Source organism: Haloarcula onubensis (assembly GCF_031624605.1).
Lineage (GTDB): Archaea > Halobacteriota > Halobacteria > Halobacteriales > Haloarculaceae > Haloarcula > Haloarcula onubensis.
The window spans coordinates 1-115,343 of the sequence record NZ_JAMQOS010000007.1; the positions used below are offsets into that span (position 1 = coordinate 1).

The following is a 115,343-nucleotide window of genomic DNA, read 5'->3' on the forward strand; positions in this document are numbered from 1 at the left end:
GGCGTGTTCGAATCCCGCTTTACCATCGGCTCCTCACGTCCGTTCGGAGCACGATGGAAGGGGCGGGATTCGAACCACGCGGAGCCCTGCGAGGGTAACTACCAGGCCGTTTCTGGCATTCTGGCCGGCAGCGCTCTACCACTGAGCCACCCTTCCAGACGGGTACTCGTTAGCACGGCTCGCTAAAGTATGTGACGGGGTTGCCCACTCAAGGCGCGGTCGGGTGCGCCACTACAGGTCGGCGACAGCCGCGTCGAACTGGCACCATCTGGCACTGCGTATTTGTGGCGACCGGCCAAAGTGTATCACGTGAGCTACACCAGAGTCAACTACGACGACGTCGAGCCGGTCGGTGACGCGATGCACTTCATGCGGGACCCGCTCGAGTGCTCGAATCTCGGTGTCACCATCGTCGAGTGCGACCCGGGCTGGACCGGGAAAGAACACGACCACAGCGGGCAGGACCAGGAGGAGGTGTACGTGCTCGTGGAGGGCGCCGCGACCGTCGACGTGGCCGGCGAGTCGGTCGAACTGAACGCGGGCGACGCCATCCGAATCGACCCGGCAGCGCCGCGGCAGATCCACAACGGCGAGGAAAAGAGCCTGTTCGTCCTCGTCGGCGCGCCCTAGTAGCTGCGTTCTTTGGGCTCGTAGGTCTCCTCTGCGCCTTCGAGGATGACGGGCTTGTAGTACAGTTCCGGCGTGCCGCCCGACCAGGCCAGCATGGTGTGTTTGATCCACTCGTCGTCCTTGCGCTCCTGGTGTTCGGCCCGCCAGTGGGCGCCGCGGAACTCCTCGCGGGCGAGCGCGCCGAGCGTGATGGCCTCGGCCACGTCTAAGATGTTGCGCGTCTCGATGGTGTGGATGAGGTCGGTGTTGTAGGTCCGGGAGGGGTCGTGAACGGCCACGTTCTCGTACTCCTTGCGGGCCTCACGGAGGTCCCGCAGCGCGTCTTTCAGCGCCGACTCCTCGCGGAAGACGTTGACGTTCTGGGTCATCGTCTCCTGGACGTCGGCGCGGACCTCGGCGTGGTTGATACCGTCCTCTTCGAGGAGGGTCTCGACGCGCTCGCGCTCGTTCTCGACGGCGTTCTCGATGACGGCGGTGGGTTCGACCGCGGCGCCGTCCGCGACCGCGTCCTCGCTCCCGGTGTCGATGGCGCCGGGTTCGACCGGCGGTTCGACGGCGCCGTCCTCGCTCTTGGCGGAGAGTCCGGTGCCGATTTCGGCGGTCTTCATGTCCTTGCCGGCGGCGTGCCAGCCCGCGCGGGCGCCGAAGACGAGCAGTTCGGGCAGGGCGTTGCCGCCCAGCCGGTTCGCGCCGTGGAGCGAGACACACGCCGTCTCGCCGGCGGCGTAGAGCCCCGAGATGCAGGTCTCGCCGTTCTCGTCGCACTCGACGCCGCCCATGGCGTAGTGCTGGCCGGGCTTGACCGGCATCGGTTCGTCCAGTCCGTCGACGCCCTCGAAGTCCTCCGCGAGGTGGAGGATGTTCTCTAGGCGGTCGAGGATACGGTCCTCGCCCAGATGACGCATGTCGAGGTCGACGTACTCGTCCTCGATGCCGCGGCCCTCGTTGACCTCGGTGAGTTCCGCGCGCGAGACCACGTCGCGGGAGGCGAGTTCCCCGGCGTTGTTCGCGTAGCCGTACTCGTACATGAATCGCTCCTCGTCGTCGTTGTAGAGGATGCCGCCCTCGCCGCGGACCCCCTCGGAGATGAGCACCCCGGTGGAGGGGAGCGTCGTCGGGTGGAACTGAATCATCTCCATGTCCTCCATCGGCGCGCCGGCGCGGTAGGCCATCGCACAGCCGTCGCCGGTGTTGGCGATGGCGTTGGTGGTGTGGTCGAAGGCCTGCCCGAGGCCGCCGGTGGCGAGGATGACGCCGTTGTTGGCTCTAAAACCGTGAATCTCGCCGGACTTGATGTCGTAGGCGACACAGCCGTGACACTCGCGGTCCTCGGGGTCCTCGTGGTCGGTCACGGCGAGGTTGGTGACGTACCACTCGTCGTACACCTCGATGCCGCGCTTGACCGCCTGCTCGTACATCGTATGCAGGAGGTGATGACCCGTCTCGGCGCCTGCGTAGGTCGTCCGCGGGAACGACATCCCGCCGAAGGGGCGCTGGGAGACGCGGCCGTCGTCCTCGCGGGAGAAGGGCATCCCCCAGTGCTCTATCTGGATGACCTCTTCGGGCGCCGACTGCGCGAAGGTGTCCACGGCGGGGGCGTCGGCGAGGTAGTCCGACCCCTTCATCGTGTCGTAGGCGTGGAGGTCCCAGGAGTCGCCCTCCCGGAGCGCGGCGTTGATACCGCCCTCCGCCGCGCCGGTGTGACTGCGAACCGGATGCAGTTTTGTCACGAGGGCCACGTCGGCGCCCTCCTCGTCCGCTGCGATGGCCGCCCGGAGGCCGGCGCCGCCCGCGCCGACCACGATAACGTCGTGTTCGTACATTGTATTGTAAAGGGTTGTTGGCAGCGCTTGGGGCTACCAGAACTTCAGGTTGTTCTTGACCGCTTCGCGTTTCAGCTCCTGGATGTGCTCGGTGAGGGGTATGTCCTTCGGGCACACCTCGGTACAGGAGAACTGGGTCTGACAGCGCCAGACGCCGTGTTCCTGTTCGATGATGCGAAGCCGCTCCTGCTTGCGGTCCTCGCCTTCGCGCTCGTCCATCGCAAAGCGGTAGGCCTTGTTGATGGCCGCGGGGCCGAGATACTCGTTGTCGCCGGCGGCGATGTTACAGCTCGACATACAGGCGCCACACCAGATACACCGCGTGGACATCTTCACTTTCTCGCGGTTCTCCCGGGTCTGGCGCTGCTCTTCCAGGCTGTCCTCGGGGAGTTCGTCGGCGTCGAAGTACGGCTCGACGGCGTGCATCTGGTCGTAGAAGTGCTCCATGTCCACGACGAGGTCCTTGACGACCTCCTGGTGGGGGAGCGGTTCGATGCGGACCGGCGAGTCGAGCTCCGAGAGCTGGGTCTTACAGCCCAGCCGCTGGCGCCCGTTGACGAACAGGGCGTCGGAGCCACAGACGGCCTGCCGACAGGAGTGTCGGAAGGTCAGCGACGAGTCGTACTGGTCGCGAGCGTAGATGAGCGCGTCCAGCACCGTCATCCCCTTGTGGTACGGGACGCGGAAGTCGTCGAAGCGGGGTTCCTGCTTACTTTCGACCTCCGGGTCGTAGCGGAACACTTTGAGGAGGACGGTCTCCTCGTCGTCGAGTGTCGCCTCTTCGGTCTCGCGCTGGGCCCGTCGCTCGGCCTCGCGCTCGCGCTTCTCCGCGCGGCGGCGCTCGCCAGGCGACTCGATGGCCTGCTCCTCGCTCTGTTCTTCGGTCTCCGTCTCCTGTTGTTCTATCTGTGTGCTCATTATAGGAACCCGTTCATGGCGAGTGCGACTCTGGTGCCCTGTGCGACCAGCAGCAGGCCGGCGACGACCAGCACCCACTTGACGGCGCTCTTCTGGGTGCCGCTGATACCCTGGTTGACCAGGGCGTTGTAGACGCCGTTGACGCCGTGGAACGTCGCGGTCACGAGGAACAGCCACATCGTCGCGAAGTAACCCACCTGGCTCATCCGCGCCTGCGTCCCCGCGAACGTGATATCCGCCGCGTGGTTCGCGAAGTGCAACAGGAGGAAGTGGAACGCCAGCACGCCGATGAGAAAGACTGCCGTCAGCCGCTGGAGCAGCCAGCGCCGGCCGCCTCGCTCGAAAGAGGAGTAGTGTTCGGCCATTATGCCAGCGGCCCCCCGAGGAAGGTGGGAATGCTCGCGACGACGATAGCGCCCGTCAGCACCATCGACGCGTAGAAGCTCTTGTCCTGTGCCTCCAGCCCGACGCCGAGGTCGACCATCAGCAGTCGGACGCCGTTGAGGATGTGGAAGACGGCGACGGCCAGCAGCCCGACTTCGAGGAAGCGGACGACGAGCAGGGCTTCCAGTCCCTGCAGCGTGCTCGTGTACAGCTCGGCGCCGCCCAGGGACGTACTCAGCACGGCGATGTGGGTAAACAGGTAGCCCACGAGCACCCAGCCGGTGAACTTGTGGAATATCCAGGCCCACATCCCGGCCGAGAACTCCCGCCACCGTCCGAAGTCCTCGACGGTGCCACGGTTGTAAGACTGACTCATACAGGTGGCTTAGTCCGGGGACAGATAGTAGTTACTACCGCGTGTGCCCCTCGCCGGAATCGGGGGTCGTGCCCCCTCCCGACTGGGCGCGTGCTGAACAGTCGGGGTCGATGAGGGGGGCCGCTCAGACTGGCGGCGGGTGCTCGGGGTTGGCGCTGAACACCGGCTCCTCGCGGCTCCGTTCGAGCGCCCGCAGCGTGCGCTCGTCGAGGTGGACCAAGTGACACAGCGGGTTGCCGGGGTAGACCAGCGGGTTCTCCAGCACGCCGACCAGCAGGCCGGTGAAAGGCGCCCGGACGACCGTGCTGTCGGTCTTGAACGGGTTCGCGATAGTACAGATTATCTCGTCCTCGTAGACGAGGCCGCCCCGCTCGTGGTGCATGTCGACGAGGCCGCCGGCGTCGGCGCGAATCCAGGTCTTCTCGTCGGCGTGTTCGATGACGGTCCGCCAGCCCGGCCAGCGGACGACCTCGGTGCTGAGCATCCCGAACTCCGCGAGCACGGACCGCACGCTGTCGAGCGCCTTGTCGATGAACGGCCGCTGGAAGCGGTGGGCTTCGCCCATCTCGATGGTGATAGTCGGGACCCCCTCGTTGCTCGCTTCCCGCCGGAGCGAGCCGGACGGTCCCTCGGAGGAGATGATGACGTTCGAGGCGAAGGCGTTGGCGACGCGAGCGACGGGTTCGTCGCTCATGTCAGCCCGGACGTGGAGCGTGTTGGTCCGCCCCCGCGTCGAGGTGTGGAAGTCGAGCCCGAAGTCACACGGGGCGATGAAGTTCCGGAACACCCGGTGGGCCATCCGCTTGGCGCTCGTGGACTCGGGGTCCCCCGGGAACGAGCGGTTGAGGTCGCGGTCGTAGATGGGGAGATAGCGCTCCTGTGCGAGGAACGCCGGGACGTTCAGCACCGGCAGACAGACGAGCGTCCCCGAGAGCCCGGACAGGTCCCACTCGTGGGCCACCTCGCGGACGACCTCGATGCCGTTTAGCTCGTCGCCGTGGGCCGCCGCCGAGAGAAAGCCCGTCGGCCCCGGTCGCGCCCCGTTGATGATTGTCACGGGCATCCGAACGGGGTCACCGAGGTACGTCTCACTGACCGTGTAGCGGAGGTTCTGTGTCTCGCCCGGGTCAACCCGTCCCCCGTCGTAGGTGAACGGTTCGGCCTCGTCCATGCTGCTACAAGTGTGATACACACTATATAAACCCCGGGACGGCGAACCCGCCAGAGCTTTGCGGGCACCGCCGGAACTAGCCAGCAATGAGTGACGACATCACCGTCGGCGTGTTGAGCTTACACTCCAGCAAGGAGACGAAAGCGATTCTCAACGCTGCCGACGCGATGGGCTACGACACCGCCTGGCTCCGCGAGGAGAACACCACGGTGCGGGCCACGGCGGGCAGCATGACCCTGGAACCGAACGTGGACGTCATTGCCAACCGATTGCTACTCTCGAACGACGAACACCCCATGGAGGGCGTCGGGCTGGCGCTGACGCTGCACAACCTCGTGCCCATGCTCAACGAGCCGATGGCGGCGACCACGGCACTTCACAAGTTCGCCAGCGCCGCGGCGCTGGCCCGCAACGACGTGCCGGTCCCCGACGCCGTCCTGGCGCTGTCGAACGCCCGCCTCAACGAGGAGCGCGCCCAGTTCGGCGAGCGCGCGGTGTACAAGACGGCCATCGGCACCCACGGCGGCGGCACGTGGATGGTCGACCTCGACGACCCGGTCAACGCCCAGGTCGGCGACCGCCACGCCTTCCTCCAGGAGTATCTGGACCACGACGACCAGCGCCACCACGACCTCCGGGTGTACGTCGTCGGCGAGCGGGTCGTCGGCGCGATGAACCGCTACGCGCCCGAGGGCGAGTGGCGGACCAACGTCGCGCTCGGGGGCGACGTCGAGGACATGACCGGTCGGCTCCCCGACCACGTCCGCGAGATGGCCCTCGCCGCCGTCGACGCCATCGGGCTCGACTACGCCGGCGTCGACATCGTGCAGGGCGAGGACGGTTACTACGTTCTCGAAGTCAACCCCACCGCCGGCTTCCGCGGCCTCTTCGACGCCAGCGGCATCAGCCCCGCGCCCTACATCGCCCAGCGCGCCATCGAGCGCGCCGGCGGCCACGTCGAGGACAGCGAGGTCGAGCGCCTGGCCGACACCCTCGACGATTCGATGCCGGTCGCGAAGCCACCGAAACCCCAGCGCAAGCGCTCCGAGAACGTCGTCGTCGGCTACATCGAGGAGGTCGTCGTCTCGGGGACCCGCGGTAACAAGAACGTACTCGCCAAGTCCGACACCGGCGCGACCCGGACCAGTATCGACGCCGAACTCGCCGCCGAAATCGGGACCGGCCCCATCCTCGACATCGTGAAGATAAAGTCCGGGAGCCTCAAGTCCGGCCGCCGTCGCCCCGTCGTCGACCTCGTGGTCGGCCTGGGCGGCACCCAGCACACCGTCACCGCGAGCGTCGAGGACCGCTCGCACATGGACTACCCACTCCTGCTCGGCCGCGACATCCTCAAACACTATCAGGTCGACGTCAACCACCGCGCCGACGCGGACCGCGAGGTCGACACCGAAGAGGAAGAGCAGACAGCGGAGTAGCTGGGTCCAGCCCTCGCCTCTCAGTGAGGCAGCACCCAGCCGACGACCACGGCGAGATACAGGAGATACAGGCCGTCGTAGAACAGGACCTGCCAGCGTTCGAGGCCGTAGCCGTGCCGTTGCCAGTACAGCAGCGCGGCGAAGACGGCCGGGAGGCCGACCGCGAACGCGAGGCTCACCCAGTAGAGCCGGAAGTTGTGTATCGGCAGCCCGACGACCGCGAGCGGAAAGAAGCCGAGCGTCATCGTGGCCGCGGCGTCGGTGAAGACGTCTATCGACCCCGCCGTCACCTGCCCGCTCCTGACGACGCTCCAGGTGCCAAAGGCCTCCGGGGCCAGTCCGAGCGGCGCCGTGACGAACAGGCCGCCGACGAGGTCGGAGACGCCGAGCGCGGCCGCCAGGTGGTCCGTCGACCGGACGATAAACGACGCCGCGACGACGATGGTCACGAGCCCCGCGAGCGCCAGACCGAACTCGGTCCGCGACCAGTCGGGGTCGGCCGGGTCGGCGTCGGCTCGCCCCCTGACCACACTCTGTGTCAGAAAGACGGCGTACGCGCCGAGCATTATCCAGCCGTCGACCGGCTGGAGGCCCCGCCACGGGGCCGGGAGCGTGAGCAGCGCGACGAGCGAGACGACGGCCACGTAGGGGAGGACGACGACGGTGGCGGCGCTGCTATCGATGTAGAGCGCGTGTCTGCTCGACTCGGTATCGGCGTCCGCGGTCCGCTGTGCCCGGCCGGGGTCACCGACCGAGACGTCGTTCTCACCGTCGGCCGGTGACTCGTTCGGTCGCGACGCCACGTAGGCTATCGTGGTCAGCAGGGGCAGCGAGATGACGTTCGTGCCCACCATCAGCCCCAGGCCAATATCCGAGGCGCCCTGGACGACGCTAGACGCGGTGAGGCTGACCTCCGGCATCGCGACCGCGAGGCCGACGATAGCGCCGCCGGCCGTCCCACCCAGTGCCCACCGCTGTCGAAGCTTCTTCACGGGGTGGGCCAGCTTGTCGGCCCCCCAGTGGGCGACCGAGACTCCGGCGACGAGGACCAGGAGCCAGAACGCGGCACCGAGGAGTGACATCACGTGCTATTGCCAGCTCTCACCAATAGGGGCTGTGCCTGCATTCTCGACGGGCCCGCACGCCCAGCGCGACGCACCGACACCGCGCGACGGCGCGAACTCACTCCCCCTTTACTTCCGCGACGCTCTCGGCGATGTCTTCTTCCGCGCGCCACAGGTACAGCGTCGCGTAGCTCCGATACGGCGCCCACCGCTCTGCGTACTCTACCATCTCGGCCCGGCTGTAGCCGTCGCCGACCACGTTCGAGAACCCCTTTCGGACGCCGAGGTCGCCGACCGGAAAGACGTCTTCGCGACCGAGCGAGAACAGCAGTTGCATGTTCGCCGTCCACGCGCCGACGCCGGTGATACTGATCAGGGCCTCCCTGACGGCGTCGTCGGCCACGCCCTCGAAGTAATCGACGGAGTAGCCGTGCTCGTCGAACGCGGCCGCGACCTCGTTGAGGTAACGGGTCTTCTGTCTGGAGAGGCCGGCGTCTTTGAGGACGGCGTCGTCGGCGTCGAGGACCCCGGTCGGCGTCATCTCGACGGCGGCGAAGAGGCGGTCGCGGGTGGCCGCGGCCGACGCCATCGACACCTGCTGACGACAGATAGAGACGACCAGCCGCTGGAAGAGGTCGTCGGCGGGGTCGAGGGCGAGTTCGCCGTGGGCCGCCACGAGCGGCCCGAGGTCGGGGTCCGAACGGAGGCAATCGTGGGGCGAGTCCGTCATCGCCCGATGGGACGGGCCCGCCGGTGATGAACGTACCTCTCTGTGGGTCCGCTGGCTATTCGATGTCTATCTGGTGGCCGCTGTCGAGCGGTTCGACCCTGGCGACGGTGATAGTCAACACGCCGTCCGCCATCGACGCGGAGATGTCGTCGGTGTCGGCGTCGCTGGGCAGCGTGATGCGGCGGGAGAGCGACTGGTGGGTGCGCTCCTGCTGGATGTAGTTCGCCTCCTCTGTCACCATCTCCTCGCGCTGTTCGGCCTCGATTGCCAGGGTGTTGTCTGTGACGTACACCTCGATGTCGTCCTTGCCGAAGCCGGGGATGTCGGCCACGATAGTGTACTGCTCCCCGTCTTCGGCCAGGTCGATTCGGGGCTGGTCCATCCCCTCGCCCCACGGCTCGATACCGGTGCCCCAGCGGTCCGCGGCGGTCTCGAACTGCTTGCTCATCTGTTCGAACCACGACTCCATGCTGTCGAGCGGTGACTGTCGGTCCATAGTCGCAACTGGCAGACGGCGCGCTTAGTTAGCCACCGAGTATCCGGTCGGCTCCGACGGGCGGACCGGGACCCGCCGGAGTAAGATGGTCTTTGCTCCCCGGCCCCGGTGGGCGCCGACGGCCGCGGCCTGATAAACTCGGGGGCGGTTTCTCGGGGAGAGAAACGTTGAAACGTGGGCCGCCAGTGGGGACACATGTCATGGATTTCGAGGACATCGAGACGGTCGCGGTGCTTGGCGCGGGCAACATGGGCCACGGCATCGCCGAGGTCGCCGCGCTGGCGGGCTACGAGGTCAGGATGCGCGATATCAAAGAGGAGTTCGTCCAGAACGGCTACGACAACATCGAGTGGTCGCTGAACAAACTCGCCGAGAAGGACCGGCTCACACAGGCGGAAGCCGACGACGCGCTCGACCGCGTCACACCGCTGGTCGACGTGGCGGAGGCGGTCGGCGACGCCGACGTGATAATCGAGGCCGTCCCCGAGAAGATGGAGATAAAGAAGGACGTCTACACCGACGTCGAGCAACACGCCCCCGAGGAGGCCATCTTCGCGACCAACACCTCAAGTCTCTCTATCACCGAGCTCTCGGAGGTGACCGAGCGCCCCGAGCAGTTCTGCGGGATGCACTTCTTCAACCCGCCCGTCCGGATGCAACTCGTCGAGGTCATCACCGGCGCCCACACCAGCGACGAGACGCTCGACACCGTCGAGCAACTCGCCGAGGAGTTCGGCAAGAGCCCGGTCCGGGTTCGCAAGGACTCGCCCGGCTTCATCGTCAACCGCATCCTCGTCCCGCTGATGAACGAGGCCTGCTGGCTGGTCCACGACGACGTGGCCACTATCGCCGAGGTCGACTCGACGACGAAGTTCGACATCGGCCTCCCGATGGGCGCGCTCGAACTCTCGGACCAGGTCGGCAACGACGTGGGCCTGCACGTCCTGGAGTACATGCACGAGACGCTGGGCGAGGCCTACGACCCCTGCCCGCTGCTCGAAGCCAAGGTCGAGGACGAGAAGCTCGGCAAGAAGACCGGCGAGGGGTTCTACGACTACGAGAACGGCGGCGCGGACGTCCCGCGTGACCAGACCAGCGAGGCAGTCAAACACCGCCTGCTCGCCGTGATGGCCAACGAGACCGGCAAACTCGTCGAGAACGACGTGGCGCCGGTCGCCGACATCGACGAGGCCGTGATGCTGGGCGGTGGGTTCCCCGACGGCCCGGCGAAGATGGCCGACAACGCCGGCCTCGACACGCTCGTCGACACCCTGAACGAGGTCCACGAGCAGACCGGCGAGGCGCGCTACGAGGTCGCCGAGGGGCTGGCCGACGCGGCCGGCGAGGGCGGCTTCTACGGCGGCGACGACGAGAGCGAAGTCAGCTACGACACCATCAACGTCGAGGTGCTAGAGGGCCACGTCGGCCACGTCGAACTCGACCGGCCCCACCGGATGAACACCGTCAGCACGGAGCTACTGGACGAACTCGCCGACGCCGTCGACCAGCTCGAGGCGGACGACGACGTGCGGTCCATCCTGCTGACCGGCGCCGGCGACCGGGCCTTTTCCGCCGGGGCGGACGTCCAGTCGGCCGCGACGAACGCGACGACGCTCGACGGCGTCGAACTCTCGAAGACGGGCCAGGAGACCTTCGGCAAACTGGAGGACTCCCCGCTGCCCGTCGTCGCCGGTATCGACGGCTACACGCTCGGAGGCGGGATGGAACTGGCCACCGCCGCCGACATGCGCGTCGCCTCGGATAGCTCCCAGTTCGGCCAGCCCGAACACGACCTCGGCCTCCTGCCGGGCTGGGGCGGCACCCAGCGACTCGCCAACATCGTCGGCGAGGGGCGGGCCAAGGAGATTATCTTCACCACCGACCGCTACGACGCCGAAGAGATGGCCGACTACGGCTTCGTCAACGAGGTCACCAGCAGCGACGACCTGGTTGACGCCGCCACCGAACTGGCCCGTGACCTGGCCGCCGGCCCGCCCGTCGCGATGGACTTCACGAAGCGGGCGATGCACGCCGGCCGCGTCGACGAGGAGGCCGGGCTCGAAGTCGAGTCACAGGCATTCGGCCACCTGTTCGCGACCGAGGACCTGATGGAGGGACTGACCGCCTTCGCCGAGGACCGCGACCCCGAGTTCGAGGGGAAGTAGGTCCGCGACCCACCGTCGACTCGCACACGGCACGGCCGCCGGTGCCCGTGTTACCCCGCCACAGGTAGTGGGGATTTCGATGGGGTTAAATTGGAGCACTCGAAACTCGGAAGTACGCTCGGTTGGTGTAGTCCGGCCAATCATCTTGGCCTTTCGAGCCGAGGACCAGGGTTCAAATCCCTGACCGAGCATCCCAATTCTACCGCCGTCTTGCGTTTTTTGAGTCGTGAATAGAGCAATGATAGCCAATGTTTCAGGCCAAGTCAGAAATCAGGATTCACTTACCCCGGCGCAGTCTTGCGATTAGCCGCTTTGTCCCACCTATTCGATTCAAAGGACTAGCCAAATACGTCCGAATCGCAAGACGGGGGTGGATCTAATGGACGAACTCGACGAGCTCCCTGTCGTCACCGACAGGTCAGAAGAGTACCTCAACCAGCGTCAACTACTCGACTACCGAACCGAACGTGAGGCTTGTCTCGAATGGCTCCTCACCTTCGGAAAGCGACCAGATGAGGCAGTTGGATACGCGGTGGGTACAGTGAAGCAAGGTGCGTATCGGATGGATCAGTTCTACCGGTTTGTGTGGGACCAAGAGGACGGGTACACGGGAAACGTCACGCACGAGCACGCCGACGCGTGGATGAAAGAACTCGCGCGTGGGGACGCGAGTGCGACACACAAGCGCAACTGCCAGAAAGCGATCAAGCGACTGTTCAAATGGCGACATCACGAGTACGGTCGTAGTGAATGGGACCCCGATATCACGTTCGCTGCCGACTCTAGTACGAACCCTCGGGACTTCCTCACCCGGGAGGAGCGATCTGCGGTGCGCGAGGCGGCGCTCGAATACGGCTCCGTTCCTAACTACAACAACCTCTCGCCGGCGGAGCGAGACAGGTGGAAGCAGTACCTCGCCCAACGGTTTGAGAAACCGAAATCGGAGATCTCACCCTCTGATTGGGACCGCGCGAACGGGTGGAAGGTTCCGTCGCTCGTTTGGACGAGTCTTGATGCGGGACTCCGACCGGTCGAGGTGGAACGGTCGGAAGTCGGGTGGGTGGATACGGACAACGCGGTTCTCCGCATCCCGAAAGAGCAGAGCGCGAAGAACCGGGATCATTGGGTTGTCGGTCTCCAGTCCCGGACGGCTGAAGCACTCGACAACTGGCTCGCTGAGCGCGAGACGTATCCGGAGTACGACAACACGGACTCGATCTGGCTGACTCGGAAATCGAATCCGTACACCACGAACTCGCTCCGATACCTGCTTCACAAACTTTGCGATATTGCTGACATCGACACCACTCACCGGCAAATGAGTTGGTATACGATACGTCACTCGATTGGCACATATATGACTCGTGAGGAGGACCTCGCGGCCACTCAGGCACAGCTCAGGCACAAGAGCGCCGAAACGACAATGAAGTACGATCAAGTTCCAGTGGAAGACCGCCAGGATGCGTTAGATCGGATGGGATAGACGCAGAGCTACAATAAGCGGCTACTCATATGGCACTGTAATGCTTCTTCAACCGAGTCTTAGAGGATATTCGCTGCTGAGCGTTGGAGTTCTTCAGTCGGGTGGACGTATCGAGCCGCTGACGACTTACTTTGTTGTCGCAACTGCTTCGCGACGATTTTGAGATCCTTGTACTTCTCATACGTGTAGGTGCCGACGGAGTGTCTGAACGAGTACCAGCAGAGCTTTCGACCCCGGTGGTTGATTCCGGCTTCCTCGATGAGGTTATCAAGGAGGTAATTGAGTGAGCTGGACTCGTACGGGTTACCTTTCCGGGTGAGCCACATGTGATCGGTGTCGTCGTAGTTGCTGTTATTGTCGCGTTGCTCAAGCCACAATTCCAGCGGTCGAGCGGCCTTATCGGGTAGAGGCTGTGTCCACTTCCTATCACTCTTGACTGCGTGCTCTGCGGGGATGATAATCTTCTGTGCTTCTGCGTCGTACCAGTGGACTCGCATCCGATTGACGAGCGCTGGACGCCACCCTGCAGCCTTCTGAGTTGCGATGAGCGACGGGATTTTCCAATTCTTGTTGACCTTCTTCCAATCCGCCGGTCTGACTTCGCTCTTGGGTTTACCGAGTTCTTGTGCGAGATATGCTCGCCAGCGGTCGCGCTCGTCGGGGGTGAGGTTGTTGTACTTCGGGATGGACTTGTAAGTCAGCGACGTATCCCAAAGCAAATTGACTTCGTCTTTGGTGAACGGATCTGCCCCGTTCTTTGCCGGCTCATCGTTGAAGCTAATATCCGGCTCCCAATCTGAACCATTGAATCGGAACCAATTGACCAGTGCGTTCGAGATCTTTCGTTTGCTTCCCTCGGCGTACCGATCGCCATCCTGGCGTCGGAAATCGTCGGTGGCGAGGGCTTCGATTACTTCGTTCGCTTGTTCCTGCGAGATATCTGTAGAAGTTTCGTCGTTTCTCCAGACCCACTCAATAGCTTGCAGCACGCGTGAGACTCGTGCCCCGATTGACTGTTCGGAGTACCCAATTTCTTTTCGTGGATTCTTCCCTTCTGATTCGAGGTACCCCCTGAAATCTTCGAGTTTCGATTCGAAAATGACCTCTTGCCGTTCGTTTAATTGCGGGAACGACTCCTCTGAGTCATCCGCGGAATCACTACTCACAGTCGCCACCATCCCATGTGAGTACCTTTCCTGGTTCCGGGGGGAGTGTTAGTTGCCTTTGATTCTGCGTTCTCGAATCTGGCCCTTCGAGACGGTTATCATGTGCCGTGTGAAACGATACGATCATTGACCTACAGAATTAGAGTAACCACCTGTTTTAAAGGGTTAGTTTGGAGAATTTGATAAAATAAAAATTTTAACAGTACTTGAGGGAGATATGTTACTTCAGGGCTGTTTTCTAAGCCTCATTAGCGTCTCGGTTAAGCGTCAGCGAATTCGGCGAGTGAGTGGTTCGAGGCGTCCACGATCCACTTCCCGATTTGAATGAGTTTGAAGTCCTCGATTGGTTCTTCGAGCGCCTCATCGAGGTGCGACTGAACGGCTGGTGAGAGTGTCTCGATAGCAATTGCAGTTAGGATGTGCTGCGTTAGGGCGTAACTGCTCGCTAGACTCGTCGGTGCGATCACAATGACATCAGAACTATCGACAGCTTCGAGGGCGAGTTCAGCTTCTCGATACTGATGGATCGTCCCAATGAGATCCGTAACAGGAAACAGCACACCCGCATCCCCATGGGAGATACTCGCCCCTGCTGAGTTGAAATGCCCCTTGAGCATAATTAAGTTACAATTTATGCTCAAAGTGCATTAGTATTACGGTGGTAGTCAGTGGCTCTTGCCGCTGCGACCCTCACTAGAACTGAGTGACTCGAAACTAATTGTCGGATATGCCTCGGGAACTGTACCATTGTACGGCGACGGAACTCGCTACAAGCTCCGTCGAGCACCTCTCGTACGACACGACGCCCGCCGACGCCGCCGCGTGGCTCACCAACAACGGGTACGATACCGCCCCGATATATCGAGACGGGACTCCCGTCGGATTCATCCACATAACCGACATCGACACAGACACCGACGGAGACGACCTCGCCGATCACCTTACCCCGCTTACCATCGATCACATAATCAGCGGCGACGCAGCGTTCCCAACAGTTCTGTCCGCCCTCATCGAGAAACCAGTATACTTCCTCGGCGGCCACAACCACGTCAATGGGGTACTCACACGCGCGGACCTCAACACCGGCCCCGCCCGAATATACCTGTTCGACCGCATCACGCACCTCGAAGAACACCTCCGCGAACTCATCCTCGACAAAGCACCCGACTGGAAAAACACGCCAGTAACAGTAGACGAACTGGATGACATCAACTCTCGGTACGAAGACGCGAAAGCCGCCAACATCGAATTAGACGAACTGCACTACGCACAGTTCTCGACACTCGAAACAATCGTTACCAGCGTCGAAGCCTGCTGGCAAACTTGCGGATTCACCTCGAAAGGCGGTGCAAGCACGCGACTCCACGAAATCACGGAGCTCCGTAACGACGTCGCCCACGCCAACCTCCTCATCGAAAACACCGACAGCAACGACTTCCTCAGCTCCGGCCGAACCACTGAGAACCTACACGACACGCTCGAAACTATCAATCAAGTACTCACCCAACTCCAAGACGCCGGACATGACCCGGACCCCGAAGAGTAACACATGACAGAGGAACGTCCCAAACCCACCGCAGAATAACTGCGGACACACTTTCTCCCCCACCACACAATCATCTCCACCCAACCCGCGCTCGAGGTACGACCCCGATCAATGCTGCCATAGGTGATAGACGATCTAGCACAGACTCAATCTTACCGCGAATGCGGTTCATTGTCTCGCCGTTCCCACAACGTTCCAAGATGGAACGCAAAAGCCACAGCGATTACGAGCCCCACAATCAGAAGTGCCAACTGGTACGCACTCGCTGGCGCACCACCAAGTGTTCCGAGCACACTATACGCGGCTAAAACCAGCCCGGCAAAAATAGCGAGCAAGTGATAGCGAAACTCTGTCATACGCTTTCTACACACTCCAAATAATTAGTCAAAACGGCCAATCCAAGCACAAATACCGAAGCGTGACCGGACGCTTCAGGCGAGTACGCTGACGGCCGTCGCTTCACTCAAAGAGACCCGGCTTCTTCATCCTGTGCTATGCTCTATCACCACCTACTCCTCATCTCGCTACGACCCTCCATACCTCCCGAGACTTCCCAAGTTCGCGGTACTCTTTCTTCCGCTCGAAGGCGTCAATGGCGTAGATCATCTTGTTGTCCTTGTCCCAATCGATCAGGGCGCGGAAGTCACCGACGCGAAGCTTGTAACCAGGGTGATTCTTCAGCCGGTCAAGAAAGCGGCCCGGAAAGTCACCGATGTCCTCCAACTTGTTAATAATCCGCTCAGCGTTCTCCGGCTCGAACAGCTCCAGCGTTCCGACCAACATCTCCGTCAGAACAACTTCGTGAGCCACCGTTCTGCCCTCAGTCGTCGATACCGAGGCGCTCGCGGGCCTCGTCCGTCGACATCGTCCGTCCTGCCGCCACATACGCGTAGCCCTCCGAAACACCCTCTTGCGCGCCAGGCGTCAGAATAGGCTCCGTGGTGTCGCGCAGCACCTCACGGACAAACTCCGAGCGGTTGGTGTACTCCAGTTCCTCGGCCAGTTCGTCGATCTCCTCCAGAAGCCGCTTCGGAACCTTCACGTTCAATTTCACCATATCCCTGTCGCCGTAGTCGTCCGCACCCGTGGTCATACTCCGTGGCACGCGGGTAGTACTCAAAGAACTGTCTCTCACTCGTCGTCGCAAACAGCCTCCCGGAATCCCTCCAGAAAATCCAGATTTGTCTCATGACTGCGGTTCATCTCTGCGTGAGATCCCATACGGCTCTAATACAACACCAGACTCATCGACCGGCACCCGGAACTCGTGTTAGACTCTGCAGACGTTGTATTCCGCTTTGCCCCGAAAGCGGAGGAGCGATGCGTGCGTGTAGATATGTCGGACCGATCGCCGCGGTATGAACTCCACGCCCCGAGCTACGCAGCGCAAGCAAAGAGTGGATCACCGCCACTGTCACTGCTCGCGGCAGCCACATGGATCAAGACACGCCAATCATTCGACGAGCTCTGCGACATTCTAGAGATACGAGCGATTCTCTCCTACGATGGTTCCTCGTTTCCGAAAAACCGCCGCTCAACCCGGTTCGGGCCGACGCCGCGCCAGGCGTCCAAGAGTTCAAAGGAGACATTCAAGCACACATGGCGGACGACGACAACCAGTAAGCCGAACCAGTGCAAGCGAGACAGATGCGCCGACCGCTCTGAAAAACTATTCCAGCGCGACCACGTCTTCACACGCCGGACACTCAGCCGATATACCTTCCAAACCATCGTTTCGCTCGTATTCTACCAACGCCCACGCGGGAGAAATGCTATCACCACAGTCCGGACAGTGACCAAGCCGCTCCGTGTCCTCAGGCATGGAAAGGGAATGGAAGGAGCGTGTGACAGTCGTCCTTCCAGGCGAAACTCGGCCGCTCACAAAAATAAGGGTTTGGTGGTGGTGATATCTGATCATTACTTACGGTCTCTGTTGAGGACGGGGACGGGGGGAGGGGGTGTGTCCGCAATTCCATGCCACCCGTTGAGAGGTATTCCAGCAGATCAGGATTCCACAGTCGAGATGCTGCTGTTGGGAGAGGGTATTAGAAGATGATGGTTAGAGGTGCTGTGTCGGTTGTATTCTGTGGTTTGACTTGCTGCCTAGCTGTGCTGTCCGGGTGGCTGATTTTGCCGGTACCATAAAGTATAATACTTACTTACTAGCGTCTAGACGCTAGACTAGAAGAAGAGGCGTTACAGCCTCTTCTGACACTATCTCGTCTAACCGCACTTCCGCTGTAGTCCCTCTCACTGTCTTTCACTGTCTCATCCATCTAGTCATCCTGGCGGATTCTCCGATGAAATGTGGCCCCACAAACCCCGTCATGGAATTGCGGACAACCCCCCTCCCCCCGGGGTGGAGATGTTGAAGGGCATATTGCAGTGCTATTGAACTTTCAGAGAATATTCCCGAAGATATTCAAAGATAACCCCCTGTCCGCAATTCAGTTGCCGACAATAACCCCCTGTCCGCAATTCAGTTGCCGACAATAACCCCCTGTCCGCAATTCAGTTGCCGACAATAACCCCCTGTCCGCAATTCAGTTGCCGACAATAACCCCCTGTCCTGAAAACAAATCGATTGCAAAGTCTGATGCTAACGCACTGACCAACAATCGAGTGGCACAGCGAGCTCAGAGGCGGAACAGATTGACCGCACTTTCCGCAAATATCAGTATACCTATATACTTGATTCGACTCCAGAAGAGAATTAATAAAGGCTGCTATAAGGAAATTCTCTTTAGATTATATAAGAACTCGAAACTATCAGTCTGAAACTTTTTGCACGAACTGTTCTAATTTCATTGTACGACGTCGTAAGGCGATTCTGTAGGGATTGTCATTGAAATACATTAAACAGTAACGCACTGCTGTCCTGCGGTTTTGCACATAATGTAGTAAATATACATGAGTACGTAGAATGACTTATTTGATAGAATACTTAGAAAACGGATTTTCCGTTAATAACTCAGATTCACATCGAGAAATCGGGAAATACTCGTATTCTCACGTCTTGCGATTTCTCACAAACCGGTGTAGATTTACATTGGTGTTCATTTTCTTGCCGTGCGGCGGTTTTGTACTAATCGTCACAGATTCCAATGTATTATTAACACCAGCTGCGACTACCGGCTGAGTCCCTGTTCTGCGCCTCATCGATTTTTGCGGATTCTGGTCGAGATTTTCCCCCTTGTAGTCTTGCGATTTCAACGGTTCTCCAACAGATTTACATTGATATTACCGGGGGTTCTGAACAGACTTCTGAAATCACGAATTTCGCTTAGGCCTTTAGAGAGCTTTAGAAGCTCGGCGGACAAATATATGGGAGTCGTTGGGGTAAGTCAAAGGTTCTACACCCTCGATACTGTCCCAAGATGGGTGACCTAATAGACGGTTGAGGAGGATTCACCTCCCGTAGCGTTGGAACCGCAGTTGCCGGAGGGGGCTTCCGCTTTCAGACGCCATGTGGGTAGGCTGAAGTTTGCTTGTATCAGTTTGGTAAGGTACAGTATTCACCGGGCATTCGAGCGGCGTCCGTTACGGGTACATAGTGATTCGTGGGTGTGGTGGTGGGAGATCTCGTGTTGGTTCGCCAAGTGACTTTGAGACTGAGGCATAGGCGAGTAGTAATTGCGACTGCTCTCTGTAGTGTATGCGTGGCATAGGGGGTGTGTCCCAACACCGACAATCGATTTTATAATTATCCGGGCTTGATTCTCACTTGAGGGTGCAGGCACTCCCTTGCCTTTGCGGCGGGGACTGTCCCGGTCCAGCACGTGTGGTCATAGCGCACGTGCGTTGACATCCGGTATTGAGCGAACGGGGACCTACTGGAGGGGCGGTCCATTTCGTCTATCCTGTCAGGGGCGGCGGCTGATCTGATTCTGTAAGCATCTGAGCGAGTTGTGTGCCGTCGATGAGGCGCATCTTCTGGTTGAAGTCCTTCGCGTACTGCCGTGCGGTGTCAGTGAAGTCACTACTGGTCACGACGATGACTTGGTCGGCGTCACCGGTAGCGATGTGACTGGCGAGTTTCTGTAGTACTGGACGGCCGACTAGGTTCCCCGTGTCGAACTGTTTGACCTCAATAGCGACACGATCCCCTCGCTGCTGTGCCCAAATATCGACTCCACCGTCTCTTGTCGCCTGCGTCGCGCGGGTCTCGTACCCGTTCGACTCGAAGACTAACGCGACAAGTCGCTCAAACTCTTCCCACTCGAACTGGTACAGATGATGCCGCTCCCAATACGTTTCGCTCATCCGGTCAACGAGAGCCGCTACCGGTTCGACGAGCTCCGGGGAAACGGTCTTTAATCCGGTGTCGACGCTTTCTTTCCACTCAGCTGGCTGGACGCTTGGGTGGGCTGCGTCTACGCGATTGAGGAATTCAAGGACAGCGACCGCGTTCTCGATTAACTGCAGTAACGCAGCAGTGTCCTCGTCGAATCTCTCCGCGTTTAGCTCCGCGTACATGTAGTCAACCACTCGGTCGAATGGGTGCGACGGGTGCTGACGGTGTGCGTCAAGCGCCGCCTCAACAGCGTTGAGTATCTCTTCTAATCTATCGATGCGCGCACCGTTGATACCCCCTGTGTGTAGATACTCGCCGAACACCGCTGGAAGTTCGTCGACGAGAGGCGTTCGGTAATCTTCCCGCACAGTCTCGACTTCAGATGCAAGCGTAACGAGTCGCTCGGCGACCTCAAGCCCGGAGTTGAATTGTGAAAGTGATGGCTCGCCAGCGTCGGTACCAGTGAGGCGGGCAACGACATCAACGTCCAGGTTGAGGTGCGTCCCGGCGGTCCCTGGCCACTTGTTACGAACATCACTAGCTTGCGATTGGAGATCAACGCGCCGGGCACGCTCACCGATCCACGACCGCACATCATGCAGGCGGCGGACCACTTCTTGTGCAGCCATGTCGACCGCATCAGCACCCCTGTCGTTACGGAGCTTTTCGAGTCGCGTCGTAAGTTCCGACACACCGTTGTGATCGTCTTTCTGGAGGAGAATCGAGTATCCCTCAAGCACAGTTTTCGCAGCACCAACCACAGCCTGCTCACCGTCAGGATCTCCCTGCACGTTCGGGTGTCTCGCAGTCAGCATCTCTCCGAGTGGTTCCGTGACTGCAGTCGGTTGTCCACCTTCGGTAGCGACCGAAGCAAGCTGCTCTTCGAACGATCCGAGTTCGTCATAATACGCCGTCATCGCATCAATAACCTCCAAGTTGGACGGCGGTGTGTACACCACTTCTGGCGGCTCCTCGACCGTCTCTGAGGCAATCACTGCGCGGCGATACGGAAGCTCGAAACCGTGTCGCGCGAGGAGTTCATAATCGAGTTGTTGAACGGCGCTGTCCAGCTTTGCGATTCGCTGCTCCACTACTCGTTTCTGACGCCGAGCTTTCTGCAGATTCAACTCCACCTCCGTTTGCAGCGTTTTCCCGCCGGACTCCGTCAACCGCTGGTCGATAACGTCAGCCGCTTCTTCATAACACTCAATCGCTGCAGCATACTCGTTTCTACTCCGCAACCGGTCCCCTTCCGCCATTCGCTCCCGGATATCCCGGTAAATTTCCTTCAGCTAGGCACTCGACTCAGATTGGATGTTACGACGAGCGTTACGTAGACCTAAGTTGATCTCTGTTTCCAGCGTTTTTCCGCTGGATCCCGTCAACTGCTGCTCAACAATGGTTTTCGCTTCCCCATACGATTCAATCGCTGCCTCGTACTCCTCATCCCTCCGGAACCGGTCGCCTTCCGCAATCCGTTCCCGAACAGCTCTGTAACTCGATACGTAAGACTGCCCCTGGTCCGCTTTCTCTCCCGTGTCTTGACGCGAGACACCAGACTCCCCGTCCGTACCTGCCTCTTCTAGCACTGCATCGACATCCCCACTACCAGGCACGGAATCTTCATCGATCAGTCGCCGCCCGCGCTTATTTACACATCCCAAGAGCTTACCAGCAATCTCACGAACCCGCCCATCATTGCGTTGCCGTACGCTCTTCAATTGCAAAATGGCTTCATGATATTGGCCCGCCGCGAGTACCCGCTCCCCCGATTCCGCCAGCGCATCACCCTCCGCTATCTTCGAAACAGCTGCATCAATCTCCGGAACTCCCGAACGGTCGAACTCATCACTTGGCGGCATTACATCAACGTCTCCACGAAACCATACTACCCTACAGCAATCCCTGTCACAAAATAAAACATGGGAGTACAATCCGCTCTAACCTCGCTCTGTCAGCACAGCTACCGGCAGCAAGCATCGCTACCGGTGCAGCGCCGACTCCTTCCAAAGATGAGACCGCAGCGCAATCACAATCCCGTTCAACCAGACGACCAATACTGAGCAGTCTCCGGCTTCCTCTCACTCACCGACGTCAATTCGCGGTGCCGATGCTTACCCTGGATACGCAACGAAGTCATCCGGAAATCGGTTCCGTAGGAGCGTCGCAGTGAGACGTTCAGCATCTTCCGCAGTTCTTTGCCCGGTAAACCAACCTACTTGCAGGACCCTAACAGGAGGGTACAGAGCAGTGAAGTTCGCTCCTTCACGGCCAGGGTAATTGAGGTGCTGATCGATGCGGTCTAACACGTTTTGAGCCACTCCAACGTACAGTACTCGCCGAGCATCTCCTGCACTTTGATACCGGGTGATGCTAGCCGACGAAACGCCTTGTCTCAACGCGGTACCTGCCGGTGTTTTATTCTGGAGACATTCAAGCACGTATACCGCGTTGGTGCGGGGTTCTCCTGTTGTAAACGGGTACAGCGCCGCAGCAATCGTCGCCCGACTCGTATCATACCTAAATGGCGCAACCTCACTCGTCTCGTCATAGGCCGCACTCGGGACACCGTCGACGATTCTATCTTGCACATCCTCACGCAACGCTTCTTCCCGTGACCGCGTAATCGAAATACGAGATGCCGGGTAGACCACAGCTGAAATATCGCGTGTTATGTATAAAACAGCCTGCCGCACAGTGAATGTAATAGGCCTAATGCCCGAACCCAAGACTATCGACTAATCCCCCTGCTCACCTTCATACTGCGCTCGTTACACAGGTGGTACTTGTGGATGGTCATGTCGGTTTCTGCGTACAGGACCATTAGTAAGCTCCAGAGCCCCTTCCTGCGTGTGGTGAATCGTTACTCTTCGTCGTCTTTGAGTTTGTTGTACCAATCTCGTTCTTTCTCGATGTCGAGTGCGCGGATCTCTTCGGCATCGTCTTCGAAGACCTGATTCAGGAAACTTGCAAATGCGGCGGCATCGACCTCGTCGCTGAACCACAGCGTATCTAACTCTGCTGCGTTCAGACTCTGGAATCCGTGTTGTTTGACTCGCTCGAAGATTTCTTCAGGGTCGCTGAGTTCTTCGCGGTGAATCTCCATGGATAGCGTTGCTCGGTGCCCGCGGGCCTTCTCAACGTGTTCGATCGCCTGTGACAGGTACGCGGTCAAGTTCAGATCGATGTGTTCGCTGTCTTCCCGTGACCGTGCCAGCGCATCGTACAGAAAAAAGAATCCGCTGGAGAACCCGCCTGCGAGCAGGTCCCGGCGTTCTTCGCCTTCGAAAATCTGGTTCCGATCCCGCGCTTCCAACTCCTGAAGAATCTTAAAATCAAGCATGGCGTTCGTTACTCGCTCTCGAATCTTCTGTCGTCGACGGCGTGCACCGGACGAACTCGTATACTCTGTCTTCCCAAGGAGGAATTTCCGGTCCTCCGTGCTAAGAATGCCGCGCGGCCGGTCAACGTCGTACGCGTTGAAATCAGAATCAGGCATATGCTATATGATCTGTCAAGGCCGATAAAGGCTAGTACGTATATCGTTACGGGAAACAGATACGGTTCGACACTACACTTTTTATATCACATCTCGATTCTGTTTTCGCGTGCCTCTACTGAACCATGCGAAACTGACCGTGTCGGAACGGTTCACCGGCAGAGTGCGGAGGGCAAGTCATGACTGACAGTTACAACTTACCATTAGTCGGTGGGTGTGGGACGCTCAGGAACTCGTCACTGATGGCAGTCGACGATGACTACATGCGACGACCAACAGAGTCAGGCCCCGTACTCTTCGAACTCCTCCCAAACTCAGCTCACGTCGACCCGCTATACACTGTTGCCGGTGCGCATGCAGGGTGCTCGTGTAACCGAGATTTCTGCCGGTCTCACTCAGGCGATGCGAGTCACGCCGTCACGGCACTGTACACACCGACAGGAGAACTCGACTACCAGGAACGCATCCTCGCCTGCCGTATCAATATCCTGGAAGAGGACCAAGAGTACAGTGACAGTATCGATGAGTTCCATGAGGAGAAAATCGACGACGCGTTCGAGGACGGTGAACGAGCGGCGTACACCGACTGGATCGACGCGTCACTCACACACGACACCGTCAACGGGTACCAGCGAACAGCGTTCACACGCCGTGAGCCAATCCTATCGTACCCACCGGCAGCGGACCGGGACGTCAGCCGCCCGGTCCTCGTAACCGCATTCGTCGTTCAAACAACGCCGTGGGGCGTCATCGAAGTTGGAACGTACCACTGGCCGGATCCAGACCCCGGCAGTGGACTGGCTACCGTCACCGACCTGGCTGACACGGTTATGAGCCGAGCGTCACGGCTGCCACGGCCAGAGACAGACCCCGAATGGCCGTTGTTCTACGGGTACGAGGAGACCAAAGCCGAACTCGCAGACGAGCTGCGAACGACGATTGCCGAACTCACTGCCGAACCAAGCCCACTCACCCCCGAACCAGGAGCCGCGTTAACCAATCTTAACGACCGGTTTCACGAGCAGTACGGCGCTACGCGGCGCGAAACCGCGGAACTACTCCGCGTCCTCGAAGCGAACGACGAAATCAAGGACGCTACTGCCGGCGCTATCCAACTCACATGACCTGCAGTGACACCACAGGCACGACCAACCAGCACCGACGAACAACGCCTACACCGCTCCCCGCAACCACCTCGAATCCCACACTACACTATCACAGCATGACACGCACAGCAAATCCCGTCACCCGCCACCCCTGCACCCTCTCATGACTAACCACACCAGCAGACGCGAATACCTGCAAGGACTCACCGGTACGACCCTGACTAGCCTCAGTGTCCTCTCAACCACGACCGACGACACGACCGTCGCTGCTGCAGATCTCCTCATCCCGCCGGAAGATACGCCAGCGAAATTCACACGGTCACCCGCGACTGGTCCCGGGCGGTTCGCCGAGACGCTCGAAACCATGGACTCGATGTTCACCGATGCAGATATAGCTACTCGCGGGTACTGGCACGGCAATACAGAATCCGACCCGGAATGGGTCCTCGTCTCCCATGCTATCGTCGGCGACGAAGACTTGCCTCGCCGCACTCTCGAAGCCGCTGCCGAACAGGCACATGACGAGTACGTTAAGGAATACGACGACGAAACGAGCCTGCTCGTTACGTTCGAGCAAGACTGGCAGCACTACGACGAGACAACAGACTGGCGACTCATTATCGATCAAATACCGCTGTTCAAAGACCAGCCGGACGATCCAGACCCGGTGTTCACCGAACTCACACGGTACCAGTACCACGGCAACATCTTCCTCGCCACCACCGCGTTCGGCCCGTGCGACACGCCACCGGCCATCGATACCCTCGTCGACCGATACGCAACACTGCAACGAGCCCGCTACCGCGCCGGAGGCCCACAATGACCGACGCACTCAACCACCCTGCCGGGTTGCTCACCGACGACGAGGCCGAACTCCTCCGGGATCCAGACACCGACCTCGACGAGCACGACGAACTGCGGGAACGCATCCGGGATCGACTCACTGAAACGCTGCAGGACTGCACGACCCTGTACCCGACGCTACCAGGAGAGGACCTCGCAACCGTGTTCACCGCCGACGACGCCGAGACACTCGCCCCAATCCGGGCCGGGACACAAGACGCACTGGCACTCCTCATTCTCGGGATGCTCCACGGCGACGATATGCTCGACACGCGACTCCGTGACGCCATCCAGAACGCCGGGAGGAGTTACGGCGAAGAAATCAACGTGACACTCAACCTCCGCCGTGGCCCACTCCCAACCCTCGAACAGTTCGCCGCGCAACTCACCGACGACAAACCCACCGACGAAACCTTCCCACTGTTCGAGCACTTCCTCTACCAACCCGGGACAAATCCAGACATCCTCGCAGACATCGCCTCGAAACACAACGTCACTATACCGCGAGACAAAAAAGCAGACCTAGCCACATCGATGGGACCGGTCGAACGACCACCACAAACCGTTATCACCGGTGTGTCAGTCGATGAAGTCTCACTCGACGACGACCTGGAGTCAGACACGTGACCGCAGCACTCACCGGGATCACACCGCGCCCGTATCAGGACGAAGCACACGAGTTTGCGACGCGTCGAGACGAGGCCGTCGTGTGTCTCCCGACCGGCACCGGGAAAACCCTCGTCGGGTGCATGTGGGCTCGAACCCGCCTGAACGGCCCTGCCGTCGACCGGGTACTCATCCTCGAACCGTCCCGGTTCCTCGTCGAGCAAACCCACGCGTACTACGAGGAGTACACTAACATTCCGACCACGAAACTCGACGGGACAACCACACCAACCAACCGAGTCCAGCAGTGGGGCGACGGCGATATCGTCGTCACGACACCGCAAACCGCTGTGAACGACACCGCCCACCTCGACTTTGACGCCGTCATCATCGACGAGTGCCACCACACCACCGGGCAACACGCCTTCAAGCAGCTCCTCGACCAGGTCGCGTACCCGTACAAACTCGGACTCAGCGCCACCATCCCCGCCAGCAAAGAACGAGACATCACGACCGCCATCGGCCCAATCCACAGACGGTCTTGGACCGACCTTCCCGACGAACACGTCCCGGAGTGGATCGGGGAAATCTACGACACCCCGTACCCGGACGGCTACACGGACGTCGTCGACATCCTCGAAGATGCGCGGCGTGAGTTCGCCGGAACCAGACTCGCTGGCCTCCCAACGCTCGGCATCCGCATGCTGTGCCGCGACGGCGCACTCGCCCTCGAAGAAACGCTGCGGCGAGACACCGTCATGGGCGACATCCTCCGCGACGACACACTCCCCGTGCTCGACACCTGCCCGGCGACACACAAACTCAACGCGTGCCGCGCTGCACTCGACGAACACGACTTCGAAAAAGCCGTGCTGTTCGTCGACCGCGTCACCATCGCCAAACAACTCAACGCCGAATTAAACGAGTACACCACCACGACACTGCTTGGCCGCGTACACACCAGCAGCGACGCGCAACAAGCCGCCGTCGAAAACGCACAGGCTGAGGGCACGGACCTTATCATCGCCACCGCCGCCGGCGAAGAAGGCATCGACCTGCCCGCCGCCGACCTCCTCATCGTCTGGAGCAACGTCGTCAGCTCCGTCCGCTTCATCCAACGCCTCGGCCGCATCATGCGTCCCGACGGCACCGACGCCCCACGCAACGCCATCTACCTCGCCACGCCGGACAGCCCGGACTACGAAGCCCTACGACGCGGCATCGACGAAGCCCACCGCGCCGGCCTCGACATCACCAACATCAACACCGACACGCTACTCACCCGCAGCAGCGTTGGCCGCGTCAAACACGCCCTCGAAGGCACACCGCAACAACGCAGCGACCTCGCCAACACCCTCAACCAACCAGAATCAAAACTCGACAACTGGCTCCGCACAAACGTCCGCGACAGCAACGTCTTCTACCTGTACCGCGTTCCCGACGACCTCAACGACTGGCGACAGTCCTCGAAAGGCATCAGTGAATTCCTCGGACTTGACCCCGACGAAACGCAAATAGCCGACGCGGCGCGGAACAACTTCTCCCCGGGCAAAGACCACCGGTACTACCTGCAAGAACCAGACATCCACATACTCGAAACCGAACAGCCAGATCTCCTCAACGGCGACGAAACAACACGCCTCTCCGCCAGCTATGGTCCCTCGCATCAAGAACGTGGAAAACACAGCGCGTACGGGACCGTCGACACCGTCACGGACACGATGACTGACCACTTAGCCGATGCCGATAGTTTCTACGCCACCATCTCCACTGACTCCCACACCCCGAAGTTCTCCTTCCAAATGCAGTACCAAGGCACAGCCACCAAGCCAGTCATCAACGCAACCGTCCGGAACGCTGACGCCGTCGCCACCACGCTTACCGACCGACTCGACTGACTGATATCGTCCAGACCGGCCAGACAACAGAACACACCTCGTCTACCCAACTCATCATGAACCCACTCTCAGCATACGAACACCCTGTCGGTGCTTACGCGTTCCACAACACTCACAAAGAAAACACCGCCTCCATCCAAGAACACGGAATCAAAGCCACCGAACAACCCGGACTCAACACTAGAGATGCTGACACAGCCCTTGCTGACCTCGGCTACGACAACCCGTTCCCATTCGACCGGACCAACGTCACGTACTGCCACGTCAACTACGAATACATCGCTGACCGACACGATCCCAAGACCGACACGGTACCACTCGACGAGGACGTAACTATCGTCATCGACACCACCAAAACCACCGCACCAATGTACATTGCCGATATGGGCCACATCTCAGACCTCCTCGACTACCACTACGTCGGCTCCCGCATTATGATTCAATCAGACACGCCCGACGAAGCCATCGAACAATACCGAAACAGCATCACGCCAGTCGAAACCCCGGATGACATCGCCACACAACTCACCAGCGACATCAGCCACGCAGAACTCATCATCGACGGGGACATCCCATCAGCGGCGATCGTTGATATCGTCAGATAACCGTAGACTGATTCGACAAAACGTACCGTGAGCAATTCTTGGCGAGTATATGATTGTTCGCTGAACTAAGATAATTATCCTGTCTTAGAATCCAAGTGAGGCAAAGATTAAGCCGCTGGCGCTATAATTGAAATTTGATGCGCGAACCATATCGCACAATAATGTGTGTACTAGCACTGTTCTACGGAAACAACGAGATTGTACTTCAGCACTCAAAACGGCCAGCCGACCGAAAAGATGATTTCTCTGCCTTTGAGGTTGTTACCGGACTTGAAGCCGATATTTTTGAAAGTCCAGATATGAGTATCGAGGAAACGTCGCATCCGGATGAAGTATTTGTTCATGCTGGCACTCTTTCTGCAGTGCTTGGATGTACCGTTCAAACTGCCCGGAATCGTTTAGAAGAACTAGAAGAGCACGGCATTGTATATGAGCACGGGGATGCTCCCCTTCCCGGTCAAGAGGGTGGAAACGCCCGCTTGTTTCGCCCAACACTAGATAGTCCAGAAGAATTCATCGCTGCAGCTGATGAGCTCGCCGGAACGGAGCCAGTGACCTCAGCTGATGAATTACAAGAGGTGATGCCTTCGGATTTTGAACACATTGGTGATGGAATATGGAGGTACAAACAGGACGGTGGAGTCACTGTTGATGTTACGAAACCAGAACACGGTTCAATCCGGCAATCAATCCGGGACCAACTCAGCCAGCATGGTTTAGTGCCAACCTCAATGAAGAACTTCCAACATCAACTTCGTTCCAAGGCTCGCCTCACGTAACAGAACCCACTCTCAAGGCTTTTCCAGTTTCTTTCTGAGGTCATCATTGTACTCTGTCCCATTCTTGCCATAGTGTATTTGACAGTGGCAATTAGGACACAAAGCAACCACATTGTCCGGAGCATCTGCGCCTCCCTCTGCGAGCTCATCAAGATGGTGGACCTCCAAATATGGGCTCCCATCTTTTCTATCAAAAGGAGCAGGTCGGCCACATCCCTCACACGTACCATCAGCTCGTGCTAACACGAACCGCTTGATTTTCTCAGATCGGGAATAGTCCGAACGTTGCGATGTTGGTATAATATCCTTCGACGGATTTTCTGTTGCATCAGCCAAGGCCTCTCTTTTCAGTTCCTGTTGTTCAGTGTCATAATCCGTATTAACAGACCCTGAATCAGGGGTGGCACCCGCCTCGCTTTGATTATCTGTTCGATTAGTATTGCTAGCAGAGGAACTAACACCCACCGTGCGGTCGTCCTCTTTTCCCCTGCTTTCTTCATCCACACTCTCAGAGATGTTACGTACAGCAACTTCGTCGATTAGACCAGTTATATCCGAGCAATTATTTCGAAATTGCCGTTGATGGGTATCTGACGGTGACGAGGCCATTCCAGGCGCTAAATTTGCTGTAGGACCCCCTTTCTCATAGCCGAACAATGAAGTGACTCTTCCTGTCGTCAGTCTAATCTCAATCGGTTTCGATAGGCAGAGCAGGTTTTTCTTGACCGCTTGGGAATATTGCCAGACTTCCTCCGAAAAGTATCCATTCTCATCCACAGCTGTAAACAAAACGTAAGAAAAATATCTATATTCGCCATCTTGAAAAATAAGAAATATATCTCCTTTCGATATTTTATTTTCTTGTGTCCATGTGTTTGGGCCTTGATATTTCGGTGTTAGAACGGATATATTCTCATATTCTTCGATATTGGTGGGGTCCTCTACAGCAATTTCATCAGACGATATCCCTCGCTTAATACCAGCTGTAAATTTGGATTCTACAAAAGCGTCCTCAAATGACTTTTCAGCTCTGTCATCTGAATTGTAAACCCATATTCTTTCGTCCATAGCAATCAACTGTCTTCGATCAATAAAGTAACAGCGGCCTTCAGGACGCTAAATATGCATGCCAACGGAAAAACTCAGGACTTAATTCAGCCGCTCAATCGAGAGTAATTGACTTCCGGATCTCAAGAACAGTCACAAAATGCTTTGCGACCACTCGGCTGTTCGGAAAGTCTACCGACTAATCACCGTGTAACCATTGACCGACTCTTTCAGACTTGTCTTAGAGTTCCGAATTCAGCGCCTCCAGCGCGTCGATTGCTTGCCGTAGATGCGTTTGCACGTCACCACCGTCAGCGACTGGTTGCTCATCGGACACAGGACCCTCGTCGTCGATCGTGCCACGAATTTCTTCGTCACTGATAGCCGACTCGTCTCCACTACCCTCAACTGACTGCTCGGTTGCGCTGTTCAGTTGGAGCTGTGCAGCATCCTCGTCACCAGCCGGTGTTTGACCCGGTGACTCAGCCTGTCCACTAGAAGGTGGCCGCCCACCCTTGTCGTCGAGCGCGTCCAGCGGCAGATCGTATGCTCGTGCTCGTTTCCCTTTGTGGAACGTCGTCCGAGGAACGATGCCGATGACCTCAGCAACTGCGTCGCGGTTACATCCGCGGTCTAAGGCTTGCGGGACACGTTCGTCTTCGGCGCGCTGCAGTAGTGTTTGCGTCCATTCGTGATGCGGTTGAAAGCTAACGTCGATGCATCCCTGCTCTACTGGCCGACACTGAAGGATTTGGACCACTCTCAGTGATAGACTCGTACTCTTCGAGGCGGTGGAGTTCGACACCGTCCAGCAAATAATCCTCACGGTAGTCTTAATTCACAACGCCAAGCAGCGTGCTATCCCGATAAAATCCCGTGTTAAGAGATATCGACGGCTTGGGCGTCCTCGGTTGGATACCACGTGTACTTGTTGCGGTCTGCGAGTCCAACACTGCGGAGTCGGCTCAAGATGGATCCGACGTCACTGCGTTCGTCTCCGTTTACGTTCGGGTTTGTGAACGGTGAGTCAGGTACCGTGCTGGCATCCGCATGGATGTCTCGTCGAATCGCACCGTCGGGGTTTTGACACAACGCTTTGAGGACCACTCGTTCCATCTCAGTCAGCGCTGCAACAGCGGTGGCCGGGTCGTCAATCCCGCCGAAACGCGTCTCTGGTGTCGCCCACTTCTCTAGCATGAACTCAATGAGTTGCTTTTCTCGGTCCTCGAGGTTCGCAATCGACCACTCATCGTACTGGTCTTGAATATCTGTCTGGACCCATAGTTGTGAGTTCCCGTACCCTTCGTCGTGTTTTGTTTCGAACGAACAGTTCCCCCACGACGAGTTCCATGATCGGCTCGCCAGCGTCAGATTCCCAAGCCGGTGGACATTCCCGTTGTAACGCGCTTCAGGACTCGGGTACTCCCCGCCATCGGTCAATGGTAATTCCTCAGGTGACTGCGGCCAGATGTGTTCGACTGTGTACTCACTACCCATTGCTTCCGCTAACGAGGGGCCGCCACGCTCACCCTCTGTTGCGGCACGATGCCTGTTGAGGAAGTAGAAAAAGTACCGGAGGTCCTGTGAACTTGCTTTTGAGTACAAATCAGTCGCAGCGGCAGACCGCCTGAACTGCGCGTCATCTTCGTACCGGTTCATCACGTTCACGAGACGACTCACCCACACGTCAATCGGACTGTCAGCACCGATATCTCGCGCCCGAATGTACAGACTCGATTCGCCCGTGTGACTCGGGTGATTCCCGATGGAATACACGCGGAAAATGTACGTCTCAATCGCATCCAGCAATTCCAGTCGCTCATCATTGGAAAGTCCCGGCCATGCTTTCAGTACCAACGGGTAGAACTTCCGGGCGTGACGCAAGCGATGTATCCGGTCGATTAACGATGCAATCTCATCGTCACCGCGATACGCAAGCACATCTGATAACGCATTGAATCCGCGTTCCAAATCAGCTGTATACTCTTGAATGTATTCGAGACACGCTTCAGGGTCTTCTAATCGAAGTTCTCGAATCCGGGTTTTCAATTCCGTTAGGAACGTCGGGTCGCTGTGTTGGTCACTGTCCGACCAATCGAAAAACGAAATGAAATGATATCGCTGCACCGCGTCATCACTAATCCCACCCACGTACGGTGATTCCAACATTTCCTGGTGATAACTGTACATCTTCCCGAACGCCTGTCGAATGCGCTGAATAACCGTTTGCGCGGTAGGCTCATCAGGCGCAGCCAAATACGCCGTCCGCATCAAGAACGACTTCGTCTTATCGAACGTCGACAGTGACCGGCCGCGATCGTTCACACTATCGAAAATCAACGTCGCTTTCTCCGGGTTATCAGCGTCAACCACGTACACCATCAACTCTAGTTCGACGATGGTCTGCCACAGCTGGTTAATTGAGTTCGCAACCCCGACTAAGTCTCCATCAGCCGACTCAACAAGGTCCGCCAGTTGCGCATCAAAGTACGCTTTAGCATCAACCATTTTCCGCTGTGACGGCCGCTCGGGCTCCGGGACATTCCGCCCGTCGATAATCCGCTGCAGGTACTCATTGTCCGCCTCATCCAGCAATTCTAACTGATAAATATTATCGTCACACAAGAACGTCTCGCGCATCTCTGTCACATCGGCTATAATCTCGTCTTCATGCGCTGTCGACGGTGCGAGTTCAGCTAAACACTCGGTCATCGCGGTCACCAACAACGCCAGTGACGTCAACCGTTGCTGCCCGTCGATCAGTAAGTTCACGCGCTTCTCCGCCGAGGTGCCGTACCCGCTTGCATCCCCGCCAGTTACCGTTTCATCGGTCTTCTGAATGATGATCGTCCCGAAATAATGCTGTTTCTCACTCGGCAGATTAAACAAGTCAGTCCACAAGTCATCCCACTCCGGCTTCTTCCACGAATAATACCGCTGATACGCCGGCACGTGAAATACCCCGGCCGTTGTCAACTCCTCTAAAGACTTCTTCCCGGACTCCATACGCATGCAACAACACACCGCGTAAAAACCGCTACGGGCACCACACCCACAGTCACTAACTCCTGTCTACGCAAAGTTCGCCACAGGGCAGTAGGAAGAATTAAACCACCTCGCTGAATATATGTATATGAGCAGGTGGCGCACGGATCAATGATCCCTCCTTGAGGGTACTGAGTTCCGTGAGGCTACCTGGTAGCCTTTCCGAGAGCATACTTCTGAGTTACTTCTTTGCGAACCGAAGCGGATGAAGCGTTTCGACGGCCGTTTCACAGTCTCCTTTCCGCTGATGTCTAGCCCAACTGTATGCCGCTACATCAGCAACCTGTAGCCCCGCCGCATCCTTGCTATCACGAGTGTCAAATTCAATCGGCGGAACCTCATCCGCAGCACGGTCCAACACAGTCGCTACCTTCTCAGCAGGGTTTTGCCACACCGCAGAATCCAGCACGACGCACATCGAATCAACCGTACGTAGATCTACGTGCGTCGGCTGAAATATCGGGTTTAGCACGCTGCACAACGCCAGTGTCTTCAATGCCTGCACAGACTCATCGAAGTTCCCAATCACGTCAGTCAACACGTCATTGCCGATATCCGGATTCACCGCATGCACTGACAATCGAATCGGGTACGTAATCCCCCACGGCAACCGGGTTTGCTCAATCGTCGGGTCATCATACTCAACTTGATTCAAACACCCAACAGTCGTATTAACAACCGCAACTGGCAACGCAGCTCCCTTCAGCTCAGACAACGTTTGCGACCCATGCAACGCACTCTCAGCAATTGTTTTCAATTCATCAGCCGTATGCCGTAACACCTCATTCGCCCGGTCCCGCTCAGAGAGACACCACGTAGCCGCTACAACATAGTATGACCCTTTAGACGGATTCCCACTCTCATCAACATGCACGAACAACGTCCGAGCCATCAAATCAACAGGATACTATCACGCTAACACTCATCCGATATATTTCATTCCATCACTACCAAACCATCACTGTCACACGACCACGACATCCACCATAGCCCACGCAGAAAGGAAGTACAGAAGCTGCGGCGAACCAGCCCCATTCACCAGCAAACCAGGGCAGCCGTATCTCCACACCCCCACATCCACGAACTGAGTGACGGCGGGTCAAACACACCTGCAACCGTCGTCGCTCTTGACCCGAACTGCCACTACAAAATCCACCACGGCGTCGACAGTGACGAGCTCAACGACCAGCTACGCAAAAAACTCCCGCCACTGGAAGACGCGTAACCCGCCCGCGTAAGAGTCTACAGCGCCTTCTCCAGCTCTTCTAACGCTTCGATCGTCTGCTGCAACTGCGTCTTCGCGTCCGACCACGTAATCTCCTCGTCGTCTTCCTCGGTCGGTTCTTGGTCTGCCTCGCCACCATCGCTCAGCATCCCTGCTTCGCCATCAGCAGCGTCTTCTACAGCGTCAAGCCGTTGCTGCATCTCGGTGTCGGCGTCCGCCTCATCTGTCGGAAGATCCGTGAGCGTCTCATCAGCGTCTGCATCGGCCGGCGGCCGCCCGCCTCGATCGTCAAGCGCATCCAAGGGGAACGCGAACGCTCTCGCGCGTTTTTCCTTATTCCACGTCGTGCGTTCAACGATCCCGATCACGTCGGCGACAGCGCCCCGGTCACACCCTCTGTCGAGCGCTTGCCGGACGCGTTCATCCTCCGCACGCTGCAAAAGTGTCTGCGGATCGTCAGGAATGCGGCCCCTCGCCGACGTAGATATCTGCCCCACTAGTCCCCACTCACCAGTTTCCGAAGACTGATCGACGATTTGCTTGGTACGCGAAGCGACCGTGTTATCGAGCCCCATCAACACCCACAGGCGTTCCCGGACTGACGACACCGTCAAATCAGGCGTGAGTTCATCCGCGATATCGCCGGTGCTCAACGGGCCGTGGCGCGCCAAGACCTGCAGAATCTCTACGTCCTGCGGGAGCAGCACTTGCCCGTCAGCGTCCGTCAACTCGACCGGCGCATCCGCCTCGGATGGTTGGTTGTGCAGCCAGTTGTGACACTTACGACACACAGCGGTCAGGTTCGCCGGGTCGTGCTCGTCCATCTCATCAACATCACGGGACGCGTGATGCACGTGCAGCGTCGCCGACCCACCAGCACCCGGCCCGTCTCGGCCGCACCACTGGCAGCGATGCGCCGCAGCAGCCAACACTTCCGCTCGCGTCTCCGCATCCACCGTCTCGTTCGAAACCCCCTCGGTCATGCTACCACCACCACGTCACTACCTCGTCGCTGATCGTTCGTCGTCGATACGCCGCGCTTCTCGCATTGCGTTGTGCGTTGCATGTTTACTGAGTCAACCGCATTGCTCACTGCGCGCAATCGCCCGACCTCGTGGTGTATCGCTTCAATACCGCCCACACCGCACATTCGCCGAATCGATTCACCGCTCAGGAGCGCTTACCCGTGACTCGTCGGCGTCAACGATTTCACGCTGAAATCAGAGCGACTGCAATACCGCTCCGCAACCCGTCCGAGCGCCGCTGTTCGCAATACGTCCGCCACGTTGTGCAGTACAACATCAGTGACCCGCCCGTCCTCGAACGCTGTCACCGCCTCCGCGCTGTCCTCGAACGGGTCAAGCGCGTCGTAGTTCCCGTCACAAAGCAGGTTGTACGCCGCTGTGAGACTCGACTGTGGCTCCCCGTCGACGGTCGTGTTGAACAGCTTCTGCACGACCGGGAACAAGTCCGCATACGGGATATCGACGAACGGCCAGTCAAAGCTATGTTCTGCAAACCGCGTCCTGAGGAACGGGACATCGAATCCGCCCTGCCACGTCTCTCCGTTAAACGCCACGAGGAGTACGTCATCCTCTCGCAACCGCATCTTGACGAACTCCGAAACTGCTTCTAACAAGAGGGCTTCCGAGTCGTGGATCGACGCGATCACGTGCTCGTCCACTCGGTCCTGTACGGCGTCTTCCACGCCGTCACAGGTGCGCTCGGCAGTCTGACAGAACACCCGCGCTCCTAACGGTAACGCGAACCCGACCACGGTCACGACATCGTCGACGTCGAACCCGGTCGTCTCGATATCGAACGCCACCTGCTCTAACGCGTCGCTCATCACACCTCACCCCCAACACCGAGAGCGCGTTCAGGCACGCGATCCCGCTCAGCTGGTCGAAGCCTAAACTCACCGAACCCGTACTTCGCGTGTGTCCCCACGCGCAATACGCCGTTTTTCGCCGTGCGGACCGCGTCCCCGTCACTCCCGGTGAATTTGACTACCTGCCCGTGATCTACCGTCTCCAATGCATGCACTTCCTCACCGTTCACCAGCCTGGTTTCCCGGCGACGCAACTCGGAGTCCGTTCCCCACCACCACGGCACATCCTGCCCGTCAGCCCCCGGGTACTCACTCGACAGGACGAACGGCGACACGAGCTCTAAGTTGAGCGCCGTGTCCTCAACGCGGGAGTAGTCTAATTCATCCAATTCAACAAGCTGCGTGCCTTTCAGGGACAGCTCGCCAAGTCCGTAATTCCGGGCTGCACCGACCCGAAGCCTGTCCAAAACGTCCTTGTCGAGCGGGAGGACATCATCGTCGCGCCCGGCGTGCAGGTAGCACTGCACGAACCACTGGACAGACCGCTTCGAATTCCGAACGTTCTCTGGTCGACCAAACCAGCACGTCGGTGCGAACGCAAGTCGGTCACCGTGCCGGGTCACGTCATGCACGTTATGCGCATCTCGCGGCCGAGAATCCAGCAACCAACGTTGGGCTGCATCCCTGTAGAGGAACAAGTCTGCGTAGTTCTCGACGGGTGGGAGGGATTTTCCAAGCACCCCGGCGTACCCGACCTCGGAATGCGCCGCCGGGTACTCGGCGTACTCGCCCGGGACGAACACGCCGTGACTCACGTGCAACTGCTTGCGAGTCCGAGCGTCGACGCGCCGCGCAATCGCGTTGAACAACGCGTTCCCCGTCACGTGATACGCGTGTCCCTGGTAGTCCGATTCCAACTCGAACAGGACTTGCTGGATGCGAGTCACGCTACCACACCCCCTGCGGTTCCACTGGAGAATATCGGCGTCACCGCGCATCACCATCCCCGTACACCGCGACGGAATCCTCGATGTACGCGAGCGCCGTCGACCACGACCTGATACGGCGCAGCTGCGCGTCCAACCGCCGCCACCGCCGATCACCCTGATCGAACGGATGCGCCGACAACCGCGACCACGTATCCGCAAACGACCGCGCCGGACACGACCCTAACGGAGCCGACGCCCGGTCACCCGGCTCCCCCGTCACGTGCAGCGACACGACCGGAGACCACAACACCGTTCGAAACGGTTCCACGACTTCGGACTCCCGCGCCGCTGCAGCAGTCCTACCTTCGTCCGGCAGCGAGCCTGACGGCGTCGCCACAAGATGCAAGTCCTCGAAGTCATGCCCGGCCCGGTAATTATCCAAAAGCGCCGCCACGAGCAACACGTGGAATCTGAGCGAGGTGTACGGGTAGTACACTGACTCGTTGAACGCTGCCGCGGCGTCGCTCGTCAACCACCGCGAATGCAGCACTTCGGGATCCGTCGACAACACCAACCAGTCCAACGGCGCATCTTCCGACGCTGGAATCCGGTCAGACGCTACGGCCGTGTCACCTGTCGCCAGCGATAACCGACGCGGCGACCGGTGATTCGCCACCGTCTCATCAGGCGCGCCTTTCGGCCGCGACAGCCTGGCTGCATCCCCATCCGCACCCAACGGCACCGACTCGTTCACCCGCGCCCCGCGAAACACCTCTTGCGCGGCATCATGCGACCGGCCCCGCAGCTTATGCACATCATGGCGATACGCCGCGACCAACGGATCCACGTCCGACTCAGGCGCGTCACGCAGCGACTCGAACGGCACGTCCGAAGTCATGGCTCATCACCATCCGGGACCGGTAACTCCCCATCACGACGCGCTGTGCGGGCCTGAAGCGCCTCCACGAACTTGTCCCGACACTGCGTTTGCCACAGCTCGTCTTTCCGCTCCATCTCGCTCGTCGGCGACTTCCGCCGATCATACACGCACTTCACCTCAGCCTCAGAGTACAGTGGATTCAGAATCTCCGCGTCAACCATCCCGGCCCCGAAATTCCGCGCACCACCGAGTTGGAACGCATACTCATCGCTGTGGGCATCCAGGAATGCGATTGCTTCCAACAGCAAACCGACGAACTCCGGCTTAACCTCTCTGAGCGTCAACTTCCACGTTCCCACGAGATTCCCGACCACGTCCCGCGTCGAGTGTCGCAGTGGTTGCCCACCATCCTCCTCATTCCGCGACCGGACCTGCGTGTGCAGTTGGCGGTAGTGCGCTTCGGCTTCGCCCTTCGTCACGTCCACTTGGCTGCGGACCGGCGAGAACGACACTGGACGCCGAATCAACTTCCCGGGACTGCCCCCGAACCCACCGAACAGATCGTACAGCACACAGCCAGCATCCACATCGTCCGTGCAGCTACCCTTCTCGTGATACCCTGCCTCCAAATCCCGGTCGTACACATCCTCCAACCGGAAATTCGCGTTCGACTCACCCGGATGACACGCCGACGCACCAGCCGCCTGCAGGACCGCCTCGCAGCCATGGCGCAGCCATCCAGATAACGCGAACGGGGAAATCTGCCCTGCAATCTGGTTCTGTGGGTCGTCAGCTTCGTAGCGATCCGAGGAAGCGTGATGCCGATCCGTTACAATCCCATCACCCGGCGCGAGTAACCCGGCATCGAGGCCAACGTACAGGTCAGGAAGCATTAGCTCTTCTTCCTCCTCGACAGGCAGGTCGAATTCAACCGGGAGATTAGCCGTGTCAAAATCGACCATTACGCCTCACCACCCTCAGCAGCAACCAACTCACACGCCGCACATCCTGGTGACGACCACTCACCCGAATCAATACTCAACGATTCGCGCGTATGCGCCGGCGACCACGCCACGACCTCGGGTGCCACCACCGTCACCCAATCACGCTGCACCCCCGTATCCACCACGCGGCCAACCCGGCCCTCAACCACCACTTCAGCAACGCCAAGCGTAGAAAGAGAAGCAAGCGACGGTGGGTGCTGCGGACACCGCATCTGGTGAACCAACCATGGAGCATGCGGACACGACCGTACCGCATACGCAACCACCGCCGCGCCGTCCCGCAATCCCTGCTCAGAAACCGGGCAATGGTACTGTTGTTGTGATATTTCTTCAATTAGCCGTGTGTCGATAGCTTCTTGACTTGTCGATGATGACTCGTTCATGGGTTCTCTGGCTACTTCCTAAGAACCCGGTTCGGGTGCTACAACACCCGGACACCTTACTTCAAAGATGTCCTCTGCGACCGGGTTCTGTCCACTAGTCATACGTCTATTGGTATAGTTCTTTCCCTTTAGACGCGTGACTAATGGATAGCTGATTAGATCAGTAGTCATATCACGGCACAGATTGACCACACAAATATGACGGATCGGGATCGAGAGGAAGATACCGGCCAGTTTACCACAGAATACACTGACGAGGATTTTATACAGGCTCTTGAAGATCTGGATGGTTCTGCTTCTACGTCTGAAATAGCAAATATGATCAGTTGCGATCGCCGGACGGCATATCTCAGATTGAAGCAACTCAAAGAAGATGATCAGATTATCGGCCGTAAAGTGGGGAATTCTATGTTGTGGGAAATTGATTCATAGTTTTCCCGTCGGCAAACCGTCAGCCACACTTTCTCTTCTCCAATAACCGTACGGCAAGAGGATTTCGTCGTAGATGACAGCAACTACTATAGTTATCGAATCAGAGAAGTAGACCATGACGATTCATCCACGGTTTGAGACATTGGTGATCTGAATGACTGACAAAGTGATCTCAGATTATATCTCTCCAAGCGAGGAGATACAAGCTGAAAATGGCGATATCAATCCTACTGGCCTATTGGATGAGGTGAGCTTGTACAACCTCTATGATGACCGTGATTCGCCAGAGCAAGATGCTGAACGGATTCTTGACATCACGTATCCAACAGCTACTCTCACCTCTATCATCAAAAACAGCGCGCAAAAGCTGGATGGGGAAGATGGTTTTTCGGAAGGTGGGCAGGTTATCGGCGGAGAATACGGCAGCGGTAAAAGCCACATTGAGCTCGTCGTCTATCATTTATTCAACTCTCCGGAGCTTGGCCAGCGGTGGCTAGACAGGCAGGGGATCGATGTTTCTCTGCCGAGTGAAACACGGTCTGCTGCTCTGCAGATGTTCAATCTCGACAAGGAGTACAATCGACTCTCCGAGGCAGTTGGCGACTATCTCGGAATTGACGAGTGGACCGAAGATACTGACCTTCCGACTGTACACCAGATTAGAGACGCACTCGATCAGAAGCCAACTATAGTCCTGATTGACGAGTTCGAGCGATGGTTTGGGATGGCCGATCGCAGTGAATATCGTGACGATAACCTCGCTTTCCTCCAAAATCTGTTAGAGGCTGCTGGTAGAGACGACACTCGCCTGTCGGTTCTAATCTCTCTTCTCTATGAAAATGAAGACGTCCAAGCGATCACGCAACGGACAAATCCTTTTACTCACGACCTCTCCTCCCGTCGAGACGAGAAAATCGATTTCATTCTACACCGTCTGGTGGGCGAAGTAGAGGATCCAGAAGGAGTGTCCGCTCTCGCTAAGGAATACACCGACGTCTATCGGCAAAACGACCAGATCGAGTTGGAGGACTACCAGGACTTACAGGATAGAATAGAGCGGTACTATCCGTTCCATCCAGCCCTCCTTACCCTGCTCATGGAGAAGTACTCCGAGCAGCGCATCAGCTCCGACGCCCGGGGCTTGCTTAGATTCCTTACGGAAATCTTCAGAGACAACTATCGGAATGTCGATCTCATATTGACCGGCAATGTGGACGTTTTCGCGTATACCGACCGGTTCCAGTACATTGACAACGAGCTGGTCGGGAAGTACGTCAACGACTATCACCGTCTCCAGAAGCCCGACGAAACCTTTGACGAATTCGTCGAAGAGCTTCTCGGGATCGTACTTCTACACAGCCTGGCACGGGCCGGCGATGAGGGTGCGAACAAACGTCAGATGTTGATGGGCACGATGCGCAAAGGCATCAATGCCCATCGAATTATTCAAACCTTCACCGAGGTTGTGTATGGTCACGCATGGCATATACACCGAATTAACGGTGAATACGCGTTTGACGTAGATGAAAATCCTGCCGCGAGAATCGAAAAGAAGGCCGAGGATATACACAAACACGACGCCATCCACCGGGTAGAGTCACTGGTTACGGAGGATCTCTTTGATGGGCACAACAACGTCCACATATTAGATCCGGTGAACACGGATCAGAACATTCCCGACAACAAAGCTCTGAAGATCATCGTCACCCTCGGCGCTAAACGAAGTTACGACGAGGATTTCGAGGAACTCACAACGGGACAAGAACGGGAATTCAACAACACATTGGTCCTTGTGACACCCGGGCAGCGCTCCAGCGTCGATACCAATACTGGAATTATCGAACTTGCTCGTAAAGTCGTTGCCGGCGAGCAGCTCGATAGAGAAGAAGAGGTTCTACCGGACGGATTTACTGAAATCCACAATCAGAACTTCCAAAATCTCAGGGATCGCGTTCGGGATAAGTACGGGACGGTACACACCTCGACCGATCGGGGTCTCTTCCCGCAGGACCTCCCAACGGGTGGAAACATGGACTTCTATGCCGCTACCATAGAAGTCGTCAAGCCAGACAGCAGCCAACTCCGATCCGAAGTCGAAGACGCTGTCAAGGACGCGGAGGGGAGCGGCATCCAGTACGAACATCTCAAGAACGATTTCTACAGAAACGCTGTTTACACAACTCTCACCACGGAGGAGGAACTGGAAGAAGCGATCGGCTCACTCTGTCGTGATGGTGTACTCAAAGTCGGCAATTACTTCGAAGAACGAGTCGGGAGCCTCGGAAATGACACAAATCTCGTCCACGAGCAGTACGTCACAGAGGAAGAAGATGAGGAAGACGAGGGACGGACCATCACTATCGATGCGAGAAGTGTAGACGAGGGTGAGGATGGAGGTGATGGTGTATCTTCCACGAGTGGCGGTGACGGAGATGGAGAAACCACTGCTACAAGCGCGCTCCAATGCCCTGAGTGTAAGCGTGATCTTGATGGGAAAGAATGTGAGTGTGGATTCGAATTCGACGCCACAGATATTGAGGATGGGACAGTAAAGATTGAGGGAGGTTCCGATGAGATGGTTGGCAAATTCCTTGAGGATCTCGGATTGGATGAGCCCGACTCCAAGATCCAGTCGTACCCCATCATGGGTGATGTCCGAGCGGATAACAAACCAGACCTCATCGACGAGCTTGAGCGTGAGATCGGTATCGAATGGGAGATCCATGAAGCCACTATCACCGTTGAAGGAAAGCTCAGCAGTGATGATCTTGAAGAGTACGGGATCAACGAGGATGCGCTTGATGAGAAAGTTCACTTGGATGAGACGTTAGAGGTTGATCCAGACGAACCGATCTCACGGCAGGGATTCTTGAGCCTCCTGTGGGACCTAAACGTCCCTGAGAAGGCGTCGCTATCGGTCAAGCTCCAGGTGGACAAAAATGAGTGAGGGCCTCTATGGTTCGGAGGAGTTTGATGCGCTTCTTGATGAAGACGATATCCTAGATGGCACGTTTGAGTGTCTCCGGCGCATTTGGGGGGATCCGGAGGCCCTCAGCGACAGGAGGCTTGCAGATTCGGAGTACCGAACCCGCAAGCTCGAATACGAACTGGAACAGCTCTATCCGCCCCTGTATGATGATCTGCTTGAGCAGATGGGCGATCATCCAGTCACACAACTCGACCAGGGATGTGGCGTGATCATGGATGCGCTCAGTTTCCGCGAGGGGTTCAGGCTCGAACGCGAGTTAGCTGCTGACCACGACTGGTCTGTCTCACTCACATGGGCACCCATTGAGGGACTCCCAAGCGAGACACAGTTCATCTGTCGAGAGTGGTTCGACGCACAGAGCCCGTCAGCAGTTTCCCGGGATGACTTCCGCTTTGTTGGCGACATGGACGTCCCAAAACTACCTGGAACAGAGCCAGAATACGTTTGGACTCGACATCCGGACCAACGCCTCGAAGGAGCGCTGAAAGGCAACTACTCGATGGAAGAAGTCGAGGATATCTACGAGGATGTCAAGACGCTTCTTGAGGACATCGTTCACGAGAGCATCCACGACGAATTCCTCGTGACGAGCGATCACGGATACGTCAACCACCTCGGCAACTCCCCGTATTCGCTAAGCGATGAGGAGGAAGAAGCATTATCAAGCAAATTCAACAGTCGATTCTGCGAAGTGGGGAACGGACAAGCGTATCAGCTGCTTGAGCGTGCAAAGGTTATTGAACGTGTACGCGAGCATTACATGGTACGTGGGCACTATAAATGGACGAAGCGTGGTGCGACAAAGAAAATTATGCACGGCGGGATGAGCCTACCCGAGTGCATGACTCCAGTGCTCCACATTAACACTGACCCCGTAGGAGTAAACTAATAATGGATACTTGGGACAAATTACCGTTGAACCTAATGGACGAGTTCGCTGAAAGAGAATCACATAGTCGCCATCATTACAGGCCGATATATTCTTTACATAAATGGTGGGCTCGGAGACCAGGAACAACATTCAGAACACTTGGTATAGCCGCGCTGTCAGAAGATTCCACCGAGCGGGATGATATACTTCGTCGCACTTCTGCCGGTGGGCTTGAGGGCAAATTTTTTGAGAAAGAGGGTGGGGGACTGGAAAAGGCTACAATACTAGACCCGTTTATGGGCGGCGGGACGACAATTGTAGAAAGTAATAGACTGAATGCTACCACTAGAGGATACGAATTAAATCCAGTAGCTTGGTGGACAACAAAAAAATCAGTCGAGAACGTAGATCTCGAAAAACTTGAATCGGAGTTCAAAGCGATGGTTTCGGATGTCAGAGAAGATATCCGAGAATATTACTTGACAACTGATCCTGATACAGGGGATCAAGAAGAAATACAGTACTCATTACAATCGCAACGAGTTCCATGTCTAACCTGTGATGAGGAAGTGAATTTATTTAAAAATTATAAGTTAGGACATAATAAATCTACATCGACGGCAGGAGTTTATTGTCCGAATCTCGACTGTGATAGTCCAGTCATAACCTTTGATCGTGATATCAAAGATATAGAAACTTGTCCCACCTGTGGCACAGAATTTGATCCGTCTGACGGGAATTACGGGCGTGGAAAGTACACATGTAGTAAAGGTCACAAGCACGATGTTAAGGAAACTTTGGATCGGCTTGACAAACGACCTGAGTTTGACTACTACGCTATAAAATACAAAACTTCTAGTGGCGAAGAGAAATTTAAACATCCTGATAAACAAGACTTAAAACTTGTCAAGAAGACAGAAGAGAAATATCACTCAGTAAAACATGATCTCCCAATTCCTCATCAAAAGATTCCAGAGGGAGATAAAACGCAGGCTCTTCTCAATTACAATTATGAACATTTTTATGAATTGTTCACTCCAAGACATCGTTTGACCCATGGTAAGCTGATGAAGAGGGCGAAACAGGTAGATAATCAGAATATCAGTGAATTCCTCATTACTGCTGTTTCTAATATGCTCACTATGAATGGGCTGCTGACACTATGGGATGCTCGGCGCCAATATGCCGATTGGGTATTTAAACGTCACGCGTTTATTCCACGTGTTCAACCTGTCGAAGCTAACCCGCTTAATGAACGTGGTGGAAGAACGAGTATTCAAAATTTCTTTGATAGAGTCTATAAGGCCAAAGATTACTGCGAAAATCCATTTGAAAAATCAAAGAACTCAAACACAGGCAAGACAGAAAATATCTATATTCAAAACGAAAAAATAGATGAAAGTCGCAGTGAGAGTCTGCAATGTAAAACGGCCGAACGGATGTCTGAGGAAGACAACTCAGTTGATTACGTTATAACCGACCCGCCTTATTATGACAATGTTCAATACTCCGAACTATCCGACTATTTTTATGTTTGGATGAGAGAAGTACTTAAAGATGAATATGAAGAATTTGAGTCGGAACTTGTTCCAAAAGCCAGAGAAATTGTCTCAAATACAAATGCAGGAAAAGATGAAAAATTCTTCGTTGATGCGCTAACGAACGTATTCACTGAATCTTATCGGGTATTAAAAGACGACGGAGAGTTGATTTTCACTTATCACCATAATGAGAATGAGGCTTGGTCGGTAATATTGGAATCCTTGATTAAAAGTGGTTTCACGATTGCAGGAGCTTACCCTGTACAGTCTGAGAAATCAAATAGCACCCACATCTCGGACCTTGATAACGCAGAATATGATATCCTAATATTTGCTAATAAAGAGAGAGCAAGTGAACAGACAACACTTTCACAACTCCGCCAGGATCTCTTTTTTAAATTACAAGATATGATTGCGGAAGAACAAGAAAGACATCAAAACCTCAGTCAGGCAGACCTTGGTGTCATACTCAGAGGAAAATGTATGTATTATTACTCTAAACACTATCCGAATATTTATTCGGATGGCGAGCCGGTCGGGATTGATGAAGCATTGGATACCGTTGATTCTGTTATCGAACAAATTGTTGAAAGTACGGTTAATCTCCCAAGTAGTATTGATACTCTCACACAGTCTTATGCCGCATTCCTTCAACGTGGATGGGAGGACTACGATGATCTGAATAAGCATCTCCTTGCGAAGAATCTCAACGTCAGTGATCTCGAAGACGAGAAACTCGTTGAGGGGCCGCGAGATAAAAAGGAGCCAGTTAGCGCCGATGCCAGAATTCATTACATTGAATCAAAGCTCAATAAGAATGGTAAAGGAGCTGACACACTGCTGGATATCGATAAGGTGCAGTACCTCTACCACCTGTACAAATCCGACCAGAACACGGTGGAGTATCTGAAGGAGTGGAAAAGCGACGATCTCGAAGAACTCGCCGACTTCATGGCAGAGGTAACAAACGACGACCGCTATGAGAGTGTCATGGAGATGGGGCTCTCTCAGTTCTAACGATGCCACTGCATCAAGGCTACAATATCGTGACCGAGCGAATTGCGGACACCGATAGCGAGGTAGCTGCCCTGGAGTTCTTCCGGCGAGCAAAGCATGACGAGACGTTGGAGACGCCAGTAACCGTGACTGGTCTCGAAGACCTGCTCTACAATACCGACGAGACAGACCGAAGCAGCGTTCTCTCGAAGCTCCGCCAGACTCTTCGTGGGACACGGTCGCTCACGTCAGGGGACGCTGTACAGTTCCTGATCGATGGCCAGCTTGTTGACGACGTCGAGTTTCGGGTTCGTATCGAACGGAGTGGAGAAGGTGTGTACCTTGATGTCGGGCAGCTCTTCGTGGAAGAACCAATGACTATCGGCGCTACTCACGCTGTAGCTCGAAAATAGCGTTCAGAGATCGACGTTTGCAGGTAGCTCCGATTTCGGGAACTTCATTTCCTCGGTAATTTCGATATTGTGGATGTCCGACCAGTAGCCAGCGAGTTTGACTTCAGACAATTTTGCGGGTATCTCGATACTGGAAACGTATTTTATTCGGCTACCAGCTGAGATGTTAATAGAATTATCACAATTCCATCCAGATTTGAGATTGTGAGAACCTATTTCGCTATCATAATCTTCATATGAGAACTTATCCTGCCCAATATGTTCAATATTGTCGTGGTCGAATTCTATATTTGTGTCGCTGTGATTATGAATGTGCCAACAAATCAAAGTTCGGCTGGACCCTCCTCTAAGAAGTGAGGAGACCTGATCGTCACCGAGATTGGCCACTTTCGCGGTTTTAGGAATGGTCAGCGGAGAAGAGTCTATGTCTTCAAACACTCCGACTATCGAGAAATCCATATCTGACCCTTCGCTGGTCACAATTGGCTGGCCAAAGTCAGGTGAATTCGCGGTAGGCTCCGCTGAATCATTTCCATGTTTTTGGAGGATGTCATACTCCTCTTCAGTTAGTGCGCCTGCATCCCGTAGCTTTTCCAATCTACCTCTACTCTTTGACCGAGTTTCAGTCTCCTGAGATTGGCCGATAATATCGTCGTCAGTTGAGGACCCCTCTAAATCCAAATCTTCTAAAATCTCGTCAACTTTCTCAGAATCGTCGCTCATACTTCTATTCTCTAATAATCCTACTTATCCTTTCTCCTGAAACGATAGTTACTCTGACGACCGGAAACTGCTGACCTCGTTTTCGATCTGTTCGAGGACTCCGACACGTTCCTCTGTCGCCTTGGCTTCGCGGTGATCTTGGATGAAGGTGATCAAATTATCGAGATTGCGTCCAGGTTCGTCCACAACTTCGCGTTTCAGTATTCGGGCCCCACCAGCGGCAAAGCTAGTGAGAACATTGATCTGCATCTCAGGGTCGGATATGGCATCGGGGTCCTCTGTATGAGCGTAGGCGAGAGCGGCAGTGATCATCGCCAATCGCTTGTTCTGACCAATGTAGTTCCATCGCATCTCGCCGTCTTCGTCGTGATTCTCGACCCAATGATCTCGGTTATACCCCACGCTAGCCGCAAACACGAGAAACGGTGTTCGAGATTCAAATATCGCATCTTCACCAGCTGCGAGCTGCTCAACTGCCTCGTTTTGTTCGTAGAAGAACGTCGCGGGAGGCATTATCGAGCCCCCTGATGTTGTCGGACCAACTCTGTATACTCATACTCAGTTGTCGGATCATCCGCAGGGTCGTGATACTCCAGCCGATATCTTTCTCCAGCTATTGCATCCATTTCCCCGGCGACTTCCTGAGTCCACTGGCTCTGTGTCACGAGGACGACGACTTGTTCGGCCATCTCTGGAAGCACTGAACTCACCCGTTTCTGATATTCCGGGTCAAGATAGCCGAAGGGAGAATCCATAATCATAGGGTAGATTCCACCGCTGAAATAAATTGACTCTTCATCAGAGTGGTACCGCTCTCGGGCCAAGGAAACTAGAGAGGCGATGAATGAAAGACTGGCTATCTGCCGTTCACCGGTCGATTTCGCAACGGGGATCGTCTCATTAGAGCCGATGTCCTTGAGAATGCGGAGAGAGTAGTCGTCATCGATCTCTGCGTAATAGTCCTTGACGATGATGTCCCGGAAGATATCGTTCACCCGCTCATTAACGCTCTTTCTCACTTCGTCTTGGTATTTTTCGAAGAGTTCTTCGATCCGGTTTTGAAGATACTCAGCCATTTGAGCCCTGCGTCTTGCGAGATCAGCTTTCTTATTCTGCTCTTCTGCTTCATTGATCTCTTGCTTTACTTCTTCCAGATCCGACTCAACTGACTCAATTTTACCCTGGACCGACCCGATCTGTTGGTCGTATTCGGTTAGCTTTGACTCAAGATCTTTTCTCCGTCTCTCAAGCTGATTTATATTCTCCGTGTCGATTCCTTCGAGCTTCCCACTGATTTCAGAGATCCGTTCTTCTTTCCGCTGGATTTCGTCGCCAACATCGCTGCGCTGTTTCAACAGGTCTTTGAGCGTCTCATAGATCTCCTCTTCATCCTCGCCGATTTCGGTAAGCTGGCCAGCAATGTTCATCGCGGCTTCTTCGAGTTCCGAAGAGCCTGCCGACTCACGCCATTTACTGACATTTCGGTACGGCTCCGTTTCAGGAACTAATTCTCGGCCACAGATACACTCCTCCATCTCAAGGAGATCGTCGACAAATTGAGTCTTGATTTCAGAAGGAATCTCGCCCTGCTCTCGCTTTTGCTGTAGCATTTTTGCAGTCTTTTCAACTGCAGAACCGGCGAACGGGACATATCCCTTATTGGAAATCGTATTAGATAATTGATCATTTATTTGCTCTATTTCTTCTTTGAGACCTTCAACATCTCCTTCCAGTCGCTCTCGCTCCTGTTGTAGCTCTTGACTGTCCTCCAGTTCGTTCAGCCGTTGTTTTACATCCGTCAGTTCTGATTTCGTTTTCTCTTTTGAGTCCTTGGCATCGCTGAGATCGTCAGATAGAGCATCAATTCGGTCTTCTAAGTCTGTCCGCTTCTGGTATAGCTCAGAGAGTTCTTCACTACCATGTCGGCTCACTTCCTCTTCGAATCCCTTGCGGACGGATTCAAGATGCCGCTTAGCCCTTTCTAAGATAGTGAGACCCATTATATTCTGTATCGCCGTTTGAATTTTTTCTTGACCCCCGATTTCTGAGAGCTCATCGATAGTCTCACCATCAAAAAAGAATATTTCTCGAAGCCGCTCAGGCATAATTTGCCGAAGGGAATCCTCAGCGTTACCACGGACCTTCCGATTACCAGTCTCGTCGAGGAATTCTAAATGGAGGTCGCTGGTGACTTCTGTACCTGCGAAATCGTTCTCCCCGTTTCGTCGGACAGTCTTAGACCTTTTCGCGGTGTATTCTGTCCCGTCGTGGCTAAATTCCAATTGGACTTCGACTTCTACAGTACCCTGAAGCCCTGCCTCTGCCATCGCCCTTTCACTTGCGATCTGGTCAGGTTTTGGTAGTTTGACGTCCCCATAGAACAGCCAGAGGAATGAATTTAGTACTGTTGTCTTGCCAGATCCATTTGACCCATGTATCACGGTGACGTTCTTTTCAGTATCACCCGAAAAGACTAATTCTTGCTCTCCGTAGAACTGCCGGAAATTATGGAGAGTGAGCTTCTCAAGCTCCATCTACTTTATTTCATCCTCGATGATCGCTTCGATTTCGTCGTTGATGCCGCGAGGCAAGTCCATGTGTAATTTGTCCTCTTCGGCTTGTAAAATACGCCGCATCGCTCGTCTGATGGCCTCGTTATCAACACCCTCAGGAGGATCAGTTTGACTCATGGTATTATTCATATATCTAGAAGGTTAAAGTCGCTTTTCAGGTCAGCTAACGATTCTGGACTGGTTGGAATAGATGCGAGTTCCGCGTCCGGATGATTTTTTGCCGAGTCTGCGAACGTTGATGCACGCTGTAACTCTTTCTGAACCAGCCTTCGTTCAAGGTTAAAAGCAGAGTCTGATTCACTGTTTCTGATATCAGCTGGTGGAGCCACAATAAAATCGTGAATGATTGCGTGCCTTTTCGATGGGTGGGTTCGAAGTATACGCCCTCTCCGCTGAACAAACTGTCTCGGGTTAGACGAACTCGCCAATATAAAGGCAGTCTCGGTAGCAGGAACATCGACACCCTCATCCAGACACCGAATAGCGACTAATGCGTCTAAGGTACCGTCCTCAAAATCCTTTAGCAGTCGCTCACGAGTTTCTTGGTTTTCTTCGTAAGTGAACTTATGACTCTTTATACCGAGATTTTTTCCAAGCATCTCTGTGACGGCGTCTAATTGGCGTTTCGTTGCCTCCCCTTCAGACTGGAGTTGCCCATCACTGCAATAGACAAGCGTGTGATGGATATCACCGCTACGCTGGACTAATGACTTTAATTTGAGGAGTTTGTTTTCAGCCACTCCGACCAGTCTCGCACGCTTGAATAACAGTTGTTTCAATTGGTCATCTTCCTGCAAATCCACATCTCCGATATCCCCTGAAACTGAGCCCATCCGTTTTCCGATTGCTTTTGATAGGGCTATGTAGCGTTCCGATTCTTCCTCAGTCAATTCGACGATATGTGGAATATAATAATATTCACAGAGGTAGCCGCGGTCAATTGCTTCTTCAAGTCTAAAGTTGAATACTACTCCATTTGAGAAATAGTCATAAATCGCTTCGGTTCCATCATCATCGTACCACCGATTAGGAGTTGCTGACAGGCCAAGACGGGCGCTCACAGTGTTAGGTAAATGTTGGCGAAGATGAGGTGCTCCTAAGTGGTGAACCTCATCAGCTATCAATAACGTTTCCGTGCCGTCAAGTCGTTTGAGTAGCTTTTGGAAATGACTTGAGCCAAATGTGGCATGAGTGGTCACTACAGAAACGAGATCTCTGGCTCCTGAGGAAAACTCCGTGAGTTGGCCAGCAAGTTTGTCTGTCCAGGTGGTTCTCGATTGATATGCCCGTATTGGGGTCGCTCCGAAATTTCCGAGTTCTGCCACCCATTGATCGACCAAGTGTTGATACGGAGCTGCTACAAAAAGCGCTAAACGGCCCTGCTGGCGGTCTGTGAGTTCGCTTGCTGCTAAAAGTGAAGTGATTGTTTTTCCCGTTCCGGTAGCCATGTGAAGGACGCCTTGTCCCTGAGCTTGAATCCATGATTCGACCGCCTCCGTCTGATAATCACGGGGCTCTAACCAATCAGGGGTCCTTAGCTCTGCCATTGTATGATGATATCTGGTCCATTTTCTTGTACAGCAATACGCTTTCGGGCCTAATCATACACCTATCCATTTCTAGTTACAATTGTTCTGCCGGTCTTCAATACGCAGCGTTAGAGCGAAGATCCCCTATTGGATGCACAAGAATGTCTTGCTGTAGAAATATTCTGATTACAAATCATTTCTGAGAGGCTCTTTGCCTCACTATGCCAAGTAACTCTTCTCGTGTGTCAGAACCTAGAGGGGCTACACCTACCCGTCGGTAAGTTAGTATAGCGCATCCCTTGCTCTCCAACTGGCCTAACTCGATACCTTTCAAAGAACTGCGGGCCGCCCCGATACACCACACTGATTCTGACTTGGCTGTTTCGGCGAGTTCGTCCCACACATCACCAACTGTACTTTCGAAAACATCGGTCGATAATAAGATCACCATTATGTCTGCTTCAGCTGCTGCACTGAGTAGTGTTGACTTTGCCCTATCTGCCATGGCGTCTTTTCCAACTGGCACCTGTTCTTTCTCATAGACCGCGGACATTCTCTCGTCACCCTCGGCAATACCATAATCTTCTGAGAGAACGTGCAGATGTGTCTCTGTGACCTCAGAAAGATCGTTATCGAGGCCCAAAATAATACTGAATAGCCCTTTATAATACTCTTTCACCGGTTGATCACGACTATCGGCTGTTGTAGTTGAACCCTCTGCAAAAATATGTGCTTGCATCAAATCACCTCAAGAACATCCTCGATTCTTTTTGGTGACTGAACTAGGAGCCCACACATTGTGAGATCCATATTTACTTCTGCGGAAGATAACCGCTGAGAGACAGGCGGCAAAGAAATCTTTCCACCATCGGGAGCAGGATCCATACAACTCTTGAATTGAGCGACCTACTTTATTATTTGTCATCAGGATGAGTGAGGAATCACCAGGCAGCACTCATCGCACCGAAGCTGTTCATGAAGCTATACCCGGGTTGGTGTGTGACGTTAGTGTATGTCGTTTAGATATCTAAAACAGAAATTCCGGGATGCGCCGGCGGCGGCGTTTGAGTCGCTTGTGGCGGCGGTGTGGCGTGAGTACGGGTATACGGTGGATGAGTCGCCGGAGTCGACGGCGACAGGGTTGGATTTGTTGGCGTCACGGTCGCGGCCGTATTCGCGGCGGGAGGCGGTGTGTGTTGCGCATCGAAGTGAGGGTGAGTTGGTAGAGAGTGCGAAAGTGCAGCAAGTGTCGGCGTTGCGTCGCCAGGCGGATGCGGACGATGTCGTGCTCGTGACGAACGCGGGGTTCACTGATGATGCGGTGACGTTGGCCGGTGAGCTCGACGTACACGTGGTTGATGGCGACAGTCTCTTCGATACCGTTCACTCGGCGGACCTGTACGCGACGGTCGCTGACGTCGTGTCGGTTGACGTGTCCGTTGATCAGTCACTACGCTTAGAAGCATTAGCTGAACGGGTCGTGATGAATACAGATCTTGAATCGTTACAGGCCGTGTACGACATGTTGTACGAGTTCTTTGCCGAACACTCGTCGGCTCCTCGAATCGAGGAGAACGCAACTGTGTCCGCGTTCTTGGAGGATGCGCCTGAAGACGAGTGGGAGCAGTCGACGAGTGTCTCTTGGTCGGTAAATCCAGATCTTGATTCGCGGGACATTGCTGAGTATCTCGTTGCGGAACTACCGGCTGTGGAGACTCGGTCAGTGGAACTGTCCGTGGTTGCTGCTGCGATTCAGCTGGAACTTGACGAGCGTCTCGGGGAGTACCCGTCTGAGATGACTGCCGAGGAATTAGCCGCGTGGTGTGTCGAAGCGTTCGACGAACAGGAAGTCCCCGTTGCTGCTACGGACCCGGGAATGGCTATTGACACTGCAGTGGGCGTCGTCGATACGACCGAGTCGGCTGCGGTGAACAAACTTCGTGTTGCGAGCGCGCTCAACCGACAGTATGAGGATGAATATGTTGAGTAAGGGTCGCGTTTGTGGAATCGACAGGTAGTCCGGTTGGTCGTGGTGAAACACCCTGTGTGTTGATAGGGCTGTGCGTGGTCGTGGGTGTGAGGACTGGTTTCTACGTGGATAATGAATTAGGTGAATCACGTAATGGTCTCTCACGGTCGGGGTCATCAAGGACGGAGTCTGAAAGTTCGGAGGATGTGACAGTGTTGTTTGTGAGTGATACGCATCTCGGGTTTGAGAACCGGGCGGACACCGAGAGTGGGAAGGAAGTCTCGTGGATTGGGGTGATTTCGAGTCAGACGACGATGTCACGTATTGTGGATATCGCATTGGCTCAGGATGTAGATGCCGTGATTCACACGGGGGATATCCTGGACCACGAGGTGGGGGAGATTACGCTTGACGCCGCCGAGGCTACGTTGCACATATTGTCTATGGAGGAGATCCCGGTGTACTGTATTATCGGGTCTCATGATCACGGGTCGAAGCACCCGTCAAATCCCGGGTCTGTAGATGGTGTGGCGTGGTTGCAACGGCAAGTTGAACAAGGGTATCTGGCAGAGTTGACGATGAGTCCAACGCGAGTTGCTGACAGTCAGGTTGACGCGTACGGTATCTCTGCGAGTAACGTCGGTATTGACGATGTTGGGCAAGGACTTGACTGGAGTTTCGCAGAGATCGCATTCGGTGCCGCTACGCCGGGGCCCAATATCCTGTGTCTGCACGAATCAACGTCGTTGTACCGAGGGGAAGACGGTGATGTCGACATCGACGAACTATTCGCCCAATCACGCGTACAGTTTGATTGTGTGCTCATCGGGGATGAGCACAGCCCGAAACACGACGATTTCAACAACGGGTACGCGTTCACAACTGGCGATGGAACGCCTGTCCATTACACTGGCCCGGCAATCCGCCTGAATGACGCGTACGAAAACCGCGACGCGTTCGTGACTGAGCTCACGATTGGGGCTGATGGAGTGCGGACGCGGCGACACGCCGTGTAATTGTAGTAGCCGGCGGATGCACACAGTTACGAATTTCACTAGAACCACCCGCCCAATTCGACGCAGCACATGACGGCTCCGTCGGCCATCTGCGACCAGAGTGTCCAATCCTCGTTCAAAGGACCGGTCAGTGATGTTTACTGGTTCGTCCAGTAGACCGGTGTTAGGAGTTCTTCTTCTCGCTAATCTGTTGCCATTCTTCGCGCGCGTTCTGGCTGTCGGGTTCTTGTGTTTCAGTTTCTTTCTTTTCTAGCTGGCTTGCCTGAGTTTCTCGTTGTTTTCGCTCGGCGAACTTCTCGGGTCGGAGTTCTTTCTGGAGTCGATCGTAAATGTCTGGATGACTGTTCCGGGCGTTTCCCCATGCCATTCCAGAAGCAAATCCTGAGGGACCTTCTAAAATCATTTTTTCAAAGTAGACCAAGGTGTCGACAAAATCTCTGTCATCATCGTCATCGAAATCTCTCTCACTGATTTCTTGTTTGATCCATTCCGATTCGACTTCAGAGTACGGTTTGACTGGCCGGTCTGCATCCATGAATAATAGTAATCTATCTAATCATTTAGTAATTAAGCTGATTCCGCAGAAGGGACTTCTATGAGGTTCTTCACGGTCGCTTGAAGGGTATTTGCGTTGTAGTCTCGTACGTGGCTGATTGGTTAAGTTACACACAGCATTACGTATCGATGACACGCCGGGGGTAAGTGCTGGATTAGCGTTCGACGAGGAATTCCGGTGGTGACTGTTGGCCCATGCTCATTGGCGCACCGATGAGAAACCCGATGTTCATTCGGTCGCCGACATCTAGAACGGCATCGGGATACTCCGCCGACCCGGACTGACTTTCCGTTACGTCTTCAACTGTTGTAACCACTGGTGGTCCTACTCCACCCAATCCTTGAGGGAAATAGAAGACATCACCTGGTTCGACTTTGTTTGCTGTTCCGGCTCCGACATAGTGGGTATCTTCGTGCCAGACGTGTAGCTGACCGGCATCCACAGCTACGAAATCGGTTTCGGAGAACCGATGTGTTCTTCCGATATCTTCGACTACGGGCTCGCCCTCATCACCAGGTACAATTGTCACAGACTCGATCTCACCGGTTTCACTATCTTGTGGTTGTCCAGCGTTACTACGAGCCTCAAAATTTTGCAGTGCGTTTTCTATCTCGGTAGCCGGGATCCACAGGGGCGCGTCCGCGTGGTTCCTCGCAATCACTTGTTCGGTAAACGCCTCGTGGTGCTGCATTGCAATATCGTCGGTGAAGTAATCCGCAAGGATAGCTAGACCTAGTTGCAGCGCTGCATCGCTTGTCGCACCCCATGCGAACTCGTCAGAATAGGTTTTCAAATCCAGTCGTGGGTCTAACTCGACTGCCGTGTCCTCATCGGAGAGGGCACGATAGACGTTCCGTTCGCCCGCCTGGCCATCGGAATCAGAGGTGTATCCCTTAATCGTGCGGTCAGTCATCCGGTTTCCTCGTCGGTTTGCCGGTCGCCAAGCGATTCTCTCTCGGCAGTGCATAGCTGCCGTTTGTGACTATCATATAGCAGAGTATGAACAGAGCGCTAATAGTTCTACGTGAGTGACTATTAGATTCGGTTACGTAGCATAGCGCCGTACGATGCCCGTCAATTTCGAGAGTCACTCCCGATTGGCTTTCCTAACGAGGATACTAACGGTCAGTACATCCCCGACTTCCTTGCCGATGACCTGGATCTCGGCTTTCGCTAGAGCGGGCTCGTCGAGACATTCGATATGTCGCAGAGAAGTGGGGATATACTCTGTCGGCTCGAACACCGTGGCTTCGTCCGTCACAAGGGCGAATATTGGGCGATAATTGTCGAGGCCTACGACGCTGATACCGCGAGCGAGATCGGGCTGCACGCGGTAGCCGAGCGCTTCGAAACCGATTATTATGACCAGAATCCTGGCGGTGATTTACCAATGTAAAATACGTTTAGCAGAGTTGAATGAGATAACTCCGAATGGTGTGCACGGTTATTTATCGGTGCGAAGGAATTTACGCTTGGATTTTTCCTTGGAGGTTTTCGGTGCGCCGTGGGTTTTCGGGTCGAATTTCCGGTCGTCGACGGATTGCGTCGCGGATTTTTCGCTGCGGGAGGCTGTTGCTGAGTTCCCGTCGTGGTGGATCGGGATGTTGGGCGTTGAGTTGTGGTTGTGGTGCGTGCCGTCCGGGGCGTGGCTGAGGAGACTGGCTAAGTGATGGTCTCGGTTCGTGGATTGGATACTGAATTTCAGGTTGTCGCCTTCTTCGATTTTCTTCTCTTTACGGGCTTTGACGACGATTCGTCGCGTTGCCTGTGGTAGCTCCACGACTGGATTCCCGGAGTTGGTGAAGTCAGAGACAGTGCCGGTGTGCGTGCTGTTTACTGAGATACCCACGATACTCGATATACTCAGGTAGCCATCATATGTTTTTGGGTACCAATAACATGCGAGTGGGAACTACTTTTGACGTGTCGGGTGAGTAGAATACCTGATGCCGTTTATCGGAGTTCGTGATGATCGGCCGGTGTTACCGTTGGAGGTAGCTGATGATGGGTTCGTGTGGTGCCCGAGTTGTGGTGAGAAAATGAAGGTGCGGGAGGGAGAGAAGGTTGCGCGGCACTTCTATCATGCCCCGGATGATTCGGAGTGTGGTGGGGAGTCGGCAGCGCACGTTGAGATGAAGCATATTGCGGCGCAGAAGTTGCTTGAGCGGTATCCTGACGCAGAGGTGACCATCGAGTCTTCGATGGTGGATGGGCAGCGACGGGCTGATATTCGCGTGTTGTTTGCAGAACCGGATTCGCAGTTCGGTCGTGGGATCGCTGTGGAAGTGCAGCGGCATCATCGTCAGAAGTCGGTTCGAGCTGTGACAGAGGATTATCTGAGTGCAGGGTCCAGCGTGTTGTGGTTGTCTGAAGTGGATTATGACGGAACGCATCCGGGGTATGACGATGTGACGTTGACGGATCCGGTGCCGGTGTGGCCGTATGCTGTGCCGCAACTGATCGAGGAGCAGTCTCGTCCGGGGGAAGCAGGTGACTGGTCCGTACAGGTAAGTGAGCGGGAGTTAGCGCCGTTCGTAGAGAACGGGCAAATGGGGCAGCGCACGCTCGGTGCGTTTGCCGAAAGTGCAGGGACAGGCCAAGCGGATGTCACAGCGCCGGGCTGGTCACTGGAGCGGACTATCTCGCTGGCACTGACCCCGGAAAGCAAAACGGTTCAAGATTTGACGGCAGAGATTTTCCGCAACCTCATAGCTGAGTTCGAACAGGAGAAAGACGTGATCCAGACGGTGGAGGATTATCGAGAGTCTACAGAATCTTCCGACCGGAATTGCTACGTGAACGAATGGTTTGCTGGCGGGCCGCGGGATCCGTGCACTATCGAACTCATCGTCACACCGGCAGGGGAACCAGTAGAGTTGTCCGTTGAGAAACGCCGGACTGACAACGCGTTGTCCGTCTCGGTGGAGGAGGGTATCGTCGACGTGTTCACGGACCTCGTGGCCACAGTGTGTACTGAACTAGCGTTCGTCTCTGCATTAGAACCACAGAATCCTGATGGGACTGATATTTGGTCGCACGAATTTGCACAGCGAGGCCGGCCAGTCAACTGCACCATCACTCGAACACACGGTGAATGGGTGGAGCTTTCGCTACACCGATGCAAATCAGAATACCAACCAGTGGAAACGATATCAGTACGGGTCTTACCAGCGGATATCGAGATGCTTCTGGAACTATGTGCCCGGGTACGGCTGCACGTTGATACCGGTGCTGAATAGCGGGATACTCAGATCCAGCCTCCAGGTTTAACCGCCAAGTGAGTAGACTGGTCTACGGGTTCCTCAACTGCATCATATAGTGTGTCTCCAGATCTTCGATTGGTAATCAACTGTAGTCATATCATGAGTGTGTAATCATGGGCCTGACAGCGTATTTTGTTGCGAGTGTAATTGTAGGCCGTTGGTTAATTCGTGTGGTTGATCCAGGTTTGAGGGTGCAGGTTTCGCCGAATGCGTAGATACGTCTCTGTTGGTTAACTGCGATTCGGAGTGTTGGTTAAGATTGTCTCCGAGCGGCGTTGAGTCTACGATGCACTCGGTGCGAAACGCGGATTCATAGTAATTCTTAACATTTCAGAAGTAGCAGCTGTTCGGACAGTAGTCGCGTGTCTCACCTATTGTAAAGTAGGAGCCTATTGTACAGTATTTGCCTTATCTGGAGTCTCTAGCTACGTCTCAGATTTACATCCGGATAGGTTCTTATCTGTTGGAAAGTCGGTTTGCTCCCTGAATTTTAACCGTAACCATAAGAAATAGGGAATATGACGAGTGAAGACCACTCTGACAGCGACACTCCAGAGACACACAGTCATTCAGAACCAGAGAGGGAGGCATATCCCTATCCTGAGGATGTTGGTCCGCCGGGTGGATATAATCCAAAGCCGTTTGCTGGAACGGAGGTACCCGACGATCCTCGTTTTAACGCGGAGAAACGCAGTGATAAGAAATCACTGAGTGAGGTTGACCTCCCCCTCGAAGTGGTCAGCGGCGTGGGCTTGATCCGGAGTCATGTGAGTGATTACGGGATTACGGTTGACGAAGGACGGTTTATGCGGGCGGTGGTGAAAGCGATGAATCGGGAGTTAGAAGGGTATGAACTCACTGATTCGATGCGGGCCATTAGGGACCAGTATGAGATTGATGAGCGGAAACTAATTGATCTCGGGCACCTCAAGCGCCACACTGGTGCTAATGGGCAAATCTACTACTCAGTGACGTCGTCAGGTCAGAAGGCCTGTCGAACGCAGAAGAAACAGGGGATTGCGGTTGGGGATGTCGGTGCTGACACGCCACATCGAGTAGGCGTTGAGCTTGCCAAGCGTTATTACGAGTCCCTTGATGAAATTAAATTCGTTGAACCCACTGTCAGGAAAGGAGGGAATGTTGCTGATCTCATTGTGAACGGACACAATCATTCACGGTACGCGATTGTGGAAGTTGAAGGAGGGTGGATCACCGCTGATAAATATGAGACTGATAGTAAACCAGGGAGCAATAACCACGAGTCAATTCAGAAGGATTACTGGATGCTAGCCCAATCAGAAGGTGATTCTGTGTGGTTAGTGCGAAACTTCGAAATTGTGGGAACTGTTCTCAGAGCGTTACGTAACAGCGACGATATCGGATTCACGTTTCCGCTTGACATCATTAAGAAGGTTGAGAACGCGACGATGAACATCGAGACATTGAATGAGGACCACATCGCGCCGTTACAGGATGACGGCATCGATGAGATTGCGACGTTCAAACAGTTCCGTAACCGACTCTCCTGATGTCGCTCCAGTGTAAATCTAAATCGCTACCCATTACCTGACAAGGTTTTAAATGTCTCAGCGGCTTTTGTTTAGGTAAGCGACGGCCGATACTCCCCCGCATCTATCCTCTGACGATGCAAAGACCTTACTGGCTAAACAAGGCGATACCACTCTCCCCGGTATCATAGTTCACCGCCGGCGCGTGGCCAGCGCGTCATCGGACGTCGTGTGTCAGCAGTAGTACCAGCCGATGGCACACGAAAACTATGACCCGAGAAATCCCGCCGCAAGCAGACCGGAGTACCGTCCGACACTACAGCGCTGATGGAACGCTCACCGTCACGCGAGACCACGAAACAGATGAGCACGTAATCAAGTCAAGAGGCCGCAATGCGGGTGACAGGTGGACGCGTCGCGTCCCTGCAACTCGGACCATGGTCGAGGTCGGCGAGGAACTTTGGAGTATTCCGGATAACTGGTCGCAACTGTACCGTCTCAAAGCAGAGTACGGACCTGACCAAGGCATTTACCGGATTCCAAAGTCTGGCGACGCAGTTCTCCTGACGCTCACTCATAAGAATGACCGCCTCGTTGACGCTTACCACATCGTCGAGCAAATCGGCAGTGTGAGTTGGAGTGCTGAGGCGAGTGTTGATCAGGATGGCCTCAGCGACGCACTGGCTTACGTAAGCGACCATGCCGATGAATTCGACGACGCGGTCAGTGACGTGCTTCAATACGTTCAGAATAACCCGCAAGAGGTGGTTGAGGAGGCTGAAGAATTCGCAGAGAGGCGCGCACCGGAGCGTGTTGAGGACTATAACGGTATCCCGGTGTCTCCGTTTGATCCATTCCGCGTGTCATTCCGGTCAGAGGATGGTGTTGTGAGTCATCCTGAGTACCGAACCGGGAGCGAGGTCATGATAACGATCCGCGAGCTCTTTGGTCTGTTCGATGTCGTGCCCCCATCGCCTCTCGTGTCCGTTACAGTCCGATAAGACACGGCTCGGACGTTATTAGCCAAGTACCTCTGACCCGGGTTCGGTGTTGATTCCCGGGCTGGTACTTGCACGCAAGAATTCCTGACACCAGCAATATTCAAACATGACTCACGCAACTACCGACGATTCAGACGCAAAGGGCAGTGAAATAAGCACGGTTCGAATCAGTTTCGAGGCTCTGAAAACGGCAATCAGATCCCGGCAAGACCAGCAAAATCAGACCATCGCAGTTATTCGAATCTCCCCTACGATGGATGGGTTTGACGACGTCGAGACCGCACGAATTGAACGGGAAGACACGCGAACCGTCTACCCTGACGGGAAACCACACATCGACATCCACCCCTGTCTTCTGGTTGGTGGCGAGCGTCGTGCGGAAACGCCCGAGCTTGCACAGTACCCGGACCGACTCGATCAACGTGCGCAGTGCCGTGACTCCCACGGACTGGACGCGGAAGACGACATGGGGGAGTTGTGGGACGAGTGGTGGTCCCGTGTCCTCGACGTGTGGGAGAGTGAGCTCAAGTCTGCACTACGAGATGAGGTCGACCTGGATGGTGACGCGAACGGCCCCACAGCATCGAGCGTGACTCTCGACATTGAATGGACTGACATCGACTAACGAGTCGAAGTAACTGGAAGGCCCGCTTCCGAACCGTTCCGGGTTAGGTATTGCTACCGCTCCGCAACTCGGTTCTGATGTCTGTAAGTCGTGTTTTGACTTCGCCTTCGATTTCGTCGAGTTGTTCGTCGATCTCGTTCGCGGTGTTCTTGATCGAGGTTGTTTTCTTTCGGATGGTGCTGAACCGGTCGATTTCGGCTTCGACTTCGCTGACCTCGGTTTGAATGGCTTCGGGGTCGAGGTCGCTGCCAGTGTCGACGTGGGCTTGGACAGCGCGTGTTCGTGCCCAATTGAATGCGATGCGCAGGTAGCCTGGTTCGGGGTCTTCTTCTTCGTCGCCACTCAGTGCGACTGAAAGGCGGTCCGTGTCGAACTCGTGGAAGTACCCGACTTTGTCCGGGACTTGTGATTCGGCTTCGAATACGATAATGCCGTAGTCGGCATCTCTGTTGTCGATTGCTGCTTCGAGTTCGTCTTTGATTTTTGGTTGCGTGTAGCTCTGGTCGCTTTTGGCTTCGACGACGATGCGTTGGTTTGTGTCGGCGAGTGTGAGGACGAAGTCACCGACTTTCCGGTCGGTCAGCTCCCCGATTTTCTCGCCGGTGGCTTCGACTTCGTGACTGGTACCGTACACGAGGTCTGAGAGAAGGTTGCCGACGGTGTCTTCGAAGTCCTCGCCTTTCAGCGTCGAGCGTCGTTTCATTCGCTCCTCAGTTTCTTCCTCAGTGGCTTGTTCTTCGATCTTGTCTCTGAGCCGATCGATTTGCTCTTGAATCGAGGATTTCAGCCGGTACGTCGGCGTGCCTTCTGTGTCCGGGTCCAGGGCTTGCTGGATGCGGTCGCCGTCCTCCCCGAGTTCCTCGTCGAGCCGTTCGGCGAACACGCCGTCTTCGCCGAACGCGTCCTCGATATGGCTTCGAAGTGTCCCGTCGTCGCCGAGGTGCTCGTTGAGTGTTTGCGGGACGTCACCGTCGTCGCCGAACTTCTCCTCGACGTGGTCTTCGATGCGTTCGATTTCAGCCTCGAAGTTGTGCCGCATCTCCTCGAAACGACGCTCGACGTACTCCTCCTGCTCGGAAGTTTGGGCGAGTCCAAGCGTTACAACCCCGACTCGAAGCGCCTTGTTCAGGGCATCCTCGTACTCTTGCTTGTCGAGTTCAGAAAAATACGCTTGTACTTCAGAATCAGTTACTTCGGCACGTTCGATTACGACTTTATCATCATGAACAGTGACGGCTGACTCCTTTTGTGAGGACATCTCTATACTCATCGAACATATCTTTCCTGATATAACTCATGGCCTGATTATCAAAAAGAAAGCACAACCGATCGGAGTGGTGGTTTTGCTACAGACAGACAATGGTATGACTTCTACTGCAATGGGGGCCCGTCGGGACTGTATGTGAGAAGAGCTTGAAGAGACAGTCTTGCAACTCTGTTACTGAGCTGCGTTAGTCTCTAGGTCTAGAGACTATTCGGTCCGCTTCCTCGTCGTCATGGGTGAGCGACGTGGCGTATATTAAAAGCGCTTTGTGATTCGATTCAAATTTGGTTTCTAGTTGTTCAGGTAATCATACGTCCGGAGCAAACGGTCGATTTCTACCGGTGGAAGATCGAAGGGTGAACTACACATGTAATCCGACAAGTCACTAGCTGAAATATTCACAATATTATCTCCATCTATTTTATCACCGCTGGAGCTAAATAAGAACAGTTTTTCGTGGCCCTTTGCGAACTGCTTCAAATTGTCCCGACTGTCCCCAAATCCCCCTCGTTTTACTTGAACACCAAATGTTTCCGGAGTTTCGTCATTTGTTTTTCGGAAGATTGCTTCAATAGAGGGATATGAGTGAGATGAAGGGTGCATGACAGCGCCAGTTTGCTCTTGAATATAAGTGCAGACAACGGTCTCCAAACCGTTATGACTTCCAGATGCGGAAAGTGAATCAATCAGCCGGTTTGCATTAGATTTCTTCGGGGCTGCAGGTTCATCTGACAAATTTGAGAAAACCGAGCGAGCGGTCTCGATGTCAGTGGCTCGATCTATATCACCAATTGGAGATTCAAATTGGTCAACAACCTGCTCCATTGAAATTCGATCCAAAGTCGGAATCGATAAAGTTCCTCTGCAGGCTGTCGAGAGGACTTTAGATGGGGCATCTTTCGGACGAACATCAATCCACTCGACGGGCCGATAAAACCCAATTTCGTGGGCCTCCAATTCTTCAGAGAAATCAGACTGACTTCTGTGTTGTATTGGGCCGGTCACCCGTGCATAACTAGCTACAGGGCCGATATTTTTAGTAATTACAATATCCCCCGGTGACAGCCAGAGGGCAAAATGAGCAAAATCGTTTTCATGGAAGTTACTTCCACCTCCATATTTTTCGAAAACCTGTCGCGTAAACTCAGGAGCACCTACTGAAGCCGCCTCGTCTTCAGATATGGCGCCACCCCATCCGACCCCAATTATATCGTTTTCATAACAAGTGCGCGGTGCATTAGGATTTGTATCTTTATCAGAGGGATAGAGATTCATCGTTGCGAATTTGACCTGTGTTAGATTTCCTGAGTCAGTATCCTCTCCAATCAGTGTAGACTTTATTCGATATGGTATATCTAAATCATCAAAGACGGCTTGATTTTCTGTCGGGAGATCTTCCTTTTCATAGTATTCTGTACCTTGGGGTTCAAAATTTCGGGCCTGGTAGAGGTGATATGACACAGTATAGAAAGTATGCGTTTACATTTAAAGTACTACCGCTGTCATTTCCAGCTTATTGTGAGGTATATCTAACACCTCGATTTTGGCGGTCTAGAATCTGTTATTGTGTGACCAGGGTATGAGTCAGGCTTGCATGGGTAGTTTTAACAGCGATTGTATGGGTGTATAGTGGTACGATGGTTGATTCGTCAAGCGAAGAATTAGTCGCGGCGTATCTTGCGGATCGGGAGTGGGATGAGCAACGAGCGCCGGTGGAGAAGACCGCAGGGATTGTGCAGGATTTGGCGGCAGCGTTACTTGAGGCGGGTGAGCTTGGGCAGCAGGAGGTGACGGCGTTATACCGGCTGTGTATGAATAACAGCACGTACCCGGTGTCGAGCAAGCGCGGTGAGATTGATGAGTTAGATATTCCAGGCGAGGTGAAGCGAGATTTGAAAGAACGTCTTGCTGAGGAGGTCGGGACTGTCGGGGGGTTGTTGTTCCCGATCGAGGTGCCGGCGGAGCAAACCGAAGCGGTGATAGAGTGTTTCGACACGCTCGTGACGTCGGAGGACCCGGAGGTGTGGGATGACGCGGTTCGCCGGTTGGCTAAGCTTGACCTGCCGAATGTGAAGTGCGGAAAGTTGTCGCCGATCCTGTCATACCTGCATCCGGAGTATTACCCGGTCGTGAACACGATGTCGCGGACTGGTCTAGCAGAATACTTCGATGAAGACGTGTCGAATGCAGTTTCTGAGTTCCCGGAGACAGCTGCAACGTACCGATCCGTTCGAGATGAATACGGGTTCAAGGCGAACTTCCGTGATCTGGATTACTTTTTCGTGTGGGCGAACAATCGGGAGAAGGAACGGGATGGGGTGACGTTGGAGGGGGAACGGTCGTATTTTTGGGTGAATCAGTCGAATCAATCTGAGATCGAGGACGAGTATCTACGGGCGAAGGTCGACGATGTGTGGCATCACGATCTTGCGGAACTGACTGATGGTGACGTTGTGTTCCATAATTTCAACGATGAGTTGATCGGGCTCTCAACGGTGACGGGTGCTCCGACGCGGTATGAGTTCAGAGGTGACGAGTATCACCGTGTCCCGGTTGAGTTCGAGTGGTTTGCTGAGTCTGTCCCGGTCGATTCAGGGTTGAAAGACTCGTTAGATACCCCGGAGTGGCATCAAAAGTACTACCCGATTGATTCGAACGGGAATTTGAAGCAAGCGTACCTGTCTCGGTTGTCCTTGCCCGCTGCGGAGTTCCTATTGGACACTGCCGAGGCGTGGAATCTACTCCAATCATCCAAGCCCGGTGGGACAGGCGAAGAGATTCCGGACGCCCCGGATCAAGCGGGCGAGATTGAACGGCAGTTACTGGAGAAGAAGCAAGTCGTGTTCTACGGCCCGCCAGGGACGGGGAAGACCTACACTGCTGAGCGGTTCGCCAAGTGGTGGGTCGGGCAGCAGGACGGCGGTGACGCGGTGTCGGATCGCGTATCGACGGTGACGTTCCACCCGTCGTTCACGTACGAGGATTTCGTCGAAGGGTTGAGCGCGAAGACGGACGATGATGGGCAGGTGGCGTATGAGGTGCAGGATGGGGCGCTGAAGCGCATGCAGGCGGCGGCGATGGCTGCGTATGAGCGTGCTGTTGAAGCTGACACGGAACCGGACCGGTACGTGCTGATAATCGACGAGATCAACCGGGGGAACCTCGCGCAAATCTTCGGGGAAGTCATCACGTTGTTAGAGGCGGATAAACGCGGATCGTTCGACGTGGAGTTGGCACATTCAGGTGAGTCGTTTACGCTCCCGCCGAATCTGTACGTCATCGGGACGATGAACACGGCGGATCAGTCGATTGCGCTCGTCGACACGGCGCTTCGCCGCCGGTTCCGGTTCGTGGACTTCCCGCCGGATCTCGATGTCGTGTGGGAAGAAAGCGACGTGGTCGCTGCAGATGCACGCTCGGCAGTCACGCAACCGAACGAGGAAGTGTCGCGTCGAGAGCAGTTGCTCGGTGCGAGTGTGTTAGCAGTTGAAACGCTGAATGAACGGATTTTGCGTGCCCCGGAGCTTGGCAAAGGCAAGCAACTCGGGCACACATATCTCCTCGGCCACGACTCGACGACGGATGTTCTGGACGCATGGCGGTACGATATTCTCCCGCAACTGGAGGAGTATTATTTCGGGCAGTTCGATCGACTGCGCGATGACTTGTTAACCGAGACCGGTGAGCGACTCGTCCAGTGGGAAGCTGAAAAGATCCAGTCGTTTGACGCTGCGACTCTCTACACTGCGCTCTGTCAGCTGGCTGGTATCGACGATCCGGTCCCGTTGGTTGCGGCTCCTGTCGAAGCGATTGCCGATGGAACCGGTGTTTCACCCGGCATAGAAGGGTGGAGAGAAAGCGACAAGTCGGTTGAAGCGTTCCGTGAACTGATCACGTCCACGTTAGACGAGACGGCACTGTCACGCGCTGAGCGGCTATTGACGACTGGTGAAGAGATTGGGCGGCCTGATACAGGCGATGGGGATCACAATGCGACTGCTCAATTGAAAACGGATCTCATAGACCCTGGTGTCGGGCTTATCCAATTCAACCAAGATGGGAAACTGAAGTTCAGGTTGGATTGGCTCGCTGGTCGAGACGAGAACGACCTGACCGCTGAGTTTGTCGACGAAGCAGCGAGTGTGTTCGACGAGATCGACGCGTACTCGTATGAGCGACGCCCCGACCCGGGCGACGACGAGAAAGAATTCACCGTGTCGAATATCCAGATTGCCGATCTCTCCGAGGATGAAATGGATGTCTTAGTGGACGGCTACAAGAAGTTCGCACAGCGAGCAGAAGAATTCCAAGATGGCTGACCTCTCTCAGATCAGCCTCGTCGGGTCGCCAGTGCAGACGAGCGGGACGGTTGAGACGGTGCCGCCGTCGAACCCACTGGTATTGGGGGAACACGATGAGTCGGAGCCCTTCGAGATTAGCTCTGATGACTCGGCGTTTCTCGACCGGTTAGGTGAAGTGCACGAGTCCAGTCCGCTCAGTGTTTCGTATACGAGTGACGGGGAAGCGATTGTTAGCAGCAGCTCGTACGTTGGTGTCCTGACGTTGCCGAGCGGGGTTCAGATTGAGGTGTCGCCGAAGCAGTCGGTGACGCGGTTACTGTGGGCATTGCAGTATGCGTTTGACACGCCGGTTGATTCGATGGGGCAGGAAACGGAGTTCGCTACGGCCTCATCGTTTTTCGACGCGATCGGCGTGTTGTTCCTGACGGAACTCAAGACGGTCCTCGACCAGGGCCTGCACCGGGATTACGTTCGAACGCAGGCTGTCCAAGACCATGTTCGCGGCCGGATCGACGTACAGCGACAGTTGCAACGGCCGAACCCTATACCGACTGATTTCGCGGTCGAGTACAACGAGTTCACGACGGATACAGTGTTGAACCGCGCTGTGCTTGCCGCTGTCCGCGTCCTGACCGGATTAGTGCGAGATAATGAGTTAGCAGGACAGCTACGACATCAAGAACAACGGCTCCGACAGTTCACGAGAGTAGAACCAGTGCCGCTTGAATCCGTCGAGCGAATCGAGTTATCGCGGTTGAACGAGCATTACGAGGTCCTGTTAGATTTGACGCGAACAGTGCTGGCCCGAGAGTTCTTCGAGGATATCAGCGCCGGGACGAATCGCTCACTGGCACTGTTCGTGAATATGAACGAGATTTTCGAGCGGCTCGTCGAGCGGGCGTTCCGAGCTGCCGCGAAAGATATCGGCGGGCTCACTGTCGAAGGGCAAGCATCGATTCAAAACATCATCGACGGCCCACACGCCGTCTCGATGCAACCAGACGTGCTCGTTAGGCACGATGATGGGACGCCAGCGACCGTCATCGACGCCAAGTGGAAGACCGGATCGCGGTCTTCCGGCGACGTGTATCAACTCACATCGTACATTCTCGCCCTGGACACGTGCGGGGCGCTCGTCTATCCAGGACACAGCGGGCAGGACGGCGAAGAATCGACAGTGATGAACGAATACTCGCTTCGCTCTGTCGAGTTGGCCACGGACGCAGCAGCACCGTCGTATAGCGACTATGTCGATGTGTTAGAGACCAGCGCACGTCTTTATTTGACCGACATACTTTGAGAAGGAGTGATACAGGCTTGTTCGAACCGGTATAGATCTCTGTGTCTGAGAAGTGCCGAAGATCCCTAGTATCGACCGGTGTGGCCTGTAATGCGGCTGCAAACACTTTTTTCAGTAGTGTGTCTTTGCTTCGTATGGCTTCGATTCGCAATCACATTTATCAGACATTGTTCGCTGCCTTGCAGGGCGGTGGTGGGATGGTCCCGAAGGAAACGATCATCGCACAGTGCCGATCGGCCGGGTACGATGAAGATGCTGTACGAGCTGAACTGGACTCGCTCGTTGCGGCAGGCGATTTGTGTACTGCCGACGGGCACGTTGCACCAGCAACGGAACCGAGCGATGAGCCGCTTGCAATAGAGACACATCGCGGTGACGAGTCGACGCCGTGGCAGTTCGCCGTGACACAAACAATGGATGAGCTTGTAATTGAGCAGGCTCGTGGTCCGCCGGAGAAGTTCGACCCGGTGGAGAAGCGGTTCACGATCGACGAGGAACCCGTGGGTGATGACCCGATCGAGTTCCACCATGCGGTGAGTCGGCGAGTATGGCAGGAAGACCCGGAGCAACCGCACGTGAAGTCCCAACGGAGCGAAGGGCACATCATCGAGTTGTTCTACCGAGATGCGGACGGCCGGCATTTGGATCGACCAGACCCTGACGAGAACGAGGACGGAATTCCAGAAGCCGTGGAATTCGAACCAACCGACCACCCTGGAATCACCGCGTCGTCGACGTTTCTTCGCGCTGAAGACGGAGATGACCTGAAATTCACGGAGGAACGCGAGTATCGCATCACGAACGAGATCCTGGACGCCTACGCTGAAGTGTACGTGCTCTCTTACTACGAGGTCAATGAAGAATCGACGGAGCAAGCGTTATGGGACGTAGATGATGCGGTTGCGTACAGGCTTGTGCCCGGGTCGGACTAGCAACACTGCCTGTTCGAACGGAGCCGGCAAGACTCATTCCCACACGTGTTCGTACTGGCAGACGGCCTGGAAGTAACTTGGTTCGTCGACGACTGGTCGGGGGATGACGCCGCCGTCGAAGTCGCTTAGCTGTCCGAGGTGGATTGGGAAGTGCCCGGTAGAGGGATCGTCGTCACCGCTGGTGGCGACAAGTCGTCGGTTGACGAGGCGGAGCGTGGCTGTATCGTCCTCTTTTTCGGCTGTTTGTTGCCACTTTTTGATCGCGTTCCGAACGGCGGATTGCTTCGCTGGTGCGATATCGTTTTTCGGGACGTTCACCCATACGTGGGCGTTTTCTGTGACGTATAGTCGGCCGGCTGTTCCGCGGTATTTTTGATACTCAGCGACGAGCTCTGGATGGTCGAACGCCGAGTCGAACCGGTAGTCTTTCCATTTCCAGAACAGTGTCCCGTCTTGGCTGACGCTCCAGCGTTCCCCGTGGTGGAACGGGAATCCTTTCCACACCTTGATATTGTTCTGCCGTGGTGTGAGCGGGTCTGAGTCGACTTCATCAAAGTCGAGGGTTCCTGAGAATTTCCCGACGTACACGGGAATCCACCCCGTGCTGACGGGCGCTTCATCCACGTGTTTGTAGTCGTCTGCTTTGACTTTCGTGAGGACTTCGTTGTCAGCGGTGACTCGGAAACTCCCGTACCCGCCGCTTTTCCCGAGGAGCACGAGCGCACGACGCAACCCGTCTGGTGGGTCTGTGAAAATCGCCAGATCCCGTTGTTCCCATTTGAGCACGGCGTCGTCGAAGTCGTCGTTAGTGACGAGGCTGTATTTTGAACCACGATACGCGGACGGCCATGGTTTCCCGGGTTGCAGTGTGACTGATTGCTGATTTTCCAACGGAACGCTGGTCGACTCTTCTTTTAATTTTGCCGTCATTCTAACTCTCCCGTATAGTCAATCCCTACCGTGTCCAGGGCATTAGCCAGCGAACCGAACTCTTTCTGATAATATTCGACCGGGTATGAACCATGTGTTCGAATATCGTTCCACGACATCAATTCATCCGCGTCTTTTTTCGCGTCTAAGAGATCGAACACCAGCTCTTTGCGATCAATATCAGCATACGTAACCAGTTCCTCATCGGAACTGCTCGACGCCTCGGTGACCTCAGTATCTTCATCACCGGAGCTATTCGATGTCTTACTGGCCGTCTCCGAAACTTCGTAAGCAGAGCTGCTCGATATTTTGCTTCCCCTCTCTGTATCTTCGTCATCGGAGCTACTCGATGTCTCGCTGCCTGTCTCTGTGCCTTCATCATCTGCCGACTTCGACTGCTGCTTGTCGTCTTTGATATCATCGACAAACCGATCGAATGCGTCGAAGTCACCGTCTTCGCCAGGGTCTGCGTACAATGTCCCGGTTTCACCGGTGGGAGATTGAGTGCCGCCAAGCGGGTCGTCTCGAGCGGTCGCCCGCCCCGGACCGGTTCCCTCTTGACCCCGGTCCCCACCCGTCGGTCCATCTGTAACGGGTGGGTCCCCCTCCTCGGCATGCGTGGTGAGTGATTCGATATCGAACGCCCGATTGATTTCGAGCGGGTCGGCTGATTTTCGGGGTTTTGGAATCGGTGGGAGTTCGACGAGATCTGTCAGCGGCCCGTCGTGGGATTCCCCGTCTTCGAGTACCGTACCGACGGCATCCATCGGAATCCTGGCTCGACGGAGCCATTCTTCCACGTGGCCCGCATCGAAACAGTGGATGTCGTGTTCGCCGGCCAGATCAAGGGTTTCGTCAGTGAACGCCCGATTAGTGACGATTGCCAGCTTGGACGGGCTTCTGACGTCGTCCGGCACGACTGTCCCGTCGAGTAAGGCATTGACGTGGCTGATATCGATCGTCCCTGACGGAAATGGGACGATGCGGAACGCGACAGTCATGTGCTGTCGATGCCACACGAGATCCGTTTCTACTTGCGTGGCTCCCGGCGGTCGTACCGTGTTCCCGTCAAACTGTTCGAGTGCAAGCCCGAGAAGTCGAGCTGCTTCACGGTTCGAGACGTACTCTAAGTCACCGACTGCGAGTCGTTTAGTTACACTATCTCGTGGCTCTGCGTCCGTGGCTTCGGGTTGCGTGAGGTCAATGTCCGTCGTTGAGTCGTTCTCAGCAGCGGAGATGCTCTCGACGATGCGTTGGACACGCGATGGCGGGATGTCTTCAAACTCACGTTCGGCCAGATACCCCGCGATACGGCCTATCCCGATATTGTTCTGCTTCCCATCAGCGACAGTTGCACGGACGTCATCCGGGTCATACCAGGAAAAGGATTCCTCGCTGTCGCTCATAATCGCCCTCCGGAGAGCCGGGCAAGCAGCCCGGTTCTGTACTGCTCGACGATGTCACCGGTGTCCCGCTCAAGCACGACGATCTCGTTCGATCGCACGAGCCGCTTTCCGTAGACAACGACGTACGACGAGTTGATGCTGATTAGCATGGAACGGAAAGTGACGGAGTCCGGAAGTTGGTCTTCAACATTAGACTGTAGTGAGTCGTTTTCAGCTAACGCGTGGCAGGTGCGGCATTCACTGTCATCCACAGCAGCTGTGGCGATGGATTGCCGGCACGTGCTACAGGTCGTTTGATGCTGTTCGCACACTGCCGATTCCAGAATCGGGTCCATGTGCGCGTGTTCGGAGCATAGGTTCGCTTCGTCAATGACACACGTTTGCAGGTGGTTCTGGCACCGGGGCTGCTCGTGGCCGGTCTCGTCTTGACAGACACTGCAGGAGCCGATGTGCTCGTGGCAGTGCCGGTCCTCGTCGTCGACGCACTCAGTGCTGTCTGCCGTGCAGACTGCGTTGTTACAGGTACCACAACGGGAGTGATGGTCTGCACAGAAACTTTCCGTACAGTGGATACAGTCCGCACTGTCTGAGATGCACACTGTTTCACCGCATGATTCGCAGGTTTCTCGGTCGGTCTGGCAGATGAGGTCGCCGCAGTTGTGGCATTCCTCTAAATGGTCTGTGCAGAACGTGAAGTCACATTCTGCACAGGTAGCTGAGTGCGTGACACAATGGGGTTCATCGCAACCGAGACAGTCCGCAGTGTGGGTTTCACAATGCGGCTCGTCACACGTGGTACACATCGTTGCGTCGTCGTCACAGAGGAGATCGCCGCAATCGGCACAGGTCTTGACGTGGTCGTCGCAGACGCCCGAACCACACGTGTCACAGGCAATGATGTGCGATGCACAGTGTGGTTGTGCGTCGACGGTACACGTGGTTTGATCGGTCTGGCAGAGCACCTCGCCACACGTAGCACAGTCAGCGCGGTCATCCTGACAGACGTGTTCGCCACATCGACTGCAGGGTTCCAGATGGTCAGGGGTGAACAGACTGCCGCAGTCAATACATTCCGCTGCATGGTCCAGACAACGGACTTCGTCAGTGTCATCGGCAACGACGGAGTGAGCCGGGCAAAACGCGTTGTCACAGACGGTACAGACCTGGTTATGCTCGGCGCAAACAGTGTCACCAGTGTGGGTGCAGGTGTCTTGGTGGTGGTGGCAAACGACGCCATCGCAGTACGCACAATCGGTCACGAGGTTGAGACAGTAGGTTTCGTCGCACTGAGTGCACGCCTCGACGTGCGTATCGCAGAGAACGTCGTCGTGGTCTGTACACCGGGACTGGTCAGCCGGGCAGAGGACGTCCCCACACGTTACGCACGTGTCGCTGTGGTCCGGGCACAGGGCCTTCTCGCACGTGTCACACGTCTCGGCGTGCGTATCGCAGGTGACCGCGTCACAGATGGCGCATTCTATCCGGTCGGTTTCACAAATATCGTCACCGCACGTGGTGCACGATTCGAGATGGTCAGTACAGAACGGTTCGTCACACAGATCACACTGGTCAGTGTGAGTTGGGCAAGCGACATCGTCACACTCGGTGCAGGTCGCGGAGTCATCAGTGCAGACGATGTCATCACAGATTCGACAGTCCCCGCGGTCAGTCTCGCAAATCTCCTGCCCGCACGTGTCACACGACGCTAAGTGTCGCGTCCCGAAGGAATCAGCGCAAATCTCACACTCGCTGCTGTGGGTCTCACAGAGTTTTTCGCTGCAACTGGCGCAGTCGGTAGTGTGGTCATCGCAGATAATTTCGCCACACGTCCCGCACGTCGTCGAATCGGATTCGCAGACCTGTCGATCACACGTCGTACACGTTACTAAGTGTCGCGTGCCGAACGAGTCAGCGCAAATCTCGCATTCGTGGCTATGCGTAGCGCATAGCGCGCCACTGCACCCACCACAGTCAATAGCGTGGTCCGTACAAACCGTCTCCCCACAGGCATGGCAGGTCGTTGAGTCCGTCGCGCACACACTGCGGTCACAGGTGGTACACGTCGAGAGGTGAGCGGCCCCGAATTGATTCGCGCAGATCTCACACGGGTCGACCGATTCAGCGCAGTGATACCCACCACAGCCGTCACAGGCGATGGCGTCGTCGTGACAACGCGTATCACCGCACGTCTCACAGGTCACGCGGTCGTCAGGGCAAATCTCGATCTCACACGCAGTACAGGACCGGAGGTGATCGTCACAAATCGTGTCTGCGCACTCGGCACAGGTGTCGGAATGTGAGTCACAGTGCAGGTCGCCGTCGACACGGCATCGGTGGAGTTGTGAGTCAGCATGGAAAGCCCCGCAGCTGGTACAGTCTTCACCGCAGGCTAAACACGTGGTTTGGCCAGACTCCTCACATATTTCGGTGTGGTTGCTACACACTGCTCGGCCGCATTCTTCGCAGACTGACCCGCACTGATGACATTCCACGCAGCCACACAGTTCGCAGGCCGCGACCGGTGTGTCACAGTCCGGACAGCCCGTTGCACCACACTCCTCGCAAACGTTGATACAACCGGCACAAACAGTGCTCTCGCACTCACAGACTTGTGGCCGAGTTTCTCGGTCAAAAGACGTTTCACAGGTCGCACAACCAAAGTGAAGCGTCTCCCCTGTAGCAGGTGCGTAGCGAGCCACCGCCGTACCAGTGCGGTCACCGTCGTCAATCGAGAGTTTGAGGCTGCCGACATCGTGGGAAAGCAGCGTCATCCCTACCAGGGAGACGTTGATGTTGACATCGTGCCGGCCGACCATGTCCTCGATTTCGTTTCGCTCGCGTTTATCGAACGATTTCCGACGCTGGCGAAGCGCGCTACCATGAAGCTCGTCTGCGAGTTCTTCCCGTCGCTGGTCGTACAGGTCGCTGATTTCGTCCGCCCGTGTCGATGCGGCTTCAGTGGCCTCGTCAAGTAATTCAGCCGCGTCATCTTCGATGCGTTGTTCGATCTCTTGAACGGCCAAGTCATACCGCTTTTTTATAACGTCGTCAGACGGGTCAATATCGGTTTCTTCGTGTGTTCTGCTGAGTGTACTTGTGTGAGCTAAGAGCCGTTCAGTCAGCTCTGGTTGGGAACTCCCGTTTGCTAAGTCGAGCGTGACGGTTTCGAATCGCTCCCGGTGGAACGATGAGACACTCTCCATCTCGACCAGAAAGTGAAATGCGATGGCGTCAGCGGTCTGTTCAGGGTTGAATTCGTCAATCCTCGCTGTCGTTTCGGAGACGTCGAGAACGTCGGGGAGCGTGACCTGCATATCGGCCGCTGTGAGGTACAGGTGCCCGACAGAGATTTCCTGTTTTACCAATTCAAGTAATTGGTTGAACGCGAGGGAGCCGGGCTGGACGAGGATCTCGTCTCGTCCCGGTTCCTGGTCTTTGGGGTCAAACACGACAGCGACCTCCGGGGATTCTGCTAGATTACGGAGCGGGTCCGGCAGTGTGACGTGCCATGTATCAGCATTTCGCCGATTTACCTCGCCACCGTATGCCTCAATCGTTGTCGCAGTGAACCGACGGACTTCGAGCCGATTGAGTGTACTGACGTCGTCAACGCTCATGCGTTCTCACCGAACTCGAAGCCGTCGAACACGCCGCGGTTGAAATCGTTCATTTTCTCCGCGGCTTCCGTGTTCTCTTCGAGGTCAACCGCCATGTCCTCGAAGTTGTTTTCGAGTTCGACTTTGGAATCAGCGTGGCGTAATTGGTCGAATACTTCGCGTTCGAAGTCAGACCCGGACTTTTCCATGCGGGAGAGGATATCTCGGAGGCCTCCGATGGACTGGTTGAACAGATCGATTTTCCCGAACAGTTTGTTCAGGACGTGTTCCTCGATCGTGTCTTCCAAGGCCATGTTGAACACGTGGACCTCACGGTCCTGTCCAATACGGTCAACGCGGCCGATCCGTTGTTCGACTTTCATCGGATTCCACGGCAAGTCATAATTCACTAACACGTTGCAGAACTGCATATTCCGCCCCTCACTGATCGAGTCCGTAGCCACCATGATGCCGCCCTCGTCTTTGAACTGCGCCACTTTGCGTTCTTTCGCCTTGCTGGAGAGATCGCCGTTCACAATGTGGACCGGGAGATCTAATCCGCGGATACTGTCCGCGATGGCGTCTTGGGTCGGCCGGAACTGCGTGAACACGATCGCTCTGGTCGTCCCGATTTGATCCTGAATCGTCTCGATGATATGCCGGAGCCGTTGCTGCTTGGTCGTCCGGTCGATATCGTCGATAATCGACTGAATATCCCGTAGCGCGTTCCGTTCACTCGTCGAGATGATTTTGTCTTTGTCAGCCAACCAGTTGTCAATCGTCTTATCAACCGCGTACGGACTGGAAACGACTTCTTTCTGTAAGGTGAACAGCACCAGGTGGCGAGCATCGGCACTGGAGTAGTTCGACCGGACATACTCCGTAACAGCGTCGTACAACTCCGTTTCCGCTGCCGACGGCTCAAAGACGTTCGTGTGGACGTTCCGGTTCGTGAAGTCGATTTTCGTCTCTTCACGCCGGTTCCGGATCATCACACGGTTGAGTTTCTCTTGTAGTTCCTCGCTGCGCTTGATTTGGGCATCGTCACTATCGACGACGTACCGATTATCGAACTGTTGTCTGGTCCCAAGCATCCCCGGTCGAATGAGATCGATGATGTTGTAGAGATCAGAAATATCGTTTTGAATCGGTGTCGCGGTCGCAAAGAACGCCTCCCCGTAGCTAAGCTCGTCCATGAGTTCATATCGCATCGTATCGGCGTTCCGGACGTAGTGTGCCTCGTCGAGAACAGCCACGTCCCATCGGCGTGAGAGGACATCGTCTCTATTGGTTTTCGACTTGGCAGTGTCGACACTCGCTATGATCTTATCATGTGCATCGAACCCGCGGAACTCCTCGTCGTAATTACAGACAAAATCTAGTCCGAACTTCTCGTTCAATTCTTTCTGCCATTGTGGGGCCAGCTGTGCCGGGGTCAAGATGAGGAAGCTGTCCCGGGTGTCTCGGAAATCCATCTCTTTGAGAACCATCCCGACCTCTATGGTCTTCCCGAGTCCAACCTCGTCGGCGAACAGCGCCCCGCCACTCATTTTGAACAGGGCACGGTGAGCGGCTTGCAGTTGGTGGTCCAGCAGTTTGATCCGATCTTTGATTTCCTCAACGGACAGTAGCTCCTGTTGCCCTTGCGCGATCTCGAATTCACGAGCTTGCACGTTGAGGAGATGGCTTGTCACGTTCGCAGTGTCGGCCGAAAGCGCCTCTACTGCACTTGAAGGTTCGTCAATAGAATATGAGAGCTCCGGTGCGGTTCCGGATTTCGACACCTCTTGTGACATCTACACGTACAATTTGGTACGTAGATGATAAACACCACGTTGCTCTTTCATGGTATGATAATGGCACCGGGAGGGTAGATATCCCAATTCGGCGTTCGCGGTATCTTGCCAATTCTGTCGTCAGACATATATCTCGGGCTGTGAATACATCATGAAACGGTCCCTCTGACCGTCACCAGCTACCGATGACATCGAGACACGATCCCGGCGACAGATGGACTGAGCATTATCGCGGCTATCGACTTCGGACGAACCCTGACGGCGATGTCTGGTGGCAAGCCTACCAGGGAACTGATCGACTGTACCTAGAGCCTGCTCCTGAAGACCTCGTAGAGTCACTGCTCGAACTCAAACGCCTCGGTGGCCGTATTCGGATTACCGAGGGTGCTGATGTACTCACACGGGCAGAAAATGACGACGAGTACGAAACGTACTGGATCGGGTCGTTTGATCTTGACGGAGAATTAGTCCCGCCTGAGGACCCGGAGTTCAGTGTACCAGTACAGCCTGACGGCTTGGAACCCGGTGATTTCTGGCCAAGTGTGTATGACGGCGCGAAATACTCGTTTGGGGCCGGTGTCGAGCGAATTTGGTGGGACAATCCACAGACGCATAAGCGACATCCAGTCCAAGAGTCCCTCTCGCAGGAGTTGGTGACAACGTTGTCACGGTACAAGCCACAGGGAGGATCCTTGCGGGTCACACCGTGGAACGATGTGCTGACACTCGTGGACCTGGATAAACTCCCGTCACAGACCAGAGAGGAGTTCGATTCGCTCCCGCGAGTGGTGAAGAACCTCATCGCGCTTCGCCGTGACCGTGGCGGCGTGCAGAAACTACCAATATATGCCGGGCAAGTGAATGAGACGCCGTTCTCCATCGACGACCCGCCATCGCTGACCGATCCGTTCGAGAACGAAAGTGATGGCGTCGACAGTTGGCTTGATTCCCTCGGCGAAACGTCACAGACAGAAGTCGATAACCACACCGTGGACAACACAGACACCGATCAAGAGGGTGAGAGCAGCCAAGATGTCGATATTCCCGACGATGACCCGATCGACTGGTAATATATGGGGCGACGCTTTCCACCACCACTGTTCGGCGTCGAAGAGACTGCGGACCGGGCACGGTGTTTCGTCGATATTGCGAGGGCTTCGTCCGATCCAATCGAGAAACCGGAATTCGTTCGACGCGCTCGTGCACAACTGCTGAAACCTGATGGGGAACCGTATTCAGAACAGTATCTTCAGCGCATCGTATCGACGTACGTTCAGCTCGGTGTCCTTCGACAGACTTCCGACGGCGTCACGGTGTACGAATTTGCGCACGACTGGCGGTCGAACGACATCGACTTCGAGACGTTTCTCTGGTATGCCGTCAAGCAATCATGGGCGCTAGAAGGGTCGTTTCCGGAAGGAATCGAGGGACTGTACAATGTCCACCACGTGGTCAAGGAAGCCAGCGAGCCGCTGCGTCAAGGCGTTATCCGGTCGCGCCTCGGTGAAAAATACGGATACGAATTCAACGAGGAGGGGATTCGTGGCTACCCGTTGTTGTTGGAGAGTATGGGAGCATTGCGAAACGGCGAAAATGGGTACGAAACGACGGACCCGGACAGATTCAGTGAGCGGTTCCGCAACGCCGACATCTTGTGGCAGTTCGAACAGTGGCTCAAACGGGAAGGGCCGAACACATCACCGCCATCGGATCGGGTGAAACGTGACCTGGCAAAATACTACATGTACCGTGAGTCCGGTGGCCACGGCCAACACCGGCAGTTGCTCGATACAGCGAGGCGAGAGTATCTGGACGAGTCTGTACTGTCAGATACATCGAAACCGAGACTCAAGCGGTCAGAAACGTATGTCAAGCAACGACGCCACCGTCGGGAACTTCGGGACTCAATCTGTGCGGACTTCGAATCGTTCACTCCGCAAGACCTCGCAGGTCTTTCGACAACAATTCTGGAACAGATAGCCGCGGCGGACACAGAGACCGCGGCAGTGCGCGCGAAAGCCAGCGCAGGTCGCGGGTTTTCACGAGCCACTATTGAAGCGATGGTGCCAGACCGGCAACCGTACACGTTCCCCGAGGCGTTCGAACTGTACGAGTGGCAAAAAGAAGCCGCGACGCAATGGTTCACTGGTGAGAAGACAGATTCGGAGCGTGGTATCGCACAGGTAGTGACTGGTGCGGGGAAGACAGTGATGGCGCTGGAAGTTTTGCGTCAGTGGCTCGCAAATCACCCGGACGGCGTAGCTACAGTTGTCGTTCCGACGAAAGTACTCATGCACCAGTGGCTGGAGGAACTCGCCGAGACACTCGGTGTCCCGTCCGACGATATCGGATGGCTAGGTGACGGGCACAAGGACGGGTTCGAAGATGGGTGTCGAGTCCTTGTCTCAATTGTCAATTCCGCAGTGAAAGACGACGCACTCTCAGAGACGTTGCAAGCCGCAGGTGTCAGTGAGCATCTCCTCATCGCCGACGAATGTCATCGCTACACTGGCGATACGTTCTCGAATGTGTTCGACTGTGATAGGACAGCCAGTTTAGGCCTGTCTGCGACCCCGCTATCCGATCCGACCGCTGACGAGCGCAGTCCGGAAGACGAGATGCTGGTCGCTAATCTCGGCGAGATCTATTACGAACTGTCGTACGACGAGGGACAACGCCGTGACCTGATACCTGACTTCCGGATTAATTACATCGGATTTGACCTCACCGACGCCGAGCAGATGGCGTATCAGCGGCTGACCGATGCAGTAGTAGACGCGGTAACGGACATCGAGCGGCAATACCAGAACCGCTTGTACGAACTCAGTGGGAGCTTCTCCCGGAAACTGCAAGTCATTCGGAACAACGCTGACAGGGCGACGCCTGCGATCTCGGACTACTTCAAATACACGCAGGAGCGACGGGAACTGGTGGCTGACGCCGTTGCTCGGCAAGCCGTAACGCTGGAACTGCTCTCAGAAAGTGTGGACAATGACCAGAAAGCGATTGTTTTCCAGGAACGAATCGAGCAGTTAGAGCGGATGGTCGCTCCGAGTGAAACACGGGGCCGTGACGTTCGAACAGGCGAACTCTCGGATACGGATGTCGACCGCGCACAACTCTACGAGCGATACCCGGCGCTGAAACGAATCGACAAGAAGCTGGAAGAACTGTTTTTCACTGCGAGTTATCGCCCCGTGATGTACCATTCGGGACATCGGAATAAGGCCTGGAACGATTTTGCTATCGAATGGTTCGGCGACGACGGGTTTGCAAACGTGATGCTGAGCGTCAAGGCGCTAATCGAAGGCGTCGACGTCCCATCTGCTGACGTGGGTATCGTACGTGTCTCATCAGGGAGTATTAGACAGCGTATCCAGACTCTCGGCCGTATCCTTCGGACGGGCGAAGATCCGGATAAGCAAGCAGAGTTGTTCGTTCTCTATGCGCGAGACACCGTCGATGCGAACATTTTCGAGCGATACGACTGGCGGGAGGAGCTCTCACAGGCAGAGGTCCGACATCTAACGTGGGAAACTGAAGAAGACGCGATTACCGGGCATCTCAGGCAAGCGACTGACAGCGAAATACCCGATCCCCCGGCGAGTCAAACGATTCCAGATCCCGAGGAACTAGCCCAAGGCGACCCGTATCCAGGACCAAGTGACGGGTTCGAATTCAGTGTCGATGCCGACGGTCGACCGTTCACCAGAAGTCGAGATGGGCGGAAATTTATCGAATCAGAAAGCTATCGGGACGTCGCCTCGTTCATCCATGCTGAGAAGGGAGGCGGGAGCGTAATCGTTAACGAAGCCAATCACGCAGTGACCTTCCTCGGTGAGTCGCTCGTCTTTGTCGGCGTCGTCGAAGACCCGACAGATATCGAATATCAACAGAGCTCTGGTGGTAGCTTGACCGATGAATCGGATTTCTCTCTCGATGAGATGGGCGGATAGCATGGAGTGTAGATTGCAAGCCAATCTTCGAGATTTTGTATAGATAGTAGAGTGCACACTACAAGTCTCTAGAGCTTTTCCGCCACCAGCTCAGCTATCTGTTCCGAGAGGAGATCGTTGATCTCTATTCCGTCTCTCTCGACAAGTCGTTCAAGCGCCATGGCTGTGGTTCCGCTGAGACTGATGGAGAATTCCTCTTCTGTGTCGGGGATCTCCAAGTGTGTGCGAATGGCGTCTTCGACGAAGGCATCTATCGATTTGTAATCAGCATCTTCTCCACACAGTGCTCTGATAAGTGTTCGCTGTGTCCCTGTGAGTTCAACCCGTACTGCTGAGGTGGACGTGCTCGTTACCGCTGAGGTTGCAGGGTCGATACCATCGACTGCCTGTTTGAGATGCGCTCCGACCAAACTCGCAACATCGTCGGATTGCTGGTCTGATACGAGGAATGCGATTGTAGAATCGATCTCGACCGTGATGTTCTCGGAGCCACTAGCGCCGGTAGTTTGCCGAGTGCTGTTCGCTGGCGATTTCTTCTCGGCGTCATCCGCGCGATGCTGGTTCGCCGCAACGTCGTTGTGCTCGGCCCGTTCGGAGACGAAGTTCCAGAACGTGTCGAATTCCGCTCTGAGCTCTGCGAGATCTTCTTCGGGAACGTACTGGATTTGCTCGGATGTTTCGTCGGCGGACACCGCGTTCCAGAACGTCTGCAGGTCGAGATTGATTTCGCTACCGGTCGTGCCGAGAAGAAGGTAGGGCCAGGGGCGGTCTGGACCGGCAACGCGAACACCATCGTCGTACTCGGCCCACAGGTCCGGTGTGGCGTTCCAATCGCGGACTGCCTGTTCGACAGTAAACGTGTAAACTCCTGTCTCCGTCTGACTCATGACGATGTCGCCGGTGTTGACGCGATTCCAGAGTGCCTGTTGCTCCTCCGGCATGCCGAGGACGTACCCGGAGTCCGCGTCAACCCCCTCGATGACGTTGATATTCTCTACCGGTGTTTCTACAGTCCGTGCGACGCCCTGAACGAGGGTGTCATCGGTTGGCGTTACGACAAGGACACCGACGTCTGTCTCATCGGTGTGATCGCTCGCCGCGGCTATGTCATTGAGCAGGTCCTTTGCAGTATCGACCCAATCAGGGCTGTGGTTCCGGACACCGAGTATGATTCCGTGCCGCGATTTGTTCCTCACGAGCGCATCGTTCGTTTCGAAAAACGTTCGCAAAACCGACTTGGCATCGTGCTGATCATCTAGATAGTAGACGGCTTCAGTCGCCCCGCCACCGTTATCAGTACTACCTTGGCCGCTAGTCATAACGAAGCGCCACATACCGTGTTTCCGATCGCTGACGCTTGATCCGAGAGGCATCTCTGAACTCGGTGTCGGACCATGTTCACGAAGATAGCGAACATTCTTCGTGGTGTCACGGTGTTCGGGCGGCTCTACCTCACTGAAATTATACTGTGTCGTCTCGGGGTCGATGCCGGCCGCCTCCAAGGCGAGTACGTACGAACCGAACACGAGTTCGTACGTCTCGATGTCATAGTCGCCGTGTTCAGCGATATGGTCACCGGTCGGAGACCGATCGATTTTGGACGCAACGCGCTGTAGATCTGCAACCAGCGTCTCCCGATCAACTCCCGGCGGTGAAATGTCGGCTGCAAGGCCCGCGGCTTCGAGCGCTCCATACCACGTGTCGAACGTCGAAACGTACTCTCTGACAGTCCCTTCACACTCCGCAGGGACAGTCGACACGGTGGGCGGGCCTGCCGCTTCTTTGTCCGCAGCTCGCAAATCTGCGAGGAGCTGCTCGCGGCTTACACCTGTCATGCCATGCCAGATGTGATACATAGCCGTAACTATTTTGCTGCGAAATTAGCCGGAAATCGTTTCTTGGCGTACTTACAACTGAAAATTGCGCGGGAAGGTTTTTGTATTGTACTAACATCCTGTCGAGTAGTCTAAATTAGCGCGGTATACGAAAGCATACGGGACACACCACACAGATGCCAGGTAACGACCCACTTCAGTCACGGGACGATCACACGACACCGTCCGAACAGTTCAGGAAAGATAGGCTCGAACGTGACGAGATTGACCCGACGACGTATCCGGCACAGGTCGACCGAGCTGCTGCTGATATTCTTCGTGGTATCGCTGTCGGGGCAACTGATGACCCGACAGACATCGGTGGGACAATCGATAAGTTCAATTTCGATTCGGCGACGGGCCAATTCTACACTGAGGGGTTGATCGAGATCGCTGGCGAGGATTCCCCGCTTGCAGCGAACCTCCGCGAATACGATTATGAGACAATCGGAGACTTGGCGTTCCAGCTCAATTCGCTGCGGCATACGCTCCGCGAGACCGGCAGTTCGATGGATATCGACCGGGCGTTGGAAGCGTTACTCGAAAAGACGGCGGCGGCAGCAATCGAACGAAGCGTCAAGTCGGGTGGGAACGACGGAGCCGGGCTCCGGGCACTACGCGACACTGACTCTGTGAGTGATCTAACGGCTCGGTTGTTTTCGGACCCGCGTGTCGATGCGTATGCACAGGCGCTCGTCGATCAAATACCGGCTTCGGACACTGAGTCTGCCGAACTGGTCGAGCAATTAGACGAAGCTCGGATGACTACGCCGCTGTGGAATCATCAACGAGAGGCGCTGGAGCGGTGGCACGCCAATCAACAGCGGGGATACGTCGACATGGCGACGGCAACGGGCAAAACAGTGCTTGGGCTCGCAGCAATCGCATTGCGATACGGGTCGTTACATCCGACAGATACGTCGGAAGCACCGGAACTGAGAGATACTAGTGACATCCCTGCAGCCGCGACTCGCCCTCGCGTGCTGATTGTGGCCGGCACGGAGCTGTTGCTCGGTCAGTGGCGTGCGGAGTTAGACGAACATCTCGATATCCCGCGTGACCGTACCGAACCGGTTTCGGATGATGATCGGATGATCGAGCTCTCGTGGGGAGATATCGAGTTTAGGACAGCACAGGGCCTCCTCGAAACAGCGGAGTTTACGCGGTATGACCTCGTGATTCTCGACGAAGCTCACCGGTACTCCAGTGGGAAGACTGATGGGCGCGGATGGGGGGACCTTTTCGAGGACTTGACAGCCGGAGCGGACGCGATTCTAGCGATGTCCGGGTCCGTCGACAGTGGCTGGACTGGTGACGAGACAGCTGAGAACGCCCTCGAACAACATCTGGATCAGTGTTATAAATTCGACGTCGCAAAAGCTCGCCGCGAAGGTGTGATCGCCGACTTCACCTGGCAGGTTCGATACTTGCCTGTGACGGGCGACCGCGTGGGCCGACTCGGGAGTCAAACTCGAATCACTTCGGCGAGCTACGATTCCGAAACCGGAACGATAGACGCTGATCGGCTGAACGTAGACGCGACAAAACTCCCCACGGACATCGTCGATTATAACGATTTGCGATCGTTCGTGCAATCGAACGACGGAGGCGACCTCAGATCTAGTTCAACACAGTTTGACGCGTTTGCGTCAGCGCTGCTCGCTCGCAAGCCACTCCGGTGGAACACGGCACCAGATTCGGAAGCCATCGCAGCGCTCGTCGCTGAACACGCCCCGGCGCAGAAAACGGTAGTCTTGGTCCGGTCGTACGATGCTGCGGCGGAACTCCGATCTATCTTGACAGAGCGACACGGTATCAGCGATGATGCAATCGTGGCGTTTACCGATTCCTCGGAGGACCGCCTGGAGAAAATCGAGCGGTTTAACGAGCTTTCGCAGGGCGTCATAATCGGTCCTGGCGATCTCCTCGGGACTGGTGTCGATATGCCGGACGCAGAGGTCGCGGTAAACGTCTCTCGCGGAGGGGTGAACGCGTCACTTGTCCAGCGCATCGGTCGAGTCCTTCGCAATCCGACAGGGGACAAAGAAGCGACGTTCTATCATTTAGTTGCCCAACCGCTTGAGACGGATGCAATAGATGCCGTTGAGGATGGTGCGCAACTGCTTGAACGTGCAGCGGAGTTCCGCGCGTTGGGTGACACCTTCCGCGAAGTGCCGAGCTACAAGGCACATGATGATGTGGCTTCGACGGTCGTCACCCTGGAGAACGAAGGGGTGAAATTGTTCGAGCGAATCGACGACGAAACGCAGTTAGTGACAGCTGACGAGGCGCACGAACACGTCCGCGCGCTCCAAGCGATGGTCTACGATGCGGCCGCAAACACCGACGACCCCACGGCCCGTGACCGACCGGTCCTGGAATCGTGGGGAGACGCCTCAACGGGAACTGGTCAAACCAGTGAGGAAACGTTCCCACAGCGAAATGCAGCGTACGAGCGGTATCGACTCTCACTTGGCCCGTACCGCGTTGCAAAGGCCGTCGCAACGCAGTACTACGACACGACCATTGATATTGAGGAACGGGACGGCCGTTACCACGTCGAATTCGAGGACGACGAGTTAGCTGGTACTGAGTATCACGAAGACTTCGAGCGGTGGCTCAATAGCTATCGGCAGTGGCGGGAACGCTGTGACAATCGTGACGGGAGTGGTGAACCGGGTTCGCTACCGCAGTACAAGAGTGAGTGGCCAGAGCCGCCAGGAGACAAAGGGGTAATGCTTCCACGTGAGGTCGTTGATGAAATCGGGATTTCGTACGCGGATGCTGACCCGATTTTCTTCCCATACGTCGATGGGGAGATGTATGCGTTACCGCTACCAGACGGCCAGTATTTGACTGTCGACGGGATAACCGAAAGCCCCGACGACCCGCCCGAGGAACCAACCAGCGAGGAAGACGCTGGATACACTATTGACGCGGTGTTGCTAGCCGCTGCCCGAGACCGCGACGAATCTCTCGACGAGACCCTCTCACAAGCGGTCACTGGTTTCCTGAAAGAAGCCATTGAGAAGGATAGCATCGCTAGTGAGGCAAGCGAATCCAACTCCCGGGCTGAGGTAGATGTCGAACTTTCAGATAGACATGAGCGGTTACTTCAGGCACTGGCTGAAGAAGAATCAGCAATCGATGGAGTCAGTGACCTACTCGATATCGCACTCCGACAAGAGTTGAAAGCAACTGTTGACAGTGTCACAATATCGCTGGACGGCGTGCTATCAGCGGCAGTCCGTTCGCAGATTGATGCGGACATATCGGTCGAAGACCATATCGAAAAAACACTCACCGAGGCTCTAGAACGCGATCTGAACTGATTCGCTGACGACAGAAGCGTTCTCAATCTTGTACAACTTGTTGGAATCGGGAGTCACACAGTTGCGTCCACATCAGTTGTAGCGAGTGCTTGCGCGAGGAGTTGCAAATCATCCCGGTATTCCAGTGTCTCAAGCCACCGGTCGGGAAGTGCGTCAGCTCCGAAGCGTGCACCTGCTAGCGCACCCGTGACTGCGCCGAGCGTGTCTGTGTCTCCGCCACGGTTCACTGACGCGACGATGGCCTCCTCAGCGGTGTCCGCCGTGAGTGCATCATAGAGGGACGTTTGAAGCGTGTGGATGACGTACCCGGTGTTCTGTAACTGGCCTTCGTCGACGAGGTCGGGGACAAGACGGATGGTCTCAACGAGTTCATCCGGAGCCTCGCCCTCGACGCGTTCTATTGCGTCAGTCAGTGGTTCATCGTTACCGTTGAGATAGCCAGCGATAATGTGGTTGAGAAGTACGCAGCCGTACTGACACCGCGGATCGTAGTGCGTGATGGCGGAAGATTGCTTACTGACACGTTCGAGTGAATCAGGATCGTCGGCGAACGCAATGGCGTGTGGGGCACACCGCATGATGCTGCCGTTCCCCGCGTTGGACCCTTCGGCGCGTCGTTGCCAGACTTCCCGACCGGCGTCTCGCCACGATGTCCCGGTCTGGTATTCGCTGATGGCGTCGGCGGTCATGAGGCCGACGTCAAACGGACCCTCGTCGTACCAAGCGGCGAAGCGGTCGGCAATATCTTCCCCGTCAAACGATGCTTGCTCGGCGAGACTCCGAGCGATACAGAGGGCAAGGTCGGTGTCGTCGGTTATCGTTCCGGCCGGCTTGCCGTGCGTGCCGTGGCCAACCATGTCGGTGAGCGTGTCGTGCTGCTCCGTAATCTGCCTGGCAGAACGGAACTCGACAGGTCGTCCTAGCGCATCCCCGCAGGCAAGACCGAGAAGCACGCCCGTAGCGGGATCTACCGAATCCATCATACGTCCTGTTGTGTACAACTGGCAGGGTCTTGTAGCCAGTGTGGCTCGCTGTGAAATCGTTGCGTTAGTTCAGGTATCGCTACCGCTCCGTCGCCCGGTTCTGATGTCTGTGGGTCACGTTTCGACCTCGTTTTCGAACCCATTGAGCTGTTCATCGATGTCATCGCGGTGATCTTGACTGAAGTTGTTTTTCCAGATGGCGCTGAATCGGTCGCTTTCGGCTTTGACTTTGTAACTGGTTACTATATGGTTTATATCCGATGGTGTGATTGATGCTACATGAACTTCTGTTCAGAGTGTGGTGTACTCGTAGTTCCGAAGGCGACTGACGACATATGTGAGAATTGTAATCCAGAAATTGGTGCCGCGATCGTGTCTCGGGAAGCCAGTGCAAGCGATACAGGGTTAGAAAACCTAAATTCGACAAAAAGCGGGTCTATCCGAAAACGAGACGCAATGGAGTGGTTAGAGAACCTATCACGCGCTTCCTCAACGGATCTGAAGAGATCCGTTCTCCCAAAACCTGCCGGCTTCACAGGTAGCACCTTCGAGACAGATATCTCAAATATCCGTGTGACTGGCGATGCGAGGTTCATTGAGCGATTTGCCAGTCTGCTAACGCCGTTTCTGGATCTCGAGAATGATGAAACGCGATTAGAACTCAATTTACAACGAACCAAAGTCCGCGACACCAAACAGTACACTGGCAATTACGCATTGTATCTGTCCGTCGCTGAGCGGTCCGGGAAGTAAGGTAGCCAAAGCACATAACACGGCATTTGCGATGTCAGGTATCGCTCTCCGGACGGCGGTGCATTAATCAACAGGTTGGTCCGAATTATAGTATGTCAATTTTAACAGAAAACGGAGAAGGTGTTAGTCGGCGAGGGCGAATTTGATGCACGAGCAAGCAGCTCTAGACGGGAGACTCGTCTCAATTCCGTTCGGACAGTCGGGGACAGTATCGACGGTCCGCGAGGAGTACCGGGAGCTACGCCAAACGCACGGGGCTGAGAACGTACTCGTGCTGACGGGGTCGCCGACGAGCATGGACACATTTGAGGAAGTGCTCGGCCCGGAGGTTCCGGGAGCTAGTGTGCCGCGTGTCTCATCGCTCGTGGTACATGCGACCGACGTGGTGAACGCAGTGACTGACGAAGTGATTCTGTCGGATACGTTACGGCGGGAACTCGTGCATCGGTTCCTCGCTGACAGGGAGTGGGAGACCGAGCATTTCGAGACCGCAGCTGAACTAGAATCCTTTGCCGGAGACGTGGCGCAACTCATGGAGACGGCGACGTGGCAAGACGCGACGCTTGATACGACGCGGGAACTAATCGAGGTCGAAGAGGCTATTGGCGAGTTCCAAGCGTGGCTCGAAGAACACGGGCACATCGAACGTGGGCAGTTACTGTCGACCGCAATTGAACAGCTCGGTGAGCCTGCGCAGCGAGACGTCGCGGTCGATGTCGATGCGGTCCTCGCTGTCGAGTTCGAGGAGTTCTTTCCGCTTGATCGGCGGTACTTGGCTGCACTGACCACTGACCTTGAGTTGGTCTGTGTGCGTGAGCGAGCGAGTAGCGTTCGCCGCACCGGCGTAGAGACAGGCCCGGTAACAGACTACGTCCCGCTGACCGACAGTGATTCCGAGACAGAGGCGTCGCCTGCATCGCGGCCGGCCGCTACAGCCCGGTACTTGGCGACCGGGAACGTGCCGGACGACCCGGGGAGCGGTACTGTCACGGTGATGAGTGCTGAGTCTGGCGATGAGCAGTTTGGCCGGATTGCTGACGAGATCGAGCGACTCCGTGAGGTTCACGGGTGGCAGTATGACTCGTTCGCCGTCGCAACCGGGCACGGGACTGATGGGGTATCGGACGCGATTCGTGCACTCACGCAGGCAGGTGTCCCGACTGAATCGACGACAGTCACGGGGTTCGGTGATGATCCGGCGATCCGGGAACTGTTGGAAGTCACGCGGTACTACGCTGCTGAGAGTGAGGGGGAGGAGACTCCGTCTGTCGACGAGAGTGAGTTCGATACGGCGCTGCTGTCGACGATTCGTACAGCGGAGGACTCGCTTGCGGATGTGTTACGTCGGTGGGCGACGGCGTCGGGGTTGAAAGATCGGATTGCGACGCGAGCGTCGCCGCTGGACGCGCGGTCGCAGTTCGGGAACGTCCGCCGGGTGTTTTCGATGGCCGAGTTCATCGAGGACACGGAGTTCATCGAGGCGTCGTGGCCCGTATTCGTTGAGATGTTGGAACGTGCTCACGAACACGCTGACTCGGAAACGCGAACGAGTTCAACGGACCTCGACGGCGGCGTTCGCGTCGACCGGCTGGAGTCACTGAAAAACGGGTCGTGGCGAGCCGTCTTCGTTCCTGATGTTGTCGACCAAGCGTTCCCGGGTGAGCCGTTCCTGACGCGACTGTTCCCGCAGGACCGCGTCGTAGAGATGCCTGATTTCCCCGGTGTGACAGACGTGACGACGAGCGAGGTCGCGGCGACGTTCCAGACGCAGTCGACGGCGTCGAGTGACCCAATAATGCAGTATCACGTCGAGCAATCCCGGCGGCGGTTGGCGGTCGGTGCGAACGCCGCGTCGGAGCGACTGTATTTCTGCCTGTACGACCACGAGAGCAGCGCGCTGGACGAGAAAGTACAGCCGTCACGGTTCCTCACCGATGCGTACCGGCGGTTGCCGTGGATCCAGGACGAGTCTGATGATGAGATTCGGAGTGAACGGCGCGCCGAAGAGTTTGTCCTCTCACGAATTGACCGTGCGTTGGCTGACGTGCGGCGAACGCAGAGTCGTGAAATGACGGTGTCTCTCGACGACCTGTCGGGTGATATCGGTGAGATTCACCGTGTGCTTGACGAGAGTGGCGAACGCGGTGAGGCGATGCGAGAGGCGTTACAGGCTCGCGTCGACTTTGCGGCCGGGAGGGTGCGCCGTGAGTGACGTCGTGTCCGTGTCGCCGACGCGACTCGCAACGTACGCGACGTGTCCGCGCCAATACGAGTACAAGCACGTCCAGAGCGTCTCCTCGCCCGACGAGACGAAGTTGTACCTCCATCAGGGGAAAGCGTACCACGAAATGATTGAGCGCGTCTGTGACGCCACAGGCCGCGACGATGACCCTGAAGTCATCTACGAGCGAGCAATGGACGTGTTCGATGCCACGTGGACAAAACATATCGACCCCGAGGACTACGCGTCGAACGCCCATCAAGAGTATCAGCGCCGGGAGACCCTTGCTGGCATCAAATCGTTCTTCGACCCGGAGGACGGCGACGGAATCGAACACGCACAGCATTCGGTGGCGACGGAGAAACGAATCCAGTGTGAACATGACGGCATCGGACTACACGGGTACACTGACAACGTGCTGCGTGACGGTGACACGCTGCATCTGATTGATTACAAACGGAACGTCAGGGGTGTGCTCGGGTCCTGGAGTGCTGATCGGCTCGAAGAGCACCTAAACGAGGAGGCCTACGAGGCCCAAAGAGTCAAGAACGCGTTCCAGACCGCCGCGTACACAGAAGGCATCAAAGACTCCCCGCTGTACGAGCCAGGGATGTCCGTTCGGTTCAGCTTCTACGGGTTGCTGCACTCGACAGAGACACAGAGCACTCCATCCGGGTACACCGTGACGGCGAGCGGCCGGGAACGGGAGACGACAGAAGCGTACGAGGAGTACTATGAGACGATTTGGGATCTGATTAGAGCCGCGCACGAAGGGATCACAACTGAACGGTTCGCCCCGGACCCGTTTGACCTTATCCAGGCCGAAGCCTGCGACGATTGTGATTACCAGTCAATGTGTGCGGATTACATCGCTACGGAGGTTCAGCAATGACCGACGGAAATGGAGACCTGCCGGCGTGGCTCCCCACTATCGAGGAGGACGTTGACCCGAAGGACCAGCAAAAGAAGATTATCAGATCGGGCGAGTACCCGATGCGAGTGTTGGCGGGTGCGGGGACCGGGAAGACGTTCACGATGGTCCGGAAAATCGAGCACCTCATCGACGAGGAAGGCGTGTCCCCGGACCGGATTCTCGCGTTGACGTTCACGAACAACGCGGCCGACTCGATGCAAGAAAAACTGCAGGAAAAACTCGGGACCGCCGGGTACGACATTGACGCGTACACGTACCACTCCATCTGTAACGCGATCCTGCAGGACTACGCGTACACGGCCGGGATCGACCCGGATTTCGACGTGGCAACGGACGCCGAGAAGTACGCCGTGGCACTGGAAGTGCTCGACGAAATCGAGTACCGGGCAGTCAAGCCGAACGTCTACGGCCCGAACTCACACGGCAGCGGTGCAGCTGACGCACTCACCGGCTTCATCAGCTCGATGAAACGCAGCGGTATCGACCCGCACGCTATCGACGCATACCTCGGCTCGGCTGACCGACTATACGAACTCGCAGACATCCCGGAAACCATCGAAGACGCCGCGAGTGACAATCTCGGCGGGCGGTCCGTCTCTACAGTACTCGACGGTCTGCCGGCAGTCAGGGAAGCACTGGTGGAGGCACGCGAAGCTATCGGCGACGGCGGCGTTGAGGCGAGCATATCGGTTTTCCTCGACGGTGCTATAGCGGTGTGTGACTCGCTTATCGCGGCGTTCGAAGCTGCCGAGTCTGGTGACAGTGACCTGCCGGAGAACGCGCACAAGATTCCGAAGTACCTGTTCGGCGGGTACGCCAGTGGCGCGCCGAAAGGTATCCCCGATGTCGGCCTAGAACTCCCCGAGTACCTCGCCGATTTCCTGGACGATTGCCTGCACGCCCGCGACCTTGTCGCCGGGTACGACGCGTACGAACGGGAACTAGCCGAGCGTGGACTCCTCGATTACGACGACCTCGTCGTCGAGACGGTCAAGCTCTTAGAAACTGATGCGGTCGACGACATCGCGGGCCGGTGGGACTACGTGTTCTGCGACGAGTTCCAGGACACCGACCGGTTACAGTTCGACCTCGTCACCTCCCTCGTCAGCAACGAGAACCTGTTTGTCGTCGGCGACGACGACCAAGCGATATACGAATGGCGCGGTGCGAACGTCGCCAACATCACTGACGAACTCGACAATGAGTTCGGCGACGCGCTCGCCGACGAACCCCTCGAACAGAACTTCCGGTCCCGACAACCGATTCTCGACCTCGCCAACGCCGCACTTGCGGAACTCGACGACCGGAAAAGCGACAAGACGCTCACGCGCGTCGACGAGCCGGACTATGAAGGCGATAGCGTCGTCACGGTCGAAGAGGCTGAAGACGAATCCGACCGGGCCGACCAACTCGTCACCGTCGTCCAGAACATGCTGTCAGGAGCTGCCGACGAAATCGACCGGGCGTACGACCCCGGCGATATCGCGTTACTCGTTCGGAAGAACAAGCACGCCGAACCACTCATCGAACGGTTCGAGGACCTCGGGATTCCGTACGAAGTGGCCGGGGACTTAGCGACGGATTCGGTCGGTGTCGGCACGGTCATCGCGTACCTCAAAGCACTCGCCCGACCAGAGGACGACGAAGTCAGTTGGAACCGCGTGTTGACGATGCGGTACCGCCTCGCTGACGCGGACCTCCGGCATCTCAACACGCGAGACGAGGCTCTGGTCACAGCCCTGCTTGAGGCGCCACTGTCGGAGTTCGAGGAACCGGACCGCGTCGAAACCGCGAGATCCCACGTGTCGCATCTACTGGAGCTTCGGGACAGCGCGTCACTTGCGCGCCTTTACCGCGAACTGAAGGAGGTGACAGACATCGAGTGGTATCTCAGCGAACAGGACCGTCGGAGTCTTGACCAGTTAGAGGACGTCATCGAGCAGTTCGGTGACGACACGGTTCAGCCGTCACTAACCGGGGAGTTCGTCGAGGCGCTCCGGCACCACGATGAGGTGTTCGCCGAGAACGGCGGGACACCGACCGACCAGCCGGAGTTAGCCGACGACGCGGTCAACGTCATGACGATCCACAAGAGCAAGGGACTGGACTTCCCGGTCGTCCTGATGCCCCGACTCACGGCCGACGAGTGGGGGCCGCGCGGCCGTTCGTACGACGCGCTGGAAGCCTCACTGACCGACGGCCCTGAAGCGGCGTTCGCAGAGGACTTCGTCGCCAACGACGCCCGGGAAACGCGGCGTGTCCTCCACGTCGGCTTGACACGCGCCGAGGACGTACTCGTCCTGCACGGATCGAGCGAAGACGATGACGCGAGTGACGATGAAATGCAGGACTTCCTCCGGGAAACACTCACACCGGGACTGCCGTGGGAACCGGACGCCGACCACCTCCCTATCTGGCGGGACATCCAGCACTGTCTCCCGCCGGAATCCGCCGACTGGACCGAATCACTGGCCGCGACCGTCATCGGTGACCTCGGCGGGACGGTGACGCACGACGGCGATGCTATTACCCCCGAAACTGCCCGGGAGGAAGTCCTCACACTCGGCACCGACCTGGCAGCAGGAGCCGTGGAACGCACTGCACCGTCTCGACTCACGCTTGAGTCGCTTACCGGCGCGCCCGACGTTGCCCCGGAAATCCAGCACAGCTATACGTCGCTCAAATCGTTCGAAGACTGCCCGCGGCAACACTACCTCGATTACGTCGTCAACGCCTTCCGGGATTACACACCAAGCGATGAGGCGTGGACAGAGAACGACACTGGCCCGTCACAGCAAACCGTCGGGATACTGTTCCACGATACGGCCGAAATCGCGGCCGACGAGAACGCGTCGTCACCAGCTGAGTGGTACGAGATTTGTGAGCGACTCGCTAATCAAAAGCGGGCCCGCGACGCACTCCTCGAGGCGAAGGCGTGTATCGATCGGTACTTCGAACTCGAACTCAGCGAGTGGGACGTCGTCGACGCGGAACGCGAGTTCGCCATGGACATCGACGGCGAGGAAATCGTCGGGTACATCGACGCCGTCTACCGAACCCCCGACGACGAACTCGTCGTCATCGACTACAAAGCCACGCAACGCGAACGCGACATCGAAGGCAACAGGCAGTTACCACTGTACTTGCTCGCGTGCCGCGACCTGTACGACGAACCAATCCATCGAGCCGGGTACGCGTACGTCGGTCCGCTTGGTCCGAAAGTCGAGTCGAAAACGTTCTCCGAGAGTGACTTGCAGTGCATCCAGCAGGAGATCGAAGGCTTGCTTTCGACTATTAGTAATCTCACATACGACGAGTTCGTCGCAGACACGCATTGCCAGTGGTGTACCCACAATGAGCTACCGTGTGCAGCGTCCCTCCCGACAGAATGAGCATAGCAGTGTCTCGTCCATTGCTTCGAAATCTCGAAGGACTGCTTGATATGGCCGTTGCTTAACCGTGATATAGAGCTAACACTCTTATTATTGGATTTAGAAGAGGCTGGTATGTTTGAATCGTCTACTTCGCCGATAACGGTTTTCGAGATTGCCCCGAACGGGAATGGGGGAGAGATATTCTGGATTTACGACATAGAGAACCCGGATGAATTTTTCGCAGGGTGTGAGACAGTAGATGACGCATCAGAACGGTTGATAGAGGCTGATAGAAGTCCTGATGAGCAGATCGAAACATGCGGCTATACCCTCGTTTTGGATCACCCTGAAGATCCATCGTCGACCAGTTCACTCACGATTCCAGAGGGGCCGCTCGTTTTTGAAACTGTAAAAAACGATGGTCAATATGAGCGGTACGAGTTCTACAGAATCGAAGATCCTGAGGATACGTTCGGAGATTCCTATGGAGATACGCAGAGAATGTTTGACTCGATTATGGACGCAGGTATCGAACCAATGTTAGAGTATGATAACGTTTCACTAACATTCCAGCGGCCATACGGGGCGTTGTAATTGGCTGTCCCCTAACTGAGTTTACTAACGCTGAGCGTGAGCTTGGACAAGTGGCTGGTCTCTTTCTAAAATAGCAGCCAACTTCTCGCTTCGCGTGTCGATATCGATCTCTTCGTCTTTCCAGTTACGTTCGGTCTTACCTTCCCACACACCGTAAAGCGTTGCTCGCGGGAGAACGAGGACACCAAAGAGCACAGCGAGTTGATACAGTAGCGTCGCAATCTCCCCCCACGTTCCGGTGACGCGGCGTGGGAAATCGACGCTGAAGTCGACGTGGACGGCCGGGACTTTCCGCTCGCGGGCTTCGTCGACGAACCCGTAGTCGTTCGAGAAGAGAATTACGCCAGTGGGCTTGTCGGCATAGTACTCGGCACAGCCGTCGATGATATTGGTGTCGCCGGTCTCGGTCGGGATGATGTCGTGTGGTCGGGTCTCTCGTAACCGGCGGAATTCCCGGAGTCCGAGTCGTGTTTCTCGATTGTCTTCGGTCGGCTGGCCGGCGAGGCGCTCGTACTCGTGGCCGAACGCGTCAGCTAACGCTGAGGCTGGCATCGCTTTCTTGCCGTATCGGTAACTGATGCTCAACTCCGTGTCGACGCCTTCGAGTAGCGCGTACCCGTTGACTGGTGCCCGGCCACCTGATTCCGTGTGTAACACCGGGTCGATTCCGAGGACGTCGTGCATCCGCCATGGCAGGAGGTTGGTGTCGAAGCCGGCGTACCGTGGCGGGTGACCTTCTTGGAGGTCTTGGTATCCGTATCGGGTGATGAATTTGTCCAGCTCGTCGCGGTTCTGAATATCGACAAGTCCACTGGCCGTGACGGCTTTGACGTACGCCGCTTCGTTCGGGAGTTCCTTCCGGACTGTCGGGCCGTGTTCGCGTTCGATTTCGTCGAGCGCGTCTTCGTACGTCACCGCACCGGTAGTCATGCTAACTGTGCTGTCCGTGGCGTCGCCGAGGTCGACACGAAACAGCTCACCGATTTCCTCAGCCGGGTGAACGACCGAGAACGTCTCCTCGCCGAGTTCGTACAGGCCGTTCAACAGCAGCATCAGGTCGTCGTGTGCGAGTTGCATCAGAGGATCTCCGTGAAGTCGTACAGTCGAGCGGCCGTTCGGGGTATTTCGGGGTAGATGCGGCTGAAGTAGTCGCTTGATTCTAGGTAGAAGTAGAAGATGTGGTCAGCGTCGTAGGTCATCCCGGCGTTGAACGCGATGACAGACATGAATTTACGGCCGGGCGTGACGTCGACGGCGACGTTCGCTGCTGCGTCGTGTGCTTCGGTGATTGCCTCTTGGAAGTGAGTCGCAATGCCTTGGAAGTCCGTCTCGTGGTCAACGTTGCCCGTTTTGATCGTTGGGCTCTCGACACCGTACTGCTCCAGCAGCGTCCGGGTCAGTACCTTCGTATCGGACAGCGCATCGCCGAGTCCGGGGTTGTCAAGGAAATACACGGTGTCGGGCACAAACGCACTATCCAAGCCGTCCCCGGCACACGCCGCGGCTATGGGGTTCACCATCGCCTCGACGGTCGTACTCCCCGAACTCACCCACACGTTATCCATCGTACCTATCACTTTACTAAACTCTGATAAGCGTTTACCCGCACGTTACTCCTCCAGTCGTGAGAGCGCCCACGACGCCCGTGCCCTGACACCCTTCTCGTCGTCTTCCTGCAGTCGCTTCTCCAGTTCGGGCGTGCGTTCCGCGGCACGGAGGTACCCGAGCGCCCAACAGGCGTTCTCCCGAACTGCAGACTCGTCGTCGTTCAGTAACTCGACGAACGTCGGGGTTACGTGCTCGACAGCGTTCGGGAAGTCCTCGGCCACGCGGGCAAGCGTCCCGCTCGCATTGGTTCGCGTGTACGCATCCTCGACTGTGAGGTGCTCGGCGATGTCGTCGACGAACGGCTCGACGACGTCAGTGTGAATTGCCGAGACTTCAAAGAGCAACGCTACCGCGTTGTTCCGGAGCCGATGGTTCTCAGCGGTCAGCAGTTGTGCGATATCGTCAACGATTTCGACAGCGAGACTAGGTGAAACCTCGACACACGGACCAAGCGCGGCGATGGCACTCATTCGAACGGCATCTGAACGTGACTCATCTAGCGCCACTGACCCGAGCAGTTCCGCGACCGGGGTGACGGCCTCCGGATACTCGCTTGCCACAGCCGCCAGCGCCGACACGGCATCCCGGGTCCCGTCAGCATCGTCTTCGACGACGGTCGCTAACCCGGGAACTGCATCGACAGCGTCGCTCGGATCTGCTGACGCGATATGAGAGATGCATGCGGCTGCTTCCCGACGAGCGGACACGCGATTGGAACCGAGGTACGGGATGATGTCAGCCGTTGCCGGCGCGATATCACCTGGACTCTGTTCGCCGATAGCACTGAGCGTCGCTAGGACATCGGCTGGCGCGACCAGGTTCGAGTCCCCCATTAGCGACCGGAGAATCGGGATGGCTGGCGTGCAGTCCGCAGGACGCGCAACAGCAATCTGTCGGAGTGCGCGCAAAGCGTCACGTTGCTGGAGTGAACTCGTCTCCTCACGGTCCAGCAGTGATAGCACAGCGGACACACGAACCGCAGCAGGATTGGCTGCTGTCACTCGTCGAAGCAGCGTTGCCTCCTCCGTCAGCGTATCCGCTTGCGCCGTAAGCGTCGTTACCGTCTCGGGCGAGATATCGACGGTAGACACCAGTTCAATCGCCTCCAGATCCACAATGAACTTCTCGCTTCCCGGAGCAAACGGTGTACAGAGCGCGCCAGGTGCTTGTGACGGTTCTTCGATGAACACTGCATCGACCGACATATCGGATAGTAGGACCGTCGATTCGCCGTTTTCGTCCGTGTACGTGAGTTCGAAGCCCGGCGCATCGCGGTGTTCACTGAGCCACGACGAGAGGTGCGACGCGTCTACTGGCACGATACCGGCCGAAGTCGGGCGGCCACCGTCGGTGACCGGGTCACGGGCCCACGGGAGGCCAGGGTCGATATCGCCCTGCTGGACGGCCGGGACGAAGTCCCACGCGTGGTAATGCTCCCACCCGTCGACATCGCTCAGATCCAGGTCGTCGACGACGACGTACCCGTCTGCGTCGGGATGTACGTCCGCAATCAACGAGAGGCGTTCACGACGCGTCGGGAACTGCTCGTAATACCCGTCAGGCTGCTTGTCGCCGAGCCACTCGTCCCACGCGTCGCCGTGCCGACCGACAATATCGACAACGCCGGGAATCGCTGCTTCCTCGGCAAGCGTCTGATTTCCGATGGCGTACACTGCGTGGTCGGTCTCGTGTGCGAGGTGACGCACCCACTCAAGCGGGACGGCGTCGTGACGCGGGTGCGGGTTCACGTCGACCGTCCAGTCCCTGTCAAACGCAAAGACCAGCATTACTCCGAAAGCTCCGCCTCCTGTACCGCTTCCGGCCGAGAGAGCATATCGAGTAACTCCAGCTCCTGCTCCATCGCCTCGTCACCAGTGGCAGCCATCTCATCGGCGAGATAGCTGCGGAGCCGACCGAACCGGTCCGTGTGCTCGTCGGGGACGACCAGCGGGACGGACTCGCGTTCGTGCTCGCCGCGCTGGTCGGGGAGCAACCAGTCGTCGACACCCGTCGCGTTGTCGGCGCGGTCGTGGACGTCACGGGCCCACGCGCGGAGTTCCCGAGCGTACCGAGCAAGCGCTACCGCCTTTCGGACCCCGTCGTGTGCGAACGACGCTCCGTCTTCGGGCATCGAGACGGCGACGCGCTCGGTCTGTTCGGCCCCGTCGCGTTCCGTCCAGGAGGCCTGCAGTTCGAGCGTCGCGTCCGCCGCCGTCTGCGTGAGCCGAACGAGGATGACCCCGCCGCGGGCCTGCCCGTCTTGTTTCGCAGAGGGGAACAGCGTTCCGACGTGCATGAGCTGCTCACTCGCATCGTCAGCGGACGGCGAGCCGTGGACGGCTTCAACTTCGTAGCCCGTCGCGTCCAGTTCCAGGTCGAGGTTGTATACGAGCGGCGTCACCATGTAGTCGAACTCCTCGCCGAGTCGCTGTTCGAACTCGTCGGCGGAGTGGATGAAGTAGTGGTTCGCGCCGCGAATCCCCGACACCGTGTCGGCCAACTCGGCGTTCGCGTCCAGCCCCATGCCGATGAACGTCGTGTGGATACCGTCAGCGGCGGCATCGGCGAACAACTCGGTGAGCTCGTTCGCCCCGGTCTGCCCGGTGTTGGGCATCATGTCGGTCATGAAGATGACGCGGCGTTCGAGGTCGTGACTGGTGGTTCCGTCGGCCAGCATATCGACGGCCGCCTCGAACCCGTCTTCCATGTTCGTGCTGCCGCCAGCCGCGATGTCACGGATGTGCTGTCGAATCGCGGGCATATCCGTCGCCCCAACGTCGCGCAGCGGCTTCGCAACGTGTGCCCGATGGTTGTACAGGACGACACCGAGGCGGTCCTCGGCGTGGAGCTGCTCGGTGAGCGCACACAGCGACTGCGTCGCTGCTGCGAGTTTCGTCTCGCTTCCGCTCTCTGCCTCACGCTGGCGACCTTGCTCGTCGTAGTAGTACTGGTCGAACGCGCTGGACATGGACCCGGAGACGTCGAGGACCGCCACGAGGTCCAGTCGTGGTCGTTCGAACTCCTCGACGGACAGGGTCGAATCCAGGCCGACAGAGAGGTACTGTTCGGTCTCACCGGTCAACGGGTGGTCGCTGACTGCCGCGGCGTACCGTGGGGCGAACAGCGAGTCCGTCGCTGTCCGCTCGCCCGTTTCGAAGTAGTAGTCGTAGAACAGCCCCTCGTCGCTGATGGCTTCGGGCTCCGGCGTGTACCCATTCTTGACGTTCTCGCGGAAGTTCGTCACGTCTTTCGCGCCACCAGCGGCGAGCCCGACTGTCTCCGGACTCGCCATGCTGTGGTTCATCGTGCCCATGCTCGCATCTGCCTCCATGTTTTCGAGGACCGGCTCCTCGTCGCGTGCGAGCATGTGCTGAGCTACGTGGCGACCACACGACGTACACACGAAGTCAGGCGTCTCAACTGGCTGGTCGTCCTGCATCGGGAGCCAGTCGTCGACAGCTCCGGTGTCCTCGTCAACAGTCTTGACCGAGGCCGTCTCGTCGAGGATACCAAACCGACAGTCTATACCGAGTTTCTCGGCCGCATCGACGACTGCGGACCCGGCAGCGTCGATTGCCTGCCCTGCCCGGAGTTGGTCTCCACAGTGCGGGCACTCGTGTGCGATCGCCTGTGACGTGTCGACGGGCTCGGCACCGAGCAGCCCGGTAATCTCGTACGTTTCGCCGGTTTCGAGATGCCACAACGAGTCGCTATCCGGCGTAGCGAGTATGCTGAACTGGTCACCTGCCTGGTCGGTAACGAGCAGCCGGCAAACTGTCGCTCCGTCGCAGGCGAGTGGTCGTTTAGTGATGAACTCCACCGTGAGGTCGAGTCGTGCGCCGGGCCGTACGTCCGCGAATATCCCATCCATTGTTTGCTGATAGCTGCCGCTCACCCGGGCAGCCTGCGGGTCCTCGACGACGATACACGCGCCTCCCTCGCGTGCAAGCCAATAAGCACCATCACAGTGGCGCTTTTGTCAGACTTACACCCAACATTATGTCTCATGCTGGTATAAATGTTTCGTCTAGATGCACTATGGGGAGTTATTTGAGCGAACAAACTACAATACAATGCAGTTTATTTCGTAAGAGCGGCAGAATCGGGTGCTTGGCGCAATTATGCCGCATAAACCGACGTTGCGACGGTGAGTACGCGGGCGTAACAATCATTGCGATGGCGCTCATGTACCAAGCAACAGTCCAATGTCTCTCGATGCTGGCGACGCCTTAGCCGAGTCCCTCCACCAACACAACCCTTGGTGGGACGAAGGAGCCGACGCCTTCGACCTTCCTGCCCGACAAAAAAGCGACTTCTACCATCTCGCCCGACCGAACGCGTCCGGCAGCCAATTCGAAGACCAGTCCATCCTCGCATTGGTCGGACGGCGGGGCGTCGGCAAAACCACGCTCCTCCACCAGTTCATCCACCACCAAATCGAAGCTGGCGCAGCACCAGAGCAATTCCTCTATCTCCCGTTCGACGCAGACCCACTCTATCAGCTGCAGTCCGACGAACAACTCGCGCGCGCAGTCCGATACTACGAAAGCCGCGTCTACGGTCGAACGCCCAACAATGGTCCGCAGTTCATCCTCCTCGACGACATCCACCAGATCGAACACGCGAACAAACCAACAATAGACGGATGGGGCGGACCCGTAACCAACCTCATCGAGCAGACACCGGACCGCCACGTCATCATGACGGCCAGCGCTGAGGTCCAGATCGACCGGGAACTCGCAGACACCGACATTTCGACAGACGCCTACGACGTGCAGCCAATTCTCCCCGAGAAGTTCCGGGACTACCTGTTCACACTCTACCCTGATCTCGAAGCCGACGACAATCGCGTCAGTCCAAGCTCTATCCGAGCAGGTGAGAACAGCCTCCCGGCAGCGATTGCCAAAGCGGATACAGCGAGCCTCACTGAGGAACTGCGACGCAAGTACGAGAAAGTCATCGACGCGGAACGCCGGATCCAGTCGCAAGTCGTCGAGTACCTGACGATGGGCGGTATCATCAGTTACGAAAACGACGGAGCCGTCGAATCAGCCAGCGACCTCACTCCGGACGATTACGCGCGGCTCCGCGACAACGTCAGCGCAGCTCTGTACCAGGACGTTCCTGGCTTCGAATCGATTCAAACAATTGCTGACCTCGAACGATTGTGCGCACTGGCCGCTCGGAACCGCGCCACCGAGTCCTTCCGCTACCAGGAACTCGTCGAACTGTTCGACGTCGACCGCCGCACAATCGCAGACAGTTACCTCCCCGCACTCAGCGAACTGTACGTCCTCACAGGCGTCACGGAATACGACAACAGTCGCCCGCGCGGCGTCCGACTCTACCTCCGTGACACCGGCCTCGCAACGGCCCTATCGGACGGCGACGCATCGGCCGTCCGCAACGACTTCCAGCGAGAATCAGAACTCGCCCGCGTCGCCGCCTTCGACCACACAATGCGATTCGCCTACGGCGTCAACGCAGCACAAGGCAACGACCCGACACCGAGTGTCCAATACTGGCGTGGCCGGGAAGGCGAGGTTGACTTCGTCTTCGAGGTCGGAGAGACGCCAGTCCCAATCGGGCTCGCATATCGCTCGCGTGACAGGGACGCGGCGCTTGCTGCTATCCAAGAGTTCCAAAATGAATTCGACTCGCCACTCGGCTTCCTTCTCGCAGGCGATACTGTCCGAGGCTCGAAACCAATCCAGCAAGTCGACGATAATATCGTTCAGCTTCCGTACTGGCTGTATCTTCTACTCTGCTAGAGGAAAAGTAGTTTCGCTAGACGATTTCTTGGGCGGGACGTTGATACTCATCGTCGAGAGAAGCGCCACCGAGCGACGAGTAGAGTTCTATGAGGTCGGCGACGTCGCTCGTACAGTAATTTTCGAGGAGCCGAGTTAGCTCTCGGTGTACACTGGTTGCTTCGATGCCGGCTTCGACGTTATCGACGTATTTCTCGCCGAGTACCTGCCCGATGTGCTTACCCTGGACAGCCGGCCCATCGATACCAGCCAAGTAGTTTTCGGGGAACGTGTAATCGTCGTACCAGACGCTGTCGTTATCGATACCAGCGATATCGTAGGCCTTCCAATCGGGGAGAATATGCTGATTTTCCCGCAATTCCTCGGCGTACTCGTCAGCAGCGGCGAGCGCGACATCGACGTGATTCTCAAACAGGTTCTCGACGCGCCGTCGTAACTCGCCGTCGGCATCATCAAGCTCCTGTGCCCAATTCAGCAGGTGCCGCCCGTCGAACCACGCACCGTTGTACGTGAGCAACCGATCGATTTGCCGCCGGTCACACCAGTCGAACAACCGCTCGAACAGCTCAATGGTGTGCGCGTCATCCCACCCACCGTTGCGGAACAACACATCAGTCTCAGGCGTGTCTGTAAGATCGTCAGCGTAGGCGAGTCCGACCGCGATCCACTCGTAGTACGACGTGTCGTTCGAATGTTCCGGCGGTTCCTCGAACGGACTCGCAGTCTCGATATCTAAAACCAACGTCCCCATATTACACGTCCTCCATTATCGCTACCGCAACGAAACGGGCCCTCCTATTCAAACCAAACGGCATCCCGTTGATAGTGACACCGCGTGACAAGATGAGCCGTACGAACGGCAGTGATCCCACTAATAGAATTCTGCTTCTGCAAGCAATCACGGAAGCTACGTCGAAGTCACTTCCACACCTGTCTGTCCAGCGAGTGTGTCCTCGACTGACTGTGTCGTTCGGGCGTCAGCTGTTTCAACTGTGACGCGGACAGTCGCTTCGGTAGCGGAGAGGCCGGGCTGTAGCTCCTGGAGGTCCTCAACAGTGACAGCGAGGATGCCGTCGGCGCGCGAGAGCCGCCGCTCTGCGTTGGTCGTGAGGTCGCCGTCCGCACCGTTCGGAACGCGGACGGTGACGACTAGGGTCGTAGTCTGTCGCGTGTCGTTGTCACTGGTGATTGCCATCGTAGTACCTCCATTGGAGCGACCCGGCGAGACCGTCCCGCCATGATTCGCTCCGAATGCGCGAGAGGTGATTCGAACACCTGTTTCAGCCATGGCACGGCTGCGTGGTAGGCCAGACTCCACTACTCGCGCAAAAATCGGCAACCGCAGTCATGCTGGCTCGAAGTCATCGATCTCTTCGATAACCTGCGCCGGTTCTTCGGCGTAGCCGATGAACTCCAGCACTTGCTCGGACCACCCCGAGACGTTGTACACGTCCTCGTAGCCTTCCGGCGTTGCGAGGTCGCCGTACGACGCGAGGTCGACCATGTACAGCGATGCTTCGGGCGCCACCGCTGCACGGTACTCCTCGAAGGCCTCGCGGACAGTCCGGTCGCCGTCGACCAGTCGAGCCGTCGAGTCCCAAATCTGCATGTCGGTGAACAGGACGACTCGGTCGACTTCGATACCCTCCTGCCGGAGGTAATCGAGGACTTTCCACCCGTTCGTCGAGTTCCCGACCTCGTCATCGATACCCATGACGGCTCGCTGCAGTTGCAGGACCGGCGTGTCGACGTGGGTCGCCACCGGCTGGAACTCCGACCCGAACCCGCCGACGGGGGCACCCTGGTCAGCCAGCACTGCGCCGAACAGCGCACCGATCTCCTTGCGCTGCAGCGTACTCTGCTCGGAGAGTGCCGCGTCCATCGACCCCGACAGGTCCACGCCGACGAACGTGTCGGCAAGGTCGTCGGGCACGTGCTCGACTGCCACGTCAACGGCCTGTTCCAACCAGCGCTCGACCTCGGGCGCGTCGATGCCCGCGTCTTGCAGCGCCTTGTACGCCTGGTAGTACCGGAACGGGTACAGCGGCGCGTGCCGCACCGCTTCGAGATCGAGATGCCCGACGATGGTCACCTCGTCGACGCCCGCTTCCAGCATGTTCCGCAGATTCCGGATCGAGGCGAAGATGGGCAGCGAGTACTCGTCGTCTTCGATGAGCTGCTCCCACGCCTCTGCCGTGTTCCCCTGCTCGGAGATGACCGTCTCCCACGTGTTCGGCGACGGAAGTGGATCGACGTCCGGGTAGTCGTCGAGGTCACCGCGCATGAACCGCTCGAACAGGTCTTCCTGCTCGTCGTCGACCGGCGTCGGATGGACACGGTTGAACACGTCGTGCAGCGTCACCTCACGCCGTGGAAGCGTGTACTTCTCCAGCGTGTAGGCGTCCGCCATCTCCACGAGCGTGTCTTCGATACCGCGCCGCAGCGGCCATGGCGCGGTGCCGCCAAAGAGTGTGTCGTGGACGGCCAGCGCCGTCGCTGTTTCGTCCATCCGCTGGACGATTGCCGGCGTCCACTCCCGGATGAGTGACTCGTCCGAGTCGTCTTTGAACCGGTCGTCGTTCGCCGCGAGTACTAGGAGAACCTGCGGGATGTCCCGGAGGTGCATCTCTTGGCGCGCGTACGCGGCGAGTTTCAGTACGAACTCCGGGTCCTCGGCCGCCGCAGCGTCGAACCGCTCAACGACCGCATGCAGGTGCTCCGTGTCGTCCTCGTAGTACGAATCCTCCAGCAGTTGGTTGATTGTTCGTTTGTACAGTGCGAGTCGTGGGTCCGCAGGCCGGAACGCCTCACCGCCCTCGTGGTTGGTGGTACGTGTTGCCTCCGCAACCGTCTGTTTCGTCTCGTTCAGTTGCATGCTATCACCGGCGCCGCAATAGTCGACGCCGAAAGCCGCTCACCGCGAGCGGAGAACGTCCCTGACAGGATTCGAACCTGTGACACCCGGCTTCGAAGGCCGGTGCTCGTTCCGAACTGAGCTACAGGGACAACAGTGGCCGGAAAATCGCCGGAGTGAGAGATACTGTGTTACCAGTTACACTAGAGCGGCCGGTCCGCTCCCGGGACTCGAACCCGGAGTAGTCGCTCCACAAGCGAAGGAACACTCCAGCTCGACGACCACTATATGAATGTTGACGACCGGGAAATTATCGAAGCGGGTCCGGTGTCGGGACGCTCCCTTTGTCCGGACATAACGATAGGCCGTAGAGCCTACCGTCAGGACTTGAACCTGATGGAACCAGATCGAAGGAACACTTCGACTCGACGGTCGCCACGAATAATTAACGGCCGGAAGATCGACGGAGCGATGCAGGAGTCGAACCTGCCAAGTGCCGGGAAGGAACGCTCCGTCTCGACGGCCGCCGACGAATGGTGGGACACCGGGAAATCGGCGGTGGGTGAATCGCCGCTCCTTGCAAGAGGAAGTAACCCACCGCCTCGACGGTGTCCCGAAAGCCTGCGCCAGGAGTCGAACCTGGACCGCGTCCATACCACGGACGTGCGCTGCCGATTACGCTACGCAGGCCGAAGGCCGGGTGCGAGACTCGAACTCGCTGCTCGTCCGTCACAGGGCCGAAGGTTGCCAGCTACCCCAACCCGGCCACGTTGTGCCCGCTTGATGCGGGCGCATGGAACGACTAGGATTCGAACCTAGACATGCCGGTGTTTCAGACCGGCGCGCTCCCGATTGCGCTATCGTTCCGATGTCGAATCGCAAGCAGCGGAAAATACCGGAGTATCACGCGCGGACTTTCCGCATCCAGTTGTCCAAGGCTTCTCGATAGCCGCTCTTGTCCGGCGTCGGGAACTCACCGATGGCGTTGAACTGCCCGGTAATCGCATCCCGTGCCCGCTCTTCGAGAGCATCCGGAACGGTCGTCGAGTTACCGGTGCGCTTGTGCGCGACGAGGTCCTCGACGAGCGCAGGGTCGCCGCCATCGATAGCATCGGCGAGTTCGAAGATATCGGCCTCGATATCCTCGTACTCGACGACGTACTGCGCGCCGAGCAGCCCTCGGTAGACGTAGAGGAACTTCTTCGCTCGCGGGTCATACCCCTCAGCCTTCTCGGGATCGAGGTGCTTGTAGTAATTCGACTTCGCCATGCCGAGGTATGCGTGCGGGACGTTCATCGGGAGGAACTCCCGGATGAGGTCCTGCAGGGCGTCCATCTCCAGTGGCATCCCGTTCATGACCGTCGGGGCTTCGAAGACCAGCTCGACGATGTTGTAGTTCGCCGACTGCAGGAGCTGAGCGAACTTCTTCAGTTCGTAACTCCGCAGGTCGACTTCAGCGTACTCCTCGAACCCCTCGGTCGTTCCGTCCATGTTGACGGTGACCTCTTCGGCCGGCGTGTCGAGGTACGCATACGACTCCGCCGGCGCCATGTGGAGACCGCGGACGTCGATATCGCTCTCGGCGCTGTCGAAGCCGTAAATGTGGCTCCCGGTGATTGCGTAGAACCGGGGACGGTTTTCCGTACCACGGGTGGCGACGGCGGCTTCGATGAAATCTCTGATGTCTTCCGCGCTATGCTCCAGTTCGAGATGTTCGATTGTCATTGCTTGCTACCTCGTGTTCGTGCGTCGTAGTTGGTTCCTCGGGTCGCAGCAGCGCCCGATAGTGCTCCCGAGGGGAATCGAACCCCTGACCTCCAGCTTGAAAAGCTGGCATCCCTCGCCAGCGGGGACTCCGGGAGCGCAAGCCACGAGTCGGATTCGAACCGTTGCCAGACGTGCTCGCTACGCTGCGCGCGACTGGCAGGGCTCGAAAACCGCGAGGCTGTTTTCTCACCGACGAGATCCCGCTCTGCAGGCGGGTGCGTTGGACCGCTCTGCCACCGTGGCACAACGACAGGGCGGTAGATGGGGGAGTGCAAGCCCCACGCCGGGCCAAGGAGTCGAACCTCGCACAACTCGGGTAACAGCCAAGTTCCCGCACCACGCGGGACCGCCCGGCAGATTAATACACAGTGGTGGAATCGTGGGGCGATTCCAACGGGCCCGACGGGATTTGAACCCGCTATCTGCCGATTAAAAGTCGGCTGCCTGTTCTCATAGGCTCCGGGCCCACAGTGTATCGACCCGGATTCGAACCGGGGTTACCAGCTTGGAAGGCTGGTGTCTTCGCCAATTGGACCATCGATACGGATAGGCGCGAACGGAGTTGAACCGTTGACTGCCTCGTTATCAGCGAGGGACTCTGACCGCTGAGCTACGCGCCTGCATTGGCAGAGCAGGATTTGAACCTGCGATCTCGCCGATGTGAGCGGCACGTCCACTCCACTGGACTGTCTGCCAATGCTCCAGCCCGGATTTGAACCGGGGGCTCGGCCGTGAGAGGGCCGTGAGTTTGGCCGCTACTCCACTGGAGCAGATGGGACGGGCAGGATTCGAACCTGCGTGACCACGTTAGAAGCGTGACGAAGGAACTCTCAGCGTCGCACCGGAGTTCCGGTGAAAACCCGTTGAGAGAGTTGGTGAACCAAGCTCTTCCACCGTCCCACAGGGGCAGTCAACTGTCCAAACAGCTAGCTACCAGATCTTCCCGGCACGAGTCGAACGTGCGTCTCCGTCTCTACAGGGCGGCGTCGTAGACCGCTTGACCACGGGAAGTGGATGGACACCCCCGAGACTCGAACCCGGAGCCTCCCGCTTGCGAAGCGGGTGCTCTGCCAATTGAGCTAGGGGCCCTCAGAAGGCGCGCTCGCCTCAACTGCGATTGCGGGACCACGATTCGAACGTGGGTCTGCTGGTTATGAGCCAGCCGGGATCGGCCAGGCTACCCAATCCCGCAGAGTGTCGCCGCGAGGATTCGAACCTCGGCAGGACCTACGCCGGCGGTTCTGAGCCGCCTCCCGTTGCCACTTGGGTACGGCGACGCACCGTCTCAGAGCCAGCACTGTGGCCGGCATGTCGCCAGCAGGATTCGAACCTGCGATAGTCTGCACACACGGCCCTCAACCGTGCCCCGTTGACCACTTGGGTATGGCGACGCAGTTCCGCGGGAGGGATTCGAACCCTCGAAGAGCTGTTCAGCGGGTCTTAAGCCCGCCGCCGTTGGCCGCTTGGCTACCGCGGAAAATGGATTCGGACCGAATCGAACAGCCATCGCCCGCTCTGGAGGCGGATGTCTTCCCGTTGGACCACGAATCCACAGCTCCACGGCGGGAGGGCGATTTGAACACCCGTACCCTCGCGGGCACCGTGGTTCCAGCACGGTCCCTTGGCCGAACTAGGGAAACCCCGCCAACGGTGAGACGGAGAGTCGAACTCCGAAGCCTCGCGGCTCTCGATTTCAAATCGAGCGCAGTCACCTGTCTGCCTGTCTCACCTCACAAGGGATGTTCCTCAACCCTGCGTGACAGCAGGACGCCGGGAGAACGCCGTTCTCCCGAACCCGAACTCGCTCCGCTCGCGCGGACGCCGCGACCCGGATTTGAACCGGGGAATCCCTTGCAGGATACCTCCGTAGCAGGGAGGCGTCCGACCAGGCTAGACCATCGCGGCACATGGGTCGACGAGGATTCGAACCTCGGTCTCGTGCCCCCAAGGCACGAATCGTCGGCCGCTGGACCATCGACCCGAAAGTGGTTGTATGTCTATTCGTCTGTGGGTGCGAGGACGAAAGCGACCGCTCGCTGCCGTCCTCGCAGGGGGCGTGCTTCGACTGTCAGCTCAGTCTCGAATGCCACACCGGTCCATGCAGGTTCCAGACCCTTCCGGGCCCGTTGCGGCCGACAGCATTGTCGACCGCGTGTGCCTGCCTCGATGGGCATCCGACCGCAGTATTCTGACGCCGTCGGAACGAGTTCCGACGAGCACTCGGTCGGCTTCGCCTCCCGAGTACGCCGACGTCGGGATTTGAACTCGAATCTCAGCCGTGACAGGGCCGTATGCTTCCGAGTTACACCACGTCGGCACGCGACGGCCATCGCCCCGGGGAGAATCGAACTCCCGACCTCGGGATCCAAAGTCCCGCGTCCCTCGCCAGCGGGGACTCCGGGGCTGCGCAGCGCCGCCGCTATCTGTGGCTGTTGTGTGCTCGTGACAGCGCTGTGGTCGGCCCACAGCGGTCACAGGTCCGCACCGCTATCTGGTGCGGACAGAGTCAACGTGCCGCGAGCGCGCCCGCCAGCTCGCCCGAGATGGACGACACTGGCAAGCTTGAGCAGGCGGCAGGCCCGTGTTCCCCGGCTCCGAGCGGGTAGTCCGCGTGAGGAGCCGGGTTATGCGGGCGAAGATGTCCGGACATCGCCGGACGGAATCGCGTCGAGTTGCTCGACGGCATATTCCATCCAGGAATTACTGTCCGGTTCCACACGCTGACCGCGTAGCAAACACGGGCCACCCGTGGCTATCGGCAGGGAAGCGAGCCGCGGAGTGGGTTTAGCAGTCAGCATGTCGAGTCACCTCGTCTGTGAGTCTAATTATTCCTCATGACCCGGGGTGTATTAATTCTGAGCGAGGTATGTTACGCATAGGCATAGAAACTGGCATGGGGGTTAGCGAGCTGAGAGTTGATCTGAATGTCAGCGTTTGCTCCAGTACCTTGCGCAGTCGCAAATAGCGCAGATGAGGTAGAGCCCAAACCCAATATTCATTCCAATCGAACTTGGCTGGTGGACAAGCATCTCGGTGGTTTAAGTATCACCCCTGCATAATAGCTGTTAGTAGCGGCCAAAAAACGCAATTGAGCGGATTTGGGTAGGCTCGAAACGAATGGTCACCCTGCGGTTAGGGTAGCCCTTTCGAGCCGAGGACCAGGGTTCAAATCCCTGACCGAGCACATTCCTGCGGCCAGCGAACTCGCGAGCAGCCGCTGTCCAACGAGGGGATTTGAGCCTACCAGTCGCTCAGCGACCTCGCGAACGCGTCCGGGTCCGGTTCGAATCTACCGGGCACAGGCCCGCCGCGAACGGGCTGTGGTCGCTCACTCCCGTCGGCGATTGCTCTCCGAGCGGCGGCGATGCCGTCCCGGGGTGCGAGTGTGGCCCGTAAATCGGTCGAATGGATGACTGAAACCGGTACACTAAGGGAGCCATCTAGCGACCAAACGGTATGGAAGAGCAGTTCCTTCGACCCACGATAAGCATCCGCGGCGTCGTCTGTCTGGACGACGAGACTGTTCTGACGATTCGTCGCGCGAGCGACGGCGTGTGGGAACTGCCGGGGGGACGGATTCGGCGGTCGGAAGCGGTCGAGGACTGTCTGCGCCGGGAGGTGGCCGAGGAGACCGGGCTGGCCGTGACGGTCCACTCCCCCGTCGAAGCCGTCACGTGGCAGAACGACGCCGGCGAGGACCGGTTCGCGGTGTACTACCGCTGTACGACCGCCGAGAGCGACGTGTCGCTGAGCGGTGAGCACACCGACGCCGAGTGGCTCGGGGCGTCGACCGCACGCCGGCGATTGAGCGAGCCCCAGGCGGTGGCGACCAGACGGGCCTGTGACCACGGTTCGGGCGAGCGACCTGTCCGGGACGACTAGCTGGCGATAGCGACCGACGCGGACGCGTCACTGGCGAGTAGCGTGGGCGACGTATGACGGCTACGACGTACCGGGACAGCGACCGGCATCGAACGGACAGACGCCGTCAGAACGCGTAACCTCGGGAGTTCCACAGGGAAGACAGCAGAGACGGAGAGAGCCTCAGGCGCCGTTCCACGAGGAGCGACAGTCCTCGTCGCAGAAGTGGGCCGTCTCGACGGCGTCACCGTCTATCCACGTTATCACGCGGTGTGTCACCTCGTTGGCTATGGCTGTCTCACACACCGCGCAGTTCGGGGCGTCCTCCTCGTCGATATCTTCGTGGTGGTCCGATGTCGGGTCGACCATCGTACCGGAGCGTGGTCGTCGCCCTACTTAATCTCACATACTCGCTCCGGGGAGCCGTCAGCGGTGCGACTGCTCCGGCGGGCGGCGCGCTCGGGCCGCTCCGCTCTCGGTTCCGGAGGCCTCCTCCGCTCGCGTCCTACCGGTCCCGCGTGACGCTCTCGCCCGGCGTGGTGGTCGCGCCGGCCGAGAGCACGACGCCGGCGTCGAGACTGGTGTTGATGGCGGTCCGGACACCGTCGCCGGCGACGATACCGAACTTCCGGCGGCCCGTCGAGACGCGGTCGCCCTTGACAGTTATCTTCACGGGCTCACCGTCGTGACGGAGGTTCGCGACCTGCGTGCTCGCGCCCAGATTCACGTCGGTACCGAGTACGCTGTCACCGACGTAGGAGACGTGCGGGACGTTCGAGTCGGCCATCACGACGCTGTTCTTGACTTCGACGCCGTGGCCCACGTGTGTGTCTTCGCCCAGCACCGTCGCCCCGCGGATGTACGCGTTCGGCCCGACCGTCGCGCCCGAGCGAACCAGCGCCGGCCCCTCGACGACGACGCCGGGTTCGACGACCGCGCCCTCCTCGACGACCACCTCGCCCCGGAGGTCCGCGTCGCCGTGGACCTCGCCGTCGATGCGGCGGGTCATGTCGGCGACCTTCCACTCGTTGGCCGCCAGTAGCTCCCAGGGTCGGCCCACGTCGAGCCAGCGGTCCACCTCGACGGCGGTCACGTCGTGAGCGTCGATGACCCGCGTGACCACGTCGGTTATCTCGCGTTCACCCCGCTCGCTCATCTCCACGTCGAGCCAGTCGCGGGCCTCGGCCGGGAAGACGTACGCGCCAGCGTTGGCGAGTTGCGTGGGCGGGTCGGCGGGCTTCTCGATGATGGCGGTGACCCGGTCGCCATCGGTCGAGAGCACGCCGTAGTTCGACGGGTCGGGGACCTGGTAGGCCGCGATAGCGGGCGCCGCGTCGAACAGGGCCGAGAGGCTCGCCTCGTCGTAGAGGTTGTCCCCGTTCAGGACGGCGAAGGGGCCGTCGAGGTACTCGCTGGCCGCGTCGACGGCGTCGGCCGTCCCGAGTTGCTCTTCCTGGACGGCGAACTCGACCGGGACGCCGTCGTAGCTGTCGCCGAAGAACTCGCGGACGGCGTCGGCCTCGTACCCGACGACGAAGATGAGTTCCTCCGCGCCGGCCGCGATGGCCGTGTCGGCGGTGTGTGCGACCAGCGGACGGTCCGCCACGGGAAGCATCGGTTTCGGCGTGTTCTCGGTCAGCGGACGCATCCGCGTCCCCTCGCCGGCGGCGAGTACGACTGCTTGCATATCCGGACCCTCTCACGGCCCCCGAAAATAGCTACCGCTGTGCCTTTGTGTCTCAACTTTGATTGGTCACAGCAGCGGCGAAAGAAGTCGGCAACCGCTCACGGCGTTGGTCGCGAGAGGGACGGACAGAATGGCGACTCACGAGTCGTTCGTCGCAGAAATGCTCCGGCAGGGATTCGAACCGGACTCAGACGTGCTCGTCACTGCGTTCACTGTGCGCGACTGATAGGGTTCGAACCCTCCAGTCGATGTCGGCGACTCACGAGTCGTTCGTCGCAGAAATGCTCCGGCAGGGATTCGAACCCTGGTCATCACCGTGAGAGGGTGATATGATTGGCCGGACTACACCACCAGAGCGTACAGTTGTTTCGAGGCGAGAGGGACGTATAACGATTCCGTTTCGGAAGCGCCCTGTGTGGGTTTCTCACTCCTCGTCGAAGGGGGAGCCGGCCGCGTCGGGCTCCTCGCCGGCGAGGCTGATGATGTTCTCCCGGCCCACCCTGAGCTTGCTGATGTCGCCGTTCTCCTCCATATCGGAGAGGAGCATACTGACCTTGGACTTGGACCACTCTGTCGTCTCGACGATGTCGACCTGTTTCATCCGACCGCCGTTCTCCTCTAAGAGCTTGATGACGCGGTCGTCGTCGTCGAGAAGCGCCGACTCCTCGACCGCGGTGTCGGGGGTCGGTTCGCTCACCGACTCCGCCGCCGTCCCCCCGTCGTCGCCGCCCAGGACGGCCCCCGCGGCGCCCGAGCGCCAGGCCGCGGCGGCCACCACGCCCAGCGCGAGGACGGCCAGCACGAGGGCCAGTTGCCACATGGTCTCGCCGGGCGTCGCCGACGCGTTCGTCACGTTGGGCGTCGCCGTCCCCGGCGTGTCGGGCTGGGCGAGTTCGACGTAGGGGCGGCTGCTGGTGAACGACCGCTCGCCCGCGTAGGTGATACTCCCGCTGGCCTGCAGGGAGTCGGGGTCACTCCGGGACGCCGGCGTCGGCCGGGCGGCGGTAAACACCATCGACGTGTCGTGTTCGAACACCATGCGCTGGCCGGCGCCGAGGTAGAACCCGTCGTCGAACACGTCGCTGACGACCACGCGCTCCGCGTAGGTCCGGGCGAAGTTGGTCCACAGGAACGACATCCGGACCGCACCGCGGTTCTGGCCCGGTTCGACGCCCGCCGAGCGCTGGAAGTTACTGGCGTCCATCTGCCGGCCGGTCTTCTCGGTCCCGGTCGTTGTCAGCGCCTCGGCGTCGGCGACGAAGTCGCTGTACAGCCCCGTCTCGTTGTTCTCGAAGTCCGTCGCGTAGGCCCGGAACTGGTCGGTCTCGTTCTCGGTCTCCAGGGGCTGGTAGTGCGCCATCGTCCACGTGGCCGACCCGTTCTCGTAGAGCGTGACACGGAACGTCGTCGTGTCGAACCTGTCGGGCGTCTGGAGCCGGTCGGCACCCGCTGCGGCCACCGCCGGCGAAGCGGCGAGGCTGACAACCAGCAGGACAGCGGCGAGTGTGGCGACGGCCGCGCGTAACATCTATATCGTAAGACCCGAGGACAGCATAAAAGCGCTGTGAATGGACCACCTACTCGTCGTCAATCCCGACGGCGTCTGCCAGTTTCTGGACCGGATGCGGGACGGGCCCGTCGGTCGGGCCGTCGGCGAGTTGTGTCCGGCAGGAGGCGCCTGGGGCGACCACGTCCGCCCCGTCGCTCGACCTGACCTGCTCGAAGAGTATCTCCCCGATGGCCGCGCTCATCGAGTAATGTTCGGCTTCGTAGCCAAAGGAGCCGGCCATCCCACAGCAGCCAGAGTCCAGCGGGTCGACGGCGTAGCCCGCCCGGCGCAACACGCCGACCGCGTGGTGGTCCTTCGTGACGGCCTTCTGGTGGCAGTGGCCGTGGTACGTCAGCGACGTTTCCGGGGCGGCCCACGCTATCTCGGCGTCCAGCGCGAAGCGGTCGAGATACTCACAGACGCCGAAGGCGCTCGCCGCGAGCGCCGTCGCCGCCTCGTCGTCGTGGCCCAGCAGGTCCAGGTAGTCCGACTGGAGCATCACCGCGTCGGAGGGTTCGACGACCACCACGTCCCACCCGTCGGCGACGCGCGGGGCGAGGGCGTCGACGTTCGTCGCCGCCCGGTCGCGGGCCGCGTCGAGAAACCCCTTCGAGTGTGCGGCCCGCCCGGACGGACCGATGTCGTCGGGGACCTGCACGTGGACACCGGCGGCTTCAAGCACCGTGACGGCCGCTCGGAGTACGTCGGGGTCGCTGTAGTTGTCGTAGGTGTCGGGGAACAGCAGTGCCCGGCGGGTGGCTCTGGCTTCCGGCACCGTGGGACCGCGGTCGGCCCACCAGTCGGCGAATGACTCCCGGCGGAAGGTCGGGAACGGCCGCTCGCGGGCGATGCCCAGCAGTTTCTCGCCGAGGTAGCCGCTGCCGGGGAGCTTCGCGGCCCAGTTCGACACCGGCGCGAGCGCGCTCCCGACCCGCGAGACCGTCTCGACGTTGGCGAACAGGCGGTCCCGCAGCGTCGCACCGTGGTCCTGGTGGTGGGCGTGTTCGACCTCGGCTTTGAGCTTCGCCATGTCGACCTCGCTGGGACAGTCCCGCGCACACCCCTTGCAGCCGATACAGAGGTCCATCACCTCCGAGACGAACTCGGAGTCGGTGGGGTCGTCGGGCAGGTCGCCGCTCATCGCCTGCCGGAGCATGTTCGCCCGCCCGCGTGTGGACGTGCTCTCCTCCTCGGCCGCGCGGTAGGTCGGACACATCACCCCGCCCGTGGTCTCCTGTGGCCCGCGACACCCCCCGCAGCCGTGACAGAGCTCGACCATCCCCTGCATCCCGTTCTCGTCGGGCCAGTCCAGCGTCGACTCGAAGCCGGGCTC

91 protein-coding genes, 28 tRNA genes and 1 pseudogene (1 of these 120 running past the window's edge) are annotated in these 115,343 nt (G+C 57.2%); 39 read left to right on the top strand and 81 right to left on the bottom strand.

Annotation, left to right across the window (positions count from 1 at the left end; genetic code table 11):
• Positions 1-54: 54 nt before the first annotated feature.
• Positions 55-156 (bottom strand) — tRNA-OTHER (locus NDI86_RS18020).
• A 153-nt stretch (positions 157-309) separates the two neighbouring features.
• Here NDI86_RS18020 and NDI86_RS18025 point away from each other — a divergent pair.
• The gene (locus tag NDI86_RS18025) at positions 310-630 is read left to right on the top strand and encodes a cupin domain-containing protein (protein WP_310901752.1); all 321 of its coding nucleotides are present in this window, start codon (positions 310-312) and stop codon (positions 628-630) included.
• On the opposite strand, the gene NDI86_RS18030 is transcribed toward NDI86_RS18025, so the two are convergent.
• The 5 genes from NDI86_RS18030 to NDI86_RS18050 all read right to left on the bottom strand — a co-directional run bounded on the left by NDI86_RS18030 (position 627) and on the right by NDI86_RS18050 (position 5,302).
• Positions 627-2,453, bottom strand: a complete 1,827-nt coding sequence (locus NDI86_RS18030; protein WP_310901753.1) for an FAD-binding protein — start codon at positions 2,451-2,453, stop codon at positions 627-629. The genes NDI86_RS18025 and NDI86_RS18030 overlap by 4 nt on opposite strands.
• A gap of 33 nt (positions 2,454-2,486) precedes the next feature.
• Positions 2,487-3,371, bottom strand: a complete 885-nt coding sequence (locus NDI86_RS18035) for a succinate dehydrogenase/fumarate reductase iron-sulfur subunit (protein WP_310901754.1) — start codon at positions 3,369-3,371, stop codon at positions 2,487-2,489.
• Complete coding sequence (locus NDI86_RS18040) at positions 3,371-3,736, bottom strand: succinate dehydrogenase hydrophobic membrane anchor subunit (RefSeq protein WP_310901755.1); 366 nt, start codon at positions 3,734-3,736, stop codon at positions 3,371-3,373. Before NDI86_RS18040 ends, NDI86_RS18035 begins: the two co-directional genes overlap by 1 nt.
• Entirely contained in the window at positions 3,736-4,131 is a 396-nt protein-coding gene (gene sdhC, locus NDI86_RS18045; protein WP_310901756.1) for a succinate dehydrogenase, cytochrome b556 subunit, read from the bottom strand. The genes NDI86_RS18040 and sdhC overlap by 1 nt, the downstream gene beginning before the upstream one ends.
• Before the next feature lie 124 nt (positions 4,132-4,255).
• Positions 4,256-5,302, bottom strand: coding sequence for a succinylglutamate desuccinylase/aspartoacylase family protein (locus NDI86_RS18050; RefSeq protein ID WP_310901757.1), 1,047 nt, complete (start codon positions 5,300-5,302; stop codon positions 4,256-4,258).
• 86 nt (positions 5,303-5,388) lie between these two features.
• On the opposite strand from NDI86_RS18050, the gene NDI86_RS18055 reads away from it, so the two are divergent.
• Complete coding sequence (locus tag NDI86_RS18055) at positions 5,389-6,738, top strand: putative ATP-dependent zinc protease (RefSeq protein WP_310901758.1); 1,350 nt, start codon at positions 5,389-5,391, stop codon at positions 6,736-6,738.
• Positions 6,739-6,758: 20 nt separating this feature from the next.
• On the opposite strand, the gene NDI86_RS18060 is transcribed toward NDI86_RS18055, so the two are convergent.
• The 3 genes from NDI86_RS18060 to NDI86_RS18070 form a co-directional block, all read right to left on the bottom strand.
• Positions 6,759-7,820 carry a sodium:calcium antiporter gene (locus tag NDI86_RS18060; protein WP_310901759.1) on the bottom strand — a complete coding sequence of 354 codons (1,062 nt, stop codon included), beginning with the start codon at positions 7,818-7,820 and terminating at the stop codon, positions 6,759-6,761.
• 100 nt (positions 7,821-7,920) lie between these two features.
• On the bottom strand, positions 7,921-8,532 hold the full coding sequence (locus NDI86_RS18065; RefSeq protein WP_310901760.1) for a DNA-3-methyladenine glycosylase family protein: 612 nt from the start codon (positions 8,530-8,532) through the stop codon (positions 7,921-7,923).
• 55 nt (positions 8,533-8,587) lie between these two features.
• Positions 8,588-9,028 carry an Hsp20/alpha crystallin family protein gene (locus NDI86_RS18070; protein ID WP_310901761.1) on the bottom strand — a complete coding sequence of 147 codons (441 nt, stop codon included), beginning with the start codon at positions 9,026-9,028 and terminating at the stop codon, positions 8,588-8,590.
• A 200-nt stretch (positions 9,029-9,228) separates the two neighbouring features.
• Between NDI86_RS18070 and NDI86_RS18075 the strand changes: the two genes are divergently transcribed.
• From NDI86_RS18075 to NDI86_RS18085, 3 genes are all read left to right on the top strand, one after another.
• The gene (locus NDI86_RS18075) at positions 9,229-11,193 is read left to right on the top strand and encodes a 3-hydroxyacyl-CoA dehydrogenase/enoyl-CoA hydratase family protein (RefSeq protein ID WP_310901762.1); all 1,965 of its coding nucleotides are present in this window, start codon (positions 9,229-9,231) and stop codon (positions 11,191-11,193) included.
• Positions 11,194-11,309: 116 nt separating this feature from the next.
• Positions 11,310-11,384 (top strand) — tRNA-Glu (locus NDI86_RS18080).
• 188 nt (positions 11,385-11,572) lie between these two features.
• A complete protein-coding gene (locus tag NDI86_RS18085; protein ID WP_310901763.1) occupies positions 11,573-12,676 on the top strand; it encodes a tyrosine-type recombinase/integrase in 1,104 nt (367 codons plus the stop codon).
• A gap of 59 nt (positions 12,677-12,735) precedes the next feature.
• On the opposite strand, the gene NDI86_RS18090 is transcribed toward NDI86_RS18085, so the two are convergent.
• A complete protein-coding gene (locus NDI86_RS18090) occupies positions 12,736-13,842 on the bottom strand; it encodes a tyrosine-type recombinase/integrase (RefSeq protein WP_310901764.1) in 1,107 nt (368 codons plus the stop codon).
• A gap of 260 nt (positions 13,843-14,102) precedes the next feature.
• Positions 14,103-14,459: a DUF8165 family protein gene (locus NDI86_RS18095; RefSeq protein ID WP_310901765.1), complete on the bottom strand. Its 357-nt coding sequence runs from the start codon at positions 14,457-14,459 to the stop codon at positions 14,103-14,105.
• Positions 14,460-14,569: 110 nt separating this feature from the next.
• Here NDI86_RS18095 and NDI86_RS18100 point away from each other — a divergent pair, with 110 nt between their 5' ends.
• Positions 14,570-15,388, top strand: coding sequence for a CBS domain-containing protein (locus NDI86_RS18100; protein WP_310901766.1), 819 nt, complete (start codon positions 14,570-14,572; stop codon positions 15,386-15,388).
• Positions 15,389-15,904: 516 nt separating this feature from the next.
• Here the strand turns inward: NDI86_RS18100 and NDI86_RS18105 are convergent.
• From NDI86_RS18105 to NDI86_RS18125, 6 genes are all read right to left on the bottom strand, one after another.
• The gene (locus NDI86_RS18105) at positions 15,905-16,198 is read right to left on the bottom strand and encodes a type II toxin-antitoxin system RelE family toxin (RefSeq protein ID WP_310901767.1); all 294 of its coding nucleotides are present in this window, start codon (positions 16,196-16,198) and stop codon (positions 15,905-15,907) included.
• Positions 16,199-16,208: 10 nt separating this feature from the next.
• Entirely contained in the window at positions 16,209-16,481 is a 273-nt protein-coding gene (locus tag NDI86_RS18110) for a ribbon-helix-helix domain-containing protein (RefSeq protein ID WP_310901768.1), read from the bottom strand.
• A 576-nt stretch (positions 16,482-17,057) separates the two neighbouring features.
• Entirely contained in the window at positions 17,058-17,210 is a 153-nt protein-coding gene (locus NDI86_RS22280; RefSeq protein ID WP_470303459.1) for a DUF7837 family putative zinc-binding protein, read from the bottom strand.
• A gap of 2,033 nt (positions 17,211-19,243) precedes the next feature.
• On the bottom strand, positions 19,244-20,941 hold the full coding sequence (locus NDI86_RS18115; protein ID WP_310901769.1) for a restriction endonuclease: 1,698 nt from the start codon (positions 20,939-20,941) through the stop codon (positions 19,244-19,246).
• Between the two features lie 33 nt (positions 20,942-20,974).
• A complete protein-coding gene (locus NDI86_RS18120) occupies positions 20,975-21,544 on the bottom strand; it encodes a hypothetical protein (protein ID WP_310901770.1) in 570 nt (189 codons plus the stop codon).
• Between the two features lie 1,001 nt (positions 21,545-22,545).
• Positions 22,546-23,181, bottom strand: coding sequence for a DUF8102 family protein (locus tag NDI86_RS18125; protein ID WP_310901771.1), 636 nt, complete (start codon positions 23,179-23,181; stop codon positions 22,546-22,548).
• 179 nt (positions 23,182-23,360) lie between these two features.
• Between NDI86_RS18125 and NDI86_RS18130 the strand changes: the two genes are divergently transcribed.
• The 6 genes from NDI86_RS18130 (at position 23,361) to NDI86_RS18155 (ending at position 29,018) form a co-directional block, all read left to right on the top strand.
• Positions 23,361-24,305, top strand: coding sequence for a hypothetical protein (locus NDI86_RS18130; protein WP_310901772.1), 945 nt, complete (start codon positions 23,361-23,363; stop codon positions 24,303-24,305).
• Between the two features lie 145 nt (positions 24,306-24,450).
• Positions 24,451-25,110, top strand: coding sequence for a hypothetical protein (locus tag NDI86_RS18135; RefSeq protein ID WP_310901773.1), 660 nt, complete (start codon positions 24,451-24,453; stop codon positions 25,108-25,110).
• On the top strand, positions 25,107-25,757 hold the full coding sequence (locus NDI86_RS18140) for a DUF8102 family protein (protein WP_310901774.1): 651 nt from the start codon (positions 25,107-25,109) through the stop codon (positions 25,755-25,757). Before NDI86_RS18135 ends, NDI86_RS18140 begins: the two co-directional genes overlap by 4 nt.
• Positions 25,754-27,634, top strand: a complete 1,881-nt coding sequence (locus NDI86_RS18145; protein ID WP_310901775.1) for a DEAD/DEAH box helicase — start codon at positions 25,754-25,756, stop codon at positions 27,632-27,634. Before NDI86_RS18140 ends, NDI86_RS18145 begins: the two co-directional genes overlap by 4 nt.
• Positions 27,635-27,690: 56 nt before the next feature.
• Positions 27,691-28,239, top strand: a complete 549-nt coding sequence (locus NDI86_RS18150; protein ID WP_310901776.1) for a hypothetical protein — start codon at positions 27,691-27,693, stop codon at positions 28,237-28,239.
• A 137-nt stretch (positions 28,240-28,376) separates the two neighbouring features.
• Positions 28,377-29,018, top strand: coding sequence for a hypothetical protein (locus NDI86_RS18155; RefSeq protein ID WP_310901777.1), 642 nt, complete (start codon positions 28,377-28,379; stop codon positions 29,016-29,018).
• 12 nt (positions 29,019-29,030) lie between these two features.
• Here the strand turns inward: NDI86_RS18155 and NDI86_RS18160 are convergent, their stop codons facing one another.
• The 9 genes from NDI86_RS18160 to NDI86_RS22285 form a co-directional block, all read right to left on the bottom strand.
• Positions 29,031-30,086, bottom strand: coding sequence for an HNH endonuclease (locus NDI86_RS18160; protein ID WP_310901778.1), 1,056 nt, complete (start codon positions 30,084-30,086; stop codon positions 29,031-29,033).
• An 858-nt stretch (positions 30,087-30,944) separates the two neighbouring features.
• Positions 30,945-33,071, bottom strand: coding sequence for a DUF262 domain-containing protein (locus NDI86_RS18165; protein WP_310901779.1), 2,127 nt, complete (start codon positions 33,069-33,071; stop codon positions 30,945-30,947).
• Positions 33,072-33,291: 220 nt separating this feature from the next.
• Positions 33,292-34,002 carry a DUF3800 domain-containing protein gene (locus NDI86_RS18170; protein WP_310901780.1) on the bottom strand — a complete coding sequence of 237 codons (711 nt, stop codon included), beginning with the start codon at positions 34,000-34,002 and terminating at the stop codon, positions 33,292-33,294.
• A 350-nt stretch (positions 34,003-34,352) separates the two neighbouring features.
• A complete protein-coding gene (locus NDI86_RS18175; protein ID WP_310901781.1) occupies positions 34,353-35,318 on the bottom strand; it encodes an HNH endonuclease in 966 nt (321 codons plus the stop codon).
• Between the two features lie 197 nt (positions 35,319-35,515).
• Positions 35,516-36,184, bottom strand: a complete 669-nt coding sequence (locus tag NDI86_RS18180; protein WP_310901998.1) for a hypothetical protein — start codon at positions 36,182-36,184, stop codon at positions 35,516-35,518.
• On the bottom strand, positions 36,184-37,113 hold the full coding sequence (locus NDI86_RS18185) for a hypothetical protein (protein WP_417936294.1): 930 nt from the start codon (positions 37,111-37,113) through the stop codon (positions 36,184-36,186). Before NDI86_RS18185 ends, NDI86_RS18180 begins: the two co-directional genes overlap by 1 nt.
• Before the next feature lie 40 nt (positions 37,114-37,153).
• Positions 37,154-37,993 carry a DUF8168 family protein gene (locus NDI86_RS18190; protein ID WP_310901783.1) on the bottom strand — a complete coding sequence of 280 codons (840 nt, stop codon included), beginning with the start codon at positions 37,991-37,993 and terminating at the stop codon, positions 37,154-37,156.
• Entirely contained in the window at positions 37,990-38,937 is a 948-nt protein-coding gene (locus NDI86_RS18195; protein WP_310901784.1) for a hypothetical protein, read from the bottom strand. Before NDI86_RS18195 ends, NDI86_RS18190 begins: the two co-directional genes overlap by 4 nt.
• Complete coding sequence (locus NDI86_RS22285) at positions 38,937-39,362, bottom strand: DUF8112 family protein (RefSeq protein ID WP_470303460.1); 426 nt, start codon at positions 39,360-39,362, stop codon at positions 38,937-38,939. Before NDI86_RS22285 ends, NDI86_RS18195 begins: the two co-directional genes overlap by 1 nt.
• Before the next feature lie 198 nt (positions 39,363-39,560).
• Between NDI86_RS22285 and NDI86_RS18200 the strand changes: the two genes are divergently transcribed.
• The 5 genes from NDI86_RS18200 to NDI86_RS18220 all read left to right on the top strand — a co-directional run bounded on the left by NDI86_RS18200 (position 39,561) and on the right by NDI86_RS18220 (position 46,604).
• Positions 39,561-39,794: a transcriptional regulator gene (locus tag NDI86_RS18200; RefSeq protein ID WP_310901785.1), complete on the top strand. Its 234-nt coding sequence runs from the start codon at positions 39,561-39,563 to the stop codon at positions 39,792-39,794.
• Positions 39,795-39,948: 154 nt separating this feature from the next.
• A complete protein-coding gene (locus tag NDI86_RS18205) occupies positions 39,949-42,741 on the top strand; it encodes a DUF499 domain-containing protein (RefSeq protein ID WP_310901786.1) in 2,793 nt (930 codons plus the stop codon).
• A complete protein-coding gene (locus NDI86_RS18210; RefSeq protein WP_310901787.1) occupies positions 42,734-43,672 on the top strand; it encodes a PglZ domain-containing protein in 939 nt (312 codons plus the stop codon). Before NDI86_RS18205 ends, NDI86_RS18210 begins: the two co-directional genes overlap by 8 nt.
• 2 nt (positions 43,673-43,674) lie before the next feature.
• A complete protein-coding gene (locus tag NDI86_RS18215) occupies positions 43,675-46,212 on the top strand; it encodes a DUF1156 domain-containing protein (protein ID WP_310901788.1) in 2,538 nt (845 codons plus the stop codon).
• A 2-nt stretch (positions 46,213-46,214) separates the two neighbouring features.
• Positions 46,215-46,604, top strand: coding sequence for a DUF8076 family protein (locus NDI86_RS18220; RefSeq protein ID WP_310901789.1), 390 nt, complete (start codon positions 46,215-46,217; stop codon positions 46,602-46,604).
• A 3-nt stretch (positions 46,605-46,607) separates the two neighbouring features.
• On the opposite strand, the gene NDI86_RS18225 is transcribed toward NDI86_RS18220, so the two are convergent.
• From NDI86_RS18225 to NDI86_RS18250, 6 genes are all read right to left on the bottom strand, one after another.
• Complete coding sequence (locus NDI86_RS18225; protein ID WP_310901790.1) at positions 46,608-47,327, bottom strand: hypothetical protein; 720 nt, start codon at positions 47,325-47,327, stop codon at positions 46,608-46,610.
• A gap of 48 nt (positions 47,328-47,375) precedes the next feature.
• On the bottom strand, positions 47,376-47,840 hold the full coding sequence (locus tag NDI86_RS18230) for a hypothetical protein (RefSeq protein ID WP_310901791.1): 465 nt from the start codon (positions 47,838-47,840) through the stop codon (positions 47,376-47,378).
• A complete protein-coding gene (locus NDI86_RS18235) occupies positions 47,840-49,861 on the bottom strand; it encodes an AAA family ATPase (RefSeq protein ID WP_310901792.1) in 2,022 nt (673 codons plus the stop codon). The genes NDI86_RS18230 and NDI86_RS18235 overlap by 1 nt, the downstream gene beginning before the upstream one ends.
• Complete coding sequence (locus NDI86_RS18240) at positions 49,862-50,017, bottom strand: hypothetical protein (RefSeq protein ID WP_310901793.1); 156 nt, start codon at positions 50,015-50,017, stop codon at positions 49,862-49,864.
• An 8-nt stretch (positions 50,018-50,025) separates the two neighbouring features.
• Positions 50,026-51,447 carry a DEAD/DEAH box helicase family protein gene (locus tag NDI86_RS18245; protein WP_310901794.1) on the bottom strand — a complete coding sequence of 474 codons (1,422 nt, stop codon included), beginning with the start codon at positions 51,445-51,447 and terminating at the stop codon, positions 50,026-50,028.
• A 175-nt stretch (positions 51,448-51,622) separates the two neighbouring features.
• On the bottom strand, positions 51,623-52,168 hold the full coding sequence (locus NDI86_RS18250; RefSeq protein WP_310901795.1) for a hypothetical protein: 546 nt from the start codon (positions 52,166-52,168) through the stop codon (positions 51,623-51,625).
• Between the two features lie 273 nt (positions 52,169-52,441).
• Here NDI86_RS18250 and NDI86_RS18255 point away from each other — a divergent pair, with 273 nt between their 5' ends.
• Both NDI86_RS18255 and NDI86_RS18260 read left to right on the top strand, forming a co-directional pair.
• Positions 52,442-53,419 carry a restriction endonuclease gene (locus NDI86_RS18255; protein ID WP_310901796.1) on the top strand — a complete coding sequence of 326 codons (978 nt, stop codon included), beginning with the start codon at positions 52,442-52,444 and terminating at the stop codon, positions 53,417-53,419.
• Between the two features lie 86 nt (positions 53,420-53,505).
• Complete coding sequence (locus tag NDI86_RS18260; protein ID WP_310901797.1) at positions 53,506-54,414, top strand: metallophosphoesterase; 909 nt, start codon at positions 53,506-53,508, stop codon at positions 54,412-54,414.
• A 163-nt stretch (positions 54,415-54,577) separates the two neighbouring features.
• On the opposite strand, the gene NDI86_RS18265 is transcribed toward NDI86_RS18260, so the two are convergent.
• From NDI86_RS18265 to NDI86_RS18280, 4 genes are all read right to left on the bottom strand, one after another.
• Positions 54,578-54,949, bottom strand: a complete 372-nt coding sequence (locus NDI86_RS18265) for a hypothetical protein (RefSeq protein ID WP_310901798.1) — start codon at positions 54,947-54,949, stop codon at positions 54,578-54,580.
• A 175-nt stretch (positions 54,950-55,124) separates the two neighbouring features.
• A complete protein-coding gene (locus NDI86_RS18270) occupies positions 55,125-55,883 on the bottom strand; it encodes a DUF6166 domain-containing protein (protein WP_310901799.1) in 759 nt (252 codons plus the stop codon).
• Positions 55,884-56,057: 174 nt separating this feature from the next.
• Positions 56,058-56,300, bottom strand: coding sequence for a hypothetical protein (locus NDI86_RS18275; protein WP_310901800.1), 243 nt, complete (start codon positions 56,298-56,300; stop codon positions 56,058-56,060).
• Positions 56,301-56,414: 114 nt separating this feature from the next.
• Positions 56,415-56,819, bottom strand: coding sequence for a hypothetical protein (locus NDI86_RS18280; protein ID WP_310901801.1), 405 nt, complete (start codon positions 56,817-56,819; stop codon positions 56,415-56,417).
• 97 nt (positions 56,820-56,916) lie between these two features.
• Between NDI86_RS18280 and NDI86_RS18285 the strand changes: the two genes are divergently transcribed.
• The 4 genes from NDI86_RS18285 (at position 56,917) to NDI86_RS18300 (ending at position 61,367) form a co-directional block, all read left to right on the top strand.
• On the top strand, positions 56,917-58,209 hold the full coding sequence (locus tag NDI86_RS18285) for a competence protein CoiA family protein (RefSeq protein ID WP_310901802.1): 1,293 nt from the start codon (positions 56,917-56,919) through the stop codon (positions 58,207-58,209).
• Between the two features lie 542 nt (positions 58,210-58,751).
• Positions 58,752-59,762, top strand: coding sequence for a hypothetical protein (locus NDI86_RS18290; protein ID WP_310901803.1), 1,011 nt, complete (start codon positions 58,752-58,754; stop codon positions 59,760-59,762).
• Positions 59,763-60,178: 416 nt separating this feature from the next.
• Positions 60,179-60,742: a hypothetical protein gene (locus NDI86_RS18295; protein ID WP_310901804.1), complete on the top strand. Its 564-nt coding sequence runs from the start codon at positions 60,179-60,181 to the stop codon at positions 60,740-60,742.
• A gap of 106 nt (positions 60,743-60,848) precedes the next feature.
• Entirely contained in the window at positions 60,849-61,367 is a 519-nt protein-coding gene (locus NDI86_RS18300; protein WP_310901805.1) for a DUF8009 family protein, read from the top strand.
• Between the two features lie 43 nt (positions 61,368-61,410).
• Here the strand turns inward: NDI86_RS18300 and NDI86_RS18305 are convergent, their stop codons facing one another.
• Together NDI86_RS18305 and NDI86_RS18310 are read right to left on the bottom strand one after the other, a co-directional pair.
• Positions 61,411-62,637, bottom strand: a complete 1,227-nt coding sequence (locus tag NDI86_RS18305; RefSeq protein ID WP_310901806.1) for a restriction endonuclease — start codon at positions 62,635-62,637, stop codon at positions 61,411-61,413.
• 285 nt (positions 62,638-62,922) lie between these two features.
• On the bottom strand, positions 62,923-64,092 hold the full coding sequence (locus NDI86_RS18310) for a hypothetical protein (RefSeq protein ID WP_310901807.1): 1,170 nt from the start codon (positions 64,090-64,092) through the stop codon (positions 62,923-62,925).
• A 176-nt stretch (positions 64,093-64,268) separates the two neighbouring features.
• Between NDI86_RS18310 and NDI86_RS18315 the strand changes: the two genes are divergently transcribed.
• From NDI86_RS18315 to NDI86_RS18325, 3 genes are all read left to right on the top strand, one after another.
• Positions 64,269-66,950, top strand: a complete 2,682-nt coding sequence (locus NDI86_RS18315; RefSeq protein WP_310901808.1) for an McrB family protein — start codon at positions 64,269-64,271, stop codon at positions 66,948-66,950.
• Positions 66,943-68,232: an McrC family protein gene (locus NDI86_RS18320; protein WP_310901809.1), complete on the top strand. Its 1,290-nt coding sequence runs from the start codon at positions 66,943-66,945 to the stop codon at positions 68,230-68,232. The genes NDI86_RS18315 and NDI86_RS18320 overlap by 8 nt, the downstream gene beginning before the upstream one ends.
• A 134-nt stretch (positions 68,233-68,366) precedes the next feature.
• A complete protein-coding gene (locus tag NDI86_RS18325) occupies positions 68,367-69,164 on the top strand; it encodes a hypothetical protein (RefSeq protein WP_310901810.1) in 798 nt (265 codons plus the stop codon).
• 33 nt (positions 69,165-69,197) lie between these two features.
• Here NDI86_RS18325 and NDI86_RS18330 read toward each other — a convergent pair whose 3' ends face one another.
• From NDI86_RS18330 to NDI86_RS18340, 3 genes are read right to left on the bottom strand one after another with little or no spacing between them, the layout of a single operon-like run.
• On the bottom strand, positions 69,198-70,094 hold the full coding sequence (locus NDI86_RS18330) for a hypothetical protein (RefSeq protein ID WP_310901811.1): 897 nt from the start codon (positions 70,092-70,094) through the stop codon (positions 69,198-69,200).
• Positions 70,091-71,500 carry a hypothetical protein gene (locus NDI86_RS18335; protein WP_310901812.1) on the bottom strand — a complete coding sequence of 470 codons (1,410 nt, stop codon included), beginning with the start codon at positions 71,498-71,500 and terminating at the stop codon, positions 70,091-70,093. Before NDI86_RS18335 ends, NDI86_RS18330 begins: the two co-directional genes overlap by 4 nt.
• Positions 71,497-71,649 carry a hypothetical protein gene (locus NDI86_RS18340; protein ID WP_310901813.1) on the bottom strand — a complete coding sequence of 51 codons (153 nt, stop codon included), beginning with the start codon at positions 71,647-71,649 and terminating at the stop codon, positions 71,497-71,499. The genes NDI86_RS18335 and NDI86_RS18340 overlap by 4 nt, the downstream gene beginning before the upstream one ends.
• A 582-nt stretch (positions 71,650-72,231) precedes the next feature.
• On the opposite strand from NDI86_RS18340, the gene NDI86_RS18345 reads away from it, so the two are divergent.
• Both NDI86_RS18345 and NDI86_RS18350 read left to right on the top strand, forming a co-directional pair.
• Positions 72,232-73,209, top strand: a complete 978-nt coding sequence (locus tag NDI86_RS18345) for a hypothetical protein (RefSeq protein ID WP_310901814.1) — start codon at positions 72,232-72,234, stop codon at positions 73,207-73,209.
• A gap of 771 nt (positions 73,210-73,980) precedes the next feature.
• On the top strand, positions 73,981-74,475 hold the full coding sequence (locus NDI86_RS18350) for a hypothetical protein (RefSeq protein ID WP_310901815.1): 495 nt from the start codon (positions 73,981-73,983) through the stop codon (positions 74,473-74,475).
• Positions 74,476-75,113: 638 nt separating this feature from the next.
• On the opposite strand, the gene NDI86_RS18355 is transcribed toward NDI86_RS18350, so the two are convergent.
• Positions 75,114-76,892, bottom strand: a complete 1,779-nt coding sequence (locus tag NDI86_RS18355; RefSeq protein WP_310901816.1) for a DEAD/DEAH box helicase — start codon at positions 76,890-76,892, stop codon at positions 75,114-75,116.
• 185 nt (positions 76,893-77,077) lie between these two features.
• On the opposite strand from NDI86_RS18355, the gene NDI86_RS18360 reads away from it, so the two are divergent.
• Together NDI86_RS18360 and NDI86_RS18365 are read left to right on the top strand one after the other, a co-directional pair.
• Entirely contained in the window at positions 77,078-77,962 is an 885-nt protein-coding gene (locus NDI86_RS18360) for a hypothetical protein (RefSeq protein ID WP_310901817.1), read from the top strand.
• Positions 77,963-77,965: 3 nt separating this feature from the next.
• Positions 77,966-80,848 (top strand): DEAD/DEAH box helicase, encoded by a 2,883-nt coding sequence (locus NDI86_RS18365; protein ID WP_310901818.1) that lies wholly within the window; start codon positions 77,966-77,968, stop codon positions 80,846-80,848.
• Positions 80,849-80,916: 68 nt separating this feature from the next.
• Here the strand turns inward: NDI86_RS18365 and NDI86_RS18370 are convergent, their stop codons facing one another.
• Entirely contained in the window at positions 80,917-82,683 is a 1,767-nt protein-coding gene (locus NDI86_RS18370; RefSeq protein ID WP_310901819.1) for a homing endonuclease associated repeat-containing protein, read from the bottom strand.
• Between the two features lie 176 nt (positions 82,684-82,859).
• Here NDI86_RS18370 and NDI86_RS18375 point away from each other — a divergent pair, with 176 nt between their 5' ends.
• On the top strand, positions 82,860-86,054 hold the full coding sequence (locus NDI86_RS18375; protein ID WP_310901820.1) for a DEAD/DEAH box helicase: 3,195 nt from the start codon (positions 82,860-82,862) through the stop codon (positions 86,052-86,054).
• Positions 86,055-86,107: 53 nt separating this feature from the next.
• Here NDI86_RS18375 and NDI86_RS18380 read toward each other — a convergent pair whose 3' ends face one another.
• A complete protein-coding gene (locus tag NDI86_RS18380; RefSeq protein ID WP_310901999.1) occupies positions 86,108-87,034 on the bottom strand; it encodes an ADP-ribosylglycohydrolase family protein in 927 nt (308 codons plus the stop codon).
• Positions 87,035-87,935: 901 nt separating this feature from the next.
• Between NDI86_RS18380 and NDI86_RS18385 the strand changes: the two genes are divergently transcribed.
• The 4 genes from NDI86_RS18385 to NDI86_RS18400 all read left to right on the top strand — a co-directional run bounded on the left by NDI86_RS18385 (position 87,936) and on the right by NDI86_RS18400 (position 94,913).
• Positions 87,936-90,002: a DEAD/DEAH box helicase gene (locus NDI86_RS18385; protein ID WP_310901821.1), complete on the top strand. Its 2,067-nt coding sequence runs from the start codon at positions 87,936-87,938 to the stop codon at positions 90,000-90,002.
• The gene (locus NDI86_RS18390) at positions 89,995-90,903 is read left to right on the top strand and encodes a PD-(D/E)XK nuclease family protein (protein WP_310901822.1); all 909 of its coding nucleotides are present in this window, start codon (positions 89,995-89,997) and stop codon (positions 90,901-90,903) included. Before NDI86_RS18385 ends, NDI86_RS18390 begins: the two co-directional genes overlap by 8 nt.
• Positions 90,900-94,337, top strand: a complete 3,438-nt coding sequence (locus tag NDI86_RS18395) for an ATP-dependent helicase (protein ID WP_310901823.1) — start codon at positions 90,900-90,902, stop codon at positions 94,335-94,337. Before NDI86_RS18390 ends, NDI86_RS18395 begins: the two co-directional genes overlap by 4 nt.
• Positions 94,338-94,451: 114 nt before the next feature.
• Complete coding sequence (locus NDI86_RS18400; RefSeq protein WP_310901824.1) at positions 94,452-94,913, top strand: hypothetical protein; 462 nt, start codon at positions 94,452-94,454, stop codon at positions 94,911-94,913.
• A 24-nt stretch (positions 94,914-94,937) separates the two neighbouring features.
• Here the strand turns inward: NDI86_RS18400 and NDI86_RS18405 are convergent, their stop codons facing one another.
• Genes NDI86_RS18405 through NDI86_RS18420 form a run of 4 tightly spaced genes read right to left on the bottom strand, consistent with a single transcriptional unit; the run spans position 94,938 to position 100,392 of the window.
• The gene (locus tag NDI86_RS18405; protein WP_310901825.1) at positions 94,938-95,966 is read right to left on the bottom strand and encodes a PIN domain-containing protein; all 1,029 of its coding nucleotides are present in this window, start codon (positions 95,964-95,966) and stop codon (positions 94,938-94,940) included.
• Positions 95,967-95,989: 23 nt separating this feature from the next.
• A complete protein-coding gene (locus tag NDI86_RS18410; protein ID WP_310901826.1) occupies positions 95,990-96,478 on the bottom strand; it encodes a PDDEXK family nuclease in 489 nt (162 codons plus the stop codon).
• Between the two features lie 45 nt (positions 96,479-96,523).
• Positions 96,524-98,308: a HEAT repeat domain-containing protein gene (locus tag NDI86_RS18415; protein ID WP_310901827.1), complete on the bottom strand. Its 1,785-nt coding sequence runs from the start codon at positions 98,306-98,308 to the stop codon at positions 96,524-96,526.
• Positions 98,308-100,392 carry a vWA domain-containing protein gene (locus NDI86_RS18420; protein ID WP_310901828.1) on the bottom strand — a complete coding sequence of 695 codons (2,085 nt, stop codon included), beginning with the start codon at positions 100,390-100,392 and terminating at the stop codon, positions 98,308-98,310. Before NDI86_RS18420 ends, NDI86_RS18415 begins: the two co-directional genes overlap by 1 nt.
• 334 nt (positions 100,393-100,726) lie before the next feature.
• Between NDI86_RS18420 and NDI86_RS22290 the strand changes: the two are divergent.
• Both NDI86_RS22290 and NDI86_RS18425 read left to right on the top strand, forming a co-directional pair.
• A pseudogene (locus tag NDI86_RS22290) lies at positions 100,727-101,209 on the top strand (AAA family ATPase); the annotation flags it as partial.
• A gap of 12 nt (positions 101,210-101,221) precedes the next feature.
• Entirely contained in the window at positions 101,222-102,292 is a 1,071-nt protein-coding gene (locus NDI86_RS18425; RefSeq protein WP_470303462.1) for a DUF4143 domain-containing protein, read from the top strand.
• A 16-nt stretch (positions 102,293-102,308) separates the two neighbouring features.
• Here the strand turns inward: NDI86_RS18425 and NDI86_RS18430 are convergent, their stop codons facing one another.
• The 28 genes from NDI86_RS18430 to NDI86_RS18565 form a co-directional block, all read right to left on the bottom strand.
• Complete coding sequence (locus NDI86_RS18430; protein ID WP_310901830.1) at positions 102,309-103,043, bottom strand: hypothetical protein; 735 nt, start codon at positions 103,041-103,043, stop codon at positions 102,309-102,311.
• 156 nt (positions 103,044-103,199) lie between these two features.
• Positions 103,200-103,487, bottom strand: coding sequence for a hypothetical protein (locus tag NDI86_RS18435; protein WP_310901831.1), 288 nt, complete (start codon positions 103,485-103,487; stop codon positions 103,200-103,202).
• Between the two features lie 57 nt (positions 103,488-103,544).
• Positions 103,545-103,619 (bottom strand) — tRNA-Gly (locus NDI86_RS18440).
• A gap of 18 nt (positions 103,620-103,637) precedes the next feature.
• Positions 103,638-105,167, bottom strand: coding sequence for a TROVE domain-containing protein (locus NDI86_RS18445; protein ID WP_310901832.1), 1,530 nt, complete (start codon positions 105,165-105,167; stop codon positions 103,638-103,640).
• Positions 105,168-105,223: 56 nt separating this feature from the next.
• Positions 105,224-105,298: transfer RNA gene (locus tag NDI86_RS18450), tRNA-Arg, on the bottom strand.
• A gap of 466 nt (positions 105,299-105,764) precedes the next feature.
• Positions 105,765-105,836 (bottom strand) — tRNA-Thr (locus tag NDI86_RS18455).
• Positions 105,837-105,840: 4 nt separating this feature from the next.
• Positions 105,841-105,912, bottom strand: a tRNA-His gene (locus NDI86_RS18460).
• A gap of 28 nt (positions 105,913-105,940) precedes the next feature.
• A tRNA-Phe gene (locus tag NDI86_RS18465) sits at positions 105,941-106,013 on the bottom strand.
• 36 nt (positions 106,014-106,049) lie between these two features.
• Complete coding sequence (locus NDI86_RS18470) at positions 106,050-106,871, bottom strand: nucleotidyltransferase domain-containing protein (RefSeq protein WP_310901833.1); 822 nt, start codon at positions 106,869-106,871, stop codon at positions 106,050-106,052.
• 62 nt (positions 106,872-106,933) lie between these two features.
• Positions 106,934-107,009, bottom strand: a tRNA-Glu gene (locus NDI86_RS18475).
• Positions 107,010-107,012: 3 nt separating this feature from the next.
• Positions 107,013-107,156: transfer RNA gene (locus NDI86_RS18480), tRNA-Cys, on the bottom strand.
• 151 nt (positions 107,157-107,307) lie between these two features.
• Positions 107,308-107,380, bottom strand: a tRNA-Lys gene (locus tag NDI86_RS18485).
• A 4-nt stretch (positions 107,381-107,384) separates the two neighbouring features.
• A tRNA-Gly gene (locus NDI86_RS18490) sits at positions 107,385-107,457 on the bottom strand.
• Positions 107,458-107,460: 3 nt separating this feature from the next.
• A tRNA-Ile gene (locus tag NDI86_RS18495) sits at positions 107,461-107,533 on the bottom strand.
• A gap of 3 nt (positions 107,534-107,536) precedes the next feature.
• Positions 107,537-107,609: transfer RNA gene (locus NDI86_RS18500), tRNA-Val, on the bottom strand.
• Between the two features lies 1 nt (position 107,610).
• Positions 107,611-107,683, bottom strand: a tRNA-Glu gene (locus tag NDI86_RS18505).
• 3 nt (positions 107,684-107,686) lie between these two features.
• Positions 107,687-107,813, bottom strand: a tRNA-Arg gene (locus NDI86_RS18510).
• Between the two features lie 115 nt (positions 107,814-107,928).
• Positions 107,929-108,002 (bottom strand) — tRNA-Ala (locus NDI86_RS18515).
• Positions 108,003-108,030: 28 nt separating this feature from the next.
• Positions 108,031-108,105, bottom strand: a tRNA-Met gene (locus tag NDI86_RS18520).
• A gap of 3 nt (positions 108,106-108,108) precedes the next feature.
• Positions 108,109-108,190 (bottom strand) — tRNA-Leu (locus NDI86_RS18525).
• A gap of 32 nt (positions 108,191-108,222) precedes the next feature.
• A tRNA-Leu gene (locus tag NDI86_RS18530) sits at positions 108,223-108,304 on the bottom strand.
• Between the two features lie 4 nt (positions 108,305-108,308).
• Positions 108,309-108,390: transfer RNA gene (locus NDI86_RS18535), tRNA-Leu, on the bottom strand.
• 3 nt (positions 108,391-108,393) lie between these two features.
• Positions 108,394-108,464, bottom strand: a tRNA-Trp gene (locus tag NDI86_RS18540).
• Between the two features lie 9 nt (positions 108,465-108,473).
• Positions 108,474-108,559, bottom strand: a tRNA-Ser gene (locus tag NDI86_RS18545).
• 173 nt (positions 108,560-108,732) lie between these two features.
• Positions 108,733-108,818: transfer RNA gene (locus NDI86_RS18550), tRNA-Ser, on the bottom strand.
• A gap of 3 nt (positions 108,819-108,821) precedes the next feature.
• Positions 108,822-108,894 (bottom strand) — tRNA-Pro (locus NDI86_RS18555).
• A 263-nt stretch (positions 108,895-109,157) separates the two neighbouring features.
• Positions 109,158-109,230, bottom strand: a tRNA-Asp gene (locus NDI86_RS18560).
• 12 nt (positions 109,231-109,242) lie between these two features.
• A tRNA-Gln gene (locus NDI86_RS18565) sits at positions 109,243-109,318 on the bottom strand.
• Between the two features lie 723 nt (positions 109,319-110,041).
• Here NDI86_RS18565 and NDI86_RS18570 point away from each other — a divergent pair.
• Positions 110,042-110,097, top strand: a tRNA-OTHER gene (locus NDI86_RS18570).
• 272 nt (positions 110,098-110,369) lie between these two features.
• Positions 110,370-110,795 carry an NUDIX hydrolase gene (locus NDI86_RS18575; RefSeq protein WP_310901834.1) on the top strand — a complete coding sequence of 142 codons (426 nt, stop codon included), beginning with the start codon at positions 110,370-110,372 and terminating at the stop codon, positions 110,793-110,795.
• A 162-nt stretch (positions 110,796-110,957) separates the two neighbouring features.
• Here the strand turns inward: NDI86_RS18575 and NDI86_RS18580 are convergent, their stop codons facing one another.
• From NDI86_RS18580 to NDI86_RS18600, 5 genes are all read right to left on the bottom strand, one after another.
• A complete protein-coding gene (locus NDI86_RS18580) occupies positions 110,958-111,143 on the bottom strand; it encodes a DUF7576 family protein (RefSeq protein WP_310901835.1) in 186 nt (61 codons plus the stop codon).
• A gap of 136 nt (positions 111,144-111,279) precedes the next feature.
• Positions 111,280-112,461, bottom strand: a complete 1,182-nt coding sequence (gene glmU, locus NDI86_RS18585; RefSeq protein ID WP_310901836.1) for a bifunctional sugar-1-phosphate nucleotidylyltransferase/acetyltransferase — start codon at positions 112,459-112,461, stop codon at positions 111,280-111,282.
• Between the two features lie 282 nt (positions 112,462-112,743).
• Positions 112,744-112,818 (bottom strand) — tRNA-Glu (locus NDI86_RS18590).
• A 67-nt stretch (positions 112,819-112,885) separates the two neighbouring features.
• Entirely contained in the window at positions 112,886-113,989 is a 1,104-nt protein-coding gene (locus tag NDI86_RS18595) for a helix-turn-helix transcriptional regulator (RefSeq protein ID WP_310901837.1), read from the bottom strand.
• Positions 113,990-114,038: 49 nt separating this feature from the next.
• A protein-coding gene (locus NDI86_RS18600) for an FAD-binding and (Fe-S)-binding domain-containing protein (protein WP_310901838.1) crosses the window boundary here: on the bottom strand, positions 114,039-115,343 show its 3' end. 1,803 nt of this gene lie beyond the right edge of the window; 1,305 of the gene's 3,108 nt are visible here — the last part of the coding sequence; its start codon lies beyond the right edge, outside the window; the stop codon is at positions 114,039-114,041.

Coding starts and splice junctions, on each gene's coding strand:
- NDI86_RS18030 (WP_310901753.1), bottom strand. CDS start 2,453: ATGTACGAACACGACGTTATCGTGGTCGGCGCGGGCGGCGCCGGCCTC.
- NDI86_RS18035 (WP_310901754.1), bottom strand. CDS start 3,371: ATGAGCACACAGATAGAACAACAGGAGACGGAGACCGAAGAACAGAGC.
- NDI86_RS18040 (WP_310901755.1), bottom strand. CDS start 3,736: ATGGCCGAACACTACTCCTCTTTCGAGCGAGGCGGCCGGCGCTGGCTG.
- sdhC (WP_310901756.1), bottom strand. CDS start 4,131: ATGAGTCAGTCTTACAACCGTGGCACCGTCGAGGACTTCGGACGGTGG.
- NDI86_RS18050 (WP_310901757.1), bottom strand. CDS start 5,302: ATGGACGAGGCCGAACCGTTCACCTACGACGGGGGACGGGTTGACCCG.
- NDI86_RS18055 (WP_310901758.1), top strand. CDS start 5,389: ATGAGTGACGACATCACCGTCGGCGTGTTGAGCTTACACTCCAGCAAG.
- NDI86_RS18060 (WP_310901759.1), bottom strand. CDS start 7,820: ATGTCACTCCTCGGTGCCGCGTTCTGGCTCCTGGTCCTCGTCGCCGGA.
- NDI86_RS18065 (WP_310901760.1), bottom strand. CDS start 8,532: ATGACGGACTCGCCCCACGATTGCCTCCGTTCGGACCCCGACCTCGGG.
- NDI86_RS18070 (WP_310901761.1), bottom strand. CDS start 9,028: ATGGACCGACAGTCACCGCTCGACAGCATGGAGTCGTGGTTCGAACAG.
- NDI86_RS18075 (WP_310901762.1), top strand. CDS start 9,229: ATGGATTTCGAGGACATCGAGACGGTCGCGGTGCTTGGCGCGGGCAAC.
- NDI86_RS18085 (WP_310901763.1), top strand. CDS start 11,573: ATGGACGAACTCGACGAGCTCCCTGTCGTCACCGACAGGTCAGAAGAG.
- NDI86_RS18095 (WP_310901765.1), bottom strand. CDS start 14,459: ATGCTCAAGGGGCATTTCAACTCAGCAGGGGCGAGTATCTCCCATGGG.
- NDI86_RS18100 (WP_310901766.1), top strand. CDS start 14,570: ATGCCTCGGGAACTGTACCATTGTACGGCGACGGAACTCGCTACAAGC.
- NDI86_RS18110 (WP_310901768.1), bottom strand. CDS start 16,481: ATGACCACGGGTGCGGACGACTACGGCGACAGGGATATGGTGAAATTG.
- NDI86_RS22280 (WP_470303459.1), bottom strand. CDS start 17,210: ATGCCTGAGGACACGGAGCGGCTTGGTCACTGTCCGGACTGTGGTGAT.
- NDI86_RS18115 (WP_310901769.1), bottom strand. CDS start 20,941: ATGGCGGAAGGGGACCGGTTGCGGAGTAGAAACGAGTATGCTGCAGCG.
- NDI86_RS18120 (WP_310901770.1), bottom strand. CDS start 21,544: ATGCCGCCAAGTGATGAGTTCGACCGTTCGGGAGTTCCGGAGATTGAT.
- NDI86_RS18125 (WP_310901771.1), bottom strand. CDS start 23,181: ATGCCTGATTCTGATTTCAACGCGTACGACGTTGACCGGCCGCGCGGC.
- NDI86_RS18130 (WP_310901772.1), top strand. CDS start 23,361: ATGACTGACAGTTACAACTTACCATTAGTCGGTGGGTGTGGGACGCTC.
- NDI86_RS18135 (WP_310901773.1), top strand. CDS start 24,451: ATGACTAACCACACCAGCAGACGCGAATACCTGCAAGGACTCACCGGT.
- NDI86_RS18140 (WP_310901774.1), top strand. CDS start 25,107: ATGACCGACGCACTCAACCACCCTGCCGGGTTGCTCACCGACGACGAG.
- NDI86_RS18150 (WP_310901776.1), top strand. CDS start 27,691: ATGAACCCACTCTCAGCATACGAACACCCTGTCGGTGCTTACGCGTTC.
- NDI86_RS18155 (WP_310901777.1), top strand. CDS start 28,377: ATGCGCGAACCATATCGCACAATAATGTGTGTACTAGCACTGTTCTAC.
- NDI86_RS18160 (WP_310901778.1), bottom strand. CDS start 30,086: ATGGACGAAAGAATATGGGTTTACAATTCAGATGACAGAGCTGAAAAG.
- NDI86_RS18165 (WP_310901779.1), bottom strand. CDS start 33,071: ATGGAGTCCGGGAAGAAGTCTTTAGAGGAGTTGACAACGGCCGGGGTA.
- NDI86_RS18170 (WP_310901780.1), bottom strand. CDS start 34,002: ATGGCTCGGACGTTGTTCGTGCATGTTGATGAGAGTGGGAATCCGTCT.
- NDI86_RS18175 (WP_310901781.1), bottom strand. CDS start 35,318: ATGACCGAGGGGGTTTCGAACGAGACGGTGGATGCGGAGACGCGAGCG.
- NDI86_RS18180 (WP_310901998.1), bottom strand. CDS start 36,184: ATGAGCGACGCGTTAGAGCAGGTGGCGTTCGATATCGAGACGACCGGG.
- NDI86_RS18190 (WP_310901783.1), bottom strand. CDS start 37,993: ATGACTTCGGACGTGCCGTTCGAGTCGCTGCGTGACGCGCCTGAGTCG.
- NDI86_RS18195 (WP_310901784.1), bottom strand. CDS start 38,937: ATGGTCGATTTTGACACGGCTAATCTCCCGGTTGAATTCGACCTGCCT.
- NDI86_RS22285 (WP_470303460.1), bottom strand. CDS start 39,362: ATGAACGAGTCATCATCGACAAGTCAAGAAGCTATCGACACACGGCTA.
- NDI86_RS18200 (WP_310901785.1), top strand. CDS start 39,561: ATGACGGATCGGGATCGAGAGGAAGATACCGGCCAGTTTACCACAGAA.
- NDI86_RS18205 (WP_310901786.1), top strand. CDS start 39,949: ATGACTGACAAAGTGATCTCAGATTATATCTCTCCAAGCGAGGAGATA.
- NDI86_RS18210 (WP_310901787.1), top strand. CDS start 42,734: ATGAGTGAGGGCCTCTATGGTTCGGAGGAGTTTGATGCGCTTCTTGAT.
- NDI86_RS18215 (WP_310901788.1), top strand. CDS start 43,675: ATGGATACTTGGGACAAATTACCGTTGAACCTAATGGACGAGTTCGCT.
- NDI86_RS18220 (WP_310901789.1), top strand. CDS start 46,215: ATGCCACTGCATCAAGGCTACAATATCGTGACCGAGCGAATTGCGGAC.
- NDI86_RS18225 (WP_310901790.1), bottom strand. CDS start 47,327: ATGAGCGACGATTCTGAGAAAGTTGACGAGATTTTAGAAGATTTGGAT.
- NDI86_RS18230 (WP_310901791.1), bottom strand. CDS start 47,840: ATGCCTCCCGCGACGTTCTTCTACGAACAAAACGAGGCAGTTGAGCAG.
- NDI86_RS18235 (WP_310901792.1), bottom strand. CDS start 49,861: ATGGAGCTTGAGAAGCTCACTCTCCATAATTTCCGGCAGTTCTACGGA.
- NDI86_RS18240 (WP_310901793.1), bottom strand. CDS start 50,017: ATGAGTCAAACTGATCCTCCTGAGGGTGTTGATAACGAGGCCATCAGA.
- NDI86_RS18245 (WP_310901794.1), bottom strand. CDS start 51,447: ATGGCAGAGCTAAGGACCCCTGATTGGTTAGAGCCCCGTGATTATCAG.
- NDI86_RS18250 (WP_310901795.1), bottom strand. CDS start 52,168: ATGCAAGCACATATTTTTGCAGAGGGTTCAACTACAACAGCCGATAGT.
- NDI86_RS18255 (WP_310901796.1), top strand. CDS start 52,442: ATGTCGTTTAGATATCTAAAACAGAAATTCCGGGATGCGCCGGCGGCG.
- NDI86_RS18265 (WP_310901798.1), bottom strand. CDS start 54,949: ATGGATGCAGACCGGCCAGTCAAACCGTACTCTGAAGTCGAATCGGAA.
- NDI86_RS18270 (WP_310901799.1), bottom strand. CDS start 55,883: ATGACTGACCGCACGATTAAGGGATACACCTCTGATTCCGATGGCCAG.
- NDI86_RS18285 (WP_310901802.1), top strand. CDS start 56,917: ATGCCGTTTATCGGAGTTCGTGATGATCGGCCGGTGTTACCGTTGGAG.
- NDI86_RS18290 (WP_310901803.1), top strand. CDS start 58,752: ATGACGAGTGAAGACCACTCTGACAGCGACACTCCAGAGACACACAGT.
- NDI86_RS18295 (WP_310901804.1), top strand. CDS start 60,179: ATGGTCGAGGTCGGCGAGGAACTTTGGAGTATTCCGGATAACTGGTCG.
- NDI86_RS18300 (WP_310901805.1), top strand. CDS start 60,849: ATGACTCACGCAACTACCGACGATTCAGACGCAAAGGGCAGTGAAATA.
- NDI86_RS18305 (WP_310901806.1), bottom strand. CDS start 62,637: ATGAGTATAGAGATGTCCTCACAAAAGGAGTCAGCCGTCACTGTTCAT.
- NDI86_RS18315 (WP_310901808.1), top strand. CDS start 64,269: ATGGTTGATTCGTCAAGCGAAGAATTAGTCGCGGCGTATCTTGCGGAT.
- NDI86_RS18320 (WP_310901809.1), top strand. CDS start 66,943: ATGGCTGACCTCTCTCAGATCAGCCTCGTCGGGTCGCCAGTGCAGACG.
- NDI86_RS18325 (WP_310901810.1), top strand. CDS start 68,367: ATGGCTTCGATTCGCAATCACATTTATCAGACATTGTTCGCTGCCTTG.
- NDI86_RS18330 (WP_310901811.1), bottom strand. CDS start 70,094: ATGACGGCAAAATTAAAAGAAGAGTCGACCAGCGTTCCGTTGGAAAAT.
- NDI86_RS18335 (WP_310901812.1), bottom strand. CDS start 71,500: ATGAGCGACAGCGAGGAATCCTTTTCCTGGTATGACCCGGATGACGTC.
- NDI86_RS18340 (WP_310901813.1), bottom strand. CDS start 71,649: ATGCTAATCAGCATCAACTCGTCGTACGTCGTTGTCTACGGAAAGCGG.
- NDI86_RS18345 (WP_310901814.1), top strand. CDS start 72,232: ATGGGGTTCATCGCAACCGAGACAGTCCGCAGTGTGGGTTTCACAATG.
- NDI86_RS18350 (WP_310901815.1), top strand. CDS start 73,981: ATGACATTCCACGCAGCCACACAGTTCGCAGGCCGCGACCGGTGTGTC.
- NDI86_RS18355 (WP_310901816.1), bottom strand. CDS start 76,892: ATGTCACAAGAGGTGTCGAAATCCGGAACCGCACCGGAGCTCTCATAT.
- NDI86_RS18360 (WP_310901817.1), top strand. CDS start 77,078: ATGACATCGAGACACGATCCCGGCGACAGATGGACTGAGCATTATCGC.
- NDI86_RS18365 (WP_310901818.1), top strand. CDS start 77,966: ATGGGGCGACGCTTTCCACCACCACTGTTCGGCGTCGAAGAGACTGCG.
- NDI86_RS18370 (WP_310901819.1), bottom strand. CDS start 82,683: ATGACAGGTGTAAGCCGCGAGCAGCTCCTCGCAGATTTGCGAGCTGCG.
- NDI86_RS18375 (WP_310901820.1), top strand. CDS start 82,860: ATGCCAGGTAACGACCCACTTCAGTCACGGGACGATCACACGACACCG.
- NDI86_RS18380 (WP_310901999.1), bottom strand. CDS start 87,034: ATGGATTCGGTAGATCCCGCTACGGGCGTGCTTCTCGGTCTTGCCTGC.
- NDI86_RS18385 (WP_310901821.1), top strand. CDS start 87,936: ATGCACGAGCAAGCAGCTCTAGACGGGAGACTCGTCTCAATTCCGTTC.
- NDI86_RS18395 (WP_310901823.1), top strand. CDS start 90,900: ATGACCGACGGAAATGGAGACCTGCCGGCGTGGCTCCCCACTATCGAG.
- NDI86_RS18400 (WP_310901824.1), top strand. CDS start 94,452: ATGTTTGAATCGTCTACTTCGCCGATAACGGTTTTCGAGATTGCCCCG.
- NDI86_RS18405 (WP_310901825.1), bottom strand. CDS start 95,966: ATGCTGCTGTTGAACGGCCTGTACGAACTCGGCGAGGAGACGTTCTCG.
- NDI86_RS18410 (WP_310901826.1), bottom strand. CDS start 96,478: ATGGATAACGTGTGGGTGAGTTCGGGGAGTACGACCGTCGAGGCGATG.
- NDI86_RS18415 (WP_310901827.1), bottom strand. CDS start 98,308: ATGCTGGTCTTTGCGTTTGACAGGGACTGGACGGTCGACGTGAACCCG.
- NDI86_RS18420 (WP_310901828.1), bottom strand. CDS start 100,392: ATGGATGGGATATTCGCGGACGTACGGCCCGGCGCACGACTCGACCTC.
- NDI86_RS18425 (WP_470303462.1), top strand. CDS start 101,222: ATGACGGCCAGCGCTGAGGTCCAGATCGACCGGGAACTCGCAGACACC.
- NDI86_RS18430 (WP_310901830.1), bottom strand. CDS start 103,043: ATGGGGACGTTGGTTTTAGATATCGAGACTGCGAGTCCGTTCGAGGAA.
- NDI86_RS18435 (WP_310901831.1), bottom strand. CDS start 103,487: ATGGCAATCACCAGTGACAACGACACGCGACAGACTACGACCCTAGTC.
- NDI86_RS18445 (WP_310901832.1), bottom strand. CDS start 105,167: ATGCAACTGAACGAGACGAAACAGACGGTTGCGGAGGCAACACGTACC.
- NDI86_RS18470 (WP_310901833.1), bottom strand. CDS start 106,871: ATGACAATCGAACATCTCGAACTGGAGCATAGCGCGGAAGACATCAGA.
- NDI86_RS18575 (WP_310901834.1), top strand. CDS start 110,370: ATGGAAGAGCAGTTCCTTCGACCCACGATAAGCATCCGCGGCGTCGTC.
- NDI86_RS18580 (WP_310901835.1), bottom strand. CDS start 111,143: ATGGTCGACCCGACATCGGACCACCACGAAGATATCGACGAGGAGGAC.
- glmU (WP_310901836.1), bottom strand. CDS start 112,461: ATGCAAGCAGTCGTACTCGCCGCCGGCGAGGGGACGCGGATGCGTCCG.
- NDI86_RS18595 (WP_310901837.1), bottom strand. CDS start 113,989: ATGTTACGCGCGGCCGTCGCCACACTCGCCGCTGTCCTGCTGGTTGTC.